Below are 115343 nucleotides of genomic sequence, written 5' to 3'. Positions count from 1 at the left end.
GATTAATTCTAAAGGGTTGTTAAATAAAAAATGTAATGATTTCAAAAAAATTACAATTTAAAAATTCTGCTTTAAATTTTTCTCATTTTTCTAATATAACGAGTTTAAAAAAAACTTATTCTACTCGTTTTATGACGTATAGAGGTCATTTTCAATAATTTTCAAAATTACTTTTGTGGGTTAAATTCGAGCACAAAACACTGAAATAAAAATCAGAAAATAAAAAATTCAAAAAATGGAAATTAAAAACTACAGAACTATTACCAAAGAAGAGAAAGAAGAAATAAATAGACTTGCTTCTAACTTATACCCTTTATTAAAAATAGATGATAACGAGTCAAATTCTACAATTTTACAAAAAATGAAAGAATTTGTCGAAAATCTAAAGATTAGCAACAATGAAGAAATAGAAAAATTTGCTTTTGAATTAGGTTCTCTTTTTGGAAATATTATTTGCAAAGAATATGGATGGGAATGGCATAGTATAACTACTCCTGATAATCAACTCTATTGTGTTTCCTCACCAAAAAATAAAGCATGCTGCATTTGCCACAATTACTTTTATTCTATCCTTAATAAATCCCATTCAAACAATTTCAATCTTTTATTCAACATGATTGAGAAAAACTATCCTAAAGACTGGCACTTTATGGTTTTATCATAATGATAGTAGTTCTGAATTTAAACTTATAATTACATTTAAAATAAAAAAATGGCAATTGACGGTGTTAAAATAATAGATAGCGATTCAGCTCATGACATTTACAACTCAATAATGGAAATGTATCATTATGGAAAAAGCATAGAAGATATACGATTTCAAATAGATCAACTTGAATCTGACTATTCTTTCAATGATTTAGAAATCGAAATATATACTACATCTTATGCTTTAGCAATGTGGGAAATCGGTGAACTTACTAAAGAACAACTCCAAAAAGTTAGAAATTTAATAAACAAAGGTGTTTCTCCATTATGGAGTAAAATTGGTTCACAAGCACAAGAAAAACGTAAAGTTGAACTTGAAAAATTTCTTGATAAAGTTACCAATCCTAATCCAAAAATAAAAAAACGTAAAAATTACAAACTAATCACTGATTTTATTTTTGAACCTAATGATGTCTTGATTTTCAAACTTGACAAAAAAAATTATGGCGCAGCCATTTTAGTAAATGTTTATAATGACCGTGGAAAAGGTTATTACGATTTTACTGAAGTCATTTTACAAACAAATGAGAAACCAACATTAGAAATGGTAAAATCTTCAAAAGTGTATGCTCGAAAGAATATCGGTTTTGATAATCCAAAAACAATTAATCATAAAGACTTTCTTTTATTTAGCGACAAATTTGAGAAGATTGGAAAAGTAAACATTCGCAAAAAAGACAGACAATTAGGGGGAATATCTCCAAAAATCGATTTTAAAGATTTTTGTGACGATTGGAATTGGGATGGAGGCAGAATGAAAAAAAAGACCTATTTTTTAAGTGAATTTTTGGAATAATTCATTGTCGAATGGAAGATATAATTCAATTGCACAAACTAGAAGAAAATATTCCCATACATATGATCAACTACAATCAACTATTAATCATCTTTTCTGAATTTATACAACAGTTGATTCGGTGCAAAATCACGAAAATTACCAAACCATGATTTCGGATTTAATGAAAAAAGAAGGCGAAACATACGGTTCTTAATTAGCATCTTTTTTGTAAAATACCTTATTCTGTTCATTTTATGCCGTAAAAAGCCTTTTTAACTTTTTATACTGAAATATATTTGTAATTTTTATGTTTTATCTTACAGCATCGTTTGGAAAGGCAGCAATTGCGTACCAAACTGCAATAAAATTATCATTCATTTTTAAATATATTTCAAATGACAAACCAAATTGAAAGTTTCCTTTTTCAGGGAAAATTTGACGAGGCTAGAGAATGCCTAAACAACGGAGAGAAATTTAACGAACAATATCTTAAAAACAATTTTTCGCAGATAGCTGCCAAAATTATTGAAGCGAAAGAAATTGACTTTATCGAAAAACTGATAAAAGCGGGTTTTATTGAAACCGATATTTACGAACTGGACAATTTTGATCAGTCCATTTTTAAACCGTTAACGTTATATCTAAAAGACGACGACGAATCGATTGCTTTTTTCAAAGAAGTTATGTCAAAAATCGACAACATTAACGATGAAATAAGCGATAAAACGTTGCTTGGCTATTTTTTTGAAAAAGGAACTTCGCCAAAAATAGTTAAAGTTTTAGTTGATAATTTTGGAGCTAACACGCAGTATAAGAACAATGCAGGTGAAAATTTCATATATACGATCTTAAACACTTATGGTTTGGATGCAGAAAAAGTAAAAGAATACATTACCATTCTAATTGATAATGGCGTTGATATCAATGAGAAAAATATTGTAGGCACAACGCCTTTAATGTGCGCAGTTAAAAGAACCCGAAAGGATCTTTTAACTTTTTTAGTTGAAAACGGTGCAGATCCTAATGAAACTGATAACCAAGAAAACAGCGCTTTTTACTATGCTACAGCCGAGCAGTTTTCGTTTCCGATGTACGAACTTTTAGCAGAATCATCATCAGCCGTTTTTAATAGAATCAATAAAAACGGAAAAACTTTACTTACAGAGTTTATCAGAATGATTTCTGATTCTGAATACGATCTAAATTCATTGCAAAGATTATTATCAGATGGAGCTGATTTAAATCACTGCGCTGAATATTATGGAAATCCGAAATCGGGTGTAGATTATATTTCAGAGAAAAAATCGGGTATTCTAAAGTCGGTTCTTGACAGCGGTTCAATTGATGTTAACGAACAAGACAATCAAGGAAACACTATTTTACACAAAGTCTGTGCGTATAATGTAAATTATGATGCTGAAGCCGCAAAAGAGACTTATCGAAAAGTTAAATTACTTCTTGAAAACGGCGCTGATAAAGAAATCACCAACGACAAAGACGAAACGGCTTTGATGCTTGCTTCTGGCGACAACCTGAAGATTAAAACGGTTGAACTTTTAATGAAACAATAAAAACGATTATTTACTTTAAAAATATCTATACATGTCAATGTCATTTATAGTTGCCTGCGAAAATGGCAACAGAAAAATAGCCGAAATACTGCTTCAAAATAAAGAAGTAGATGTAAAATATACAGACGAACAAGGAAGAACGGCTCTTCATTATGCGGCACACCGCGGTTATCTCGATATTGTAAAAATCCTAACCGAAGACGGAGCTGATATTAACTACGAAGACCACCAAGGAGAAACGCCTTTGTTCTTTGCTTGTCTGCAGAAACAGAAACAAACCGCTTTGTTTCTATTAGAAAAAGGTGCAGAAATTACCAAGAACGATAAATATGGAAACAGCCTCTTGCACTTGGTAGTTCAAACAGCTCAAGTAGAAATTGCAACAAAGTTGCTTGAAGCGGGAATCGATGTTAATTTACTGAATAACAATGGAGAAACTCCGTTACTATTGGCTTCAGCAAAATTAAATAGAGAAATTATTCAACTGCTTTTAGACAAAGGTGCCGATATCAATGTAACCGACAAACAAGGAAATACACCTTTGTTATACTCTTGTTATACCAAATTGATTCCGATGGTGACCTTGCTTTTGGATAATGGCGCCGACATAAATCATGTGAATCATGCTGGTGAAAATGCGCTTTTAATCGCCTGCTACGAAACCAACCGAATGCTTGCCAAATTATTAGTAGAAAGAGGTGCCGATGTATTTACTTCAAATAACAACGGATATTCTCCTATTTGGTATGCATGCGCAAATAATCAAAAAGAAATTGTCGCTTTGTTCCTTGAAAACGGAGTTGACGTAAATTACAGCAAACCTGTTGCGCAAGACACTTCGTCTATGAATGATTATTTGGATTGGATTGTAACTGCTACAAACATTTCAAACGAATCTAGTTTTTCATTAAACGACTCTTATAATTATGGCGGAGAAAGTCTGCTACACGTTGCAACCAAAAAAGGAAATCTTAGTATGGTAAAACTTTTGATCGAAGCTGGAGCAGACATTAACATTCAAGATGAATCTGGAAATACACCATTACATTACAGTGCTGCCAACGGGAAGAAAGATGTGGTGAAATTTTTATTAGACAATAATGCCGATGCTTCAATTGTAAACGTAAAAGAACAAAAAGCGATTGATTACTCAAACGTAAAAGGTTTCAATGAAATTACAGAGCTAATTTTAAGATATGCTCCTTCTGGAACAGTTGTAAATCCAATACACACATCCTTACAAACAGAAGCACCAAAAGCCGATAAAGGAAATTCAATGGAAGCGAAGAAAAAAGCATTACTGGATTTAAAAGAACTTTTGGATGCTGGTATTTTAACTTCGGAAGAATTTGAGGTTGAGAAAAGTAAGGTTTTGAAAGGGTAAATTTATCGCTTTTTAATACTACAAAAATGATTCAATTAACGACAAATATACAAGTAAAAAAAAGTGCTGATTTTATTTATGAATTTCTGCTTAATCTTGACAAAGAAAAATACTGTAAATGGCATTCTGCTCATAAAGATTTTACAGTAATTAAAAGAAATGAACAAGAAATCGGTAGTATTCTTTATTTCAAAGAAATTGTTGACCAGACTGTTGTAAATTTTAAGTGGCGAATAATTGAAATAACCGAAAACAAATTAGTAAAAATGCGGGCGCTTTATTTCTATCCTATATGTCTTACTATTGGTTTGGAAAGCATTTCTGAGGCAACTATAGTTCATCATCAGCTCCATGTAGGTTTTAAACTAAAATTCTTAAACCTAATTCCTGATTGGATTATTGGCAATACTTTATTTTCACAAAGAAAAAGAAAATCACAGCAGCAACATGCCATAGAAGAATATAAAAATTTGGAACATTTACTATAATGATATTTTTATCCGTTCGCGCGGATTTGTAATCCGTGCCCGTATAGATTGGTTTGTTTTCGATTCGATAATTACATTGTGTGTCTTGCAGTTGCGGGCACGGATTACAAATCCGCGCTAACAACTTATAAGGATACATTCACACGATCGGATTATTTTGTTGTGTGATAAAAGTGGTAATGCTCTAAAAACTTACATCGAATAACCAAACTTGTGAATAAAATGACAATGATAAGAGAGCAAATAAGAGAATTGGAAAAACTGGGTCAAATGCCTGATGATAGTTCAAATGAAGACCCTTCTATAGATGTTATGATAGATCAATATGAGGAACTATTGGGATCAATATCTAAACCAATAACTTTTGAAGAAGGTGAAATATTAATCAAGCTTTTCCCAGAAACTACTTTTTATGGCTTAGAATGGACATTACTACATTTGACAGAATCACTATTTAAGCAAATTGATTTTGATAAATATGAAAATCTGCTTAAAAAGTGCCCAAGCATTCAATGGAAAGAAACTTTACTTGATAGATTGAAAATATAAAATATAAAAACGATGTTTGATATTGTATCCATAATTTCGAAGCATACCGCTTTTTTAGAAGACAAGCTAAAGCAACTTGATAGTAGTCAAAGGAAAAGTATTGGTAAAGCTTTTATTCGGCTCTATTTCCTATTGCCCGAAACTACGGAATCTATCGAACATCATTTAAAAATTAAAATTCAAGAAGATACATTACTTAATGATGTAGAGAATGACAATCTTCAATATTTCAAAGATGCTTTAAAAAATTATTCTATCTCTATAGATCCGTATGCCGATGATTTTGAAGAACTTGAAATCATGGAAATCAACATAATCAGCGGCCTTGAAAATTGTATCAATTCAGCGGAAAAACCAGAATATGCAGCATACAATTTTCTATTGTTAATTGACATTCTCGATTACTATCAAAACTTTTCTGAAAATCCTCAATATTGGAACAATCTGCTGAAAAAAGAAATTGAATTTCAGCAAAAGATCGTTGAACAGATTTCAAAAGGAGAAATAATGGATGAAAATTCGTATTTTGATCGATATAAAAACACTCCGTTTAATGAAATCTAAATTTCACAATATGATAAAAAAATACTTATTCTTTATACTTGCCATTGTCTCTGTATTTCTTAACACAAGTTGTAAAGATTCTAAAAGCAAAACTGAATCTACTAAAACTGAAGTTGTCGATTTAAAAGAAATCCCTGAAGTGGAAGAATCTCCCGTTGAAACCAAAAGAGAACTTTCTGATTTCCTGCCTAAAAATTATGTCTTATTTGATACTATCTATGGCGACCTCAACAAAGACAATATCGAAGATTGTGTCCTGATTATTAAAGACACTGATAAAAGTAAAATAATTACAGATGAATACCGTGGTAAACTAGATCGCAACCGAAGAGGAATATTGGTGCTTTTAAACAAAAACAATAATTACGAACTGGCTGTAAAAAATTACGACTGTTTTTCATCTGAAAACGAAGAAGGCGGCGTTTATTATGCACCTGAATTATACGTTGAGATAAAAAACAACAAACTCTTTATCAATTACGCACACGGAAGATATGGCTATTGGCAATATACTTTCAGATTTCAAAACAATGATTTAGAGTTAATTGGTTATGATGCCAGCAGTAATCACGGTCCTGTTACTCTCACACAAACCAGCATCAATTTCTTAACCCGAAAAAAGATTGTAAACCAAAATGTCAACGAAAACACTTATGATGGTGAGGAAATTTTTGAAAAAACTGAATCAAAAATCAATCGAACAAAATTGATTAAATTATCTGAAATCAAAGATTTTGACGAATTGGAAGTTGCAGAAGATTAGTTTAAGTGATATAAAAAGAGTCGCAAGTTGCGACTCTTTTCTTTTATAATGACCTCTAAGTTTCCTTAACCGTAATAATCTTAACCGGACAAGCTTTTGCGGCCAATTCACAACTTTCTACAATCGCATGATTGGCAGATTTTAAAGTAAAAAAGCCTTTAGCATGCTGCGAATGAAGTAAAACCGATTTTCCATCTTTTTTCGACATTTGAAAATGAACTGGATCCATTTCGACACAGTAATTACAGCCAATGCATTTATCTCTTTGTAAAGTGATGATAACCATTATGCTTCGACGATTTTATAGAGTTTGTCCGACATTCTGATTCTGAATGGTAATTTGAAAGTACAATCGTCTCCTTTTGTTGCTTTTTCTGCTGAGAGATCGTTCACGAACATTTCGTCGATAATCATTTCTTGAGCGCCTGTACTTGGGCCTGTTACCAAAATTTTATCACCGACTTTAATATCGTAAGCTTCAATTTTGAATTGTCCAATTTCGGCTTTTGGGAAATAATGTGTTCCTTTACCCACATAAACCTTTTTCTGCGTCGCTGCAGATCCTGGAATATCGCTCCACTCTCCTAATTCTTGTCCCAAATAATATCCCGACCAGAAACCACGATTGTAGACTGTATTTAAAGCTTCCATCCAAACTGCGGTTTTCTCTTTAGAGAAAGTACCGTCGTAATACGCATCAATAGCTTCTCGATAAGTTTTGATGACTGTTGCTACATATTCAGGCGCACGTCCGCGTCCTTCGATTTTTAAAACCTTAATTCCAGAATCAATTACTTGATCTAAAAAGTCGATGGTACATAAATCCTTAGGTGACATCATATATTCATTATCCAATTCGATTTCAAAACCTGTTTCCTGATCGATAACGGTATATTTTTTTCGGCAGTTTTGTTTGCACGCCCCGCGATTCGCAGAGGAATTATGCGAATGCAAACTCAAATAACATTTTCCTGAAACTGCCATACATAAAGCGCCGTGACCAAAAATTTCGATTTCTACTAAATTTCCGTTTGGTCCTTTGATTTGTTCTTTTTCAATTTGTTCCGTTATTTTCTTTACTTGTCGCAAACTCAATTCACGGCTTAAAACCATTGTATCGGCAAATAAACTATAGAATTTAATGGTTTCTATATTGGTAACATTCAGTTGTGTCGAAATATGAACTTCCATTCCAATCGATCTTGCCATGGCAATTACAGCTTGATCGGATGCGATTACTGCGGTAATATTGGCCTCTTTTGCTTTATTCAATACTGTTTTTACAACTGATAAATCGTGATCGTAAATAATCGTGTTTAAAGTCAAATAACTGCGAACGTTTTGGGCTTCGCAGCGATTGGCAATTTCTTTTAAATCTCCGATTGTAAAATTCACTGTCGATCTTGCACGCATGTTGAGTTGCTCAACACCAAAATATACAGAATCACAGCCATTATCTAAAGCAGCCTGAAGCGACTCAAAGTTCCCAGCGGGAGCCATGAGTTCGATTGTATTGTTAATTGTCATTTTTGATTTTATTATTCCAATGATATTTTTAGAATTCAGTTATCTAAAAATTGACAAAAATAATGTGGGTGTAGATTAGATTCCTATGATTTTTATCATGGTCTTTATTTTAAAAATTATTTCGTAGCAGGCCACGAAAGACCATTTTCTATGCCCATAATTGTCGCTAATTTTTATCAAATATAGCCCATGGTTTCAACCGTGGGAAACGTATTGTTACGTAACGTTGAGGATTTATATTGTGTACCCACGGTTGAAACCGTGGGCTATGTACAATCATTACGCAATCTTTATCAAATATAGCCCAAGGTTCAACCTTGGGAAACGTGTTGTTACGTAATGTTGAGGATTTGCATTGTGTACCCACGGTTGAAACCGTGGGCAATATTTTTATAGATTTTGGTATTTTTATGTCTTGAGATCGATTGAATTTTCAAACCCATGAAGTTTTACAAATTCATCAAATTCCTACTGACCATCCTTTTTTAGGTGATGTTGTTTTTGATTTTTAATATAATTATAGACAACATCAAGCTGGGATTCGCTTACCGCAAAAGCAGCATAGTCCTTTTGCCAGGCGAATTTTTCAGGAATTAAATTTTCTCCATTTATACAATGGGAAGAACCGCCTTTAGCTTGACGAATTACATCCGAAATAGATTTTTGCGGATTTAGTAAAAACAAAACATGCACATGATCATGCATTCCATTTATGATTCTAACTGGACAACCGAGTTCAATTAATTCATCATGGATATAATTGTATATCTTTTTTCAATTGAATAATCAATTAATTCCGTACGATTTTTGGTTGCCCAAATGGCATGAATCCATAATTTGGAAAAAGAATGCGACATTGTAAACTAGGGTTTAAAAACCGCTAATTTACAATTTTATAAATTTTATCTGACAAACGAATGCGAAATGGAACTTCAAAAGTAACTTTATCACCAATTTTAGCAGATTGAGTTTCTGTACCATTCACGATGATTTTATCCATAATCAATTCCTGATCTCCTGTCGTTGGACCCGAAATAAGGATTTTATCACCAACATTTAATTCGTGATTTTCTACAGTAAATTGTCCAACTTGTGCTTTTACGTAATAATGTTCTGCTTTTCCAAGAAGTACTTTCTTTACTTTTACTTTCTGACGGATATCAACAGGCTTTTGTGCAGTTGCCAAAGCAGTTTCTGGCAAATCTCCTGAGTGCTTGAATTTTAGGTTTTCAGATTTTCCCTTTCTGAACACTTTATTTCCAACCTGTTTTCCCGTTCTCAAACGAACTTGATCAACTAAAGGCATGTGAATGATTTCTAAACATTCTGTAGAACAGCAGTTTTCCATTGCCGCTTTACATTCGTCACACTGAATAAACAATAAGTGGCATCCGTCATTTTCGCAGTTGGTGTGGTTATCGCAAGGTTTTCCGCATTGATGGCATTGCGAAATGATATCATCTGTGATTCTTTCGCCCAGACGATTATCGAATACGAAGTTTTTACCAATGAATTTGCTTTCTAAACCTTCTTCTTTCAATTGTTTCGCATAGTTGATGATTCCACCTTCTAATTGATATACATTTTTGAAACCTTGGTGTTTGAAATACGCACTTGCTTTTTCACAACGAATTCCTCCCGTACAATACATTACCAGATTCTTATCGTCTTTATGATCTTTAAGCTGTTCGTTAATGATTGGTAAACTCTCTCTAAAAGTCTCAACGTCTGGAGTAATAGCACCTTTAAAATGTCCAACTTCGCTTTCGTAGTGATTTCTAAAATCTACTACAATTGTGTTTGGATCTTCAAGGATTTCGTTGAATTCTTTGGCTTTCAAGTGAACGCCAATATTAGTAACATCAAAAGTGTCATCGTTTAAACCGTCAGCAACGATTTTGTGACGCACTTTGATTGTCAATTTTAAAAAGGAATGATCGTCTTGTTCTACGGCAACATTCAATCGTATGCCTTTCATGAAATCGTAAGCCTCAAGAGTTTCTCTAAAAGCTTCAAAATTTTCAGCAGGAACACTCATTTGAGCATTTATTCCTTCGCTGGCAACATAAATTCGTCCTAATGCATCAAGGGCATTCCAGGCTACGAATAAATCATTACGAAATTTTTGTGGATCTTGAATTTTGGCATACGCATAGAAAGACAACGTTAGTCGTTGTTTACCTGCATCATCGATCATGATGGCTCTTTCTTCTGCGCTCAAAGTGTTGTACAGTTGCATGCTATAAACAGTTTTAAGTGAGAAATTATTTTTTTGCAAAAGTAGGTAAAAAGGTTCAAAGTTGCAAAGTGACAAAGTGACAAAGTGACAAAGGTTTTTTAGTTTAGTCCATAAAAAAAAGCACCAAAAGGTGCTTTTTAAAATCTTTGTCACTTTGCAACTTTGATCCTTTGTCCCTAAACTTTGAACCTTAGTATCTCAGCACCTCAGTACCTAAAAAAATCAACAAAACTCGTTAAATGCGTCTTGTAAATTCTCAGCGATCATTTCAGCTGGGCGCCCTTCGATGTGGTGACGCTCTAACATGTGAACTAATTCTCCGTTTTTAAACAAAGCCATCGAAGGCGATGATGGAGGAAAAGGGAACATATGTTGTCTTGCAGCATCAACAGCTTCTTTGTCAACACCAGCGAAAACCGTGATTAAATGATCTGGTTTTTTAGCTCCTTGTAAGCTCATTTTTGCTCCAGGACGTGCATTTCTAGCCGCGCAGCCGCAAACAGAATTTACAACGACTAATGTGGTACCTTCAGCTTTAATTGCATTCTCTACAGCTTCAGCACTATGTAAATCTTGAAAACCAGCAGCTGTTAATTCAGCCTCCATTGGTTTTACCATTTCTTGTGGATACATATTCTTGATTTTTTAAATTTTACTTTTGAACTGCAAAGTTACAAAGTTTACTCGCAACTCGTTAATTTGAAGTATAAAGTTTTGTTATAGTTCGATTGGTAATTACCTTAACTTCTTTTGATAGGGATAGGTTTCATAAACCGTATTGTCTTCATTAATCGAATATCCTTTCTTGGCATTTTCTTTTCCTTCGTTAATCAAAGCCATAATTTCTTCTTTTGGCTTTCCTTTTTTATACCAGCAGATGGCTTTGTAATACTTTGCATCTGAAAATTCAGGATATATTTTTAGCGCTTTGTCAAAAATAGTGATTGCTTCATCTAGTTTTTGAAGCTCATACTTAGCAATTGCTTGATAGAAATACGCAGTCGGATGTTCCAATTGGCTTCTGTTTTTGTAAATCTCATTTACATAATCATCGAAACACTTTTCAGCTTTTTCGTATTCATTCAATTGTAAATAACACAATCCAATGTAAAAACCATAGGTGTGATCCATTACATAATTATTCCCATAGAGCTTAATGCATTCTTCAAAATCAGTTATGGCACTTTTATAAGTTTTGGCAAAGATGCATTTGATAAAACCTCTGTACGGGAGCCATTCGGCTTTGTCATAAAGAACAGCTTTATCAAGATAAGGCATTCCAACTTCATACTTTTTGCATTTAAAATACGGCATCGCTTTTTGCTGCCACAATTGAGCAACGGTGCTGTCTTTTTTCAAACCTTCATCAAGACAGGCTTGCCATTTTTGCATTTCGATATTGTAATCGTATTTTTTTTCGGCGCAATTGGTTAAAAACTCTTCTATAATGGCATCATGCGCTTTGTTTGTAGAAACTTGTCCGAATGAAAGAAAACTAAAAAAGAATAATCCTAAAGTAATGGTTTTCAAATCCTATCTATTTTTGAGTTATTTTTTTGAAAGAAAAATCAAGCTAAAATAGGTTTTTTTAGAAATGGATTAAAAAAATATTTCACAGCAAACAAAATTTCGTTTAAAACAAAACTCTCAATAATGCTTTTAGAAAAGGCAGTTTCGGACATTTCATAATTACCTGAAAATCTTCAGCCAAACTTGTTTCTTCATCCAAAAATTTAAAAATCAATTTTGGATTTCCTTTTCGGAATAAAGATGAAAAAATGGAACTTCCCAATTCGTTATGATGATACAGAATATCCAAAAGCAGTAAATCATACAACCAAAATCGGTTCTTTTTATGGAAATCTTTCATTTTAAATCCTTCATTTTGAATAAAACTAATCAGTTCAGTTGATTTTTTATCTGAATTTTTGAAAGTATAACCCGTACTTGCTTTTGTCCAGCCGCCAGCCGTACCAATATTCAAAACCCGTTTGGTATTTTTTTCCCAAAAAGGATAACTCGTCATTGGAATACTTCCCTCCTCTTTTTCGAGAATTTTATAGTCATCTGATCCCAATTGATTAAGATAATTTTCAATGGCTTTTTCGTACTCTTCTTTTGGCAGCAATTTTTCTGAAAACAAAGTATATTCGACCAAAGCCTCAGTTTTAGAAGTTGGCAGAACGTACATAAACCTTGTATTTCCTTTTTGTTCAACCGAAAAATCCATAAAAGTAACTTCTTCCGGATTGAAAATTTCTTCTTTTGTTTTTACAAACCAGCCCACAAAATGCTGCTGTAAAACGGGATATTTATTTTGGTTTTCGGCGAAAGCCTTTGTATAAATGCTGTTGAAAAGATACTTACAGGTAAATCTATTTTCTTCGGTTCCAACAAAAACGTGCGTTTCGAGTTCGTTGATATCGGTTACTTTTTCATTAAGAAAGGTAATATTCGTTTGATTTGAAATACTCTCAAAGACAAAATTATAGAAATCTAATCCGTTGATTTTATTGTACGAATAAGGTTTGAGATCCAGATCGCGTTGAAACTTTTCATTGGCAAATAAAGCCGAATCCCATTTTTTTGAAATAATCGGATTCCAGATTGAATGTTCTTTCTCCCAAAAACACCACGTTCTGTCATTGGTTTTTTTAGAATCCTGATCAAGCAGTAAAATCGATTTATCGGAGAATTTTCCAGACAAAACCATTTTATAAACCGTCATTAAAGATGCCAGTCCGGTACCGGTAAAAATGTAATCGAAATGTGGGATTTGCGAAGAATTCATTTTCAAAAATAAGAAAATTTTATTTCTCTAGATTTTCTAAAAGCAGTTTAAAATCCTTTGGAGATAAATAGTTTGAATACTGAAAGATAATCTCATTTTTCTCATTCAAAACACACAAAACTGGATATACAATTTGATTATTTTGTGTTCCTAATTGCAAAGCCAATTCATGAACGCCAACATTATTTCCTGAAGGCTGATATTTAAAAATGCGATTATTGAAGTTTATATCTCGCTTTTCTTCGGCATTGAAATCAATGAAATAGAAATCAGCGTTTAGTTTTTGAATAATTTCCTCATTTTTAAAAGTTGTCGCTTTCATTCTTTGGCAAAATTGACACCAATCTGTATGAATGAAAACAATAATTTTTCGCTTCTGAATTTGCTGCAAGCTTTCTGCATCCTCAAAAGTCTTGCTTTGTAACTGGCAGAATCCTGTTGAAGTTATTCCGAGGAAAAGAATAAATAGAAGAAGCTTTTTCATTGTTTTTTGTTTTTAGCCACGAATTCACGAATTATTGTGTGGAGATCCAACCACATAAAATTACACGGATTAATCATTAAAAGTAATTTGTGTATCTTCTTCTAGCTGTTTCGCGTTAGAGACAATTTTTAAAATAATTCGTGAATTCGTGGCGAATAAAATTACCTAAACGTATAGCGCAATCCCAAAAATCCTCGAATAGTTTGATTTTGTCCGTAAACATAAGTCGTATCAAATGTCAAACCGTATGGATTATCAGGCGTTACCAGAACTTTTCCAGCCGAATCATACTGCACATTTTTATCAAAAGGATCATTCGTTCTCGAAATCAAAAACGGATTATTCTGCTTTGGTGTAAAGTTCAGCAGATTTTTGATTCCGCCATAAACTTCAAAATCTTTCCATCCCGAATACGTAAACTGAATATTCTGAATACTGTACCAAGGCGATTTCGGACTTCTTGGATCGGTTTCGCTCAACAATGGCAATTTCATCGGACTGTAAACATTTCCGGTATAATCCAATGATAAATCCCAAGGCTGGATTTTATACGAAACACTCCAAGTTCCCGTAAAATTCTCTGTCAAAAATGGTTTTTCCGAAATTCCGTTTTCGACATTTTTGTTGTCTAAAACCGTTGCTCCCACAATAAACTTTAATCCCGACGGAAAATTAAGATCGATATTTGTGCTTATTCCTTGACTTATAGCATAACCATCAATATTGTCATAGATGATTTCGTTTGGATTGGTTTCGTAATCTGAAATGATTTTATTGCTGAATCTCGTGTAAAAAGCCGTCGTTTCAATTCCCATAAACGTTCCGTTTCCAAAATTGATTTTCTGGATGTAATTTAAATTGACATTTACCGACTTTTCAGGTTTCAAATCGTTTTTAATAATTACATCTCTCGAACCCGTTAAAGCCGCATGATCTTCGGTAAACAAATTCACAACACGAAATCCAGTTCCGGCATTTAATCTAAAAATCGTGTTTTCGTTGGCTTTAAATCGATACGCAAATCTCGGCGTCAAAATAGAACCGTGAATCGAGTTGTAATCATATCGCATTCCAAGCAAAATCTGGCTTTTTGGAGAAAACGTAATTTCGTCCTGCACAAAAATCCCTGGAAGCCAAGTGTTTTCTGGATCTTTTGTTGCGGGCGTATTATCATCATAATAGGTATATCGGCTGGCAATTCCCGCCAATAAATCGTTTCGTCCAATTTTTTTATCCCAAGTCAATTGCAAAAAACCAATTTTCTGATTCGCGATATACGATGTTGTTCCATATCGACTGTCTTGATAATGAACATTTCCAGAGAACGAAAGCATCAGTTTTTCTTCAAATGGCAATTGATAACTTCCAATTAATTCAGCCCTTTTGGTATAAATGCTTTCACCGTAAATTTCGTCACCGCCACGGTATTTCTTTTCCCAACGAATGTCTCCGCCCCAGCGATCTTCGTACATTCCGCGCGCTGCAATCGTAAAAAGGCGATTGTTATTTCGTTTGAAACTCCATTTATTAAATACTGAGATTCTTTCAGAAAGCGTGACATCCGTAAAGTTGTCTTTATCTTTATCAATAACCTGATCGTAATTAAAATAATTAATTCCGATGAGTGAAGTCGCTTTTTTCCCTGCATTAAATTTCATTCCCAAATCGAGATTACTTTCAAAATAAGAAGTCGTGAAATAATCCGCAGAAAAAGTTGGCGCTGTAGTTGGATTTTTAGTAATAATATTAATCAAACCGCCAACGGCTTCACTTCCGTAAAGAGATGAGGCAGGTCCTTTTACGATTTCAATTCTTTCGACCAAAGAATTCGGAATTCCTGATAAACCATAAACTGTTGAAAGACTGCTCACAATAGGCATTCCGTCAATCATCACCAAAGTATAAGGACCTTCTAATCCGTTTATATGAATATCGCCTGTATTACAAACGCCACAATTCAATTGAGGACGAACGCCGTTTATGTTTTGAAGTGCATCGTAAATACTTGGCGTTGGATTTTTCTTGAAGAAAACCGGCGAATAGACTTCAACGGGAACGGCACTTTCTAAGCGTTTTACCGGTTTTAAAGTTCCCGAAACCACCACTTCGTTCAATTCATTTTGATCTTCTTTCAATTCAAAATCTAAATTCAAATTTTCATTTTCTAAAACCAAAATTTTCTGGGTTATAGGTTTAAATCCAGTTGCAACTACATGGATTTTGTAAGTTCCTTTTGGAATATTTTGAAGGCGATAAATCCCCAAAGAATCGGTTTGAGTTTTAAAGTTGGTATTTAATAAACTTACATTAATTTCCTGACCAACAGGAATTAATGCTTCTACTTTTCCGGAGATATTTTGCGAGTATAGGCTTTTAGTTGAAATTATTACTATTATCAAAAATAAATATTTCATTGTTATAAAATTAAATTTAGACAAATCTAAAAATTAAATTTGATATATAATTATTCGTAAATAAATTTTTTAAAACATTTCAATTTCAATCCGTTAAAAAACATTCAAACACATAGAGGCATAGATTTTATTTCTTTCAAAAGAGCGAAAGAAAAAGCTCGCTTTCACACACAGCTAAGTCTCTAATAAAAATTGAATAGCGTCCAGCTTTAGCTGGATGGAAATATAAATAATGCGGAAAAGGGCTTTTAGCCAAAAAATGCAGGTTTGGCTAAAGCCCTTTTCAAATCAAAACCATAATCCCCTAGCTGAAGCTAGGGGCTATTGAATTAAAACCCAAAAGGTTTTAAAAACCTGTTGGGTGAAGCATCATACAAAATCTTCGTCGATAAGTTCTTTATTAATTACCGCTCCCGCGAAAGATCCAGAAGAAACAGCCAACGCCACAGAACGCATTTGAGTGGTAGCATCGCCACTTCCGAAAATTCCTGGAACGGTTGTTTTCTGCATAAAATCAACTTTCAAATAGCCCTGTTCATTGATTTCACAGCCTAACTCTTCTGGTAAAGAACAATGCTGTTCAAAAGGAACTTTAGCATAAATGGCTTTTACAGAAATTTTTTCTTCGTTTTTGAAAATTATATTCGAAACATAACCTTCATTATGTTCTAAAGAATCAATTTCATTTTCTAAAATCAAAACACCGTGATTTTTAAGAATTTGTGTTTGTTCCAAAGTCAATTCAGATTTTCCGTTGGTACACAAACGAAGGTCTTTTGTCCAGTTCGAAATCAGTTTTGCATATTCAAATCCCATTTCGCCATTGGCAATAATAGCCGTTTTTTCATTTTTAACTTCATAACCATGACAATACGGACAATGTAAAACCGAAATTCCCCAGCAATCTTCAAAACCATCAATTTTCGGAAACAAATCTTTTACTCCGGTTGCAAACAATACTTTTCTTGAAGTAAAAACATCTCCAGATTCGGTTTCAATTTCAAAACCTTTATCTATTTGAAGTGCTTTTACCGCAAGTCCATTATAAAATTGAACGGTTTTGTAAATGTCAACCTGTAATTTGGCTTTCGCCGAAATAACAGCGGGCTTTTCGCCGTCTTGTGTAATAAAATTATGGGAATGCGGTGTTTGTCTGTTACAAGGCAGGCCACTATCGATAACCAAAACCTGACGCAAAGAACGTCCCAAACTCATTGCGGCCGACAAACCGCTGTAGCTTCCGCCAACGATAATCACTTCAAAATGTTTCTTTTCCATATTTTTATTTTTAATGATTTTGTTTTCTGTGTAACTTGTAATTAATTAAATGCCCTATAATCATTCCAATTCCACCATAATAAATTAAATCGAGATGGATCTCGAAAAAAAGTTCACTCAAAATACTGATCCAAATTAAACTCATTGATACTACTAATATCGCTGAGATTAAAAGAGCCGAATTTTTTATAATTTTGAGAATCGCAAATAGACCCAGTGAAGCAAACAGCAAATCGATAATTGGATTGTGTATAAAGCCCAAAGGCAGGATGGTTAAAATTGGAAAAATCAAACAATGAACCAGACAAAGAGTGGCACTTGAAATTCCTAAAATATCGTAAAAAGATGTGGTTGTTTTCTTCATATCGTGTACATTTGTTTAATGCAATATTGTTGCAAATATACATTATTTTACAAAACGCAACATTGTTGCTATAAATTTTTAATTCTGCTAAAAATGAAAACGACACGAAATACTACAGCAAAGACAGCCGTTTTAGAGGTTTTTGAGAAATCTAAAACAGCACTGTCCCATTCCGAAATTCAGAAATTACTAAACGATATCTGCGATCGAGTGACCATCTACCGAATCTTAGATCGTCTGGTGAATGAAGATATCATTCATAAAATATCAAATCTTGACGGAACAGTAAAATATGCAAAATGCAATCATTCTCATCAGCGTGTTCATATTCATAATCATGCACATTTCAGCTGTGAGAAATGTCATGAGATTACATGTCTTGAAACCGTGAAACCAAGTTATATAATGCCTCACAATTATAAAGTCAACGAAATAAACTTTACGCTTTCGGGGTTGTGCCCAAAATGTTTGAATTCTAACATTTAAGTTTTAGACAAGCCTAAAAATATTGTTGAGCGAATATAATTTTTCTATATATTTGAGAAATCAATATTTTAACAATGACTAAATCATTAGAAGAAGTACACGAATCCGTTTCGACACAACATAAAAAAACAGGATTCCGAAAAATATTAGCCTTTTTAGGACCAGCATATTTAGTAAGCGTTGGCTATATGGACCCAGGAAACTGGGCCACTGATATTGCAGGCGGAAGCCAGTTTGGTTATACACTTGTCTGGGTTTTGTTAATGAGTAATTTAATGGCACTGCTTCTACAGAGTTTGAGCGCACGTCTTGGAATTGTTACCCAGCGCGATTTGGCTCAGGCTTCTAGAGAGACCTATTCGAAATACATCAACTATATTTTATATTTTTTAGCCGAAATTGCCATTGCAGCCTGTGATTTAGCAGAAGTTCTAGGAATGGCGATCGGGATTAATCTTTTATTTGGAATTCCTCTTCTTGAAGGCGTTTTGATTACCGTTCTGGATACTTTTATTCTTTTATTTCTTATCAATAAAGGAATCCGCAAAATGGAAGCTTTTATAATTGCTTTGGTCGCAATTATTGGTTTCTCTTTCATCTTTGAAATGATTTTTGCCGAACCTGAAATCCACAAAATCATTGGCGGACTTGTTCCTTCTATTCCAAATTCAGCCGCTTTGTATATTGCAATCGGAATTATTGGTGCTACAGTAATGCCTCATAACTTATACCTACATTCTTCTTTGGTCCAAACCCGAAAATTTGACAGAACGCCAGCAGGAATCAAACAAGCTTTAAAATACAATTTGATCGATTCTACAATTGCTTTAAATCTTGCTTTTTTTGTAAATGCTGCCATTTTAATTCTGGCCGCAGCAACTTTTCATAAAAATGGAATGTTTGAAGTTGCCGAAATTCAGGATGCACATCAATTCCTGCAACCTTTATTGGGAACCAAATGGGCGCCCATTTTATTTGCCGTTGCTTTAATTGCTGCCGGACAAAGTTCGACAGTTACGGGAACACTTGCCGGACAGATTGTAATGGAAGGTTATCTGCATTTTAGAATCCAGCCTTGGGTTCGTAGAATCATTACACGTTTAATTGCCATTGTTCCTGCCTTAATCGTGATTTACATTTATGGCGAAGATGTTACCGGAAAATTATTAATCTTAAGTCAGGTCATTCTGAGTCTGCAGTTAGGCTTTGCAATTATTCCTCTCATTCACTTTGTAAGCGATAAATCGAAAATGAATGGTTTTCATATTTCTCGAACTACTCAGATTGTTTCGTGGATTATTGCTTCAATCATTGTTTCGTTAAATGCAAAATTGGTTTATGACGAAATCACTTCCTGGCTTCAAAATTCGAACAATCCTACGTTGCTGTGGTTTACCGTAATTCCGTTGGCTTTTGGATTTGCGGGATTATTGCTGTACATCATTTTTAAACCGTTTATTGCCAAATTCAAAGAAAAAACCATCAATCATTCGCCTCATAACCTGAAGCTTCATTTCTCACAAAAGAAAACTCAGGAAGTTAAAAATATTGCAGTTTCTGTCGATTTTTCAAGTGCCGACGAAGCTGCTCTTAATCACGCCTTCGAATTGGGAGGAATAGAGGCGAAATATACGCTTATTCATATTGTTGAAACCGTTGGCGCTTTGATGTACGGAATTCACGTTCACGATCATGAAACTACTATTGATGAAAAACTATTATTAGAATACAAAGAAATGCTTTCGCAGAAGGGTTTCAACATCGAAACAGAACTTGGTTTTGGAAAACCAGCTAAGATAATCCCAGAAATCATCAACAATGGTTTTTTTGATATACTAGTAATGGGAACCCACGGCCATACTGGTTTAAAAGATATTCTTTTTGGCACAACAGTAGACAAATTGAGACATAAAATTTCGATACCTTTGTTGATTGTTAAATAAAAGAGGCAAAGTCTGAGAGGTTCAAAGGGACAAAGTTTTCCCTTTGAACCTTTGAACCTTTGAACCTTTGAACCTCAAAAAAAATGACTTTTTCAGAAGAAAACTACTTAAAATCGATATATCACTTGACGGCTGCTTCAGAAACTGAAGTCAGTACCAATGCTATTGCGGAAATCATGGAAACAAAAGCTTCCTCTGTAACGGATATGCTAAAAAAACTGGCAGAGAAAGATTTGGTGAATTATAAAAAATACCAAGGCGTTTCATTGACAGAAAACGGAAAACTGGCTGCCAAAATGATTGTGAGAAAACATCGTTTATGGGAAGTATTTTTAGTGGAGAAGCTGAATTTTAGCTGGGATGAAGTGCATGAAATTGCGGAACAGCTGGAACATATTAAATCCGAACAATTGATTAACCGTTTGGATGATTTTCTGGGTAATCCCACAGAAGATCCGCACGGTGATCCGATTCCAGATGCAAACGGCCGAATTATTAAGATTGAAAAACAACTTTTATCTGAATTGGAAGAAAACCAAATCGGCATTTGTGTGGGCGTAAAAGATACTTCTTCTGAATTCCTAAAATATCTAGACAAACAGGGAATCGCGCTGGGTTCTAAAATTGAATTTTTATCTAAAGAATCTTTCGATTTATCGGTAAAAATTAAAATAAACGAACATGAATTGTCTATTTCTAATAAAATTGCTTCTAACCTATTTGTGAAACTGGTTTAAGGAAAATCTTTTTCATTAGAAATCTAAATTGGTAAAACGCATTTCTAGATTACGCAATAAATTATCTGTTCGATCAAAAGTAAAGAGATTGATTACAAGACGGCGTTTTTCGTTAGAATTTGTAATGATGTAAAGGATAGAATGTCTAATCTTATATCCTTTTATATCACTGAATATTAGTTTTTGGGTACTAAAGATACTTTTTGAAATAATGGAATCACTTGTAAAGATTACTTTTCTTTTAAAAACATTAATTACTAAAAGAAACGCAACAATAATAGCCGCCACAATCAACATTAGCAGAATTACGTGTAAATAAGCAGAAGAACAGCAGAAATCATACAACTGATACGCGCGCGAATTAGATGGCAGATCAATAAATGGGATTAACAGTAAACTGCTCAACACCAATATCTGCAGCACTGAAAAAAGGAAAATAAAAACTTTTAACCGGCTTGATAGTCTATACACATTCATCTGAAATTATCTTTAAAATAGAAATTTTCAGCAAAAATAAGGTGTTTTTCCTACATTATTTAAAAAACGTGTAACTTTAACATTTCACACAATTCCCTTTTCAATCATCTCCAGCATTACAGGAGAGGCATTTTTAAAAGTTGGTGCTTGTTCAATAATACTTCCTGCATTTTTCTTGTTTACTTTGAAAGTAACATCATCATCAGTAGTAAACAAAAGTGCTGTTAAGAACGGTTTTTTAATGTGCGAACCTAAAATCAATAGAGCTTCGTCTAAAGTATGAATGCTTTCTATTTCTTCTGTTTTGTATCGGAAGGTTAATGAGATTGAGAAAGTGTTGTCTTCATTGAGAACCAATCGGAAATATACATTTTTGAGTTCTGTATCGCCCATTGTTTTAGCCAAAGTAAGTTTTGCGAAAGTTCCGTTTTGGATGCTTTCTTTAACACGTTCACAAAAAAGGGCAAATATTGGTTCGTACATTTTTTTTAAGAGGCTAAGGTTCTGAGAGATTAAGTTCTCTCTTTATGGTTATTATTTAACCGCAAAGGTCGCTAGGATTTACGCAAGGTTCGCAAAGTTTTTTATTTCATTGTACTTTACGTAAATCTTTGCGTTTTTGCGGTTAAAAAATTATTTTCCTGTAAATTCGGCTTTACGTTTTTCTAAAAATGCAGTTGTACCTTCTTTAAAATCGGCAGTTCCAAAACATTCTCCAAATGATTTTATTTCGGTATCAAAACCATTTTTACCGTCTTCGAAATTAGCATTGATCGATTTGATGGCTTTTCCAATCGCAAAGGGTGCATTTTTAATGATTTTTTGAGCGATTACGTTTGTAAAAGATAAAAGTTCCGTCTGCGGTACTACATGATTTACTAAACCGTATTGTTTTGCTTCTTCTGCAGAAATCATAGCTGCTGTCATAATCATTTCCATCGCACGGCCCTTTCCTACTAACTGCGGCAGACGCTGTGTTCCTCCGTAACCTGGAATCAACCCTAAGGTTACTTCTGGAAGTCCCATTTTAGCATTATCTGAAGCTATTCTGAAATGGCAAGCCATAGCGAGTTCCAGTCCGCCTCCAAGAGCAAAACCATTTACAGCTGCAATAACCGGTTTTCTCAATTTTTCAATAAAATCAAATAAGTTTTCTTGTCCTTCGGCAGCCAGCTGTGCGCCTTCGACAACCGTATAATTAGCAAATTCCGAAATATCAGCTCCGGCCACAAACGCTTTTTCGCCCGTTCCGGTTATAATAATTACACGAACATTTTCGTCGCTTCCTAAAGCAGTAACGGCTTTACTTAGATCACTAATTGTCGCTTTGTTTAAAGCGTTTAATTTAGCAGGTCTGTTAATGGTAATGGTAGCAATTCTTTCTTCAATAGAAACTAAAATATTTTCGTAGCTCATAACACTTATTTTAAGAGTTGGTGATAGGCAGGGAAACTCTAAATGTGGTTCCCTTTCCGTAAGTTGATTCAAAGGTAATTGTTCCTTTGTAATTTTCGATAATGTTTTTAATAATTCCAAGTCCAAGTCCCATACCGCTGGTTTTAGTGGTAAATTTTGGTTCGAAGATTCGGCCTATATCTTGTTTTTGGATTCCAATACCGTTGTCTTTTACGGCAATTTCGACATTGTTATTTCTTCTTTTTACCGAAACCACAATTGATTTTTGAAATTGGCTTTCAGAAATTGCCTGAGTGGCATTTTTAACCAAATTGGTAATTACACGAATTAATTGCGTACGGTCCATTTTGGAGATGATTTCCTCCTCTTCTTTTTCAAAAGAAATATAATCTTCGTTGAAAATATCCAAAGCCAGTTCTACGACTTCAACAACATTCAAGGTTTCATTTTGCTGAGCCGGCATCGAAGCAAAATTCGAAAATGCCGATGCAACCGCTGTCATGGTATCAATCTGCTGAATTAAGGTTTCGGAGTAATCATTCATCTTCTGCTTAACATCAGGATCATTTGGATCAAATTTTCTTTGAAAACTCTGAACCGTTAAACGCATTGGTGTAAGCGGATTTTTAATTTCATGTGCGACTTGTTTTGCCATTTCGCGCCACGCTTCTTCACGTTCGCTTTGTGCTAGTTTAATCGCGCTGGTTTCCAATTTGTCCACCATTCCATTATAGGCTCTTATTAAGAAATTGACTTCTTTGCTGTTTGCCTCCAAAACAATCTTCTCATTTTTTTGATCCAGATTGGTTTCCTCCAAACGATCTGAAATGGTCTTTAGTGATTTAGTAATATAGGTAGAAAGGAAATATGCTAACGCAAAAGCCACAATCAGCATGAAAGAATAGACCTGACTTAAACGAATTAGGAATGTATTCAATTCGTTGTCGTAATATCCGTCGTCTTCTAAATACGGAAGATTTAGAATTCCGAGTGGTTTGAATTTTTCGTCTTTTATCAAACTGTACGAAGATCGGTTTTTAACTCCGTCAATCGTTTTAATATCTACAAAACGTTTTTCGATAGAAGAACGAACCAGTTTTAGAATGTATTCAGGAATTGGCGGTGCAATTTTATCAACAGCAAAAGATTCTTTGGATGATTTTAAAAGTTTTCCGTCAAGGCTGTAAATATTGATTTCAATTTTGTGAATCTGAGCCAATTCATGGATTTTGTCTTTAAAAATCAAATCCAAATTTTGGGTTTTCAGCGGATAAGTTGTAGTTGCCAGAACATAATTGATGTGTTCTTTGACGGCGTTTTCTTTTCGCTCTAAACGTTCTTGATGGTATTCTTTGGCCTCAGTTTTAAACTGAATAATCGAAATCGAAGCTAATAAAAAAGATGCCACGACAATCAATACAATCATCGACAGGAAAATCCTGGTACGAAGTGAAAGCATAGACATTTTGAAGTTGTTTAGCATGTTTTTAGTGTTCAGTCTCAGTCTCAGTCTCAGCAAAACTGAAAACTGTCACTGCGACTATTTCTTCTCTCTTATTCGTTTATAAAATCTAAAACCCAGCATAATTAAAACCGAGAATACAATAATTCCGATTACGCCGAAGATCCAGTTGATCGCACTTTTTAAAACTACTAAAAAAACAACGGCAAACAAAATAATCGTAGCGCCTTCGTTCCATAAACGCATGAAGTTGTTCGAATATTTTACCTCATCGTTTTGCAGTTGCTTAAAAATCTGATGGCATTTTGCGTGGTATAAATACAAAAGGAAAACAAAACACAGTTTTACATGCATCCAAGGCATTGTGATCCAAACATGACCGGCATCTGTAAAAAACAACATCCAAAAAGCAAAAATACTCGCCAAAACTGCCGATGGCCATGTAATAATGTACCACAAACGGTAGGCCATAATTTTATACTGCGCCTGCAAAATTTCCTTTTCAGGAGAAGGTTTTTCACTGGCTTCAATTTGATACACAAACAAACGCACAATATAAAATAAACCTGCAAACCAAGTTATGACAAAAATAAGATGCAGTGATTTTAAGTAATTATAATACTCCATTATGAAAGTCTTTTTTCTTTACTCTTTCTTCTATTTTCTCTATTTCGCCCAATCGTTAATCCAATTTGCAACTGTCTGGCACCATTGATCATCGTCATTTAAACATGGAACTGCTAAGAAATCTTCTCCTCCATTTGCTTCAAAATCTTCTTTGGCACGCATTGCGATTTCCTCCAAAGTTTCAAGACAGTCTGAAACGAAAGCTGGTGTTACTACGGCTAATTTTTTAATTCCTTTTGCCGGCATATTGTCAATTTCAACATCCGTGTAAGGTTCTAACCATTTATCACCTGCTAAACGAGATTGGAAAGTTAAACTGTATTTGTCCTCTGGAAGTCCTAATAGTTTAACAACTTGTCTTGTTGTTTCATAACATTGGTGACGATAACAGAATTCGTGCGCCGGCGATGGCGTATTACAGCATGAGCCGTCAATTTTACAATGTGATTTCGTCACATCGGTTTTACGAATATGACGCTCTGGAATTCCATGATATGAAAACAATAAATGATCGTATTCAAACCCAACTAAGTGTTTCTGGATAGAATCTGCCAAGTTTTTGATGTAATCTGGCTTGTTGTAAAATGCGGGAACATCGGTAAATTTCATATGAGGAAATTTCTTTTTGCGAATTTCTTCTGCCTTAACCAAAATGGTCAAAGTCGATGCCATTGCATACTGCGGATATAATGGAAAAAGAAGAACATCTGTAACTCCTTTATCGCTTAATTCCTGAAGTCCTTTTTCAATAGTCATGCTTCCATAACGCATTGCTAAAGAAACTGGCACATTTACTAAAGGCTGTACTTTATGCTGCATTCTTTCTGAAAGAACGATTAATGGAGAACCTTCTTCCCACCAAATTTTTGCGTAAGCGTGTGCCGATTCTTCAGGTCTTTTTCTTAAAATAATACCGCGAACTAATAATGCTCTTAATAAATATGGAACGTCAATTACATATTTATCCATTAAAAATTCATCTAAATACGGTTTTACATCTTTTGGAGTTGGGCTGTCTGGAGAACCTAAGTTTACTAATAATACGCCTTTCATGTTTTTTCTGTTTTTAGGTTTTAAGCTCTAGGCTTTAAGCTTTTTATTTGTTTTTAAAAATTTCGGCAAAAGTAGAACTTGGAACTTTTTCGAAATATGATAATTATTACTTTTTAATTATTGTTGAATATTCAAAATTTATTTTATCGCATTTGTGAAATTTTCTCTCGCAGATTCGGGAGATTTAGCAGATTTTATTCTGTGCTAATTCGTGAATTTGTGGCTAACTAACATTCGCATTAATCGACATCAAATACTTTTTAGGTGTTGTTCCGAATTTCTTTTTGAAAGCAGCAATAAAATGACTTCCGGTGCTGTAACCAATTTTCAATCCCACTTCATTTACATTATAAGAACCACTGTCTAATAGTTTTCTAGCGAAATCCATTTTGTAATCGAATAGAAAACCGTAAACCGTGTCGCCGTAAATTTGTTTGAAACCCATTTTGAGTTTTTTCAAATTCAAACCAATCTCATCTGCTAGTTCTTGTAGTCCCGGCGGCTCTGACATATTAGCAATTACGATTTCTTTGGCTTTTCGGATTTTCAGTACATTATCTTCATCAATTAAAAACGGACATTGTTCTGCATTTGGATCTTCGGTTCTGTTGAAATACAAACTCAACAATTCGTATCCTTTTCCTTTATAATACAGGTTTTTGATCGAAGGGTGAAGATTGTAATGAAACAGCTGACTCAACACAATTGCCATCGACGGACTGATGTTTCCTTCGTTATAATACTTTTTATCCTTATTATCAGGACTTAAAAAAGTAATATAGTCCGCTTCGGCAGAAAATAACGCGTGAAATTTCTTGATGGAAACAATTACCGAAATCACCCACGAATTTGGGGCGAGTTCTAAATTAAGCGGTAATTCTTTCTGCGGATTGTATAAAAGCAGTGATTTTTCTTCTTTCAATTCTAAAGCATAATTACCTTGATTGAACAAGAATTTGGCATTTCCTTTTATCCCGAAGTGAAACTGTATCAAGCCAGTACCAATTTCATGTTGTGCATAAAATGGCTCCAGACTGTCATTTTGAAAACGAATCAGCGTAAAGTCGTCTTCAATTTTTATAATTTCTTGAGAACCCATAGCGATATTTTTTTGAAACGAAAATCAAGACAAACTTCAAATGTTATTTAGAATCACTCTAAACTAATCACTTCTAATGAGTTGATTTTGCTACAAAAGTAGTCCTTTTTACTCAAAAACACCTATTTAGGTTCAAAAAAACATATAGCGACATAAAAAGTACTTTTAGCGTTATTTTTATCAATGCTATAGTGATAATTTTGTTGCACTTTTATGAAAGTGAATTTATGGAAAACAATAACGTACCGAAACACCTTTATTTTTACTCAGTTGGTCTGAGTTATAAAAAAGCTGATGCTGAGGTCAGAGGTCAATTTAGTTTGGATGCTGTTGCGAAGACTCGCTTACTAGAGCAAGCTAAAAACGAAGGAATAGAAAGTTTAATAGTTACTTCAACCTGCAACAGAACCGAAATTTATGGTTTTGCAGAACACCCATTTCAATTAATCAAATTGATTTGTGACAACAGCAATGGTTCGGTCGACGCTTTTCAAAAAGTGGGTTTCGTTTATAAAAATCAAGAAGCAATCAATCATTTATTTCGCGTAGGAACTGGTTTAGATAGTCAGATCTTAGGCGATTTTGAAATTATATCTCAAATTAAAACCAGTTTCATTCACTCGAAGTCTTTAGGTTTAGCAAATGCTTTTATGGAAAGACTCATAAATGCAGTTATTCAGGCGAGCAAGAGAATTAAAACAGAAACTGAAATCAGTTCTGGAGCTACTTCGGTTTCTTTTGCATCGGTACAATATATTCTTAAAAATGTAGAAGACATCAGCAATAAAAACATTTTACTTTTCGGAACTGGAAAAATTGGAAGAAATACGTGCGAGAATTTAGTAAAACATACTAAAAACGAACACATTACTTTAATAAACCGTACTAAAGACAAAGCAGAGAAATTAGCAGGAAAACTGAATTTGATTGTTAAAGATTACTCTGAATTGCATTTAGAACTTCAAAAAGCCGATGTTGTGGTTGTAGCGACAGGCGCGCAAAACCCAACAGTAGACAAAGCGATTTTAAATCTGAAAAAACCGTTATTGATTTTAGATTTATCAATTCCGAAAAATGTAAATGAAAATGTTGAGGAATTAGAAGGCGTAACTTTGATCCACATGGATTATTTGTCTCAATTGACAGACGAAACTTTGGAAAACAGAAAACTGCACATTCCAGCAGCTGAAGCGATCATCGAGGAAATCAAAGAAGAATTTGTGACTTGGATGAAAGGCAGAAAGTTCGCTCCAACTATTAATGCTTTAAAAGAAAAACTTAATGCCATTAAAGTTTCGGAATTGGATTTTCAAAGTAAAAAAATTGCCGATTTTAATGAAGAACAGGCTGAAATCATCAGCAACCGAATCATTCAAAAAATCACTACTCATTTCGCAAATCATTTAAAAGACGACGACACCATGGTTGATGAAAGCATCGAATGGATCGAAAAAGTCTTCAAAATAAAAGCATCTTAATTTAAGATTTAAACCATATAAGTTATATAAGTTCATTTAAAAACTGTGTTTTACCCAACCCACTTTAAATTACTTATATAACTTATATGGTTCAAAAATAAAAACAAGTTATGTTAAGTTTGATTTACATTTATGTTTTACCCAAACTGCTTAAATTTACTTATATAACTTATATGGTTCAAAAAATAAAACATGGCTGAAAAAACAATCAGAATAGGAACGCGTGACAGCGAATTAGCACTTTGGCAGGCACATACTGTAGAGAAAAAACTAAATGATTTAGGTTATAAAACTTCTATTGTTGCGGTAAAATCCCAAGGTGATATTATTCTGGACAAACCTCTTTACGAACTTGGTATTACAGGAATTTTTACCAAAACGTTAGACATTGCCATGATTAATGGCGATATTGATATTGCGGTGCATTCTATGAAAGACGTTCCAACAGCTTTACCAAAAGGTATTGTTCAAGGTGCAGTTTTACCAAGAGCAAATGTTTTAGATATTTTGGTTCATAAAGGAAATCCTGATTTTTCAAATCCAAGTACCATTGCAACTGGAAGTCTGCGTCGTCAGGCACAATGGTTCAATAAATATCCTAATCATACCGTAGTTGATTTACGCGGAAATGTAAACACGCGTATGCAGAAGTTACAAGACAATGACTGGGATGGAGCCGTTTTTGCAGCTGCTGGTTTGGAGCGTATTAACCTAAAACCAGAAAATTTCATTAATTTAGACTGGATGATTCCTGCGCCGGCACAAGGAGCCATGTTGGTTGTGGGAATGGAAAATGACAATTTTACACTGGATGCACTTTCTCAGTTAAATGATATCGAAACTGAAATTTGCACACATATAGAACGTCAGTTTTTAAGAACGCTTGAAGGCGGATGTACAGCGCCAATTGGAGCTTTGGTTACGTATAATGAAGACGAAGACACTTTACATTTTCAAGGTGTTTTACTTTCTATTGACGGAAAACAAAAACTGGAAATCAACAAAACGGTTGATATTTCAGAATGGAAGAAACTAGGTTTCAAATCTGCACAAGAAATTTTGAATAACGGTGGAACAGAATTAATGCAGAAAATCAAAGAATCTCTAAAAAAATAATGGCAAACCCAGTTCAAATACTATCTACTAAAATATTATCTCCTCTTCATAAACAAGAGCTAAAGAAATATGGAATTGAATTAATCGAAGCCGATTTCATCAAAACCACAAACAAATCTTTTGAATTAAAAGACCTCAACGAAAATCTGATTTTTACAAGTCAGAATGCTGTTCATAGTGTTTTGTCTCATCCAAAATCTGAAGAACTGAAAAAGAAAAACGTATATTGCGTTGGACTTAAAACCAAAATCCTTTTAAGCGATAATGGCTTTAATGTTGTTGCTTACACAGGTTATGCCTCAGATTTAGCCGAAATTATCACTTTAATTTACGCAAAGGAAAGCTATACTTTTTTTAGTGGAAATTTAAGAAGAGATATTCTGCCAGAAGCTTTAAAAGAAAATGGCATTACATTCAATGAAATTGAGGTTTACGAAACTTCTTTACAGCCTCAAAAAATAAAAGCAAATCCAGAAGCCATTTTGTTTTTTAGTCCGTCTGGAGTGAAAAGTTATTTGAAAGATAATACAATTAAGAAAGAAATCTGTTTCTGCATTGGCGAAACCACTGCTGAAGCTTTATCAAAAATTACCAAAAACATTATCGTTGCAGATCAACCTACAATTGAGGATGTAATCGAGGATGTAATTCACGAATATAAGTAACAAAAAAGATTTCCTGCAAGGTTTCCAAAACTTTGTAGGTATCTATAATTAATCAACATAACACCTAAAAGGTTTTGGAAACCTTGCAGGATAAAGAAATAAAAAATGTTAAAAAACGACCTATTTTTAAAAGCATTAAAAGGAGAAACAGTTCAGCGTCCGCCGGTATGGATGATGCGTCAAGCCGGAAGATATTTACCGGAATTTATCGCGTTACGCGATAAATACGATTTCTTCACACGTTGTCAGACCCCAGAATTAGCTGCCGAAATTACTGTTCAGCCAATTCGTCGAATCGCTCCAGATGCTGCTATTTTATTTTCGGATATTCTGGTAGTGCCGCAGGCAATGGGAATTGAAGTTTTAATGAAAGAAAATATCGGTCCGTTTATACCGAATCCAATTCGTTCTATGGCAGATGTTCAACGTGTGTATGTTCCAGACATTCAAGAAAGTCTTGGTTATGTAATGGATGCTATTAAATTAACGAAGGAAATGCTGAACGACGAAGTGCCATTGATTGGTTTCGCTGGTTCGCCATGGACAATTTTCTGTTACGCAGTTGAAGGAAGAGGTTCTAAAAGTTTTGATATGGCAAAAGGATTCTGTTTTTCAAATCCCGTTGCTGCACACAGTCTATTGCAAAAAATTACAGATACCACCATTTTATATTTAAAAGAAAAAGTAAAAGCGGGTGTTAATGCTGTTCAGATTTTTGATTCTTGGGGAGGAATGCTTTCTCCTGTTGATTATCAAGAATTTTCATGGAAATACATCAATCAGATTGTTGAGGCTTTAGCAGATCTTACACCTGTTATTGTTTTCGGAAAAGGATGTTGGTTTGCGCTTAACGAAATGGGGAAAAGCCGTGCTTCTGCATTAGGAGTTGACTGGACTTGTTCTGCAAGAAACGCACGTTATTTATCTGGCGGAAACATTACTTTACAAGGAAATTTCGATCCATCAAGATTACTTTCTCCAATTCCAACTATTAAGAAAATGGTTCATGAAATGATCGACGAGTTTGGAAAAGACAAATATGTTGTAAATTTAGGTCACGGAATTTTACCAAACATCCCTGTAGACCATGCAAAAGCGTTTATCGACGCCGTGAAGGAATACGGGCAATACTAGTTTTCAGTTTTGAGTCGCAGCTGATTGACTTTCCTGCAAGGTTTTCAAAACCTTGTAGGTATAAATTGAGAAGTTGGATTATTTATGAAGAAGACCTACAAGGCTGTGAAAACCTTGCAGGAAATGTAAAGGACAGATGAAGTTAGAAGTTTTAGAAAAAGATTGTTATTATCATATTTATAATCGTGGCATAAATGGCACAACTATTTTTGAAAATGATGCTAACAAACTTTATTTCTTGAAACAATTAGCCAAATATTCCGCTGATAGAATTTCAATTTTTGCTTATTGCCTGATGAACAATCACTTTCATTTAGTTATTCGGCTTAACACTCAAGAAAAAGAAGTGACACAAGCTTTTTCAAATTTGTTTAATTCGTATGCAAAAGCATTCAACAAGCAAATCAATAGAACTGGAAGCTTATTTGAAAAGCATTTTAAAAGGATAAAATTAAAAGACGAAACGTATTTAAAACAATTGATTGTTTATGTTCATTTGAATCCTAAGTATCATTTTGATTTAGATTTCAAGAGTTTCAAATTTTCATCCTATCAGGCATATTTATCTGATAAAGAGACAAAAATAGAACGAAATGAGATTTTAAATTTGTTTGATGATTTAGAGAATTTCATTTTTTGTCATAATCAGAAGAATGATCTTTTAAACGAAACTTATACTTTTGAATAATCTCAGTTTCATCCTGCAAGGTTTTCAAAACCTTGTAGACCTAAAATTTTAAGGATGATTTTATATAAAATATCTCATTAATACCTATAAGGTTTTGAAAACCTTGCAGGAAATGAAAAAGACATAAATGCTAAATATAAACCTCAATAAATACTCGCCATTTTCATTTATCGAACATGGATTTCAGGCTTATTACGCTTATGTATTTTTTATGGTCTGGACACATCCGGAACTTCACCCCGTAAGTCTTATAAATGATCTAGCCGTTTTAATGACCTTTGAGTTTATAATGGTGCATTCGGGAGTTTTTATGGCGATTATGCCAAAAAAATGGTCTCTTTTTGTATTTTTTCCTTTATATGGCACATTTGCCTATTCGTTCAATGAATCGGTTATTAATACCAATATTTTAATTATTTATCTGCTAACGGTTTTAAACCGAATGCGTTTTGCCTTTTCAAATGTAACTCCAGATGTGAGAATGAAACAGATTGGAAAATCGGTTGTAAAAGTCATTTTCTATTTCTTCTTGATTATGATTCTTGCGATTGGAAATGAATACGTTCCACCGTTTGGACTCACAAATGAATTTTTAGAAAAATCTCATTATTTTCAAATGGTAAAATCAAGCGGATTATTTATAGAAAAACCTTATGTTCCTATTTGTATGGGGTTTATTTATTATTCGCTGCCTGTTTTGTATTTTGTGTATCGAAAAATAAAGAATTTTGGCAAAGAAGAAACTCCTCAAAAAGGAAAATTAGTTTTCAGCCGAACTACTGTCAAATCTAATAAATTCTAAAAATGTTAAATAAAGGTTTAAGAGATGAAGAAAAAATCAGAATCGATAACGTTCTCAAAACGTTACGAACTCTTGTTTTTGTGCCTTATCCCTTGAGTCAAGTACAAAAAACAGATATTGAAAACCAACTAAAAGAATTCGGATTAAACCTTGAAAGTTTAATTGATTATTCAAATGAAGATTTAATCACTTTATTAACTCGTCTTCATTTTGATTGGGATCAATTAGAACAATTTGCAGACATTTTAATTGAGTTTTCTAAAGATGAAAACTACAATTTTGAAGATAAAGCTTTGGCTGTTTACCAATACATTCAAACAGAAAGCAAAGTGTTTTCTTTTGGGATAAATGCTAAAATTGCTTTATTAAAAAACTAAAATGAATTCTTTTGAAAAATTTTTAGAAGATGTTTCTAACTTTGACTTTAAAAAATTGAATCCATTATATCAGGGCTTCTTTTTAATGTTGGGTTTTGCAATAACCGTAAGTACTTGCTCCTATTTTTCAAACGAATCCAGAATTAGTAAAGAAATTTATAAAAATATGTTTGAAGAAAATTTTTCTGGACTCATTGTAAAAAAATATTTAGATAAACGCAACCATATGTCTCACACATTTCAACTAAACGATTCAAGTGAAGTCTATGGATATTCTTTTATTTGGGAAAAAACCGAAGTAGGAGATTCATTAGTAAAAAAAGCAAATTCAAGATTTGTAAAAATTTTTAAAAAAGATACTACAATAGTATTTGATATGGATACAGCATTCAAATATCATGATACTCTACCAGAAAAATAAAATCATGAAAAATAAATTTTACGCATACATACAAAATTTACAAGACCAGATCTGCGCTGGATTAGAAGCGGTTGATGGAACTACAAAATTCCGCGAGGACTTATGGAAACGTCCTGAAGGCGGAGGCGGAAGAACACGCGTTATTGAAAACGGTACAGTTTTCGAAAAAGGCGGTGTCAACATTTCAGCTGTTCACGGAAAACTTCCTGAAACCATGCAGAAAATGTTTGGTGTTGGCGAAGCAGATTTCTTTGCCTGCGGATTAAGTTTGGTGATTCACCCGAAAAACCCAATGGTTCCTACAGTTCACGCCAATTGGCGCTATTTTGAAATGTATGACGAAAATGGAAATGTAATCGAACAATGGTTTGGTGGCGGACAAGATTTAACGCCTTATTATTTGATTGAGGAAGATGCCATTCACTTTCACCAAACCTGCAAAACAGCTTGCGATAAACACAATCCAGAGTTTTATCCAAAATATAAAAAACAATGCGATTCGTATTTTTGGAATGCACATCGTCATGAAGCCCGCGGACTTGGCGGTTTATTCTTTGATTATTGCAAAGCAACCGAATCTATGTCAATGGAAAACTGGTACAATTTTGTAACCGAAGTGGGCAATAGTTTCCTTGAAGCTTATGTGCCAATTGTAGAAAGAAGAAAAACGCTTCCATATACTCCAGAACAAAGAACGTGGCAGGAAATCCGTCGCGGCCGTTATGTGGAGTTCAATTTGGTTCACGACAAAGGAACTTTATTCGGATTAAAAACCAACGGAAGAATTGAAAGTATTTTAATGAGTCTCCCTCCGCATGTGCAATGGGTTTACGATCATCATCCGGAAGCAGGAAGCGAAGAAGAAAAATTAATTAATGTATTAGAAAATCCGCGTGAGTGGATTTAATATATTCATTTAACACATAGAAACATAGATGAAAGACCTATCTTAGAGGTAATTTTAGAAAATCATGATTTTTTCACATACACTATGTGAATTATTTTGAGTGAAACGTCTTTTTCAAATGATCTAAAAACTATGTTTCTATGTGTTTAAAACTGATTTATATTGCATTCTTCGCTGGTATTTTTAGCTGTTTCGCTCAAAACGACACTTTACAGAATCCGTATTTTAAATCATATAGTGATAAAGTTACCATCAGCTCTTATTATCTAGATACTTCAAATAGTTTTCAGATCGCCTCAGATACGCAGGATCCGAAAATATACGTTAGTCTTATTCCGAATAGAAGAGAACAGATTGGTTTCAACCTGAATTATAAAATTATTGACATTAGTATAGCGTTTGCACCGAAATTTCTTGGAGCAAATAAGGGCGATTCCAATTCCAAACACTTTAATTTCAACACTCGATTTTATTATAAAAAATGGATGCAGTCCTTCACCTTTATCAATCAAAAAGGATTTTATATAAGCGACAATAATTCAACGGCACAACTGCCTAAAATGCGCACCACCAAAATTGGCGGATCGACTTCATATGTTTTCAATGACAAATTCTCGTTTAAGACCTTGGTTAGTCAAAATGAGTGGCAGACAAAAAGTTCTGGAAGTTTCATTCCGTCATTTTCTTTTTATTATACCAATTTAGATTTAAATACTCCCGATTCTTCTCCTGGAGACATGTATGTCTTTACATTGGCTCCTGCCTACTTTTATAATTTCGTAATTAGTGACCGCGTTTTAATTGGAGCGGGAATTGCTTTAGGAGCAGGACTGAACGATATTGATGGCGACACCTCAGCTTTGTATCAAGCCGATTTCAATTTAAAATTGGCATACAACAAAGATCGATTCTTTGGTTTTGCAAGTCTGAATACCGTAAGTTTTGCACAAGATGATAAAGTCGATCCAAGATTAAATGACAACATTGCTACTGTAAAACTCTCTGTTGGTTACCGATTCGATCCTCCAAAAAAGGTAAAAGAAGTCTATGACAAAGTCAATGAAAAAATAGGTCTGTAAGAAATCTTAACTTAAAAATAAGCATCAAGCCCAATTAAAATGCTTAAATTACAGAGATTTATACAAACTAAAATTCATGGTTATGAAAAATATAAATGATGAGCAGTTACGTCTTATGCATTCTGGAAAAGGATTTATTGCAGCATTAGATCAAAGTGGCGGAAGCACACCAAAAGCTTTACTACAATACGGTGTACAAGAAAACGAATATACAAATGAAGAAGAAATGTACACTCTTGTACATGAAATGAGAACCCGAATTATCAAAAGTCCGGCTTTCGACAGCCAATATATTCTGGGTGCTATTTTGTTTGAAAATACAATGGACCGTAAAATCGACGGACAATGGACTGCAGAGTATTTATGGGAGAAAAAACACATCGTCCCTTTTTTAAAAGTGGACAAAGGATTAGCCGAACCTGCCGACGGTGTCCAACTGATGAAACCTATTTCTAATTTAAATGAATTGCTGGATCGAGCAGTAGAACGAAAGATTTTCGGAACCAAAATGCGTTCTGTTATCAAAGAAGCAAATCCGAAAGGAATTCATGAAGTGGTAAAACAGCAATTTGAAGTTGGATTGCAGATTTTTGAAAAAGGACTTGTACCAATAATCGAACCCGAAGTTGATATTTACAGTGCCGATAAAGAAAAGTCAGAACAAATTTTGAAAGATGAAATCCAAAAACAGCTTAACTCGTTGGATAAAGATGTAAAAGTAATGCTGAAACTTTCCATTCCAATGGTAAATAATTTTTACAGCGATTTACTATCAGATCCTCATGTGGTACGAGTTGTGGCACTTTCTGGTGGCTATTCTCGAGAAGATGCCAACCAAAAACTTAGCGAGAATCACGGATTGATTGCGAGTTTTTCAAGAGCATTATCGGAAGGACTCAGCGCTGGCCAATCAGATGACGAATTTAATACCCAGCTTGGCAATTCGATTAAAGAGATTTACCAAGCTTCCATTCAATAAAAATCATAAAATCCCTGAAATGTTTCAGGGATTTTTGTTTCCTTTTATTTAGAGCCATTTCTTCGGCTTAAACTAAAATCAACTACAAAAAATCTAAATTTTTAGATAATATTAACGGATTCTATAATAAGCTAAAGGCTTAATTCTGTTCCTTTTTCCATAACTTTGCAACGCTTGTAAAAAGCAGCACAACTTCAAAAAAATAAAAAAACAATTACCGTTTTAGAAACAAAGATGTATCAATCTTTTTCACTGAATCAGATAAAAATCTAAAATCTAAAATCTAAAATCTAAAATTATATGTTCCCATTACAAAGAGGCAGAAGATTAAGAGTAAATGAATCAATTCGTTCTTTAGTTCGCGAAACCAGTTTAAGTCCTTCGGATTTCATGTTTCCTATGTTTATTGCTGAAGGCGAAAATGTAAAAGTAGAAATTCCATCCATGCCGGGAATTTTTAGAAGATCTATAGATTTAACGGTTGAAGAAGTAAAAGAACTATTTGATTTAGGAATTCGCGCCGTAAATATTTATGTAAAGGTGAGCGAAAACCTAAAAGACAATACTGGAAAAGAAGCTTGGAATCCAAATGGATTAATGCAGCAAGCTATCCGTGCCATAAAAGCAGCTTGTCCAGAAATGATCGTGATGCCCGATGTGGCTTTAGATCCATATTCTATTTATGGACATGACGGAATTATAACAAATGGTGATGTAGAAAACGACAGTACGGTTGACGCTTTAGTAAAAATGGCGGTTTCTCACGCCGAAGCTGGTGCCGACTTTGTGGCGCCAAGCGATATGATGGACGGTCGTGTTTTACGCCTTCGCGAAGGTTTAGATGCCGCAGGATTTCAAAATGTTGGAATCATGAGTTATGCTGCCAAATATGCTTCAGCTTTTTATGGTCCGTTTAGAGATGCTTTAGATTCTGCTCCAAAAGAAGCTGATGTTGCTGTTCCAAAAGATAAAAAAACATACCAAATGGATTATGCTAACCGTATTGAAGCCATTAAAGAAGCGTTATCTGACGTTGAAGAAGGTGCCGATATGGTTATGGTAAAACCTGGAATTGCTTATTTGGATATTGTTCGCGAAATTAAAAATACCGTACATGTTCCTGTAACCGTTTATCAGGTTTCTGGAGAATATGCCATGATTAAAGCCGCTGCCGAAAGAGGCTGGCTTGATAACGATAAAATTATGATGGAGCAGTTAATGTGCATTAAACGTGCCGGTGCTAATCTTATTTCGACTTATTTTGCTAAAGAAGCAGCCATCCTTTTAAAGAAATAAAATGAAAAAGGTTTTATTTTTAGCTGCCGTTTTAGCTTTTGTCTCTTGTAAAAAAGAAGTTTCTGCTGAAAACAATACTCAAACTAACGAATCGTATACAGAAGCTGAACCATCAAAAGTGGCAACACCTGAAGCTTTAGGAAAAGAACTATTTGAAGGAAGAGGAAATTGTACTTCCTGCCATCAGCCGGATCAAAAAATTATTGGCCCGAGTATTCAGGAAATTGCAAAAACCTACAAAGACAAAAAAGGCGATATTGTTACTTTCTTAAAAGGAAAAGCAGAACCCATTGTCGATCCGAGTCAGTTTGCGGTTATGAAAACCAATTTTGCGGTTACTCAGGAAATGTCTGATGAAGAATTAAAAGCAATTGAAACATACATTTACAGTCATTTAAAATAATTTGACACATTCTTATAAAAAAACGGCGCTCAATAAGCGCCGTTTTCAATTTCAATATGTTACCAGATTTTAACTCGTTTTTCAGGTTCTAAGAACATTGGATCTCCTTTTGTAATTCCGAATGCTTCATAAAAAGCATCTAAGTTTTTAATAGGTACAACCGCTCTGTACATTCCTGGAGAGTGCGGATCTGTTTTCACCTGACTTTTAATAGCTTCGTCACGAGATTTAGTTCTCCAGACTGTCGCCCACGAAATAAAGAAACGCTGCTCTGGAGTAAATCCGTCAATTAAACCTGGATTTCCATGCTTTTTCAAATACAATTGTAAACCATCGTAAGCAGCATTAGTTCCACCTAAATCTCCGATATTTTCGCCTAATGTAAATTTACCATCTACAAAAATTCCAGGAAGCGGTTCTAATGCGCTGTATTGCGCTGCCAATTGACCGCCAAGAGCTGTAAATTGTTTTAGATCTTCTGGAGTCCACCAGTCTACAAGATTTCCGTCAGCATTGTAACGTGCTCCAGAATCGTCAAACCCATGAGAGATTTCGTGGCCAATTACAGCTCCAATTCCACCATAATTCACTGCCTCATCAGCTTGGTAATTGTAGAAAGGCGGCTGTAAGATTGCTGCTGGAAATACAATTTCGTTATACGAAGGATTAAAGTAAGCATTAACCGTTTGCGGAGACATTCCCCACTCTGTTTTATCAACTGGTTTTCCAAGTTTTGCAAGATTTTCAGCATAAGCCCATTTTGCTAAACTTTTCATATTATCAAAATAAGTCCCGCCTTCGTCTACATTTTTAAGTTCTAATTTTGAATAATCTTTCCATTTATCTGGATATCCAATCTTAACCGTCAATTTGTTCAGTTTCTCAATGGCTTTCGCTTTAGTTTCTTTAGACATCCAAGGCAAAGCATTGATTCTATTTTCATAAGCTAACATGACATTCGCAATCATGTCTTTCGCTTTTGCTTTTGCTTCAGCAGGAAATAATTTTTCTACATACAATTTTCCTAAAGCTTCTCCCGTTGCTCCGTTGATTACCTGCAAAGCAACTTCTTCGCGCGGACGCTGTTTTAAAGCTCCTGTTAATGTTTTTCCGTAGAAATCAAAATTTGCATTTTCAATCTCTGTCGTTAAAGTTGAAGCAGATTTGTTTAATAAAGACCATTTCAAATATTCTTTCCAAGCTTCTACTTTCTTTTCGGTTAACGTTTTTTCCAAAGCGATCATATAACGAGGCTGCGCAACATTTACCGTATCTAGTTTTGTCATTCCAATTCCTGTGAAATACTTTTCCCATTCAATAGAAGGTGTATTCTTTTTCAAATCAGCAACTGCTGTTGGATTGTATTGTTTTCTTCTATCTCTTCTCTCTACACGATCCAATCTTGGTGTAGACATTTCCACTTCTAAAGCCACGATTTGTTTGGCACTTTCTTTTGCTTTCGCTGGAGATTCTCCAATAAACTGCATCATTCTCGCTACGTGAACTTCGTATTTCTCACGTTTTTCTTTAGAATCTTTATCATCAGAATTGTAGTAATCTTTATCCGATAATCCTAAAGTTCCCGGACTTAGCGTAACAGCATTTTTATTACTGTTTTTAGCATCAGCTCCCACATACACGCCAAAAAAACCTGAACCTCCTGCAAGCTGCATTTCTGTTATGTAGTTTTGAAGATCGGCTACATTTTTAATGGCATCGATTTTTTTCAAATACGGTTTAAGCGGTGTAATTCCTCTTTTGTTTCTGCCAATAGTATCTAAAATCGTATTATACAAGGCAATCGCTTTTCCTTGATCTGTATTCGATTTATACTTGGGATCTTTTGAAGCTTCTTTTAAAATAGCTAAAGCATTATTGTCTGTTTTTTGACGAAGTTCATTAAAACCTCCCCAAGAATTTCTATCGCTTGGAATTTCAGTTTTATCAAGCCAGGCACCGTTTACATAACGGAAAAAATCCTGTTTGGCACTTACTTTAGGATCCATGTTAGAAACATCAATTCCAGGTTCTTTTGGCTTTGCATCTTGCGCCTGAACTGCAGTTAATGAAAACATTACAGAAACCACACAAAACATCGGTTTAGAAAGCTTTTTAATCATTTTTATTTCATTTTTTGGTACAATTACAAACATATTGTTATTATTTTGATTTCAATGTTAAAATTTTAAAATAATTGATTTGTAAGAATACTATTTAAATTACAACCTTTGACTGAACTTATTAGTTATCGATTTTACGCAGGAGCTTAAATTCAAATCTGTGCAAATCTGCTTTAATCTGCAAAATCTGCGTGAAAAAAACGATGCACAAAAGTATTTCACGCAGATTTTGCAGATTAAAGCAGATCAAATTAGATTTTATTTGTTAATTGAAACTTTTGAAGAATAAAAAACGACGCTTAATGAAAGCGCCGTTTTTAGTATTTTATATTTTGATTACCAGATTTTAACTCGTTTTTCCGGTTCAACATACATTTTATCTCCTTTTTTGATTCCGAAAGCATCATAAAAAGCATCCACGTTCTGAATTGGCACATACGCTCTGTACATTCCTGGAGAGTGCGGATCTGTTTTTACTTGATTTTTAATCGCTTCGTCTCTTGTTTTCGTTCTCCAAACCGTAGCCCAAGAAATAAAGAAACGCTGTTCGGGCGTAAATCCGTCAATCAAGCCCGGATTTCCGTTTGCTTTCAAATACAATTGTAAACCGTCGTAAGCCGCGTTGATTCCGCCTAAATCTCCAATGTTTTCACCCAATGTAAATTTACCATCTACGTGAATTCCCGGAAGCGGTTCCAAAGCACTATATTGATCTGCCAGTTTAGTTCCTAATTCTGTAAATTGTTTCAAGTCTTGTTCTGTCCACCAGTCTACTAAATTTCCCTCAGCATTGTATCGTGCACCAGAATCGTCAAATCCGTGAGAGATTTCATGGCCAATTACAGCACCAATTCCACCATAATTAACCGCTTCGTCAGCTTGGTAATTGTAGAAAGGCGGTTGTAAAATCGCAGCTGGGAATACAATTTCGTTATACGATGGATTGTAATATGCATTTACCGTTTGAGGAGACATTCCCCATTCTGTTTTATCAACTGGTTTGTTTAGTTTCTCAATTCCTTTTTGGAAATTCCATTTTGATACGTTTTTCATGTTATCAAAATACGTTCCGCCTTCAGCAACACTTTTAATCGTTAATGCCGAATAATCTTTCCACTTATCAGGATATCCAATTTTGATGGTGATTTTGTTCAGTTTTTCAATCGCTTTTACTTTTGTTTCTGGAGACATCCAAGCCAAAGCATTGATTCTGTTTTTGTAAGCCAAAATCACATTCTGGATCATTTTCTGCGCTTTCTCTTTTGCTTCAGCAGGAAATAATTTTTCTACATACAGTTTTCCAAGTGCTTCACCAACTGTTCCGTTTACTAAATTAAGTGCTCTTTCTTCGGCAGGAAGCTGTTTAATTGCGCCTCTAAGAGTTTTGCTGTAAAAATCGAAATTAGCTTTATCAATTTCAGTGGTCAATTTACTGGCATTACTATTCAGCAAATCCCATTTTAAATATTCTTTCCACTGTGCTACTTTATTTTCTTTGAAAACAGTTTGCAGAGCAGTCATGTATTTTGGCTCGCTTACAATTACAGTATCTAATTTAGTAATTCCTAAACCTGTAAAATACTCATTCCATTTAATGGCAGGTGTCACTTTTTGAACATCAGCAATCGTCATTGGATTGTATTGCAAACGGCTGTCTCTTCTTTCCACTCGGTTTAACCTTGGCTTAGACAATTCTGTTTCTAAAGCTAAAATTTCGGCAGCGCTTTGTTTTGCTTTTTCTGGAGATTCGCCAATAAACTGAAGCATTCGAGCCACATGCGATTCGTATTTTGCACGTTTTTCTTTAGAATCTTTATCTTCAGAAGTGTAATAATCCTTATCTGGAAGTCCAAGTCCGCTTGGGGCAAGAGTTACGGAGTTTTTAGAACTGTTTTTATCATCGGCACCAATGTAAATTCCAAAAAATCCCGAACCGCCTTCTTTTTCCATTTCGATTAAATATTTCTGAACATCAGCTACATTTTTAATCGCATCGATTTTTTTTAAATACGGTTTTAAAGGTTCAATTCCTTTTTTATTTCTTCCGATAGAATCTAAATAGGTATTAAATAAGTTGATTGCTTTTCCTTGATCGGTATTTGATTTGTATTGAGGATTTTTCGAAGCATCTTTTAAAACTGTCATTACATCTTTGTCAGTTCTTTTGATTAACTCGTTAAAACTTCCCCAAGTGGTACGATCACTTGGAATTTCAGTTTTGTCCAGCCACGTTCCGTTTACATATTTAAAGAAATCTTGACTTGGACTAATCGCCGTATTCATGTACGATACGTTGATGCCCGGCTCTTTTGCCGGAGTATTTTGTGCATTTGCAGCTGATAGTGACAGCATTAGCGAAAAAGCACAAAACAATGGGTTACTTAGTTGTTTTTTCATTTATTTATACGTTTCGAGTGTTTATACAAACATATTGTGAATATTTGGAAGTGCGTGTTAAAATTTTTTGAATAATTTACCTCATCACAAAATTGTATAACAACCTGCCTTAAAATACATTCTGTTAAAAAGCCGTTATAGTTACCGCTTTTAAAACGCTCTTTTTGTACTTTTGCGCCAAATTACTTTTATGAAATCGCTTCTTTACAAATACCGCAAATTCTTCATTGTATTAATTGTATTTTCTGCCATCACGATATCTTTATTTTATTCGGCTTTAAAGCCAAAGAAAGACTTACCTATTTACAATCCAGCCGATGTAAATCCAGAATTGGTCGACAGTACGGTTCAGTATAAAAGTAAATACCATACGATTGCCGATTTTTCGTTTGTAAACCAAAACGGCGATACGATTACCCAGAAAAATTACGAAGGCAAAATTTATGTTGCTGATTTCTTCTTTACGACCTGCGGATCTATCTGTCCAAAAATGTCAACCAATCTGGCAGGTGTTCAAAAAGCAGTTTTGAATAACCCAAAAGTAATGCTGCTTTCTCACACCGTTTTCCCAGAAGTGGATAGTGTTTCGGTTTTAAAAGCCTATGCGGTAAAATATGGTGTGGTAGACAGCAAGTGGAATTTGGTAACGGGCGATAAAAAAGAAATTTACAAAATGGCGCGCCAGTCCTATCTGGCCGTAAAATTAGGAAGACCAGATCAGTTGTATGATATGGTTCATACCGAGAATTTTGTACTGGTTGACCAAAAAAGACGTGTCCGCGGATTTTACGACGGAACCAATCCAGAAGAAATCAAACGTCTTTTAGATGACATAGATTTCTTATCAAAAGAGTAAAAAAGTCTTCTTTTTAGAAACATTTAGCATTTGTCCAAGTGTTAATTATCTTTTAATAGATAATAATTACCTATTTTTGCAATCTAAACTCAATCTAAATAAGCTTGCAAAATACTATACACACTCTGAAAAAAGGCGACAAAGCCATTATCAAAGATTTTGATATAGATCTTATTCCATTAAAATTATTAGAAATGGGTTGTCTGCCGGGCAGCGTAGTCGAATTGCTACAAATTGCCCCTTTTGGAGATCCTTTATATCTGGACATAAACGGATCGCATGTTGCGATTCGTATTGAAACCGCTCGCGAAATTGAAGTTGAACTTATCCAAAACAATTTATAATGAGCGTTCAGAATATCAATGTTGCCCTTATTGGAAATCCAAATACCGGAAAAACATCTGTCTTCAACCAGTTAACAGGTCTTAACCAGCAAGTGGGAAATTACCCAGGAATTACGGTAGAGAAAAAAATGGGTTTCTGCAAGTTACCTAATAATGTAAAAGCCAATATTCTAGACTTACCCGGAACCTACAGTTTGAACGCCAGCTCGATGGACGAAAGTGTAGTTATTGAACTTTTACTAAATAAAAACGACAAATTATATCCAGACGTTGCCGTAGTGGTTACTGATGTGGAGAATCTAAAAAGAAATTTACTGATTTACACCCAGATAAAAGACCTTGAAATTCCCACGATTTTAGTCATCAACATGTCGGATCGTATGGAACGTAAAGGAATTTCGCTGGACATTCCGTATTTAGAAGAAAAACTAAAAACTAAGATTGCTTTAGTGAGTTCACGAAAAGGACACGGAATTGAAAAATTAAAAGAACTCATCGTTTCTTATAAAACCATTCCGCACGAACCCTGTTTAAATGCTTCGGTAATTGATCCCGAGTATTTTCAAAAACTACAGCATGCTTTTCCAAATCAATTAATGTATAAATTGTGGCTGGTAATTACGCAGGATGTCAATTTCTCTAACTTAGACCGAAATGAAATCCGAAGCACTTTAACCAAATCACATTCTGAACTAAAACGCCTTCAGCAAAAGGAAACCATCAAACGGTACCAATTTATCAATGATGTTTTAAAAGAAGGATTAAAAGTCGATGCCTCGATGGCAAAAGATGTCCGCGCCAAATTAGACCGCATTCTTACGCACAAAATTTGGGGTTATGTTATTTTCTTTGCGATTTTATTCCTGATCTTTCAATCAATCTTCAGCTGGTCAACCATTCCAATGGATTTTATTGATGGCACTTTTGCTTCTTTAAGCAGCTGGGCAGCCGAAACATTGCCAAGTGGTATTTTAACCGATTTACTTTCGCAGGGAATTATTCCGGGAATTGGCGGTGTGGTTATTTTCATTCCGCAGATTGCCGTGCTGTTCTTGTTCATTTCAATTTTGGAAGAAAGCGGTTATATGAGCCGTGTGGTATTTTTGATGGATAAAATCATGCGCCGATTCGGGCTTTCTGGAAAAAGCGTTGTGCCTTTGATTTCGGGAACGGCCTGTGCAATTCCGGCAATTATGGCAACCCGAAATATCGAAAACTGGAAAGAACGTTTGATTACAATTTTGGTAACACCGTTTACGACCTGTTCGGCACGATTACCCGTGTATGCCATTATCATCTCGCTTGTGGTACCGAGCAAACGCGTTTTCGGATTTCTAAATGTTCAAGGATTAACCTTAATGGCGTTGTACGTTTTAGGATTCTCTGCCGCGATTTTGTCTGCTTATATTTTAAATAAGGTTTTAAAATTAGAATCGAAAACCTATTTCGTGGTTGAAATGCCAAGTTACAAAATGCCGCTTTTCAAAAACGTCGGCATCAATGTAGTAGAAAAAACAAAGGCATTTATTGCCGGAGCTGGGAAAATCATTTTGGCAATTTCGATCATTTTATGGTTCTTGGCTTCTTACGGTCCGGGGAAAGAATTTAATGATGCCGAAAACATTGTAAAAGAAAGATTTGCCAATACCACTCTAGATGAAACCCAGTTTGAAAACGAAGTCAATTCTCAAAAACTAGAGAACTCTTATATCGGATTAATGGGACGCGCCATCGAACCCGTTATTCAACCTTTGGGTTACGATTGGAAAATTGGTATTGCTTTAATCAGTTCGTTTGCAGCGCGTGAAGTTTTCGTTGGAACTTTAGCAACCATTTACAGCGTTGGTGATACCGACAACGAATCGACCATAAAAAGCAAAATGCAGGCAGAAATTCGTCCAGATACTGGAAAGAAAGTTTTTGATTTTCCAACGGGGATTTCCTTACTGCTGTTTTATGCTTTTGCCATGCAGTGCGCGAGTACATTGGCGATTACCAAAAAAGAAACGAACTCGTGGAAATGGCCTGCTATGCAGTTAGTGTTCATGAGCGGATTGGCTTATTTTGCCGCATTAATTGCATATCAGCTTTTAAAATAAAAAGTTATGTTTCAAGAAATTATTGCCTTTACGATATTAGGGCTAGCCGTTGCTTATCTAGTCAAAAAATTCTTTTTCAAATCCAAAAAGAAAAAGGATTGCGGCGGCGGCACGGATTGCGGCTGCGGGTAGGTTTTTAGTATTGAGTTTTTAGTCGCAGTTTTCAGTCGTAGTTTTTAGTCGCAGTCTCAGTATTCAGTCGCAGAATGCCCTAGAAGGGTAAAATATCTATAGAAAATACGTATATCCACACAAAAGCCCCATCGGGGCGACATTTGATCACAATGCATTATGTAATTGTTTATAAATATGTCGCCCCGCTGGGGCTTTCTGCGACTTTAAAGAGGAAAGAAGAAAGAAGAAAGACTGAATACTGTGACTGAATACTGCGACTTGAAAGAGGAAAGAAGCAAGAAGCAAGACTGAATACTGAAAACCGAGACTAAAAACTGAGACTGAATACTGAGACTGAGACTGAAAACCAAGACTAAAAAACTAAAAACCAAAAAAAACCTATTTTAATAGAAAAAAAACTTCTACGGAACCTTAAACATCTGATACTGAAATAATTTTGCAATGAAAATTAATACCACCAAAACATTTTGTATCATGAAAAAGATTATAATAGCCCTGCTTCTTAGCAGCGGATTTATGATGGCGCAAACCAAATCCGTTGTAACTAAATTTGGAGAAATCGTCAACATTCATCCTTTTGTCAATAATGGTTTAACCGCTACAAATGGATATATTCAATTAGGAGGTGCTTTAACAAAACCTTCTGTCCTCACTACAACATCCAGTTTTACTTTAGCATTCTCAGGTCTGCAGACTGGTTTGGGAACTGACAACGTTCTGGTTACCGACGCTTCTTCTGGCGTACTGAAAATGATTTCCGCTTCGGCATTTACGCCTTATTATTGGGGTGTAAAAGGAAATTCCGGAACTGATCCCGACAACAATTTTATTGGAACGACCGATTCAAGAGACTTGATTTTCAAAACCTCTGGAGCAGAACGATTACGCTTAGCCGCTAATGGCTTTTTAGGAGTTGGATTATCTCAGGTAACCACATATGGCACAACGCCAAAATACGCACTCGACGTAGCCAATGATATTCACATTTATAGTAACAGAGTCAATTATACTTCTGGCCGACTTATATTCGAAAACCAGCAAATTGACTGGGGTGGTGCGCAAGGAAGCGGAACGTATCTGCTAGACGGACAAGACAATGGTTCCAGAAGAGAATGGTTCTTTGGAAAACCATACGATAATGTTGGTACTGGCGCAAAAAGTTCTTTTGTATTGAAATCCATGCAAACAGATGCCTTAAATTATTCGCTGGCACAAAATGGTGTTGGAGCCTATCATTTGTATGTAGATGGAATTAACAATAGAATTGGTATTGGAACCGTAAACCCATCGACATCTCTGGAAGTTTCTTCTACTACAACTTCACTAAACCCGCTAAAATTAAACGGACTACAAACTGGATCTTCAACAGATCAAATGTTAACCGTCGATAACAATGGAGTTGTTCGTAAAATGCCAATTATAAAAGGTCGTGTTTCTTGTGCCAATGCCGTATCGCAGGTAATTAATGATGCCAACGTAACCTCAACTGCCACCATAAGTCTGACTTACGAAACACCATCAAATGGAAGCGTAATCAGCGTGGCGCTGGGAACACGCACTGCTGGTTCTGGTTTTACCGTTCTGTATAGCACAGCACCTCCTACTAATTCATATGTAAACTATACTATTCTGCCGTAGTTTTTTTAGTCGCAGTTTTCGGTTTTCAGTCTCAGTTTTTAGTCACAGTGGTCAGTCTCGGTTTTCAGTTTTCAATCTTGCCTCTTGCTTCTTTCCTCTTTTTAAAGCCGCAGTAGTCAGTCAGTCTTGCCTCTTTCCTCTTACAAGTCGTCATATTATTTCCAGAAAGCCCTAGAAGGGCGGTATATCTATAGAAAATAATAACGTAAATCAAAATAAGCCCCGTAGGGGCGACATGTTCTATACATGCATTCATAAATATCGAAATATATCGCCCCGATGGGGCTTTTTTGTATTTGGCGTTTTGTTTCTATAGATATACCGCCCTTCTAGGGCTTTCTGTGACTTTAAAGAGAAAAGAAGAAAGAAGAAAGAAGAAAGACTGAATACTGCGGCTTTAAAGAAAAAAGAAGAAAGAAGAAAGAAGAAAGACTGAACACTGAGACTGACCACTGCGACTGAGACTGAAAACCGAGACTGAAAACTGCGACTGAAAACTGTGACTGTGACTGAAAACCGAGACTGAAAACTGATACTAAAAAACTCAAAAAAACCCTATTCTAACAAAATAAAACCTTCTACAGGCTGTATCGTGGATAAGACAGAAATAATTTTGCATCGAAATTCAATTTTAATCTATAATAGTTTTAGATCATGAAAAAAATTATACTAATGCTGTTCTTTAGCAGTGTGGCTATGATGGCGCAGCAAGATAAATCTGTGGTAACCAAATTTGGTGAAATCGTAAATATTAAGGGCTTAATGCTGCACCAGTTTTATATTGAAAGTACAGGACAGTCAATTGCTAATTCGACTACTTTTAATGATGTTCCGGGATTAGCCAATTATTCGTATACTGCTACTGATGACGGTACATTACTACTTCAAACAGAATTATACAGCATGCTTCTTGCACCTTCCTCTTCGAGTGCTGCTGCTACCCGAAGCCTGATGGTAGTTCTTATAGACGGTACGCCTGTTTCATACGGAGCCGCTAGTATTACAACACCAAACTCTAACTTGTTTACTTCTTCGGCGTTGATGTGGACCACCCCAACCAACATTACAACCAAATTTAAAGTAACAAAAGGAACAACATACAAGATTACGGTGCAAGCCAGAAACATGGAACCAAAATCATCTGGAGTCTATGGAGGTTATACAGGAACATATGAGACAAATGGTTTTTCTGCTCCATCGTCTATAACAGGTACTTTAATTCTCGACTAAAGATAAATTTCATTTTTTGCAACATTATTGCAAAATCTACAATAAACCAAAACCTTACTGTAATTAATTAATTCTCAAAAGCTCCATAATTAGGTTTATGGGGCTTTACTTGTTGATATTGTCTTTTATTAATATTTAAAAACCGTATTGAGGACATCAACCCCAAAACGCCAAAATACATTTGCCCCGAAATGCTAATTTTTAAACTAAAATAATTTTTATATCATGAAGAAAATTACACTACTGCTCTTACTGAGCAGCGGGTTTATAATGGCGCAGACCAAACAAGTGGTAACCAAATTTGGGGAAATTGTAAATATTAATCCTTTTGTAAACAATGGTTTGGAAGCCAACAATGGTTATATACAGCTTGGAGGTCCTTTAACGCATCCTTCTGCTTTAAAAACTTCGCCCAGTAATACCTTAAAAATACTTGGACTTCAAACAGGCACTGCCTTAGATAGTATTTTGGTAAACGATACTGCGACGGGAATCTTAAAAAAAGTAGCATCAAACGATCTCATCGCCAATGCTTGGACGCTTAAGGGTAACACAGGAACCTCTGCTGCCAATTTTATTGGAACTACTGACGCACAGAATCTTATTTTTAAAACCAACTCAGTAGAAAGAATGCGTATGCTGAGTACTGGATTTATTGGTATTGGAACTACTACTCCAACTACAGCACTTGAAGTTACCGCTTCTGCAAATCCTTTAAAATTAAACGGTTTACAAACAGGCGCAACCTCAGACCAGTTGCTAACCGTTAATGCAAGCGGCGTTGTGCGCCAGCAAACTGTTAGCAGTATTGTGGCAGCGGGTACTACACATACTTTAGGTCTTTCGGGAAGTACATTAACGAGTACTGTAAATGGCATTGCGCCAACGGTTAATTTATCTACCTTACCTATTGCGGGAGATGTTACAGGAACATTAGCCGCTTCTACAGTAGCTAAAATAAACGGTTCGCCACTAGGTACTACAACAGGAGCCGTTACGGGAGCAAGATTGATGTACAATGGTACACAATGGCTGCCAACAACCAGTCCAGACTGGAGTTTAACAGGCAATGCAGGAACTAACGCTTCGACTAATTTCTTAGGTACAACGGATAATAATGACCTTGTTTTTAAAACATCAAATAACGAAAGAGTACGTGTAGGAACTAATGGATTTATGGGTATTGGGCTTGCAACAGGTAATAACACTACAGGAACTACACCCAATTATATGTTAGATGTAATAGATGATATTCATATTTCAAGCCAACGAGCAGGTGCTTCTACCAGATTGATTTTAGAAAATCAAGGTAATACTCCAAATAATGCACTTGGTATATTTATGCTAGACGGACAGTCTACTGGATCACGCAGACAGTGGTATTTGGGTAAAGCTTATCTGGCTCAAGGTACAGGTGGAAATGATAACTTTATCATAAGTTCTGGATTAACAGATGTTGTAAACTCTGGTTATGCCGGAGCGCTTAGTGCTGGTGTTAGTCCGCATTTTTATATTGATGCCAAAAACAACCGTATAGGTATTAATACCATTAACCCTGCAAACACTTTAGAGATAAATTCTACTGCAAACCCGCTTAAACTAGATGGTTTACAAACAGGTGCGAAAACCGATAAGATATTAACCGTAGACACCAATGGAGTCGTTCATAAAAGTATGGCTATGAGTAGTGGACGTGTTCAATGTGATGGTACGGGTACACTTACGGTAAATGATCCCAACATAACCGCTGCTTCTTCTGTAATGTTAACCATTCAAGACCCTACTGGAACAGCCCCTTTCGTTTTTTCTGTAATGGAAGGAGCACGAGTTCCAGGCAGCAGTTTTTCAATAAAGTTTGTAGGTATCATGCCTGGACCTTCAAACACGTATTGGGTTAACTATTTAGTTATTTATTAAACACCAATTCTTCAAAAAGAAAACAACAAACCAATACTTTACTTACTCAAACTCAGAAAGCCTCATATTTTTTATATGGGGCTTTCGCTTTATAAATCTTGTCTTTTATTATTATTTAAAAACCGTATTGAGGATATTATAGCAATGAAACAGAGGTACTTTTGCGCCAAAATGTTGATTTTAATCTTAAATAATTTCATGTTATGAAGAAAATTACACTTCTGCTACTAATAAGCAGCGGGTTTATGATGGCACAAACTAAACCTGTCGTAACTAAGTTTGGAGAAATTGTAAATATTAATCCCTACGTAAATAATGGTTTAACGGCCACAAACGGATATATCCAGCTTGGAGGTTCTTTAACACAACCTTCGGTTTTAACTACAACAAGTGCTTTTACTTTAGCGATATTAGGACTTCAGGATGGGAGTTCCTCAGACAATATCTTGGTAAACGATCCTACAACAGGGGTTTTGAAAAAAACAACAACTGCCAGTTTAATTGCCAATGCTTGGAGAATTACGGGTAATGCAGGAATTAGTGCTACGACCAATTTCTTAGGTACTACAGATGCCAACCCAATTGTGTTCAAAACCAATGGAGTTGAAAGAATGCGTATGTTAAGCACTGGTTTTATTGGTATTGGAACCGCTACGCCAACCACCGCTCTCGAAGTTACGGCAGCTGCAGACCCGCTTAAACTAAACGGGTTGCAAACCGGAAACACAGCAACCGATAAAATTATATTGGCCGATAATACAGGAGTTTTAAAAACAACCATAACTCCTGATGCTCTTATTGCCCCAACTTGGAAAATTACTGGTAACTCAGGAACTACAGCGGGAACCAATTTCTTGGGAACTCTTGATAACAAAGATTTGGTTTTTAAAACCAACTCTGCCGAAAGAATTCGCGTTACTGGCGCCAACGGATTCACAGGAATTGGTTTAGCAACCAATCCTGCATACGGCAGCACTCCAAAATACATGCTTGATGTGGTAGACGATGTACACATCACCAGCAGCAGGGTTAATTGGACATCTAGCAGATTAATCTTTGAAAACCAACAAGTAGATAGCGGAGGACAAGGTATGGGTATGTATCTTTTGGATGGACAACCAAACGGTTCACGTAGACAATGGTACTTCGGTATGGGAGGTAACGGTAGATATTTTGGTACAGCTGGTTTTGACAACTTTGTATTAAAATCCCAACTTTTCAACAATTTTGATTCTTCAGGAGCTGCCATTAACCAAGGACAAATACATTTATTTGTTGATGCCAAAAATAACCGTATTGGTATGGGAACCATTAATCCATCTGCAGCATTGGAAGTTTCGAATAATTCGGCTACCATAAATCCTTTAAAATTAAACGGTTTACAGGCAGGAGGTACATCAGACAATATTGTGGTAGCTGATAATACAGGGGTTATAAAAACAATAGCCCGAAGCGCTGCAGGTGATAATTTAGGAAATCACACCGCGACGATGAACTTAAACATGAACAATAATGATATTAATAATGCCAAAACTATTTATTTAAAAAGCGATCTTCAGTTTGCTGATAAAACGACATCAAACCTCAACACGATTACTTTAAATAAAAACAATGGTGTTTTTAATATTACCAACTCTAACGGAACCACTCCTTTATCGATAGATGAAACCACTTCTAAAACGACGATAACCGCAGCCCAAATAACAAAAGGTACAGATGGAACTGGAGTTGCTGCAGATCAAGTCGCTACCGCTCTAGATGCCAGCGGTAATGTCATTTGGAAATCTTTAAATCAAATTAAAGGCGCTATGGTACCACAATTTATACTAAGAAGTACTGGAACATCCGCTTATAATTCAGATGTTTATTCTGACGTTCCTGGATTATCTAATTATGACTATATCCCTACTGCAAGCGGAACTTTAATTCTTGATGCTTCATTATATAGTATAATTACTGGAGGAACGTATGCAGGTCCTGGTCCTATCATGGCTAAAACTTGGATGGTACTTTATATAAATGGAGTCTCTCCTGGTGGTAATAACAGTCCATTTGCTATAGCTACAAATATTGCCCCAGGAAACCCAACAGATTATGCTAATGGAGGAAAAGAGTGGGCAACATCATCTAAAATATATGTCGTAATTCCTGTAAGTAAAGGAACTAAATATACTATTTCTATAAGAGCCAGAACGGTTGAAAGACTTAAAGGTGCTACTACCTTTGGAACGTACGCTGGAACTTATAACAACAGTGGTTATGCTGTTGCCTCAAGTTTGGTTGGAACGTTGGTTATAAACTAATCGATATTGGCACTAAGCACTATATAAAGTGCTTTTGTGATTACTATTGATTTTCATCTAAAATATATTTTTTTGATCATGAAAAAAATAACAATTATACTATTGATTAGCAGTACGTTTATGATGGCACAAACCAAACCAGTCGTGACAAAGTTTGGCGAAATCGTAAATATTAACCCTTTTGTAAACAATGGTTTAACAGCTGTAAATGGCTATATTCAGTTAGGAGGAGCATTAACACAACCATCGGTATTAACGACAGATGTGTATACGTTAGCCTTATTGGGTATTCCATCTGGTACTGCTTCAGACAATATTTTGGTAAACGATCCTGCTACAGGCATACTAAAAAAAACAACAACAGCCAATTTTATCGCAAATGCTTGGAAAATTTCAGGTAATACAGGAATAGATTCTTCAATTAATTTTCTAGGAACTACGGATCTAAATGATCTTATTTTTAAAACCAACTCGATTGAAAGATTCCGTATGCTTGGCAGTGGTTTAGTAGGTATTGGAACTACAACTCCAACAACAGTACTTGAAATTACAGCAGCCACAAACCCGCTTAAATTAAACGGTTTACAAGCTGGAAACACAGCAACCGACAATATAGTGCTGACAGATAATACGGGAATTTTAAAAACAACCCTGACTCCTGATGTCCTTCTTACCCCTGTATGGAAAACTACAGGTAACACAGGAACCACCGCGGGAACTAATTTTATAGGAACTATCGATGCACAAGATCAAGTTTTTAAAACCAATTCAGCTGAAAGAATTCGTTTAGACAACGACAATGGATTTACAGGTGTTGGTTTGAAAACCCTTGCTGTGTACGGCACTACTCCAAATTATATGCTCGATGTAGTAGATGATCTTCACATTAGCAGCAGCCGAACCGATGATCTTACTGCTGCCAGACTAATTTTAGAAAATCAAAACACAGTAGCAGGAAGCGCAGATTCAGGTATAGGTACGTATTGGTTAGACGGGAAAGATGCTGGATCGCGCAGACAATGGTACGTTGGTAAGGGGTATCTTCCTGAAGGCTCAGGAGGAAATGATAACTTCATGATATCCTCTGGATTAACAGACAACCTAAACTTCGGCTATGCACAAGCTAGTAATACAAATGTTAAACCCCATTTGTATGTTGATGCTGCAAATAATCGTATTGGTATTGGAACTATTAACCCAGCTGCGGCATTAGAAGTTTCTAATAATGCAACTGCTCTAAACCCAATGAAACTAAACGGATTGCAGACTGGAGCAATAACTGACAATGTTGTGGTAGTAGACAATACAGGTGTTTTAAAAACAATAGCCCTAAGTGATGCAGGTGATAATTTAGGGAACCACACGGCAACAATGACCTTAAATATGAGTAATTATGACATTACGAATGTCAAAAATCTTTCTTTAAAAAGCGATCTTAGAATTTATGATTCAAATACATCATTTCCAAATCCTTTTGTTGTAAATAAAAACAATGGTAATTTTTCTATTGGTCAAGATTATGCAACGCCTTTATTAACAATTAATGAAACAACTTCTAAAACGAATGTACTTAGGCTACAAATAACACAAGGTACAGACGGAAATGCACCAGTCGCAGATTATATTGCGGCTGCAGCAGATACAAATGGTAATGTTATCTGGAAACCGGTAAGCGAGACTACAGGAGCAGTGAGATTGCAATTTAATTTACAAAGTACGGGACTTTCTGCTGATAATTCAGATACCTATACCGATGTACCGGGATTATCGAATTATACGTATGTAGCGCCTTCAGATGGAATTTTAATGCTTCAAAGTATATTATACAGTATGATAACGGGTCCTGTAACGATAACGACAACTCCAGTTATGGCCAAAACGCAAATGAAAATATTTGTAAACGGAATGGATCTTGACAATACAGAGCTAATCGCGACAAACACAGGCGCAAACAGCGCAGATTATCAGAATGGAGGAACGATGTTGCCAGAAACCTCTAATATTAATGTCCAAATTCCAGTAACAAAAGGACAAACGTATGTTATTTCGGTACAAGCCCGAACTGTAGAAAAGCTAAGCAATGGCGGCGTTGGAACTTCTGTTGGAACTTACAGCTTAGATGATGTTCAAATTCCGTCAACCTTAGTGGGAACTTTATATAATCAATAATAAAAATCGTTTACTTACTAATTCTTAATAGTGAAACTCCATCAGGAAATTATTTCCGGGTGGAGTTTTCGAGTTTTTAAGCGGTTTATTTCTTTTTCGCCGGCGCTGCTTTAGCGTAATAATTAGGAGAAATTTCAATGTTGTTTTTTTCCAGATATTCGGCATAATAATCCAGTTTTAGTTTGATATCGTTTTCATTTCCATCTACCGGAATATCGGCATACCATTCTAAAAGCACCACACGTTTGGGCAAGACATTTGTAATTCGGTAATAATAACGCGGATCATCGACATTATAACGTCTGTGAAACAAAGTCGTACGATTGTCGATTGTTTCGTAAAAACACTTGTCGATCGCGGGATTGCACTGGGTTTGAATGTAATACTCGCAAACATCGTTACTGTAATCGATTTTATCTACCACCGCAGTAATTTTTAAAACCACTCCGCTGGAAGAAGCAACAGGAACGCCACCTACTAAAGCAAATCTCCACTCGGGAGTACTGGTTACGGTCACAAGGTCATTCCCCAATCTGATTTTTGTAGTACGAATGGAATCGCCGTCTTTCACAGACACTTCATCCTTAATAGTGGTTTGCGCCGTACACAATACACTGAATACGAGTAGCGTAATGAGGTATATTTTTCTCATTTTAATTTTGTTTTTGGTTCGGGCACAAATATATTGCAAATCTTGTCAGGAAAAATACTACTATTTCAAAATAGTACGATTTGGCTTTAATTATTATTTTAAAAACGTATTGCGCCTATTTTTCGGTTTCACAGCTTTTAATTTTGATAGAATTTTTAAATCAAATCACCATGATAACTGAAGAAGATAAAATCGAAATCATAAAAGACCTTAGAGTGGCAAGACTGCTGTGGTTTGCTATTGGCTTTTTTCTAGCTACGCTTATTATGTATTTTGTGATTTGACATGTGGTTAAGACTTTTTAGAAGAAAGAAGCAAGAGGAAAGATTTTTTGGGGACGTTCTTAAGAAGCAAGAGGAAAGACCTACATATGTAAATGCAGATGCCCCAGCGGGGTTAAATATTTATAGAAAAAATTCATCATCATTTATAAAGCCCCAGCGGGGCGACATGTTTAATAAAACAATTGCATAACGCATTGCCATCAAAATATGTCGCCCCGCTGGGGCTTTTTCTATTTCACGCATTTTTGAATCTATAGATATGAAACCCCGATGGGGCTATATCTGTATTATGATATTTCCATTTTCTATATATACCGCTCCGATGGAGCGTTTATTTTTTCGTATGAATTAAATTCTATAAACATTTCACCCCGATAGGGCATCACCATATTTCACTATCTGAGACTCAACTCATAACCCATAACTTATAACTCATAACCCATAACTCATAACCCATAACTCATAACTCATAACTCATAACCCATAACCCATAACTCATAACTCATAACCCATAACTAAAGAAAAACCTCACTTCACCCCTTCCCACTCTGCATAAAACTGCGCTAGGAATGTTTCCATGTAGCGGTGTCTTTCTTCAGCGATTTGTTTTCCTTTTGTAGTGTTCATTTTGTCTTTTAACAGCAGAAGCTTTTCATAGAAATGGTTAATTGTTGGAGCGTTGTTCTTTTTGTACTCCTCTTTGGTCATATTGGTCACTGGGGCGATTTCAGGATTGTAAAGGGCTCTGTTCTTAAAACCCCCATAATTAAAGGCTCTTGCAATTCCGATAGCTCCAATAGCATCCAATCGATCTGCATCTTGAACAACATCCAATTCGACCGACGAGAATTTCTTTTCGAAATTTCCACCTTTATACGAGATATTTTCAATGATATTGACCACATGAAGGATTATATCCTCTGAAACATTTTGAGCTTCTAAAAACACTCGTGCTGTTTTTGGTCCAATAGTTTCATCACCGTTATGAAATTTACTATCGGCAATGTCGTGTAGTAAGGCGCCCAATTCTACTATTGTATGATCACAATCTGTGTCTTTTGCAATTAAAAGAGCATTTTTATAAACACGCTCTATGTGAAACCAATCGTGTCCGCCTTCGGCATCGTTTAGTTTCTCTTTTACAAAAGCAATGGTTTTAGGAATAAGTTCAGATGTATTCATACACGTTTTTTAAGTACAATTTATAAAAAATGTTGACTGCCAAAGATTAAAAATCTTCAGCAATCAACAGTGTTTTGGAAATTTTAAAATTCTAGTTTTAGATTCAGTTTAAATGCTCATTGTATTTCCTTCGACTTCGCTCAGGAGGACACGCTTAGTAGTCCGAAATCAACAATTTAAAATCTTCTAGTTTTTAGATTCAAGTTAAATTCTCATTGTATGTCTTCCTGAGCGTAGTCGAAGGACACATACAGTACGGATTAGCATGAGATCCTTCGACTTCGCTCAGGAGGACACGCGTAGTAGTCCTAGATCTAAAATCTAAAATCAACAATCTAAAATCTAAAATCTAAAATCAACAATCTGAAATCCTCTATAGTCTCGCAGGTTCCACCCATTTAAAGATGTGCGATTCTTGTGGTATTACGAGTCTTTCAGAGATTTTTGCCATACGAGCTGGCAGTTTCATTAAATAATCACGTGCTTTTTCGGCTTCGTCTGTCAAACTAGTTAGTTTGTCAATTTCCCATTTATTGATTAATTTCTGCATGATGTCTACGTAATCATTTGCGGTGTAAACGCCAATACGTTGTGCAGAATCAGAGAAATGTTCAAAAGCCGAGCTGATTTTTTGTCCTGATTCTCTCAAGAAATGCGCCGGCATTACGATTTTTTGTTTCATCATGTATTGAAACGCTAATATCATTTCGCTTGGGTCAACTTGGAAAATTCTAGTAACAAATTCACTGTATGCATGGTGGTGGCGCATTTCGTCGCCTGCAATCATTTTACACATTTTAGACAATTTGTTATCGCCAAATTTTTTAGCCATTTGTGCTACTCTATTGTGCGAAACATATGTTGCCAATTCCTGAAAACTGGTGTATACAAAGTTTTTGTACGGATCAGTTCCTGTTCCAATATCAAAACCGTCGTTGATTAAATGCTGTGTTGTCATTTCGATTTCACGCATGTTTACACGACCAGACAAATACAAGTATTTATTTAAAAGATCACCGTGTCGGTTTTCTTCCCCTGTCCACTGTTTTACCCATCTGGCCCAGCCGTTTCCGCCGTTTTCAACCTGATCCACTTGATCAACACCTTCAACATCCATCAGCCAGGATTCGTATGTTGGCAATGCTTCTTCGGTAATGGTGTCACCTACAAGCGTTACCCAAAAATCGTATGGCAATTCTTTGGCGATTTCGCGTAATTCTTTTACTTCTTCAAAGAAATTTTCTCCTTGAGAATCTGGTAAAAAATCAGACGGCTGCCAAATTTTTTCAACTGGGATTAAATACTGTTCAACGAAGCTGTCCACGTTTTTTTCCAAAAACTGCATCACTTCTAATCTAATGTTTTTTATAGACATTACTAATTCTAGATTGGGATTTAAGCTTTGAGGCGCTTAAATCTATTTATACTCGTTAATTCCTTCTTTCACTGTCTTTTCAGTAATCTCCATCAATTCTTCAAACTTATAGTCCTTTACAGCCATGGGCTGGTGTGCGGTTAAAGTAATATGGTTTCCTAAACCAACTGGAAACATTCCGTAACGGACCATTTTCCATGAATTATTGATACTCACTGGTACCACATACGCCGAAGGCGCATATTTACATAAGATTTTTAAACCGCTTTGGGCAAATTCTTTAGGTACTCCCGTTTTACTACGTGTGCCTTCCGGGAAAATTACTGCTGATCTAGTGTTTTTTTCTATATATTCAGACAAGCCTTTGATTACTGGAATCGCTTGTTTAGGGTCTTTACGGTCAATAAGCACAGATCCGCCATGTCTCAAATTAAAAGAAACACTTGGAATCCCGCTGCCTAACTCTTTCTTACTTACAAATTTACAATGAAAACGTCTAAAGTACCAAATCATTGCCACGATATCGTACATACTTTGATGATTGGCTACAAAAATGATCGGCGCGCCTTTCGGAATACCGTCTACGCCCTTTACCGTATAGGTTGTTCCCACAAGGTTGGTGCATTTTAAAAGACAGAAATTCAAATAGTCCACACTTTTTTTATGTGCCTGATAACCAAAAAGATTAAGGCAGATCCATTGTATCGGGTGAAAAATCGCCAGACACAATCCAAAACACAAATAATAAATTACAGAAATTGGATATGAAATGATCTTTTGCATGCTTGAAAAAATTTGAGGTCAAAAGTAGTAAATATATTTTTAGCGGTATAAAAATTGAAAACAATAACCGTTTTTATGGTTTAATTGTACCTTTGCTGCTCAAATTGCAAATGTTTTCTGAATTAAATGAACACGATAGAATGTTAAATGAATATTCTAAACCAGATAAAAAACCGTAATTTTGAAAATAACTTCTTTTTTAAAGCTATGAAAAATAAGATTGCGCGATTTGTTATAAAACAGCATAGAGAAAGGTTTAATAATGATGAAACGGATTTATTAATAAAAGCGGCTTCTAGAGGTTCTAACTATGCCATTAGAGAATCTAAGGCATTGGGGCTAAGCATAAAATCAATATCCGGAAAAAAAATTATTGAAAAAATGCCCAACGGCGATATTAAAGTCATTCGAGATCTACAACAAAAACCAAGTGTTGATACAGGATTAAGAAAAGGAATGGTTTTATGCAGGAAATAAAGAAAAGACTACGAATATTTGCTGGACTAAAACTTCATATAAATGAAGAAGATTTTCCAAATTGGTTTAAAGAATTTGTACTAAAACATTTCATATAAAATCTGCTATTGTACCTTTGCTGCTCAAATTGCAAATAGTTTTCTGAATTAAATGAACTTCACTTATCCTAAAAATGAACGCTTAAAAAGCAGAACGACGATTGGATTACTGTTTTCTGAAGGAAAATCAGTGTCGAAATATCCGCTTCGTTTGGTGTACCGTCAAGTGGATGAAAATTCAGAAGAAGCAACTAAGATTGGGGTTTCGGTTTCAAAAAAATACTTCAAGAAAGCCGTTGACCGCAATTATTTCAAAAGAGTTTTAAGAGAAACGTACCGTTTGAACAAACATCTGCTTTTGGATCAACTGAATCAGAACTACTCCATCATGCTTTTTTACCAAAGCAAGGACCGTTTGACGTATGAGGAAATCAATACCAAAACCATTCAGCTGTTTGAGAAATTTACCAATCAGATAAACAAATCTGAAGAAACGGAACCGAAAATCGAGCCTTAAATCCCAAAAGGTAAGATTATTAACCAGATTCGATAAAAAAATCGTAGTTTTAGCTTCTATAAATCGCTTACGTGTTTTTATACACTTTGTATCTGCCCATTTTATTAAAAAAGATTTAAAAGAAAAAAGAATAATCATGAATCGCTATTTCAAGAAGAAATTCATTATACCAACCGTTGCCGCAGGATTTTTATTTATTGGAACCAGTTTCAAAGAAGACTTTTTTGAGATTGCCAAGCAAATTGAAATTTTCACCACTTTATTCAAAGCCGTTAATACGAATTATGTAGACGAAACAAACCCAGGTGATTTGATGGACAAAGCCATTAAAAGCATGCTTGGAAGTCTAGATCCTTACACGGTTTATTTTAACGAACAGGATGTTGTGAATTTTAAAATCAACAATACTGGAGAATACACTGGAATTGGTGCTATGATTGCACGTAAAAAAGACCGCTTGATTGTTCGCGAACCGTACAAAAACTATCCAGCTGATAAAGCAGGTTTAAAGGCAGGCGATGAAATTATTCAGATTGGTGATGTTTTAATTGCGGATTTTAAAGATGATGCTTCGCAGTTATTGAAAGGAACTAAAAACACTAAAATCAGTATAAAATACCTTCGTCAGGGAAAAACCTATACTACAGAACTGGTTTTGGATGAAGTTGATATTAAATCGGTTCCGTTTTATGGGAAAATTGATGATAAAACGGGTTATATCGTTTTGGCACATTTTAGCAGAAAAGCTTCAGCAGAAGTAAAAGATGCTTTGGAAAAACTAAAAGCACAGGGTTCGACCCAGATAGTTTTGGATTTAAGAGGAAATCCGGGTGGTTTGCTAAATGAAGCAATTGATATTTGTAATTTGTTTGTTCCGAAGAATGAAGTAATTGTAACGACAAAATCGAGAATAGAAAAACACAACAATACGTATAAAACGACTAAAGAACCGATAGATACTGAAATTCCGCTCGCTATTTTGGTAAACGGAAGAAGTGCTTCGGCATCTGAAATTGTTTCGGGCGCTTTGCAGGATTTAGATCGTGCTGTAATTTTAGGAAGCCGTAGTTTTGGTAAAGGGTTAGTACAGCGTTCTGTTGACCTGACTTACGGAACACAGCTTAAAGTAACTATTTCTCGTTATTATACTCCATCTGGACGTTGTATTCAGGCATTGGATTATGCTCATAAAGATAAAAACGGTGTGGCCACTAAAACGGATGCGAAGAATTACAATGCTTTTAAAACCCGAAAAGGAAGAACGGTTTATGACGGCGGCGGAGTTTTACCAGACATTGAATTGGAAGAAGCCAAAATGAGCCCAATTACAACCGCTCTATTGAAAAATGACGGAATTTTTGATTATGCTACTACTTACTATTATAAAAACCCAAATTTGGGCGATAAAATCCCGGTTGTAACTGATACGGATTATACTGCCTTTAAACAATATCTAAAAGTCAATAAAATCACTTTTGACACTGAAACCGAAATTGCGTTGAAGAATACATTGAACGCAGCCAAAAATGAAAAAATTGATGAAACCATTGCGCCTGAATACCAACAGTTGTTAGCCGCATTGGAAAAAAGCGAAACTACTTTACTGGATAAAAATCAAAAAGAAATCAGAAACCTGATTCAAGAAGAATTGATCAAAAGATACCAGTATCAAGAAGGATTGTATCAGTTTTACATCAAGAACAATTCAGAAATCAAAAGAGCAGTAAGTGTATTAAATAATCCAACTGAATATAAAACGATTTTAAAAATGTAGCGAAAATGAAACTTGGTCGGGTCTTATTATTGTTTATCATTTACAATTCATCGGCGCAGCAGAAACCCTTCGAAACGATTTATTTTGATTTCGACAAATATACTCTCACGAGTGCGCAGGCTCAGGTTGTAAATACTTTTATAAAAACAATAGACACTACTCAAGTTGAATCGATACAGATTTATGGGTATTGCGACGATCGCGGTACAGATGATTATAATATCAAACTTTCTCAGGATCGGGTTAATACGATTCAGAATCTCTTGGTTCTGCACGGACTAAAGCAAAGCAAAATTGTCATTATAGAAGGCAAAGGCCGAATCATTCTCCGCTCAGATACGGTTGAAAATCTTTATGAAACCCGCATGCGCAATCGCCGGGTTGACATTATTGTTGTTACAAAGAATCGTTTCGGAAAAGAAGTTCATTCGTCTTTTAAAGACAAACTGAAGGTTGGTGATAAAATTTGTGTTGAAAGTATTTTATTTGATTTAGGAAGTGCCAAACTTACTCACTCGGCCAAAAAGGAACTTGACAAAATGGCGATTGCACTTTTAAAACACAAAAACATACGATTTGAAATTCGCGGTCATGTGTGCTGCACTCCGGAAATTTACAGCGACGGAATTGACAAAGCAACGAAAGATCGTAAGCTTTCCTGGAACCGAGCTAAAACGGTTTTTGATTATTTAAGTTCGAAAAAAGTTTCTAAAAACAGAATGACTTATCAGGGCTGCGGCAATAAATTCCCTCTCAAAAAAGGAGATCATTTCGACAGAAGGGTAGAATTTTTAATCACCAAAATTTAGCCTTCAATTCTAGAAAATTCCTAATTCAATTTTTTAAATTTACTTCTATAAAAGCTTTAAAAAATAGTTATTACTTGGTTATTTATAAGCATTTTACAAATTAAAAAATTAGCTTTTTAAAAATCCGAAAAATTACCTATTGCAACATTGTTGCTAATAAGAAAGTTTACGGAAAATTCAATAATAAACTATCGGAGTTTAAACTCCGACAGCCTATTATTATAATAATTTACGTTACTATTTTGATTTGGCATTCTGGGTTGATAGAAAGTCCTGTACCAAATTTGACATGTCGAAAGTTGTTCCTTTTTGAACTGGAGGATATTCAGCCAGTGTTTTTAAATGCTCTTGTACAAGTTCCATCATAGGCGCGACGACCCATGAAATTCGCTGTCCCAAATGACCATACGAATCAACACTGTCATAACTTTCAAAAGGGTCACTTCTAAGATTAAATGTCAGATATCCGCTAGGATGAATTTCGGCATAATAATTTTCTCTTGTACTGAAATGAATTTTCCAAGGACCTTGTCTAACCGCCATTAATCTACTTTCGTGATAATATAAAAAGTCATTTCTATTGCTTTTTCTTGATTTTCCAAGCCAATACTCTAAATTATTCTTTCCGTCTATATACTGATTCTTTTCTTTTTTTATTTCTTCATTTACATTTGTTACACCCGCAATTGCAGAAAAAGTAGTAAACATATCCATATGCGCCTGAATTCCGTTTAATATTTGATTCGGTTTAATGACGCCCGGCCATCTTAACATAGAAATAGCTCGGACTCCTCCTTCGTAGGTGGTCATTTTTTCACCTCGGAAAGGTGTAGTGGCGCCATAAGGCCAAGAAGAGTGTTCTGGACCATTATCTGTAGAATACCAAACAATTGTATTTTCTTCTAAACCATTTTCTTTTAACCAATCCAATACTAATCCTATGTCATGATCGTGCTGCATCATGCCGCCTCCGTGCATATCTTGATCGTGGGTAAGAGTATCTGCTGCGTGACGCCATTTGTCATTTAAATGAGTATATAGGTGCATTCTGCTTGTATTAAGCCATACAAAAAATGGTTTATTATCTTCTTTCGCTTTTTTCATAAAACCTTCTGCTCTTGGAATTACTTCTGCAGCATCAAAATCTTTCATACGTTCAATAGTTAATTGACCTGTATCTTCAATTTTTTGTTTTCCTACTTTTCCAAATCTGGGATCAACCGTTGGGTCATCTTTAGTAGTTGCAAAAGAATGCAACACCCCTCTTGTACCAAATTTTTTTGCAAATGCTTCTGTACCACCCGGATAATTTTTAGCATAATTCTGGTAATCGGGATATTCAGATTGTTCTTGGGTGTTTAGATGATATAAATTCCCGTAGAATTCGTCAAATCCATGAACTGTTGGCAGGTGTTCGTTACGATCGCCTAAATGATTTTTACCAAATTGGCCTGTTGCATAACCTGCCTTTTTGAGAACTTCTGCCAAACTAGGGGATGCTGCCTGTAGGCCAAGTTTATCACCCGGAATTCCAACAGTAACCATTCCGGAACGAATTGGGTATTGTCCTGTAATGAATGAGGCGCGTCCAGCAGTACACGAAGGCTGCGCATAATGATCCGTAAATCGGATTCCTTCATAACCAATACGGTCAAGATTAGGGGTAGTATATCCCATCACGCCCATACCGTAAGCACTTACATTTTCCCAGCCAATGTCATCTCCCCAGATAACAAGTATGTTTGGCTGTTTTTTGTTTTGCGCCTCAACACCATTAGTGGTAAAAAGTATCACTAACATTATACTTAATCCTTTACAAAAGTCTAAATATTTCATACATCTTGATTTTAAAATTAAACTTGTATTGTTTTAGTATTCATTAATTTTAAATAAATGTAACAAATAAAAGCATTGAATTTCAATGTTTTACAACATTTTTATAAGAAATAGTTTGCTTTTTTTATAATGGAATATTAGTTAGCCCAAAAACACAAATGGAACTGAATAAAAAAACCTTATCTACCACAGGGCAAATAAGGTTTATATAGCAGAAAGTCGGGGTATTATCTATACCATTTGACGTTCTTTTAATGAATTATCCTCGAATCATGTCAATATGTTCGATATCATCTTCTAAGTACATTTCACTTATTTGGACAAAACCGTGGCTTTCGTAAAACTTTTTCAAATACAATTGTGCTGCTATGGTAATTTTGTCTTTTCCAAAATGGGTTTTAATTCCCGCAATGGCTTCACGCATTAAATCATGCCCCCATTTTCGATCGCGATAATGGGCATCTACGGTAACTCTTCCAATTGAAGCGTTATCGAAACTTATTCCAGCATCAAACAATCTTGAATAAGCGACTATCTTCCCTTCAAATGTTCCAAACAAATGTAATGCTTTCTGATCTTTGCCGTCCATATCTAAATAAACGCAGTTTTGTTCGACTACAAAGATTTCACTTCTTAGTTTGAGTAAATCGTATAGTTCGTTTACCGTTAAAGCTTCAAACGGCTTTATTTTCCATTCTAACATTTTTAAGTTTGTTTTGGGTTTGTGGTTTTAGTTGCGGAGAACAAAATTAAACGAAAACAAAGACGCATGCAATTTACCCTACTATTTTTCCGAGTGTATGTTTACAGCTTTCTGGATAAGTACTTCCGTTATCCATCCAGAGCTTGAATTTCATATTATTGAATAAGTCACTTGGATTGATCTCGAAGTTTTTAATTTCTACTTCTCGCTTTAAAACCTTTGGTACGATTTCATTAATAAACCAAGAGTTATGTGTGAGTAAAAGTGATTTCTCGAGTCCGGTAACACTTAAAGGTGATAAGAGCAATTCCATTAACGGTTTATCATTTTCATAGCTTTTGGCAAATTCTTTAAAATCAAACTCACGCACAGATTCGTCATCAATAGCATTTACAAAGTCTGATAAAGTTGGGATAAAACGCTGCTGATAATCGGGTAAAATGTGATCTTGTTCGCAAACGTCTTTTACATTTATAGCTTTGTTATTGCTATTGATTATAGTATGTCCGAAAATGGGAACAATAACTCTTTTGATTCCCCACATGGTATGCAGAATTCTGTGTCTATTATCACTGCAGAGTTCTTTAGTACTATCTATAAAATCATGTATAGGCAGATAGTCTTCGATAACTCCGCCTCGCTTTCTTACTGATATTTGAGAATGTATAACTGAATTCATTTTAAAACTCTAAGAGGTCTTCAAACTTTTCAAAATCATTAGGATCTTCATCATCATCGTATTCCACAATATTATGAAAGGTTATATGAAGAATATCCAGAAATTGTTTTGCTTGCTGCTCTGTAATTACACTTGGAAATTCAAAATATCTATTTGGGTCAATATTCAAATTGAATTCTGATTTATAAAAAAGTTGCAGCTTTTCTAGTATTTCACTATTGTCTTCATCTATATCTAAAAAATCACTAAGACTGTTTCCCGCCAAATTTTGCATGGAATGCAAATCCATTTCTTGTTTTTCTTTTTTTGCTTCTTCTAAATCATTGAATATTTTTACCACACTTCCTTTTACTTCTTCTTCTGGAAGCTTAATGAGCGATTCATCGGTAAAGAAAAAACTAATTTTGTGTATTACATATTTTGCCACTTTGATACTTATTTAAATTATGAGAATTCAAATGTAAGTTTTGTATTACTTTAAAACTGGTTTAATTGAATTTTTAACTTTACCCCAACAAAAATCCCAATTACAACTTGCAATTGGGATTCTATACATTTTAAATAATGGAAATTACTTTTTCTTCATGACAATTTCCATGCTTTTATATTCACTTCCGTTTTTAACATCGTACATTTCCATTTTTCTGGTTTTCGGATCGACAATGGTATAAACTTCTCTATAAGGTGTTTTCTTTCCGTTCAAGGGATTTACCATGTCGCCTTTTAGTTCCATACTTTTGGTTTTTTCATCGTATGTACCCACAGCGACCATCATTCCGGTTCCCATATTGTCTATAAATGTTGTGGTGTATTCTTTGCTGGCATTGTTATAGGCGAGAGTGCTTTTTCCTTCAAATGGCTGGCCCATCATGGTTCCTTGATAATTGGCTTCTTGATAACGTCCGCCTAAAATCATTTTTATATTAGCGGTTGATGTTGCTTTTTCGGCTTTTCCGTTTGGCTCAGACCAAAAAGTCATATCGCAGTTCCAAGTTCCCACTTCATCAGCCATTAATTTATGCGGATTTCCAGGTGTTGCATAGTCTTGCCATGCTTTCATTTGTGCCGCCGAATCTAATACAGATTCAGCCGCCGTCTCTTCCACTTTTACAGTATCAGGAGTTTTTGCTGTTTCTGGATCTGCTGTTTTGGTTTCTTTTTTACAGGAAATAAAAAACATTCCTACTAGAACTAATGTGGTCATTAACTTTTTCATAAGTATTTGTTTTTATGTTTGTTACAAATAAAAGTACGAAAAAGAAGTTAAAAAGTTTGAAGGTTAGACGTTAAGAGTTAGAAAGTTCGATGTTAGGAGTTAAATGTTAGATGTAAACACTTGAATGGAATCAATTAAACAAATCAATAACTCATAACTTATAACTCATAACTTATAACTCATAACTTATAACCCATAACTAAAAAACTACCTCTTATCGATTTTCACAGATTTGATAATAGCTTCAAGATCGAGCATTAAATCACGCTCTTGGTTGGAAGGGGAATAACAGAATCCTTCAATCACTAAAATTCGGTTATAGACTGGATCGACAATTGCGTAATTGATAAAAGGTCCGGCCATAAAATCATTTTTAAGTTCCCATGTTCCTTTGGTTTCGTAGGCGTCTTTTCCGTCTACAATGGCACTTGAGAAATATGGTGCATAGGCTTCTCCAGTAATCATTCGGGTGTTGGGTTCACGGCCTTTGATGTAATAGCCAATGGAATCTCTCATTTTAATGATATTGCCTACTACATTGTCTTTTCTTTTTAAGTTATGAAGTGGTATCTGGTAAATGAGCAGACTTGTATTTCCACTGATAATGTCTTTTTTAAGCCACATAAAATTCTTTTTATGAAGCATGTATTCATAACCTGTTGGAATTTGAAGGTCGATATGGAATTTGTTTTTGATTACAGTAGGATTTAAAAGTGATTTCCTATTGTCTTCCTGAATCTTTTTAATCTCTTCGTCCCGAATCATTTTAATGATTTGAGCGGAATTGAGTTCGATGCTGCAAATAATATCATCAACAGATTTTCCGTAAATACGGAATGTATTGTGCGGTAAAGTAGTACTGTGGGTAATTTCGAATTTCTCAACAGCCGATTTTTTAACGACTATAATACTGCGGCTGTCGGTTACAAAACCTTCGAGTAATTTGGCTGGGTATTGATTAATGGTAAAGAGAGGCTCCTCCTGTGTAAGTCCTAAAACAGGCGAGGCAAATTTATTTCGAATGCTGTCTCCTACTTCTCCATACCACAATTGATCGTCAATAATGATCGAAATGGTATTTGTTTTTCCGGAAACGGGAGCCTGTTTATCTGCCTTTAAGCATGATATCAGTAGAAACGGAAGTAGTAGAAATAAAAAATGGGTTTTATTCATTTTTTTAGTTTAATGAAATAAAACCCAAATTTAAATAAGATTTTTGAACTATCCGTTGATTTTAAGTTTCATTCCCGGTTTAATATCTTCATCTTTAATGTCATTCCATTTTTTGATATCTGAAATGGTTACTCCAGGATATTTTTTTGAAATGCTGTATAAAGAATCTCCTTTTTTCACATAATAATCTTGACTGATACTTTTAGCTGAAGCTGGTTTTTTCTTGAATGAATCAATGTTGTTAGCAGCTACGGCACGTGTTTCTGGTTCTGCAATTTCGGTTACTATTTTAGAAACTACTAATGTTTTTCCTAAACCGATATTGTTAGAAGTAAGATTATTTAATTCTTTTAAGTCCGCAATAGTCGTACCGAATTTTTTAGCGATACTTCCTAAATTGTCTCCAGAGGCTACAGTGTACTCAACAGTTTGTATCGAAACTTTGTCTTTTTCTTCTGCAGAAGCGATTGCTTCTTCTGTATTTTTCTCAACAGCTGGCGTTACTTTTGCTTCTTTAACTGCTTTAGGAGCAGCATCAATTTCTGATTTAATTTTTAACGTTTTACCAAATGCAACAGCATTCGATTTCAGGTTGTTCCATTTCTTTAAATCTGAAATGTTTACATTGTATTTATCGGCAATGGCTCCTAAGTTGTCTCCTTTTCTAACTTTATAGAACTGAATATCTTTTGCTGTCTCAACCTCTTTAACTGCTTTTACTTTTGGAGTAATTTTTTGAGCCAGTCTTGTTGGAATTGTTCTGATTTGAGAATCATGGTTTACGTATGCGTAAATCTTGTCTTCATTTGAAACAAAAGTAGCAATCTTATCTTTTGGCAGACGAAGAAAATGCTGTTCACCTTGATAGTAAGGTACTACATTTAGTTTGTATGAAGGATTTAAAAGCTGGATTTGTGATTGCGGCATGTCTAACAAATCGGCAATCTGCTTGAAGGTCATTTGATTTTTGATACAAACCGTATCTGTTTCAAATTGTTTTACTACCGCTCTTTCCGGATTGATTCCGTGTTCTTTATGGTATTCAAAAAGATACATTGTCGCGTAGAATGCAGGAACATATCCTTGTGTTTCTTTTGGAAGGTAGTTACGAATATCCCAATATCCTGTTTTTCCTCCAGAACGACGGATTGCTTTTGTAACGTTTCCTGGACCTGAGTTATACGATGCTAAAACTAATTCCCAATCGTTAAAAATATTGAACATTCGGGTCATGTAATCTGAGCATGCTGCAGTAGCTCTAAGAGGATCGCTTCTTTCATCAATGTAAGAGTCGATTTTTAAAGCGTATTGTTTTCCGGTTCCGTACATAAACTGCCAAAGTCCGGTAGCGCCCATTTTAGAAACTGCTTTAGGGTTTAAAGCAGATTCTACAACGGCTAAATATTTTATTTCCAACGGAATTTTTTCTTTTGCAAATGATTCCTCGAATATTGGAAAGTAGTATTCTGATAAAGCCATTAATCGAGAAAACGATTTTTTACGGTTCTTAAGGAATGACTTTATTACATTTTCTAATCCTTGATTGTATTCAATCTCAAATGGTGATTTCTCATTCATTACTGCCAAACGTTGTTTGAGCAATTCTGTTGGCAGTTCTTCATCAACAGTTACATCTTTGTTGATAGTTTGAATGTCTTTGGTTAGATCGTCATAAATATCCAGGCTCACTAACTCATTCATCCAAAGGCTATCGACACGTGTGGCCAGATTATCTTTTTTGAATGTGCTTTTAATTGAATCTAAATACGATAACCTAACTTCTGGTTTTATTTCTTTTGTGACTTCTGCAGTTTCCTGCGCGAACATCGACATTGAAAATAAAGCCGTAACCACTAAGGAGATTTTCTTTACAATCATATAACATTTTTTTAAAATTCTATAAATCAATTAATTATAGAAGTCCTATTTTTGCAAACTTAAACAGTTTATCGATAAAAAACACGCAAAAAAATGTTAATTGTGATATTTTAGTCTAAAATCGCAGCGATTCCAGGTAAAATTCTTCCTTCTAACATTTCAAGCATAGCCCCGCCACCAGTGGAAACGTAGCTCATTTTATCTTCAAAACCAAACTGTTTTACTGCTGCAACAGAATCACCTCCTCCTACTAGAGAAAATGCACCGTTTTTAGTTGATTCTGCTATAAAATCACCTAAAGCGATAGTTCCTTTGGAGAAAGTTTCCATCTCGAAAACGCCCAAAGGTCCATTCCATAAAATAGTTTTTGACTCTAAAATTACTTTTTTGAAGTTCTCTAAAGATTTAGGCCCTGCATCAAGACCCTGCCATCCATCAGGAATTGCAGTAACATCTACAACTTGAGTATTGGCTGTATTTGAGAAATCATCAGCAGCTACTACATCAACAGGAATGTGAACCTGTACTCCTTTTTCTTTTGCTAATCTCAAAATTTCAAGTGCTAAATCAAGTTTGTCATCTTCGCAGATTGATTCACCGATTTTTCCTCCTTGAGCTTTAATAAACGTAAATGTCATTCCTCCTCCGATGATCATGTGATCTACTTTGTCAAGAATGTTTTCAATAACGGTAATTTTTGATGAAACTTTCGATCCTCCTAAAACTGCTGTTACTGGTTTTTCGCTATTTTTAAGTACTTTGTTTAAACTGTCAATTTCTTTTGCCAATAAGGTTCCGAAACATTTATCGTTTGGAAAGAATTGTGCAATAATAGTTGTCGAAGCGTGAGCTCTGTGTGCTGTTCCAAATGCATCGTTTACGTAGATATCTCCAAGTGATGCTAATTCTTTTGCAAAAGCTACATCTCCTGCTTCTTCTTCAGCATGAAAACGTAAATTTTCAAGTAATAAAACTTCTCCCGGTTTTAAATCTTTTGCTGCAGTTTGAGCTGGTTCGCCTACACAGTTTTCAGCAAATTTAACCTGTACTCCTAAAATTTCAGAAGCTGTTTTAAGGATGTGTTTTAAAGAGTATTTTTCTTCTGCTCCTTTTGGTCTTCCTAAGTGTGACATTAAAATTACACTTCCACCTTGTGCTAAAATAGCATCGATAGTTGGTTTTGCAGCTTCAATACGTGTTGTATCCGTTACATTAAAGTTTTCGTCTAACGGCACATTAAAATCAACACGGATAATTGCCTTTTTATTTTTAAAATCGAAATCGCTTAAAGTTTTCATTTGATAATTTTTTAGTTTTTTTGAAAGAAAAACAAATATAGGATATTTAAGCTTGTATTAAATTCGAAAAAAACGAAAAATAATGCGCTATTACAACGAAAACGATGTAAACAGTGAAAAAAAAACAAAAATCGTAGAAATAAGAAGAAAATTTATTTCTATAAAACACTAAAACTTACTGTTTTCAATATAAACAGTAAGTTTTAATGTTAAGAGTTTAATCGTGAACCGGGCTCTGCGTACAAGGACAGTTACTAACTGATTGTAAGAAATCGAATCCGATTGTTATAGAGTGCGTACCGCTGTTATAACTGCTTAGTCCGTTAAACATAAACTGATATGAATACGCAAAATAGAATTTCGATTTCATAAAACCGGCCATTGGCGCTACAGATAGTGGTTTTGGGAATTGATCGTTTAAGAAACGATATGACACTCCAATCCAATAGTAATCTTCGTAACGATTGTATTTTCTGTATTTGAAGTTCAAGTCGGTTGTAGAACGACCGTCACTAGCAAAGTACTGGTAGAATACAGATGGTTCATATTCGATACGGTTGTTTTCTCCATCTTTGAAAGTGAAACCACTGTATACTTGAAAGTTCGAAAGTAAATCTGGTTCGTTGGCTCTTTCAACATTAATGTTTTTCTTCAACACGTTATTGGCATTGAAACTAAAATAAAATCCTTTGTTACGATACAAAGCACTAATATCAAAGTTATTGTTACCGCTATAACGATTGTCTGTAACTCCTGGATCAGTACTGGTAAAATTACCTGTATCAATACGGAAGCTGTTGAAGTTATACGAGATACCAAAAGATAAATACTGCTGAGAGTAATAATCTAAAATCAAGTGGTGTGCAAAAGAGACTTTTGCTCCTGTTTGTCTGGTATTTCCGTTTTTATCATTGTAAAGAGAAATTCCAACTCCTGAACGATCTAAAACCCTAAAGTCAGCATAAAGAGATTGATTATCTGGCGCATCCTTAATACCTACCCATTGAGTAAGACCGTTTGCTCTAATTCTAAGGTTATCTCCGATACCTGCGTATGCTGGAGAAAGAATAAAAGGGTTATCGGCCAAATACTGAGTAAATACCGGTAGGTTTAACTCTTGGCTGTAACTTGTTGTTACAGCCATGAGTACTAAGGATAAAATAAACTTTTTCATTGTAATAATTTTTTTAGATAACATCATAGGGGCTTTATTTTGTTATCTGTATAAAGTGAAATGTCCAACAAACTCACGTGAGTCTTTCTCGTCATTCAGTTTAAGAACGTACCAGTAGTCTCCTGTTGGTAATTCTGAACCTTGATATTTACCATCCCATTTCTCACCATAGTGGTATTTCGCAATTACACGTCCGTATCTGTCAAAGATTTCGAACACAAGGTTGTTGTAAATATTTGTACAACCAGGACCCCAAGTGTCAGAGATTCCGTCACCATTAGGCGTAAAGTAATTGTCAATACAAACATCTACGTAAGTCATTGGAACAATCATTGTCGCGGTACATCCATTTTGATCTCTTACAATTACTTCATAATCTCCAGATTTGTAGATTTTGTATTTGTTAGATGTTGTGAATGGTTCTCCGTTGAAGCTGTATTCGTAGCTTGGAGCTCCTCCTACACCTGTTACAGAAATCACGTTCATTTCTGGCTGACCATCAGATAATTTGATAGTTAATTTATCGAATGCTACAATGTTGAAGCTTGCTGTTGGCTGGATACATCCGTTAGTATGTCTAGCATAAATTACGTGAGTTCCAGGAGCTACATCTTTAAATACATTATCCAATTGATATGGACCTGCTTGGTTATCAAGAGCATAATCAACTTCAGAAGGATCAACTGTTCCATTAATGGTTACTGTAACTGTATTTGTCTCACATCCGTAAACTACTTCTCTTAATGGATCAAGATCTACAGCCGTTGGTACAAGAACTTCGATTTCATAATCACAACCGTTAGCATCTTTAACGAATGCTGTGTGGTTTCCACCAGCAAGACCATCAAATGTATGCTGTGTTCCTGTTACCGCAACAAATGGACCATTGATGTTATCAAGACTTACTGTGTAAGGAGCTGTTCCTCCAGCAATGTCAATTGTAAATTCACCATTTAGATCTCCAACGCACTGCTCACCAAGGATTGAATTAGGTGTTACAGCTGCTGAAAGTGGTAACGCTGGCTGCGTGATCACTACATCTGTCATTACATAACATCCGTTTTCATCCTGAGCGATTACAGTATATGTACCGAATGTAAGTTTATCAAAAATGTTAATCGAATCAAACTGGTTTAAGTCTGGTGATATCGCATATTTAATTTGTCCTGTACCTCCTGTTGCAGTTACAACAATTTTACCATTGTTTTCACCGAAACAAGAAACATTTGTTGCGTCAAATGTAGCTTGTAAAGCAACTGGCGGCTCGTTGATTGTAATAAGAGCAGATGCATCTTCACAATCGCCGCTTACTACTTTTACAATGTAATCTCCAATTACTAAGTCTTCGAAGATTCCAGTAGATTGTGGTCCTTGAACTACTGTACCTCCAGCATTTTCTAAAGTATACACATAGTTTCCTAATCCGCCTTTAGCTTCTGCTACGATAACTCCTGTAGCTTCACCTGTACATTTTACAACTGCATTAGTAACGTCAACATCAATATCAAGCGGTTCTAATGGATCGATTGCAATTTCGTTAGAAACAAATCCTACACATCCAATTGCATCTTTCACATAGTAGCTGTGTTTACCAACTGGAACTGCGAAAGTTACTGATGATGTAAATGTGCCTAATGTTGTTGTGAAACTAGCATCATCACTATACGTATATGGAGCTGTTCCTCCTACTGCGCTTAATGTTAATGTTGCCTGAGTTAAACAGGTTTGTGAAGTTTCTTCAACTAATGTTGGAACTACTTCTGTAGGCTCATTAATTACAATATTTGTTGATGTTGCAGAACAGTTGAATCCGTCTGTAACCGTTATTGTATAGGTTCCTGCACCTAATCCGCTGAATACTGGGCTTGATTGAGGTCCAGATGATACAACAGGATTTGCTGATACAATGTTCAATGTGTACATGTAGTTGCTTCCTTGTCCTCCTGTTGGCGGATCTACTGTAATTACTCCAGATTTATCTCCGAAACAAGTTAACATAGTTGCATTTGCTGTTGCATTGATAACGATTGGCGCTGGTACTACTAATACTTCAGTTGCTGTATCGATACAACCTGCGTTGTCTCTTACGTTAATTGTGTAGTTACCTGCTGATAATCCTGGGAATACAGCTTGAGCAGAGTAATCAACTAAAACGGTTCCGTTTAATAGTAACTGATACTCATATCCGTTATCCCATCCGCCAATTGCTGTAGCAGTAATTTGTCCATCATTGTTACCAGCAGCACATGTAATATCTGCTTTTGTAGTAGTCAATGTTAATTCTGCTGCAGGCTGTTCGATTGTGAACAATGTGCTTACTGTACAGAATGGGTTGTTTACTAATGTTGCTACAACAGTATATTGACCAGCGGTTAAGTTAGAAATTCTAACTGGACCTGCATTTGTAGAAGTTCCGTTGCTTGGAACCGGACCAGTGATTACGTAGTTGAATATTCCGGCATCGTCTGTTGGGTTCAATTGGTTATCTACAAAAGTTAAGTCAACGCTTCCGTTAGCAGCACCGAAACAGATTTTTCCGTTAACTGTTACTGCTTGGATTTCGAAAGTATTAGGATCGTTTACATAATGAACTTCTTCAATAATACATCCTGTCGCAGGGTTTTGAACTGTGATTAGATAATCACCAATTGTTAATCCTGTGAATACTCCGTTTGTATTTGTCTGGCTGAATGTATTACCATTCGTACCTGTAACTGTATAGTTTAATAATACTGGTGTACCTCCTGTTGTTGATACTGTAACTGTAATGTCTTCGTTTGAAGTACATGTTACAGCTGTATTTACAGTAACGTTGATATCGTCTAAGCTAATAAACGGATTAACAACAGCTGTTCCAGTAGTAGATCCCATACATCCATTATCGTCATAAACATTTACAGTATAGCTTCCTCCTAAGAAATCAGCTTCGCTGTATACGTTATCAGCACCTTTTTGAACTACTACTCCGTTTTTCAAGAACTCGTAGATTACGTAGTTTCCTGATCCACCTGTTACTGAATTAACAGTGATTGTAGCATATCCTGAAGCATTTGTTCCAGCAGCACAACCGTACTGTGCAATTACTGGCGCACCTACAGTTATTACGTTTGGTTCGCTGATTCTGATATCTTCAGAATCTTGACAACCTCTTCCTGAAGTAACCGTTACGGTATAATCTCCAGCTTCAAGGTTTTCAAATACATTGTCAGTTTGTGCTGGTCTGTTAACAGCAACTCCTAAAGCAGTTGTTCCTGTTAAGGTGTACGTATAAACTGGGTTATCATTTACGCCTGCACCACTTGGAGTTAAGCTAGTAGTGATTGATCCATCAGATCCACCTTTACAAGAAACGTTTCTTCCTTGTAATGCAAGTCCTGTGATAACAGTTGCAGGAGCGATTTCAATTGTTACTTGGAATGCACATCCTGTAACGACGTCTCTTACTCGTACAATATGTGTACCTGGAGCAACATTGTTGAATACTGCCGGAGTCGTGTTTACAATCACACCTCCGTCTAATGTATATCTATAATTTGCTGTTCCAGAACCACCTGTTGCAGTTGCTGTAATAACACCATTATTTAATGTACAGCTTGGAAGCGCATTAACTGTAGTGTCAAGCTGTAATGCTGGTGAAATAGTCACCGCTGCTGTGGCAGTTGCAGTACATGCATTAGCGTCTCTTACTGTAATATCATAAGTTCCTGCTGCATTTACAGTAAATGTTGGGCTAGATTGGAATCCGTTTCCAATGCTATACTCGTATGGTGCAACACCTGAACCAACATTAACGGTAAATGTATATTCACCAGCTGCTGTTGGACATTGGCTTGTAACATTTGCAGTAATTGCGCTTGGCAATGGATCAACTGCAATTGTAATTGGGATAAACGTTTCACAATTATTAGAATCGATCACGTATGCTGTCCAATTTAAGCTTACTGCTGGATCAAGAACCGCATTATTACTGTTTGAATAATCAGCAGCTGTTGGAGTCCCTGTTCCTGCGATGAATGCGTATTGATAATTTGGAGTTCCACCTGCAGCAGTTACGCTAACTTGTGCACCAGAATTACAGTTTGCATTTATGTTTGTTGTTTCAGTTAATGTCAATACCGATGGTTCACCAACAGTTACTGAAGCACTAGCTGTACAGTTTGTTGTTTGATCTGTTACTTCAACTGTGTATGTACCAATTGGTAAGTTAGTTAAAGTTACCACTTTACCTGTTTGTGTAATAGTTCCTGTAGTTGGACCTCCGATTAATGCAACAGTGTATGTTCCAGTAAAGTTATCGACGTCAAATTTCACAGAACCATTCGCACCTCCATTACAGCTCACATCATTTACTAATTGACCAGCAATAGTAATGTTCACTAAAGGATCAACAGTGTAGTATTCTTCATCTTTACAACCGTTAGCGTCTGTAACTTGGAACAAGTAAGTACCTGCATCAAGTAATGTAAAGACACCACTAGTAGCCCCTGAAGTATTTGTTACTGCACTTGCAGGAGAAAGAATTTCATAATGTAATGCACCAACTCCATTTGTAACAGTTACTGTTACTGTACTAGTTGTGCTAGCTGTTGGAGCACAGTAAATAGGTGTTCCAGTAATTGTGTTAATCGTTGGAGGATTCAAGGCTGGAATAGTTACACTAACCGGTACAGCAATGATACAGTTGTTAGCATCTTTTACGTATGCCGTAACTGTTCCTGAACTGTAAGTAGTGAACGTATTTGTTGCACTGTAGTTGGTTCCTCCATTGAAACTGTATTGGTAAGGAGCTGTTCCTGTTCCTGCTGTTACATTTACTGTAACTACTGCAGGCTGGGTAGCATTTCCTGTTCCGCATGTTAAACTCTGTGTCAGTACAGCTGTAGCTGCAAGAGCCGTAGGTTCAGTAATAGTAGCTGTTACGATTACTGAGGTACATTGTTTAGCATCCTGTACTTCAATGTTGTAGGTTCCTGCTGTTAATCCTGTAAAGATGTTTGAACTCTGGTAAGCTCCGCCGTTGATTCTGTACTGGTATGGAAGGATACCATTAGCAGCTGTAACAATGATGCTTCCGTCGTTTCCTCCTATACAGCTTACATTAGTCTGTGTGAATGTTGCTGTAGGAGTCGTTGTTGGCGTAACTATTACCGGAATCGATAATGCCTGGCATCCCTGGCTGTCTGTTACTCTGAAAGTGTACGTTCCAGGTGCAGCAGCTGTATATGGTGATGTTGCAGCCACATATCCGCCTCCGTTAAAGTCAACTTCAAATCCTGTGTATGTTAATGTTCCCTGAGTCGCTAATAATGTAATGCTTGCTGATCCTGCACAAGTTAAATCCTGTGTAAGTGTAGCCTGCAGTAACAATTCCTGGCGTAAGGTATACGGACTTGAAACAATACAGCCGTTTCCGTCTTTAATATAGAATACGTAGTTGCCCGGAGCATTCAATACAAAGTTAGGACTTGACTGGTAGCCGTTACCGATACTGTATGTCGGTGTGCCGACATAAGTTCCTGTAATTGTGATAGGCACCGGAGTTCCTGTGTAGCAGTATAATCCTGCTGATGAATTGATTGTTGGAAGTGCATCGGTAGCGATTGTGATATCAACCATAGTTACACATCCGTTGGCATCAATTGCGTAAGCATCCCATTGTGTATTTACTGCCGGATCTAATACTGCATTTGCTGCTGTATCGTAATCCAGAGGATTTGGTGCTGCTCCGTCCTGAACAAACTGGTATCTGTAGTTTGGTGTACCGCCTGCGGCAGCAACTTCAACTTTTGCTCCAAAATTACAGTTTGCGTTTACGTTGCTCACAATAGTTAAGCCAAGTGCTGCTGGCTGGGTAACCACCACTGAAGCTGTAGCTGTACAGCTTGTTGTGTTATCTGTTACCTGTACTGTGTAAGTTCCAGGAACTAAACCTGTAACATTCACTGTGTTTCCTGTCTGTGCCAGTGTGCCTGTACCTGCTGTAAGAACTGCTGTATATGCTGTTCCGTAATCAGCAACTGTAAATCTTACAGCTCCGTTTGCCTGTCCGTTACAAACCACATTGCTCACTAACTGGCCTGCAATGCTGATGTTGGTTACAGGAACAACTGTGTATGATTTCTGGAACGTACATCCGTTAGCATCTGTTACCTGGAATAAGTAAGTATCAGGCGCTAATCCTGCAAATACAGCTGAAGTCTGTTTTGGAACTGCAACAGGAGATAAAATCTCATATTGAAGTGTTCCAACTCCGTTGATCACATTGCTGATCGTAACTGTACTTGTCGTGTTTGCAGCAGGCGCACAATAAATCGGCGTACCTGTGATATCCATATTCGTTGGAGGGTTCAAGGCTGGTACATCTACTCCATTTGGTAAAATGAAGATACATTCTTTAGCATCCTTAACGAAAACGTCAAATGTAATACCAGCAAACGTTTCATACGTATTTGTGCTGGTATATGTTGCTCCTCCATCAAAACTGTATAAGTATGGAGCTGTTCCATCAGCAGCAGTTACAGTAACAACTGCTTTAGTTGGAAGGTTTCCAGCCGCACAAACTAAATTAGCAGTAATAGCTGAAGTAGCTGTTAAAGCGGTTGGTTGTAATATTGTGATTGCTGAACTTGGGAAAATACAAGATTTAGCATCTCTTACGGTAATAATATATGAGTTACCAGCAGATAATCCTGTGAATACATTTGATGTTTGGAATGTTCCTCCGTCTAATTGGTATTCGTAAGGACCAACTCCTGAAGTAACATTTACCGTAATTGTTCCATCTGAACCACCATTACAGCTTACGTCAGTTTGCGTAGTTGTGAAAACAGTGTTTGGAAGAGGATCTAATGTAAATGTTTCAGTAGCTTGACAAGCTGTTGGCAGCTTAGCATCGCTTACTCTGAAAATGTAATTTCCTAGAACGCTTGTTGAAAGTACGTTTGTAGCCATAGTAGTATAGCTTCCTCCACCATTTGTAGAGTACTCATACGTATATGCAGTATTGTAACCACCAGTAGCCGTTAAAGTAATTTGGGCATTTGGAGTTGCTGTACAATCAAGTTCTTTCGTTAATGCCACGTTTAATAATAATTGTGGTTTAACTTCATAAGTAGTAGTAGCTGTACAGCCATTACCATCTTTTATAACTAAAGTATATATTCCAGAAGCATTAAATGTAAAGTTAGGGCTTGTTTGGAATGTACTACCGTTAACACTGTAAGTAGGTGCTCCCGCAACTGCAGGATCTACTGTTCCTGTAATTGTAATTGTAAATGGAGTACCATCGTAACAAATTGCTGCTGGTGCTGTAATTGTAGGATCTGCATCTCTGTCTAATGTAACTGGAGCCGCTTTAATACAACCGTAAGCATCTTTTACATAAGCCACGTAGTTTCCTGCATTTCTGTTAAATGTATTAGCAGAAGCCCATCCAGCAGTTGTTGCTGTAGGTACAGGATCTGTATCAGGTAATAATAAATATGTATATGGAGCTGTTCCATCTTTTCCAATAGCTGTAATAATACCAGAGTTTGGATTACAGTTTGCATTTTTAGAAACCGAAGCTGTAACTGATAAATCAATAGCAGATTCTGTAATATTAAATGAATTAGTAGCAACACTACATCCTGCATTTGTTGCTCCTGCAGTTTCTCTAATTACTACTACGTAATTTCCGAAACTTAATGCACCAAGGTTGTTGATTGCAAGATTACCATTAGCCGGAACAGTACCTGTTCCTGTAATACCAGTGCTAACTAAAGTGAAAGCATCATAGATTTCATAACTAATTGGTGTTGCAGTTGGGTATGTACTATTTACTGTGAATGAAACATTTCCATTATTACTTCCTCTACAAGTAATATTATTAGCTGTTAATCCTGTTACTGTTAATGTAGAGTTAGTTGGGATAGGGAATTCAGCTGTTTCATAGTAGTAACATCCTGTTCCACCATCATGTACAATGAAAGTGTATTTAACTCCTGGTAATAAGTTAGGAATAGATGTTTTCTTACTTCCCACCGCATCTTCGTCATACCATGGAAGTGTTGTTGGTGCAGAATAAACCATTCCTGGACCTGTGTAAACTGCAAAGTGGAATGGACCAGGACCTGTAATGTTTGTTGAAGCAGCACCAATAGCCACAACTGCTGAACCTAATGAAGAACAATCAGCTGGCGGCGGTGTTACTGTTATATCTAAATCATCTGGCGGAGAAGCAACAAATACATTTTGTTCAATATTTGTACATCCGTTCGCGTCTGTAATGATGATTTGGTATAAACCAAAGTCAACTACTTCAAAAACAGCAGTAGAACCTGTTTGGTTTGTGATTTGTTTGTTATAACCATTAACACCTGTTACGTGGTACGTGTAATTTGGCGTACCTCCAGTAACAGAGTTAATTGTGATAGATCCTAAAGATACACCACCTGCACCACAAGTAATTGGAGTAACTGTTCTGCTTACTACAATTGGTGTAGGCTGTAAAATAGTAATATTGAATGTATCTGTACATCCTTTCGCATCTGTAACTGTAACTACATAATCACCAGCTGCCAAACCAGATGTTTGAGAACCGTAATTAACTCCTGTAGTGGTGTTTAATACCGTGTATACGAATGGTGCCTGACCTTTTGTATTGTCAATAGTAATAGCGATTGCTGCAGTAGCATCACCATTACAGTTTATGTTTTGAGTTTGTGTAACTCCAGTAATTTCAGGTAATACTGGTGTAGTAACGATAACTGCAGATGATGTAGCTGTACATCCTCTTGAATCTGTTACTGTGAAAGTATATGAACCAGCTGTGCCAGTTGTGAATACATTTCCAGCAAATGTTCCTGTATTTGGAGAACTTGTATACGTAAATGGTCCGATTCCTCCTGCTGGTGTTAACGTAATTTGTGCATTAACTGGAGCAGAACATGTAATATCTTTATCTAAAACGGCATTTAATGTTAATGCATTGTTTACAATAACAACGTTACTGTTTGCTGTACATCCGTTACCATCTTTAATTCTAACTGTATAACTTCCAGGAGTCGTAATTACAAATGTATTACCTGCCTGGTAAGAAGCTCCTCCGTTAATACTATAGCTTAATGGCGCTACTAAACCAGCACCTGGTGTTGCTGTAATAGTGTAAGAACCTACACCAAAACATTGACCAGTAGCTGAAGCTGTAACTGTTGGAACTGGATCTCTTGTAATGGTTACATCAAGTTTGAATGTACAACCATTTGCATCGATTACGTAAACATCCCAGTTTAAGTTAACTGCTGGATCTAAGTTTGCTTTGTTGTTATTTGTATACGTTCCCGCTGGTGCACCATCTTGTACAAATGAATATCTGTAAACTGGTGTTCCTCCTGCTGCTGTAACCGTTACTTCAGAAGTGCTTACGAAACAGTTAGCATTAACTGCTGTGTAAGTTGCCGATAGGGCAGCTGCTGGCTGGCCAATTGTAATAGAAGCATTCGCTGTACATCCTGTTACTTCATCAGTAATAACAATTGCATAAGTATTAGCTGTTAAATTAGATAATGTAACTGTAGCAGTATTTACTCCTGTAACAGCTGTTCCTCCGTTAACTGTATACGAATAAGTAGATCCAAAACCAGAAACATTTAATCTGATAGAACCTGTATTTCCTCCATTACATAATACATCACTTAATTTGCTAGCTGTAACTGTAATTGGTGTAACCGGATTAACCGTATAAGCTTCTGTATAATAACATCCATTAGCATCTGTAACTCTAAACATATAAGTTCCCGGCGCTAAACCTGCGAAAGCATTAGAGGTTTGTTTAGGTACAATTACTGGTGATGGTGCAATTGTTTCATATTGTAATGCTCCAACTCCATTTGTTGCTGTTAAAGTAACAGTAGTTGTTGTAGCGGTACAAGTAACCGCAGGAGAAGCAAAAGTTAAGTCTGTTGGAGGGTTCAATCTTAATAAAGTTCCTGAACCTGTTACAGGACATCCTTTAGCATCTCTAACTGAGTATGTAAATGGCTGGTCAGCTCCGTTATCGTTTAATGTTAATACATTATTTGAGCTGAATGCGCTTCCGTTGAAGCTGTATTGATAAGGTGCAGTACCTGTTCCAGCAGTCACGTTGATTGTAACTGTTCCTGCTACTTTACCGTTTGCTGCATTACAAGAGAATGGAACTGTTGTAATGGTAGCTGCTAAAGTAACTGGCTGTGTAATGGTAACTGCTACTGATCCCTGGCATCCTTTACTGTCTCTTACATAGAAAGTATAAGAACCTGCTGCTAATCCTGTAAATGCTGGATTAGTTGTGAATCCTGTTGATGCATTATTGCTGTATGTAAATCCGCCTGATCCACCTGCACCTGTTAAAGTAACAGATCCGTCAGAAGCACCATTACAGCTTGCGTTTGTTTGAACTGCTGTAACAGTAGGATTTGTAATTGGATCAACTGTAACAACAGCTGTTTTTTGACATCCGTTAGCATCTGTAACTACAAACGTATAAGTATCTGCATTTGCAGGAGTAACTGAGTATGTAAATGTTGGACCTGAAATTGGAGCACTTGCTGTACTTGGTGTTCCTGATCCTTTTTGTACTGTATATGTGAATTGAGATCTTCCTCCGCCAATTGTAACTGTAATAGTTGCGTTTGGTGTAGCGGTACAATCTAACTCTTTAGTAACTGTACCAGTTGCTGTTAATTGAGGGTAAACAGTTGTTGCTGCTGGAGCAGATGCAATACAACCATTTGCGTCTTTAACGTATACTGTATATGATCCTGCTGGAACTGTAAATGTATTGCTTGTCTGGAATGCTCCAGTTGGACCAGCGATTCCGTACGTTAATGGAGCTAGACCTGTTGCTGTTGCCGTGATTGTAAATCCGCTTCCAGAAGCTGTACATTGATTGTTTACGGTTACGTTTGTAACTGCTGGCATAGCATCCATAATTACTGTAACTGTAGATTTTACTGTACATCCGTTAGCATCTTTAACATATACATCCCAAACCATGTTAGCTCCAGAATTAGTATCTACTGTTAAAATAGCACTATTTGTGTAAGGAGATGATGGAACTGTTGACGGGCTTATAGCATAAGCATAAGTATAGTTAGGTGTACCGCCTGTTGCAGTAACCGTAATTTGTGAATTGTCGTTGTTACAGTTAGCATTAGTTGCGACAGCAGATGTAATGGCTAAGTTAGCCGCTGGCTGACCAATAACGATACTTGCAGAATTAGTACAACCTGTTGCTGTATCTGTTACCTGAACCGTGTATGTTCCTGCTGCAACATTAGATAATGTTAATGTATTTCCTGATTTAGTAAGTGTACCTGAACCTAATGTTCCTGCTGTTAATGTAAATGTATAAGCACCTACAGTAGCATTTCCAGAAACTGTATACGTTCCAGATCCTGTAGAACCTCCTCTACAAAGAACGTCACTTGTTTTATTACCTGTAACAGAAATAGGAGTTACTGGGCTTACAACATAAGCTTCTGTATAATAACATCCGTTTGCATCTGTTACTCTGAAAGTATACGATCCAGGAGCAAGACCTGCAAATGAATTAGAAGTTTGTTTTGCAATAATAACTGGAGATGGAGCAATTGTTTCATATCTCAATGTTCCCACTCCATTTGTTGCTGTTAAAGTAACAGTAGTTGTTGTAGCGGTACAAGTAACCGCAGGAGAAGCAAAAGTTAAGTCTGTTGGAGGGTTCAATCTTAATAAAGTTCCTGAACCTGTTACAGGACATCCTTTAGCATCTCTAACTGAGTATGTAAATGGCTGGTCAGCTCCGTTATCGTTTAATGTTAATACATTGTTTGAGCTGAATGCGCTTCCGTTGAAGCTGTATTCGTATGGTGCTGTACCAGTTCCAGCAGTCACGTTGATTGTAACTGTTCCTGCTACTTTACCGTTTGCAGCATTACAAGAGAATGGAACTGTTGCAATTGTTGCTGCTAAAGTACTTGGCTGTGTAATGGTAACTGCTACAGATCCCTGGCATCCTTTACTGTCTCTTACATAGAAAGTATAAGAACCTGCTGCTAATCCTGTAAATGTTGGATTAGTTGTGAATCCTGTTGAGGCATTATTGCTATATGTAAATCCGCCTGATCCGCCTGCACCTGTTAAAGTAACAGATCCGTCAGAAGCACCATTACAGCTTGCGTTTGTTTGAACTGCTGTAACAGTAGGATTTGAAATAGGATCAACTTTCGTTACTACTGTACTTTGACATCCGTTAGCATCTCTAACTACGAAAGTATAAGTATCTGCATTTGCAGGAGTAACTGAATATGTAAATGTTGGACCTGAAATTGGGGCGCTTGATGCACTTGGAGTTCCTGATCCTTTTTGTACTGTGTATGTAAATTGAGATCTTCCTCCGCCAATAGTAACTGTAATAGTTGCATTTGGTGTAGCGGTACAATCTAATTCTTTCGTAACTACACCTACAGTAGTTAATTGTGGATAAATAGTAAGTGCTGTTGCTGTAGTAGCTGTACAACCATTTCTGTCTTTTACTGTTACTGTATAAGTACCAGCCGCAACGTTAAATGTATTTCCGGTTTGGAAAGAAGTACCATCAATACTGTATGTTAATGGCGCTAATCCAGTACCTGTTGCAGTAATTGTAAATGAGTTTCCAGAAGCTGTACACTGATTTCCGTTTGTTGCTGTTACCGTTGGAAGGTTATCTGCTGCAACAGTAACAGCATTTCTTGTAATACATCCGTTAGTGTCTTTTACATATACGTCCCAAACTAAATCTGCACCAGAATTAGTATCAACTGTAACTACATTACTTGCTGCATAAACTGTTGGAGCTGCAGCACCTGATCTTACTGCTGCGTAAGTATAATTTGGTGTTCCGCCTGCAGCCGTAACGGTAATTTGTGAATTGTCATTGTTACAATTTACATTGCTTGCAGCAGCTGTGAATGTTAAAGCATTTGCAGGTTCTGCGATTACAATGCTTGCATTAGCAGTACAACCTGTTGCATTATCGGTTACACGAACTGTATAAGTACCAGCAACCACATTTGATAATGTTAATGTGTTTCCTGATTTAGTAAGTGTACCTGAACCCAATGTTCCTGCTGTTAATGTAAATGTATAAGCACCTACAGTAGCATTTCCAGAAACTGTGTAAGTACCAGATCCTGTAGCTCCTCCTTTACATAGAGCATCGCTTGTTTTGTTTCCAACAACAGCGATTGGAGTTACTGGAGTAATAGTGTAAGGTTTGTCAAAATAACATCCGTTTGCATCAGTAACTCTAAAGTTATAAGTTCCTGCAGCTAATCCTGGGAATACTCCTGTTGTATTAGAAGCAGCAGATGCAGCTGGTGATGTAATTGAATATGTTAATGTTCCTACTCCATTTGTTGCAGTTGCTGTAACTGTCGTAGTTGTTGCTGTACAAGTTACTGCATTTGAACTGAATGAAATATCAGTAGGAGGATTTAATCTGTTTATTGTAATAGTTTGAACAGGAGTTTTACAACCTTGAGCATCACTTACTACATAAGAAATAGTTTGATTTGTGCCGTTATCTGTAACAGATAATGTACGTGTGCTTGAGAAAGTTGTACCACCATCAAAACTATATTGATATGGAGCTGTTCCTGTTGTTGGAACGGCAATTGTTACAGTCGCTGCTTGTTTTACATTTGATGCATTACAAGAAAATGCTGTTGCAGATGCAGTGCCTGTTAAAGTTGTTGGTTCAGCAATAGTAATGCTTCCAACAGCAGAGGTACAACCATTACTATCCATAACTCGGAAGTTATACGTTCCTGCTGCTAAACCTGTATAATTTGATTGTGTTGTATAAGTCGTTGGAACAGGAGTTGTTGTACTTCTGTAGAACAAGTAAGTATAAGAACCTGATCCACCAGCTCCTACTAATTGTACAGACCCTGTTGAAGCACCATTACAAGTTGCATCAACCTTAGTTGCTGTTACAGTAGGGTTTGTAAGAGGGCTGATTATAGCACTTGTTGTGGTAATACATCCTTTAGAATCTGTAATTTCAAAAGTATAAGTTGCTGCTGTTGTTGCAGTGTACACAAATGAATTACCCGTTACATTGATTGAAGAACCATAAGCTGCACTATTTCTTCTCACTTTATAAGTAAAAGCACTTGTGCCTCCTGTAATAGAAACTGTAATAGTAGCATTTGGAGATGTTGTACAATCTAATGTTTTAGAGATAGTGGCACTTCCTTGCAACTGTGGTGCAATAACAATATTACTGATAGCAGCCGTACAGTTATTACTATCTGTTACTAAGATGTTATGCGTACCAGGACCAACATTTGTAAATGTGTTAGAAGTCTGAGCTGCAGCACCATCTAAACTATACGTTAAAGTTCCAGTTCCAGTAGCCGTTACTACAAGTGTTGCTTGATTTACGGTATCGTAACATAAATCAGAACTTGCAGCTAACGAAGCTGTTGGAGCATTTGGAGAGGTAATATTAACCGTTGCTGAAGCTGGAGATGAACAAGAGTTAGCATCTCTAACTACTATTCTATACGTTCCAGAAGGAATATTGGTAAATACATTCGACGTTTGGAATGGTACTACAACTGTAGTTCCATTATTTTGTCTTAACTCATATTGATAACTAGGCGTTCCTCCTGTTACTGTCGCCGTAATAGAAGCTCCATTTGTACAAGTTGGCTGAGATGTAACCTGAGCTGTAACCGCTAAAGCAGCTGGTGCTGTAATAGGTTGAGAGAATGGGAAGCTACAAGTCGATGCGCTATTGTTATAACGTATTTGAATTGCGTATGTTTGGCTTGTTAAACCTGTTATTGTTACAGGAGATACTTTAGAGTTTATCCAAGTAGTTCCATTGTTGATAGAATAATCAAATCCGTATGGAAGATTAAAGTTTTGTGCCGCAATAGTAATTTCTCCATTATTTCCACCATTACAAGTAACATTTTTAACTCCTGTTATAGAAGCTGAAAATGCTTTATTGCTGTCAATAACAATTGGGAAATCTTTTTGGCTGATACATGATTTTGGAATCTGACGTACCCAGATATCATCAATTACGATATCATTTCCACCATATTCAACACTTCCAGAACGAATTCTAAAAGTTAAATTCGTATTGTTTCCTGGGTTTAATGAAATATTAATAGGAACCCATTTTGTTCTGTTTGGATCATTTGCTGCTTCAGCAATTTTACCAGTATCTTCTGTAGCCACTACAGTACCAGCACTATTCACTAACTCAAATCGTACGATAGGAGCTGCTCCATTTACACCAGTATTTAATAAGTTACCTACGTATAAAGAAACCATTACCGGTTGATTTGGAATAACATCGATAATTGGTTTACTGTATAAAACTCCGTAAGGTCCTGCTGCAGCTCCAATATTTACTAATAAATATCTTCCGTTTGCGTCAGAGCCATTTGAAGTATGATCTTTAAAGTGGTACCAAGCAGTATCATTTCTCCAGAAGAAACTTGTTACTGAATATTGGTTATCCTCTACAGAACGAGTTGGTGTTCCATTTAAAGAACAAGTATAAGGAGGGTTAACTCTTTGATCGTTGAAACAGTATGCAGACGCGATACCAGGAGTTGTTGTAGTTCCTCCTGACCCGAAATCTTCAATTAATAAATTACTGTATGTTGGAACAGAAACTAAATTATATTTTACGCTTACTGTATGAGATCCCGAAGGAACATTTAGAAAAACGTTAGGAGGTGTATTTGTATTTAATACATTATCAAGGTAATACTCATAAGTATAATTTGCTCCTCCGTTATTGGTTACTGTTACAGTACTTGTTGCAGTACCGTTACAGTTGTAAACTGGTGCACCCACTGCAATTGTAGGATCTGCTGGTTTTGGATCTAAAACCACACCTGGCATTGCAAACGTACAACCTTTAGAGTCTCTTACATAAAGCGTGTAAGTTCCTGGAGCAACATAAGCTTCATTTGAAGTTCCATAAGATGTACCTCCATTGAAGCTATAGGTATAAGGAGGTGTTCCTCCTTGAGGATTTGTAATACGAACTTTACCATATCCGTTTCCTGAAGGGTCGCAACCTGCTAATTCAGAAACACCCGCTGATGCTGATAAAGCATTTGCAGGAGCATCGATTACAAGTGCAACAGCAGGATCAGTACAAGTTGTTCCTGAAAGTGTATAGCGCACTACAACATTATAAGTACCTCCTGTAAGGTTAGGGAAAACAGGATTACTGCTGAATGTTGCGCCATTATCTATACTGTATTGTAAAGTGTATCCGTTAGCATTAGTAACGTTAACACTAATTTGAGCCGTTTCACCATTACAGTTGATTTCTGTTTTTGAAATCGTGTAAACTGGTTTTGGATTAGCTGTAACTGTAATAGATGTAGTTGTGCTACAGTTGTTCGCATCTACAACTAAAATATTAAATGTACCTGGAGCCGTTACCTCAATTTCATTTGATAATTGGAATGTTGTTGATCCGTTTATGAAATGATAATATGGTGCAGTTCCTCCAGTTGTAGTAACAACAATTTTTCCATTGCTGCATGATGTCAACGGTACTGTTAAAGCAGCCGTAGCATTCAATGCTGCTGGAACTGGATTAATAGTAACATTTACAGATTTGTCACAAGTAGGTGCAGGTGCTCCACCTACAGCGCCATTCGTAACTCTTACTCGGTAAGTTCCCGGATCTAAATTTGCAAATGTATAATCTGCATTAGCAGTTGGTCCAAAGCTGTTCACTAAAGTACCACCGCTGTTGTAGATATAATAGTAGTATTGTGGATCAATATTTTCTGCTCCAACTTTAATCGTTCCTTTTTGTCCATTACATAAAGGCTGAGTTACTACAGTACTGATATTTAAACTTCTATCTCTAATTAAAATACTAGGAACAGTAAAAATACAAGGATTAGTAGTTACACCCACTTGTCTGATATGAACTGTATAAGAATTTGGAGTATTGATCGTAAAGGTATTACTAGACTGGTAAGCACCAATCGTTCCGTTTGGATCTGTACTGATCGCATATTCGTATCCAGCAGGAACACCTCCAATGGTAATACTTCCCGGAGTACCGCAAGTAATATCTTTATGTGTTTCGCTTGGAGTTAATGCGTTTGTATACACATTAAAGTAAAAACGGTTGAAACATCCTCCCGTATAATTTAATGTCAAACGGAACTGCCCTGCAATATTGGCATTGTAACTAGGTCCGCTTGCTACCTGAGTCCAAGTACAAGATGTATTTTCATTGGCACAATTTTGATTTGTAACCGCAGCACAACTACCCTCGTTTAATTTTTCCCAGATAATACTTGAAGCGTCAGAAATACTAGTTGTAATTTGTCTTGATGCATTACCGCCGCATAAGAAAATATTCGGCAGTTTTTTACCATCGTTAGGACAAGTTACTACTTGATCTGCAAAAGGTATTACAGGATTTTGTGTTGTTGCTCCAAATCGAGATACAACGAACTCCTGAGAAATTGATCGACAAGGTGCTGCTGCAAGGTTATATACATAATAAGTACCAGGATCTTTAACTGTAATGGTTTGTCCGCTTCCTATTTGCTGTGTACGTGCCTCATCGCTATACCAAGTATAATTAGTATATCCGTTAGCTGCCGTTAAATTGATAGTTTCACCACATAACGTAACGTTTTCAGAAAATTTACAGCCGTCAATTCCAACCAAAAAGTTTGTTGCCTTAGGAACTAAGATACATCCTGTATTCGTGTTAACACTCGGGTCATCAGAAATTGTAAAAGTAGTATTCTGTGTTCCTTTATAAGTAGCATAAGCCGAGTTGTCAATACTGTTAGAACAAGCTTCGCTTAACATATGACAATCCGGAACTACCTGAACTTTGAAACTGATTACTTTTTCAGGGTCACCCACTTTAACAACATTGTTATTAACTGCAAAAACAATATTTCTTGTAGTAGCATTATAACTCTGAACCGTTACACCTGATGGAAGTGAAACAATATCGGCAGGATAATTAAAAATAATATTAATAGGCAGCTGATCTCTAATTGTAAATGAAGTAGCGTTATCATTACCTGTGTTTCTGAAACCAATTTCATAATTAAGCGTCTGCCCCATTGTTACGTTCTGTCCGCCAATGTTTGCTCCAGCCGCATTTTTTACAATTTTCGTTAAAACAATTTTAGGCTCAATAATCTCAACGTTGAATGCATTGAAAAATAATCCGTAACCGTCACCACTTGTGGTAAGTTTTAATTGTGCCGAAGTATCGTTATTCTTTATAACACTACCACCGGGGTATGCTGCAGTCGCTGGATTGGGTACATTTAGAATACCAGCTTCAAAGCCAAGCGTGTTACCACTGGCAGGATTTCGGGCAGTGTATGGACCGTTTGTATCGTTAATAGTACTATTGAAAAAGTTGTTAACCGGACGTTCTGCTGTAGAAATATCAGTATTATTAATAGAATATTTATCACCCGTTAAGTTAACGTCACCCTCTAGAGCCGCAAAAGCTAACTTTGCTTTTACAGAACCGGTTGGAATCGTTTTAAATCCTGAAATATCATACGTTACTGGTCCGCTTGAAGCCTGAATCCATCTGAAACCATCAAAAGAAGTAATATATTTAGCAGAAGATTTTGGATCTTCATAAACCACAAATAAATTCCATCCTGCTGAGAAACCACCATTTATCTGTCCTCTACCTGAAATAATATTCGCAACGGTATAAGTACCTTCTGGATTTGCCAATGCTTGAACTAATGCTGTAGCATCATAATAATAAGCATACGGCATTTGATCCCCATTTGAAGTAGACGGGTAATAATCATAAATTAATTGTCCAGTAATATCAGTATAAGCAGTCTGATTAGGTAATTTAATTTTAATAGAACCTAAATTGTTTCGATTTACTGTTCCGTTATTTACGGCTCCCTGGCTGTAAATACCCGCCCAATAAAGTCCCGCATAAACAATTTTATAACACTCCCTGCTTGTTTGAGGAACAGCTAAATTAGCCGAGCTTGAGCTGAATGTAGTATTATCATTATCGATATCAATATATTGCATATTAAGATCGTTGTTATTCTGGCTCGTAGAATTAAAAGCGTTATTTGGGCGCTCATTATTCCTAACATCTCTATTCAAAATATTATTACCAATCAAAAGCATATCACCTTTTAAACTCGTATCGAAACGAGGGGTAAAATTTTTCTGAGAGAACATAACAAAACTTTGAATACAAAGTAATACAGCTAAAACTAATTTTAAAGTAGTAGGTTTCTTCATGTTTCTATGGTTTCGGTTTAACGGCTGTTTCTTAAAGGGGCATTTAAGAAACAGCATATAATCTTTATTTAAAATTTACTTTATTGTTCCTATTCTTTTTTCAAAGAAGTCTAGATCTATATAATTCTTTACTAATTTTCAACTTTTACGATAGCCATTTTCCCGTTATATGGCTTAGTCCCTTTCGATTCTAATGCTTTCGTTGCTTCTTGTAAACCATCAAATTTTTCATAATAGATGTAATATTTACTTGTCGTCACATTATAGAAGAAATTAATATCTGTCAATCCGGCTTGCACCGCTTTGGTTAGGAATTGATCTCTCTTCTCAACACTATTGTGTACTGCAAGAATCATATAATAACCATTTTCAGAATTTTTAATATTCTTAATGATCTGCATATTTGACTGATCTTCTCCAAAATCAAAGTCGCTTGCTGTTAATGGCGTACTGCTGACTTTTGTTGTTTCCTTAATACGCTTAAGAGCTGCTAGATCCTGTGCATATCTTCCTTGATCATTTTCATAAGCCGCACGTTTAATTCTACGTTTTTTCTCGATTTCAGTTTCAGCTTTGATACGTTCTAAATCTGCTAATAAAGCTGCACCATCCTGCTCCATTTTCAATTGAGCTAATTTTAACTGATTGATCTTTTCAAGATACGTTTTGTTTAAAGCGTCGTTTTTATTTGGAACCTTTTTAAGCCTTTCATTATATAAATTTGTCAGCTTCGCAATCTCTTCTTTTTGTGCTCTGCTGGCATCTGCCAATTGTAATTTTAAAGCTTCGATCTGGCTATTTTCAGCCGCTACACTCTTGAACGGTTTTGGCTCTCTGTAAATACCTTTTTCACTTAAATCGTTCTCTTCTTTTAAGTCGTTCAAGTCTTTTTGTTTATTTGCTACAGTTGCATTGAATTGTGCTAATAAATCACTTTGCGTTTTACTTGAACTTTCTATAGACTGAGTTAAACTTTCGATTGCTTTAGCAGTTTCGTCTTTCGCTGCCGCCGCTGCTCTTGCTGCTGCCGCTTCTGCATCGGCCTTAGCTTTTGCATCAGCTGCTAATTTTGCCTGACGTGCTTCTTCTGCTTCTCTTAGTTTTCTAGACTCTTCTTCTGCTCTTAATTTTTCTGTTGCTTCTGCATCTGCTTTCGCCTTTGCGTCGGCTAATAATTTAGCTTGAGCGGCTTCCATATCTGCTTTTGCTTTCGCATCAGCTGCTAATTTCGCCTGACGTGCTTCTTCTGCTTTTGCCTCTGCATCTGCCTTAGCTTTTGCATCAGCTGCTAACTTAGCTAAACGAGCTTCTTCGGCTGCTTTGGCTTTTGCTTCAGCATCTGCCTTCGCTTTTGCATCTGCGGCTAATTTCGCTTGACGAGCCTCTTCATCGGCTTTTGCTTTTGCTTCAGCAGCTTGTTTCGCTTGAAGCGCTTCTGCATCTGCTTTTGCCTTTGCATCAGCTGCTAATTTAGCCAAACGAGCTTCTTCGGCTGCTTTGGCTTTAGCTTCTGCATCTGCCTTAGCTTTTGCATCAGCGGCTAATTTCGCTTGACGAGCTTCTTCGTCGGCTTTTGCTTTAGCTTCTGCCGCTTGTTTCGCTTGAAGTGCTTCTGCATCTGCCTTAGCTTTTGCATCTGCTGCCAACTTAGCTTGACGAGCTTCTTCATCTGATTTTGCTTTAGCTTCGGCTGCTTGTTTTGCCTGAAGAGCTTCTGCGTCGGCCTTAGCTTTTGCATCTGCCGCCAACTTAGCTTGTAATGCTTCTGCATCCGCTTTTGCTTTTGCATCTGCTGCTAATTTCGCTTGACGAGCTTCTTCATCGGCTTTTGCTTTAGCTTCCGCTGCTTGTTTTGCCTGAAGTGCTTCTGCATCGGCCTTAGCTTTTGCATCTGCTGCCAACTTAGCTTGAAGTGCTTCTGCATCTGCTTTTGCTTTTGCATCAGCCGCTAATTTCGCTTGACGTGCTTCTTCTGCTTCTCTTAACTTTTGAGCTTCAGCCTCTGCTTGCGCTTTTGCAGTAGCTTCTGCATCGGCCTTAACTTTAGCATCAGCAAGTAATTTTGCTTGTAATGCTTCCATATCGGCTTTTGCTTTTGCATCGGCTGCTAATTTCGCCTGACGTGCTTCTTCATCTGCCTTCACTTTAGCTTCCGCTGCTTGTTTTGCCTGAAGTGCTTCTGCGTCTGCTTTAGCTTTTGCGTCCGCTGCCAACTTAGCTTGTAATGCTTCTGCATCGGCTTTTGCTTTTGCTTCCGCTGCTTGTTTTGCTTGAAGAGCTTCTGCGTCTGCCTTAGCTTTTGCGTCCGCTGCCAACTTAGCTTGTAATGCTTCTGCATCGGCTTTTGCTTTTGCATCGGCTTTTGCTTTTGCATCGGCTGCTAATTTCGCCTGACGTGCTTCTTCATCTGCTTTCAATTTAGCTTCCGCTGCTTGTTTTGCTTGAAGAGCTTCTGCGTCTGCCTTAGCTTTTGCATCGGCTGCCAACTTAGCTTGTAATGCTTCTGCATCTGCTTTTGCTTTTGCATCAGCTGCTAATTTCGCCTGACGAGCTTCTTCATCTGCTTTAGTTTTAGCTTCTGCTGCTTGTTTTGCCTGAAGTGCTTCTGCGTCTGCTTTCGCTTTTGCATCCGCTGCTAATTTTTCTTTTAGTGCTTCTGCATCAGCCTTAGCTTTAGCTTCTGCGTCAAGTTTAGCCTGAGCTTCCGCTGCGGCTTTGGCTTTCGCTTCCTCAGCTTGTTTTATTTTCTGTGCTTCTGCATCTGCTTTTGCTTTTGCTTCAGCTGCTATTATTGCTTGTCTTGCTTCTGCATCTGCTTTCGCTTTTGCATCAGCTGCTAATTTTTCTTTTAGTGCTGCTTCTTCAGCCGCTTTTGCTTTTAGATCTGCTGCTGCTTTGGCTTTATTTGCCGCATCAATAGCCGTTTTGGTTTTAGCTTCAGATGCTGCTTTCGCTTTCGCTTCTGCTGCTAGCCTTGCCTGAAGTGCGTCTGAATCTGCTTTTGCTTTTGCATCAGCTGCAAGTATTGATTCTAAATCAGCTGCTTCAGCTTTTGCTTTTGCATCGGCTTTACGTTTAGCTTCTGCTGCTTCGGCTTTTGCTTGTGTATCAGCTATTAATTTTGCTCGTGCTGCTTCTGCGTTTGCTTTTACTTTTTCGGCTGCTGCTACTCTTGCTTGTCTTGCTGCTTCAGCATCGGCTTTTGCTTTTTCTGCTGCTGCCAATCTCACTTTAGCTGCTGCTTCAGCATTTGCTCTTGCTTTTTCTATTGCAAGCTGTGCGGCTGTCTTTTGTTGTGTTGGCGCTGCTGCATTAGTTGCTGCTGCTTTTGCTTTTGCTGCTTCTGCATCTGTTTTTGCTTTTTCAGCTGCAGCTAATTTTGCTTGTAACGTTTCAGCATCGGCCTTAGCTTTTGCATCAGCTGCTAATTTTAATTTTAATGCTTCTGCATCAGCTTCAGATTTGTCTGCTGCTAATTGTTCTTTTGTTTTTTGTGCTGCTGCCTGTGCTCTTGCTGCTGCGGCTGCATCAACTTTGGCTCTGTTATCAGCGGCTAATTTCAATCTTCTTTCTTCTGCATCAGCTCTTGCTTTATCAGCAGCTAACTGCGCTTGTGTTTTTTGTGCCGCTGCTTGTGCTTTGTTTGCTTCTGCTAACTGAGCTCTTGCTGCTGCGGCTGCATCTGCTTTTGTTTTCGCTTCTGCTGCTAATCGTATTTTGTTTGCTTCAGCATCAGCTTTGGTTTTATTGTCTGCTTCTAATTTAGCTAGTGCTTTAGCTTCGGCATCTGCTTTAGCTTTATTATCTGCATCAAGTTTTGCTTTTGCTTTAGCTTCCGCATCTGCTTTGGCTTTATTGTCTGCTAGTAATTTTGCTTCAGCTTTTGCTTTTGCTGCGGCTTCTGCATCTGCCTTAGCTTTTTCTGCTGCTGCAAGTCGTATTTGTTTTGCTTCGGCATCGGCTTTTGCTTTTGCTTCTGCAGCTAATTTTTGTTTCTCAGCAACTTCTGCTCTGTTTACTGGCTCGGCAGATGCTACATCTTTAGCTAATACTGTTTTTGATTTAGGCTTTGACGGATCGATTAAAGCACCTTCTTCGTCATCACCATAATAGTAATTTCTATTTTTGAATTTATATGCTATGGCAAACTCGTGAGAAGGTCCCATATTGGTAAAATTTCCCATTCCTCTTTCATAGTTGTATTCAATGGCAATACTTGGTGAAATATTCACACCCAAACCTGCCGAAACTCCATACAGCGTGTTATATCCTGCTTGTGCCCAAACTCCTTGTTTAAGAGAAAGCATACCAAGACCAGAAATAACGGTTTTGTCTTTTTTAAGTTCTGTTTTTACAATTCCTGAAAATTTACTTTGCTCAAAAAATCCATAGCTGTCTATATAACCTGTATACATCGCATGAAGTTCTATTGCTCTTTCAGGATCTTCTTTAACCACTCCTGAACCGAAATTATAAAGAACTAAATTGTTAATCGATAATCCGAAATCCATGAAAGCGGTTCCATAATTGATCCCAGGATTTACGGTAAGCAGCATATTTGAAGGATATTCTCCATTCAAAATATCTACGTCATCCGATATAATTTTTCCTTTGTCTAAACCACTTTTATAAGCTCCAACATTTAATCCGAAGGTTAAATTGCTGTCTTGTTGTAAAACGACGTTATGTGCAAAATTGACTACTCCGCCAAAAACAGTCATTAGACCATAATTTTGCTGGAATAAGCCAAACGCAAAAGCTTCATTTTCTCTAAAACGACCTGAATAACCTGCTAAATAAGTCTGTGGCGCATTCTCAAACTGTACCCATTGTCTCTTGTTATAGAAACTTGCGTAAGGGTTTGATTCGCGAACAAAACTGAACGTTGGGTTAATTATATATCTATTGAACTTTAACGAATTTCTTATAGGTAACGAAAACGAAACAACTCCATTCTCATTTTTATCCTGAGAATAGAGTGTATTTGAAATACTGTAAAATAAAGTGATGAATAGTAAAATTTTCTTCATATTATTTAATTACAGTAATTGATCCTTTTTTTTCACCTGTGTCGGATTGAATGACATAGTAATAAACTGGATTGACATTTTTAAAATCTTTAATAAAAGAATTAAGTTCCGGATCGTAATTGCTCCCTACATCATCGAACATTACTTCACCATTTGAACTTAAAATTATAAGTTTAGTCGAGGCTGTTTTATAAACATCTGGAATATTCCAATATGGATAATTACCGCTTAGCTTTACGATATTTGGTATTACTGTGGTTGTAGCATCTGCTTCAGAGGTTACTCTGAAAGTAAATTCTTTCGTGGCAATACAGCCTGATTCTTGTGAAATAACTACTTTATAAAGTCCTCTTACGCTTACTGCATAATTTGCGGTTGTGGCACCCTGAATAAGGATATTATTTAAATACCATTCAAATTTTGGAGTTGTTGCATCAGTGGTTACGGATACGTTTAACGTTTCACCTTCTTTTAACTCATATTGGTCAGCCACATCAATACTGGCATTAAAACCATTACTCTGAAGATTGATACTTCCAGAAGAAACGCATCCTCCAAAATCTACCTCAACTGTATAAACACCTGAGTCATTTGTTGAATAAGTACGGTTAACGGCACCTGTAATCAGCGTGCCGTCTTTGTACCATTTATAACTGTTTCCTGAAGTTGCTGTTAATACAGTTCCTGTACCATTTGAGCAAAAAGGATTTCCTAAACTTGAATTGATAGTTACCGCAGAACCGCCGTTTGAAGAAACAACCGTAACACGATTTGAACTTAAGTTCTCATCGTCGCAGCCTCCGTAATTAATTTGTGCATAGTAAACTCCTGGTGCATTTGCCAATAACGTTGTACCACTTTGTCCTGCAATTAGCACATCATCTTTATACCATTTATAGGTTAAATTTGGATAGTTTGCAGGCGATGAAGGAATATCTCCAGGCGTTGGGTTGTACACAGAAAGGCTGACATTTCCACCAGTACACATAGTAGCTGTTGACTCTTTATCATTTATAAAAAAGTTTTCGGCATATGTTCTGTAAAAAGCAGGAAACGTAGTTTGGTTTTGCAAATTTCTAAACCTTTGGCTATATACCGGAGTTGCTGTGTTGCTTTTTACACGAATACTGTATGTATCAGATCCTTTTAAATCTGTTGGAATAGCAAATTTTATGGTTTGCTGCTGAGTAGCAGGATCGTCAACAAAAGAAAGTTTAGTGGTTGCAGTAGGAGTTGTAAAACTCCCATTTTCGTCTGAAAGTTCTATTTCAAAAGTAGTTCCTGCAGGAAAATTTAAATAACTAAACGTAGCATTATATTCGTTAAAAGGCTGTCCATTAACAATTAATCCGGCACAGATCCTGTCAAAAGGAAGCTGCTGGCCAACTAGTGTTGCTGTTTGAGCATAAGAATTCGATTTAGTACATAACAGTATACTAAACAGAAATAAAACTTTAAAAAAAGATAAAGTAGTTTTTCGAATCATATAGTACGAGTTCTTGCTAAGTCTATACGCTCAAAAAACAAGATATCAATGAATGTTTCAGAAAAGTCATATTTATAGTTCTCAATAATATCTTTTGCAAGAATTGAGGTAGAACTAATAAACGTTTTTTCTTCGCATTCTTCAGATGTAGATGAACTCTTTTCAGCTGCCACAGTAAGGCTGTCCTTGGGGATGGACAGCCCTACCATAAACTGATTAGAATTATCTAATTTGACGCTGTTTTTAACAGCTAATTCGTTGTTTTGATTCACTACAGCAGTCGAAGTCATTTCGCAGCCAGAAACAGTAGGTTTTTCTGTGTTTTGTGCGTACAGACTAATCGAAAGAGGAGCAACCAAAAATATTATAGGTAACAAATATTTTTTTGTAGATAGAGCCATTATGTTTTGATCTTTATTTGGTCCTAGTAAGACGATACATAAATTGTGTCTGGGGACTTAATTAATAAAATTTACGCTTGGAAATAAAAATCGAAATCTTTTTATCTATTATTTTCCGCTTGATGCTGTAATTTTTCCTAATTGAAGTCTGAAATCAGGTCTTTTTGGATTGAAAATATCAATAAATGTCTCTTTGTTATCACTTTGTGAGTAAACGTTGAAGAATACACTATTACCATACCAGCTTTCTAAATCTTCGTTGTTAGAATTGTATTCAGTAAAGATGTTTCCTTTACATAAGTTGAAATACATTTCCTCAAATTTGATTTTTTTAAGGTTGGCATCGTTAATTTCAGTTTTGCTGTCTAATAATACTGCAGGGTTAAATCCAGAGATTACACTTCTTTTCATTTCAAGAGAAGCATTTTCAGCTACATAAACAGCCTCTTTTACTAATCCTGCTTGAATATCAGCGTTGATGTTTTCACTGTCATTAACCATAGTAATGTTTGAAGCCACAACTAAAGTTTGTTTTTTTGTAAAATCTGTTTCGCTCTTTTTCTCGTATGATTTAACTTCCATACAACGAGATCCGTCTTTTGTACTAGAGAAGTAAGAAGATCTAACTGCTAAAGAGTTGAAAAAACGACATTGAACTCCTTGAGAGAATTTGTAGTCATCGTTGATTGATTTGTATGATACAAATTTTGTAGCGTTAACATCTCCACCTAAGAAACCAAATGAATCACCACCAGCGTAGCTTACCATAATATTTTCTAAGATTGTTTTGTTACCAACACCAGCAAGAGTTAAACCGTTGAAAGTATCAACTCCTTTTACTTTTTTACCTGCAAACTCGATTCTAACAAATCTTAAGATACCAGAGTTAGAAGCAGCGTTGTCTCCACCGTAAGTAGTAAGAGATGGATCAAGATCCATATTGTAAGATCCTACGTTACCGAATTTGTTAAGTGGTGCATCACCAAGAATTACAAGTCCACCCCAGTCACCCGCTTTTTTCTGGCTTCTGTTAGATGTAAATACGATTGGGTCTGTTTCTAAACCGTCAGCGATGATTTGAGCACCTTTAGTAACTACCAATGTTCCTTTTGTTTCGAAATCACCAATAATTAAAGTTCCTGGCTCAATTGTTAAAACTGCATTGTTTGTTACATAAACATTCCCTTGAAGAACATAAATATTTCTCTTAAGCAATTTTGTGTTTACAGAAATGTTTCCAGCCAAAATTTGGTTTGGCTCTCCATACTCTACTTTGTTTGGCTTAAATTCTGTCCAGTTATTTAACCAGTTAGTATAGCCCATAATTCCTTTCTCTTGTTGAGCACTCATACTCGTAACTGTCAAAAGAACGCAGATCAATTGAGTAATTTTTTTCATGATAAAGGTGTGTATTAGGTTAATAATAAATTTGGGTATGCGTAAATGCAAAAACTCATCTCGAATTTTCTAATAAAATTTCAGAATAATCGAGAACGAGCTGATGTTTTATCTTTTCCAAAATGTTACATAAATTCAAATCCGATTTACGTAACTGGTTTAAAAAAGGTTTTATTTTTTTGAAAAAAATTACATTTCGTTCAATTCGTTGAACTCGTGTAAAGATTTTAATGTGTTTTCGTAAAATAAAATAGCTGCGATAAGGTTACCTTTATCTGAGTAAGGCATCATTTTTCTTTGGAACTCTACTGTAGTATCTAAGAAAGTTGATGTACCAACTGCTTGGTTATCTAAAATTTTCTTGTGATCACCATCGTCCGGAATACCTAAGTCTGCCATAGTAACACCTGGTTTAGTAACCAAAGCAATGTAAGGGAGAGTTTTCACTAATACTTTAATTCGCTCAATGTACAATTCCAAAAGTTCCCCTTTTTGCATACCACTCAATTCTTTTTGATCATGGTATTTACGAATAAGAGCCGTTGTACTAATAATACTTCTTGGAGCGTTTTTTGCCTGAGCCGAAACAGCTGCAGTTGTCATGATAAAAAATGCACTAAATAAAATAATTTTCCCTTTCATAAATTCTTATTATATAATTGGTTGTTGATGCAAACAAAAATATAGAAATTAACTTAAATTGCAACTTTCTTCATTTTTTTTTTCAAAAAAAAAACTTAAAAAAACCTTAAAAATCAGTGTTATGTCGAGAAAATGTGCGTTTTAACGGGGTTTTTGTTAAATTTGTTAACAGCTAATACGTAAGATATTCTTTATGAAAAATAACAATCAGGTATAAATAAATAGTCAAAAAAAACTTACGTTTGTCGATTTAGGCAAAAAAATATTAACAAAAAAGTCTTGATATCTGCTAGCACGAAGTACTTTATTAACAAAAATTGGTTCAGGACACACAATTTTTTTAATGAAAAATCGTTGCCTTTTTTCCTCTCAAAATATCCCCAATAATCTTTCCCACTAAAATTTTTGACTACATCATTTTCTGTTATCTTTGCTTCATGCAATTTTCTCAAATTTTAGGTCAGGATTACATCAAAAGTCACTTAATAAAAAGTGCTTCTTCCGGACGAATTCCTCATGCACAATTATTCATTGGACCTGAAGGAAGCGGAACTTTATCGACAGCAATCGCTTATGCGCAGTATATTTTGTGCGGCAATACAGGAAATGAAAACGAAAATGGTAATGAATCCTGTAATTTGAAATTTCAAAACATCTCGCATCCGGATCTTCATTTTATATACCCAACCGTTACTACCGAAGATGTAAAAACCAAACCCAAAAGTTTAGACTTTATTCAGGATTGGCGCACTTTTATTCAAGAAATGCCTTATGGAGGTTTATTTGACTGGTATAAAATTTTAGGCGTTCAAAACAAACAGGGAGAAATCAGGGTTGAAGATGCTCAGGAAGTTTTAAAATCTCTTTCGTTAAAATCCTATGAAGGCGGTTATAAAATCATGATTATCTGGATGGCCGATAAAATGAATATCGCTGCCTCAAATAAACTACTGAAACTTCTTGAAGAACCTTCAGACAAAACGATGTTTATCTTGATTTCTGAAAATGAAGAAGATATTATTCAAACCATACGCTCTCGTTGTCAAGTAATTCAGTTTAGCGCACTTCCCGAAAAAGTAATTGCCGAGGCTTTAGTGGCAAGAGAAAACATTGATTTGAATTATGCTAAAAAAATAGCACATCAGGCTCAGGGAAATTTCAATAAAGCGCTGCATCTCCTAAAGGAAGATGACTCTGAATTTCCATTTGAACAATGGTTTGTAAATTGGGTGCGTGCGGCATTTAGAGCAAAGGGAAATGCAGCCGCTATTCAAGATTTAATTTCGTGGAGTGAAGAAATCGCCTCATTAGGACGCGAAAGCCAGAAAAAATTCATTCAGTTTTGTATCGAAATGTTCAGGCAGGCACTTTTACTAAATTATGAAGCGCCAAGTTTGGTTTACATAGAGCCAAAAGTGGACAAATTTAAACTGGAAAATTTTGCGCCTTTCGTAAACGGAAATAATATTCATGAGATTTTTAAAGAACTTTCAGATGCTTTATACCACATTGAAAGAAACGGAAATGCCAAAATAATCCTCACGGATTTATCTATAAAACTGACTCGTTTAATTCATAAAAAATAATGCTAAAATGAATAATGCTGCCTCAATTTTAATGTTAGCTTTTCTAACCTTAACTTTTTTACAATCAGGGTATGAGAAGATTTTTTACTGGAAAGATAATGTTGCCTGGCTCAAAGAGCATTTTGCCCAAACCAAATTAAAAAACCAAGTTCCGCTTGCCTTATTTCACTTATTGGTAGTAGAATTAATTGCTGGAATTTTAAGTGCCGTTGGCATTATTCAGCTGTTGACAAACAGCGGACGCGAATATGGCTTTTACGGTGCAATATTTTCTTGTATTAGTTTGTTAATGATGCTTTTCGGACAACGATTAGCCAAAGATTACGATGGAGCGAGAACCATTGTTATATATTTTATTCCTGCCGTTATAGCAGTATACTGGCTGAATTAATTTATCAGCCGCAATTATTTTAAATTTCAAAAAAATGAATCCAAAAAATCCTTCAGAGTCCCTAACTATTTTAACAGATTTAGTTTTACCGAGCGAAACTAATCCATTAAACAATCTTTTCGGAGGCGAATTATTAGCCCGAATGGATCGCGCCGCGAGTATTGCAGCCCGCAGACATTCACGCCGAATTGTAGTTACGGCTTCTGTAAATCACGTTGCTTTTAACAGAGCAATTTCTCTTGGAAGTGTTGTGACTGTCGAAGCTAAAGTTTCAAGATCATTTAAAAGTTCTATGGAAGTTTTTATAGACGTTTGGGTAGAAGACCGCGAATCTGGAAACAGAACAAAAGCCAACGAAGCTATTTATACATTTGTTGCCGTAGACGATACCGGAAGACCAGTTGAAGTACCGCCAATAGTACCGGAAACCGAACTTGAAATACAACGTTTTGATGCCGCTTTACGTCGTAAACAGCTGAGTTTACTGCTTGCAGGCAAAATAAAACCTACCGATGCGACAGAATTAAAGGCTCTATTTTTGTAATGAAAATTGTGACAATTTGGAACAATCAAACTTCAAAAAAAGGACTAATTTTACAACTTCCAAGCCGAACCAAAATCAAGAAGTTATTTCCTTCTTTTGATTTTCATTTTGAGGGCTTAAAATAACAATTTAGATAATTTAAGAAAAGATGAGTGCAGACAAAGAAGCCAAATTAAAAGCGTTACAACTAACACTTGATAAACTTGACAAAACCTACGGAAAAGGAACCGTAATGAAAATGGGCGATAGAGCTATTGTAGAGGTAGAAACGATTTCTTCTGGCTCTCTTGGAGTAGATTTAGCTCTTGGTGTGAATGGTTACCCAAAAGGAAGAATTATTGAAATATACGGACCAGAATCTTCTGGTAAAACTACTTTAACTTTACACGCAATTGCAGAAGCTCAAAAAGCGGGTGGAATTGCTGCATTTATTGATGCTGAGCATGCTTTTGACAGAAATTATGCTGAAAAATTAAATGTTGATATCGAGAACTTAATTATTTCACAGCCAGACAACGGAGAGCAGGCACTTGAAATTGCTGAAAACTTAATCCGTTCTGGAGCAATTGATATTGTGGTAATTGACTCGGTTGCGGCATTGACTCCAAAAAGTGAAATCGAAGGTGAAATGGGAGATTCTAAAATGGGTCTTCACGCACGTTTAATGTCACAGGCATTACGAAAACTTACTGGAACTATCAGCAAAACAAACTGTACGGTTTTCTTTATCAACCAGCTTCGTGAAAAAATTGGTGTAATGTTCGGAAATCCTGAAACTACAACTGGAGGTAACGCATTGAAATTCTACGCTTCCGTACGTTTAGATATTCGTCGTTCTGCTCAAATTAAAGACGGTGAAAACGTAATTGGAAACAGAACTAAAGTGAAAATCGTAAAAAACAAAGTAGCACCACCATTTAAAACTGCCGAATTTGATATCATGTACGGAGAGGGAGTTTCTAAAACAGGTGAAATCCTTGACTTAGCAGTTGAATTTGATATCGTTAAAAAAGCAGGATCATGGTTCAGTTATGGAGATACAAAATTAGGACAAGGTCGTGATGCCGTTAAAGCCTTAATTAAAGATAATCCAGAATTAGCAGAAGAGCTTGAAGAAAAAATTAAAGCTCATATGAAAGAATTAGCAGATGCTTAATATTTCTAAAAGTATTTAAAATCAATACTTTATCACATAAACCCGACACTGTAAAGCTGTCGGGTTTTTTATTTTTAAAAAAAAGTAAAAAAATGACGCAACCTTTTTTAAAAAACCTCATCTAATAAAAAGACGTGCGATTTGCGGTATTGCCATATACCCATTCTCAAGGTTTTTTTAGAATAAATTTGGTTGGTTATCAATAAAAATCCGTTGGTGTTTAATATACTAACGGGTTTTTAAAAAATAGTTCCAAAATTTTATTCTCAGAATCCAACCTTTTTGATTTTTTGTTATCTAAATATATTATCCATTAACTGAGTTTTTAACGAAACTCTTTAATAACCAAACCTATAATATTTTAGCCATGAAAGAAATACTAGAAACGTTGCTGAATAAAAACCGCAGAAAAACCAAATTGAAGTTTAAAAAAATATTACGATTTATATCTGAAAAAATAATTCATAGATAAAGAGCTTTTTGAATATAAAAAGGGGTTTTTAGTTCAAAAGAAAACCCGGCAGACTTTATTGTTTACCGGGTTTGTTTTTTAAACTAATACTTTGGATGTTTTCTTTTCAAATTCAATTAATCCATTGTAAATGATTTGTCTAACTTTATCTTTCAGTTCCTTTCTGTTCTCTGAAGTAAGACCTTCAGTTTCTACAAATGGTAAAATTTTACCTCTCATTTTTCCAGGACTTCCGCTCAAAAAAGTATAGGAGAATCGTTTTTTATTGTCCGCAAAAACGATTGGTACAATTGGAATTTGATGATCGATTGCAAGCCTGAAGGCGCCGTCTTTAAACTCATCCAATAAAATAGATTCATCGTCAGGAACTCCTCCTTCTGGGAAAATACAAATACTTAAACCTTGATTAAGACGACTCTGCGCTCTTTTGAAAACTTCATTTTTACTTTTAGAAGAATTTCGATCCACCAAAATACAGGTTCTTTTATAGAAAAATCCAAACAACGGGATCTTAACTAATTCTTTTTTTCCCACAAAAACAAACGGGTTTTTGATAATGGCAAGCATCAGCATAATATCTGTCATCGACGTATGATTGGCCACAATCATGTAGCTTTTATTCTTGATAAGTTTCTGCTCTTTTTTGATTTTGTAATAAAATCCCATTCCGAAAAGAATGAATTTAGCCCAAATGCGGGCCATTTTAAAGAAATACGGATATCCTTTCTCAGAGATAATAGAAATAAGCAATAACGGCAGCATAATGAGTATTGGAACCGCCATTAAAACGTAAAACCATATGCGCCAGATAATCCAAAAAGCAATTTTTAATATTTTCATAACTTCAAAAGTAAGAAACAGAAATGAATTCTATTAAAAAATAATTGGGATTGGTTTTTTACCGCAGAGTTTACAGAGTTTTCGCAGAGAAAAAGAGTTTTTGTAAAAATTGCTAAAGCAATTAGCGTACAAAGATCAATCTATTAGAACTTTCTAAAAAAATCACGAACTTTGTGGTTTATAGAAATAAACTTTGCGAACTTCGCGGTTCAGAAATAAAAATAATGGCAAAAATACTTACTGGTGTTCAAAGTACAGGAACGCCTCACTTAGGAAACTTATTAGGAGCAATTATTCCAGCGATCGAATTATCTAACAATCCAGCAAACGAATCATTTTTGTTTATAGCTGATTTACATTCGATTACACAAATTAAAGATGGAAAAACATTACGAGAAAACACTTTTAGTGTAGCTGCTGCATGGCTGGCTTTCGGATTGGATATTGACCGTGTTACATTTTACAGACAGTCTGATGTAGTACAAACAACTGAGTTGACTTGGTATTTAAGCTGTTTTTTTCCGTTTCAGCGCTTGACACTTGCACATTCCTTCAAAGATAAAGCAGATCGTTTAGATGATGTTAATGCTGGACTTTTTACGTATCCGATGTTAATGGCAGCCGATATTTTATTATATGATGCCGAGTTTGTTCCAGTAGGTAAAGACCAATTACAGCATTTAGAAATTACACGTGATGTAGCGGCAAGATTCAACCACCAAATGGGAGAAACTTTTGTGCTTCCAGAAGCTAAAATTCAGGAAGACAGCATGCTTATTCCGGGAACAAACGGAGGAAAAATGAGTAAATCAGCCAACAATTATATCAATATTTTCTTGGATGATAAAGCGCTGCGCAAACAGATTATGAGCATTGAAACGGATAGTACTCCGCTTGAAGCTCCAAAAAATCCTGATACCTGCAATGCCTTTGCTATTTATTCTTTAATGGCAGATGATGCTCAAATTGCCGAAATGAGAGCCAATTATTTAGGTGGAAATTATGGTTACGGACACGCCAAACAAGCTATTTTTGAATTGATTACTGAGAAATATAAAACCGAAAGAGAAAAATACAACTACTACATAAACAATCTAGAGGAAGTAGATGCGCTTTTGAAAAAAGGTGCTGCCAAAGCATCAGTTATTGCTGACGGCGTTTTAAAAAGAGTTCGTGAGAAACTTGGTTTTGAAAAGTAAATTAATTTGCCAGCTCAGAAGAAGCTTCATGGTACTAAATAATTTAAAACCCGATTGATCATCTTTCGGGTTTTTTATTTGCTATTCTTTTGAAATCTTGCTTCAGCTGATCGTAATTTTCTTTATAGATGCGGCCAGCCGGAATTGAGTAATTATCAATAATCAATTCGTTGTTTCCTATTGCTTTTACTTCTTTTTGATTGATTAAGAAAGAACGGTGAATCCGTAAAAAACCTTTAGAAAACAGATTCATTTCCAGATCACTAATTTTATATTTTGCCGCAATTTCTTTTTTGCCTTTTAAAACCGCTTTAATGTCATTTCCCTGACTTTCAAAAAATAAGATATCGGTTAATGCAATTTTATGCTGCAGTCCGTTGGATTTCAACATAATGAATTCTTCCACATTACTATCAGGATTTTGTCTTAAAACACGTTCAACCGCTTTGAAGAAACGTTCGAACGTTATGGGTTTCAAAATATAATCGACAGCTTCGAGTTCAAAACCTTCAATCGCAAATTCGCGGTAAGCGGTTGTAAAAATCGTTTTGGGTTTATGATGCAGAGATTTTAAAAAATCAATTCCGTTTAAATCCGGCATATTGATATCTAGAAAAATCAAATCGACAGAGTTCTGTTTTAGCAGTTTATAAGCTTCCAATGCATTCTGCGCAGTTCCAATGATATGTAAATCTTCAATTTTAGAAATATGATTTTCTAATAATTGTACTGCCAGCGGCTCATCATCAATTACAACACAATTAATTTTCATTGGCAGGAATTTGTATTTGAACTTTAAAAAACCCGTTTTTATTTTCAATTTCAAACTGACTTTGATCACCATAGATAATCTTCAGCTGATCTTGAATGATTTTCAATCCAAGACCTTTAGAATTCATATTTTCTTTCGGGATGAATGAGTTTTCAACTTTTAAAACTGTTTTGACCACATTAGTTTCTACGGAAATAAAAATAGAAATTTTCCCAGTATTACAGGCAGCTCCGTGTTTAAAAGCATTTTCAACCAAAGATAAAAACAGCAAAGGCGGAATCTGATTTTCGGATTGAATGTTTTCCGTAACAATCAATTGTAATCTTTCATTGTACCTCAGCTTTTCCAATTCGATATAATCTTTGATTACTTTCATTTCTTCCGAAATCAAAACCATTTTTTTTTCTGCTTTGTATAAAATATAATCCAGCATATTCGAGAGCCGGCTTATGGATTCTGAAGTTTTGTTTAAGTTGATGATCGACAATGAATAAATGTTGTTTAGTGTATTGAATAAGAAATGCGGATTTAAACGCGTTTTTAAGGCCTTTAATTCTAATTCTGCTTTCTCTTTGAGTAATTGTACCGAATTCTCTTTTTCGTTTCTTAAATCAAGCATAAATGATATCGAAACAAAAATAAAAGATGCAGTCACAATTGGGATAACATAAAAGCAGAATAAATAATTCAAATCTGTTACAATACTCCAAATATCATCTTTTGGTGTTTCGATAAAAAAAGGTTCTGCGATATAGATCGTAAATAATCTATTTAAAACCGAAATTCCATAAATACCCAAGATTGAAGAAACAATAAATACGAAATATCGCTTTCTGTAAAACAGCTTTTTGATTAAAATACTGTATGCAAAATTGGCCGCCAGAATCTGAAACAACAAATGCGTGAGATCATATGGGATTATTTGAGAAAACATTGGGTGTTTATATTCTGCATAAATTTTGACTTCACCTATTAAAAAAAAGGCGCACCAAAATATCACTTGGAATATAATCTTCTGTTTTTGAGTACTATTTGAATTTTTAATCATAATTCAAAAATAAACAATCACAAAGCATATTATGCCAAATCGTGATGAACAACAATGAATTGAATGTGGATAACCAAAAATGCACTTGAAATTCAATTCATTGCTTTTTACATGAGAATTATTTCCGTTTGAATAAATCAGAAAATAAGATCAAAAAATCAAGTTCTCTTTGCATAAAAAAACAAATGCATACAGCTGCAGAAAAATTTCACGGACTAGATCACTTACGCGCTTTGGCCATTACGATGGTTTTAATATACCACTACCGAATGTTTGCTCATCCGGAATGGGTCGATACTTACGGACGTTTTGGCTGGATGGGTGTAGATTTGTTCTTTGTTCTAAGCGGATTTTTAATTTCAAGACAGCTTTTTCATGAAGTCAATTCGAATGGAAAAATTGGCTTAAAAGCATTTTTCACAAAACGGTTTTTTAGAATAGTACCGCCTTATGTTGTAACGCTTTCTCTCTATTTTCTATTTCCTTTTTTTAGGGAAAGAGAATCGCTGCCTACTATTTGGAAATTCATCACTTTTACACAGAATATCGAATTAGATCTTTTCAATTTCGGAACATTCTCCCACGCTTGGTCGCTATGTATTGAAGAGCAATTTTATCTCTTGTTTCCGTTGACATTAGCGCTTTTTTTGTATTATAAAAAGTTTAGAATTTTCAACTATTTTTTGGTTCTTTTATTTCTCTTTTCAATAATTCTCAGAGAAATTTCATGGCAGATTTTCGTGGTTCCCAATATAAACAGCGACGATTTTTGGCGTATTTGGTACATGAAAATTTATTATCCCACATACACCCGATTAGACGGATTGCTCTCAGGAATTGCCATTGCTTATTTTTATGAAAATGCACTTTGGTTTAAGAAATTTATAAACTCAAACGGCAATTATTTATGTCTTGTTGGTATTGCTTTATTAGGTTTTTCAATGTGGATTTGTAACGATCAAACATCGCATTTAGCTTCGGTATTTGGATTTACAGCAGTTTCAATTAGTTTTGGTTTGATAGTGATGTCGGCCGTTTCAGAATCTTCGTTTTTGTATCGTTTCAAATCAAACTGGACAGCGCAACTTGCGACACTTTCATACGCTGTTTATCTTTCTCACAAAGGTATTATACACATCATGCAATCTTTTATAGAAGAAACTTCTTTGGAAAAAGAAAGTAATTTAACGTTCCTAATCAGTATGATTACTTGTTTAATTACAGGATTGATTTTTAGATATATAATTGAAAATCCATCTGCTAAAATCAAAAATTATATTTTAAATCGTAATCATTAACTCATGAAAATCATTATTACTGTTTTTGCAATCTTGTCCTTAAACCTAGTTTCGGCACAAGAATTATCTAAAGATCAAGAAGAAATCCACCAGATTTTAAATTCCTTTATGCACAGCATTATAGCAAAAGATTCTGCTACTTTTAAAAGTTTGTTTTTTGAAGAAAATGTAAACTGGATTGGCGTGATGAAAGAAAAAACGCAAACAAAAAGATTGGCGAAACCTGTCGTAACAAAAAACTATTTTACGAGCAGTTATAAAGCTTTCTTTCAATCGATTATGAAGGATAAAAAGAGCGAGGAGAAATTCGAAAACATTCAAATTCAAAATGATGATGCCATTGCCAGCGTTACTTTCGATTACAGTTTTTGGTCTGAAGATTCAATGACCAACTGGGGAAAAGAATACTGGCAGCTTGTAAAAGCAAACGGACGCTGGAAAATTTCAAGTGTTATTTTTTCTATCGAAATGTCGAAATAACATTCTCAGCGGGATATTTATTAATTTATAACTTAACTTGCAATCAATTTTACGTAACTTTATAATTATTAATATATTAGAAGTAAAATATGAATAAGTATATTGAAGATTACGATATCCCGCCATATCTGTTTCAGATTTTAAATATAGCTTTTGCAATACTGGTTATTTTTGTTTTTTACCGATTATTCAAGCATTTCAGAAACAAAAATAAATAACAAAGTCACTCGTTAAATAGCTTCAAAAGTTTTACCTGGAAGAGGGCGAATTACGCCTTTTAATTCCATGTTTAACAGAATACCTGAGATTTTAAATATCGGAAGATTGCATTCTAGAGCAATACTATCAAGCAATTCCTTTCCGTTTTTAATAAGAAAATCATAAACCATTTGTTCATCAGGTTCTAGTTCCACGAACAACTGTTTCTGAACTGGTTTGGATTTCTTTTCGATATCCCAATTTAAAACATATACGAGATCTGCCGCAGATGTTAATACATTTGCTTTCTGAGTTTTAATAAGATCGTTGCAGCCTTGACTGTATTTGTCTGTAACTCTTCCGGGAACCGCAAAAACATCTCGGTTATAATCGTTTGCTAGATTTGCTGTAATGAGCGAACCGCCTTTATCAGCCGATTCAATTACAATTGTGGCTTCACTAATACCTGCAACGATACGATTTCTGCGCACGAAATTCTCTCTATCGGGCTGAGATGTACTCCAGAATTCGGTTATAAAACCACCATTCTCTTCCATTTTTGCCATATACTTTTTATGGTTCTTAGGATATATCTGATTGAGTCCATGTGCGAGAACACCAACCGTTTGCAGATTGTATTCCATAGCCATTTGATGCGCCATTATATCTACTCCGTAAGCAAAACCACTGATTATAACTGGATCAAGCGGTACTAAATCTTCAATAAACTTTCGGCAAAACTCAATTCCGTAAGAAGTAATTTGGCGTGTACCAACAATGCTGATGGTTTTTCGGTTTTTGAGATCGATATTTCCTGTAGCAAAAATTAAGACTGGCGAATCTATACAATGCTTCAATCTTTCGGGATATATTTCATCTTGAAAATAAGATACTTGAATATTATTCGATTGAATGAATTTCAGTTCTTTATCGGCTTTTTCAAAAATACTTTTGTCTTTCAGATTGTTTACAAGTGCTGATCCAATACCATCAATAGCAGCAATTTTATTCAAACCGGTTTTAAAAATAGATTCGGCACTGCCGCAGTTTGTGATCAGCTTTTTAGCTATAATATCTCCCACTCCTTCTACCTTCATTAAGGCTAATAAATAAAATAAATCCTGATCTGACATTTTTCTAAAATATTATGTAAAATAGAAACGAAAACTATTTTCTTTTTGAGGTGCAAATATCATTAAAACAAAGTAATTTCCTAATAAATATTACATTTTTAAAAAATTGAACAGTGCAATTTTGAATAACTCTTATTTTAAATTATTGAAAATTAATTATCTATAAAAAATCGTGAATTGTTAATAAAAATTGTGAATAAATTTTTGATAACTATATTCATTCTCTAACTTTGCTGATATGAAAATCGAGACTTACATAGCACAGTTATTATATCGTTACCAGTGTGTAACGGTTCCAGGGTTTGGAGCATTTTTAACCGAAATTCAATCAGCTCAGCTGAATGAAAGTACTAATTCGTTTTTTCCACCCAAAAAATTAATTTCATTTAACAGCCGTTTAAAAAACAATGACGGACTGCTGGCAAATCATGTCGCGCAGGCAGAAGGTATATCGTACGGTACTGCTGTAAATGCCATTGCAAATGAAGTGACAAACTGGAAAAAAACGCTGGAAGAAAATGGCGTAATAAGTCTTAAAAACATTGGTGATATTCGTTTGAATTATGAGAACAATTTCATCTTTACACCAAACGATCAAACCAACTATTTGACAAGTTCATTCGGGTTAAGTCCGTTTGTTTCTCCGCTCGTTAAGAAAGAAATTTTCGAGAAAAAGATCGAACAGATTGCCGAGAAAAAACCAGTTCCATTATACGAAAATGAGGAAACAAAATCATCTGGTTCATTCTTGAAATATGCAGCGATTTTAGTTTTAGGTCTTGGAATTACGGGAAGCATTGGATATCCATTATATCAAAATCAAATTGCTACGCAAACACTTGTGGTAGAAGGAGCGGTTCAAAAGAAAGTTCAGAACAAGATTCAGGAAGCTACTTTTTTTATTCAAAATCCTCTTCCAGCAGTAAATATGGCTGTGGATTCTGCTAAAACAGAAACCGTTGAAGAGAAAAAAATGCCGTATCACATTATGGCTGGCGCCTTTAGAAGTGAAGCCAATGCCAGAAAAGCATATAACCAATTGATAAAAGATGGTTATCAGGCAAGAATGCTGGGCGAAAATAAACACGGATTATTCCCGGTTTTATACGGAAGTTACGCCACAATGTCTGAAGCTGAAAAAGCACAAAAAGAAATACAAAAAGGCGAAAATCCAGACGCATGGATTTTGGTTGAAAATCTATAAAATCAAAAAAATTATAAAAAAAAGCGATTCAAAATGAATCGCTTTTTTTATGTTTAACGTGGAACAATTTTCGCATTTTGAGCAAGAATCTCCTTTTTGTTCTGATAGATAGTTAATGTTGCAGGAGGGGCATCAGATGTGCCTAAAACGATAATATAGCATTCGTAAACATAAGCTCCTTTTTTAAATTCGAACTTACCGTTTCCTCCGCTGCCGTCAGCAGTCCATTTTCCGTTGGTAATAATCAAATCAGGCTTTTCACTCATTGCTTTTTTAATTGACCATGACGCATAACGGTAATTTTGGTTTCCTAAATCATCAATTCTGATTCTAAATTTAGACGTTTCCAGAATATAAACTGGCTCTTTAAACTTAGCAATACTAGAATGTAATTTGTTTTTTTGCGAAGAAATCAGTTTTGCTTTTAAATCTTTCTCATATTTTGATTCATAATTGATGGTTTTCAGTTTTCCATCGGTGTCAAACCAAATGGTTCCATTATTGAGCATAATACCGCGCCAGCCCACTTCTGACCAATCTTTATCAACATTTGAAGATGTGATTTCTTTCTTCAAATTGGCATCAAAAATTTGAGAATAACGTTTTATAAATTCTGCTTTATTTTTGACAGATGGTATTGGGTTTTCACGATGCAAAGGATAAGAAATGTTATTGGCAATAGCCTCTTTCCTATCGTTTTTAACATCGTCGATAAATGTTTTCAAGAACTTTTTATATTCTGGTTTCAGATCCTGGCTGAAAGTATTTTGAATACAAAGAATTAAGAATAAAATATATACTAGCTTTTTCATAATTTTCTATTTTACATAATGTTTTTATAAACGGATTCAAAATTTTGAATCCCATTCTAAAGTACAAAATTCAAAAATGAAAATGAAACAAAATTAATTTATACTGGCTTTGAACATCTTAAGTTCATCCCATGTAAATTCGTCGCCATATTTTTCTTTTAAAGGTGCCAGAGATTCTTCCTGATAAAACTGAAATGCTTCACGAAGAGCAAGGATTTTATCATACGAAAGCACATCTGAAATATCTACTTTCTTAGCCTGAATGAGTTTTATAAAATGGGTTTCCACCGTCTGCACGGTTAATTTTCTAATTCGTGCAATGTCATCAATTGAATTTTTCTGTAACCA

The 115343-nt window shown here is 35.7% G+C and carries 93 protein-coding genes (1 of these 93 cut by a window edge); 46 read left to right on the top strand and 47 right to left on the bottom strand.

The window, feature by feature from the left end; all coding sequences use genetic code 11:
* The first annotated feature begins 235 nt into the window (after positions 1 to 235).
* The 8 genes from P2W75_RS05815 (at position 236) to P2W75_RS05780 (ending at position 6805) form a co-directional block, all read left to right on the top strand.
* Positions 236 to 664, top strand: coding sequence for a hypothetical protein (locus tag P2W75_RS05815; protein WP_276379438.1), 429 nt, complete (start codon positions 236 to 238; stop codon positions 662 to 664).
* A gap of 48 nt (positions 665 to 712) precedes the next feature.
* Positions 713 to 1504, top strand: a complete 792-nt coding sequence (locus tag P2W75_RS05810; RefSeq protein ID WP_276379436.1) for a hypothetical protein — start codon at positions 713 to 715, stop codon at positions 1502 to 1504.
* 377 nt (positions 1505 to 1881) lie between these two features.
* Positions 1882 to 3057, top strand: a complete 1176-nt coding sequence (locus P2W75_RS05805; protein WP_276379435.1) for an ankyrin repeat domain-containing protein — start codon at positions 1882 to 1884, stop codon at positions 3055 to 3057.
* Positions 3058 to 3088: 31 nt separating this feature from the next.
* Complete coding sequence (locus tag P2W75_RS05800; protein ID WP_276379433.1) at positions 3089 to 4441, top strand: ankyrin repeat domain-containing protein; 1353 nt, start codon at positions 3089 to 3091, stop codon at positions 4439 to 4441.
* A gap of 26 nt (positions 4442 to 4467) precedes the next feature.
* A complete protein-coding gene (locus P2W75_RS05795; RefSeq protein WP_276379431.1) occupies positions 4468 to 4929 on the top strand; it encodes a hypothetical protein in 462 nt (153 codons plus the stop codon).
* 222 nt (positions 4930 to 5151) lie between these two features.
* Positions 5152 to 5478, top strand: a complete 327-nt coding sequence (locus P2W75_RS05790; RefSeq protein ID WP_276379429.1) for a hypothetical protein — start codon at positions 5152 to 5154, stop codon at positions 5476 to 5478.
* A 12-nt stretch (positions 5479 to 5490) separates the two neighbouring features.
* Positions 5491 to 6042, top strand: coding sequence for a hypothetical protein (locus P2W75_RS05785; protein WP_276379427.1), 552 nt, complete (start codon positions 5491 to 5493; stop codon positions 6040 to 6042).
* Between the two features lie 10 nt (positions 6043 to 6052).
* On the top strand, positions 6053 to 6805 hold the full coding sequence (locus P2W75_RS05780; protein WP_276379426.1) for a hypothetical protein: 753 nt from the start codon (positions 6053 to 6055) through the stop codon (positions 6803 to 6805).
* 55 nt (positions 6806 to 6860) lie between these two features.
* Here P2W75_RS05780 and P2W75_RS05775 read toward each other — a convergent pair whose 3' ends face one another.
* The 11 genes from P2W75_RS05775 to P2W75_RS05725 all read right to left on the bottom strand — a co-directional run bounded on the left by P2W75_RS05775 (position 6861) and on the right by P2W75_RS05725 (position 17902).
* Positions 6861 to 7091 (bottom strand): ferredoxin, encoded by a 231-nt coding sequence (locus tag P2W75_RS05775; RefSeq protein WP_276379424.1) that lies wholly within the window; start codon positions 7089 to 7091, stop codon positions 6861 to 6863.
* Positions 7091 to 8332, bottom strand: a complete 1242-nt coding sequence (locus tag P2W75_RS05770; RefSeq protein ID WP_276379423.1) for a peptidase U32 family protein — start codon at positions 8330 to 8332, stop codon at positions 7091 to 7093. Before P2W75_RS05770 ends, P2W75_RS05775 begins: the two co-directional genes overlap by 1 nt.
* A 468-nt stretch (positions 8333 to 8800) precedes the next feature.
* Positions 8801 to 9046 (bottom strand): transposase, encoded by a 246-nt coding sequence (locus P2W75_RS05765; protein ID WP_276379911.1) that lies wholly within the window; start codon positions 9044 to 9046, stop codon positions 8801 to 8803.
* Between the two features lie 166 nt (positions 9047 to 9212).
* Positions 9213 to 10571 carry a rhodanese-related sulfurtransferase gene (locus P2W75_RS05760; RefSeq protein WP_276379422.1) on the bottom strand — a complete coding sequence of 453 codons (1359 nt, stop codon included), beginning with the start codon at positions 10569 to 10571 and terminating at the stop codon, positions 9213 to 9215.
* A 222-nt stretch (positions 10572 to 10793) separates the two neighbouring features.
* On the bottom strand, positions 10794 to 11204 hold the full coding sequence (locus P2W75_RS05755) for a BrxA/BrxB family bacilliredoxin (protein WP_163396277.1): 411 nt from the start codon (positions 11202 to 11204) through the stop codon (positions 10794 to 10796).
* 102 nt (positions 11205 to 11306) lie between these two features.
* A complete protein-coding gene (locus P2W75_RS05750; protein WP_207298541.1) occupies positions 11307 to 12101 on the bottom strand; it encodes a tetratricopeptide repeat protein in 795 nt (264 codons plus the stop codon).
* 103 nt (positions 12102 to 12204) lie between these two features.
* Positions 12205 to 13362, bottom strand: coding sequence for a lycopene cyclase family protein (locus tag P2W75_RS05745; protein WP_276379419.1), 1158 nt, complete (start codon positions 13360 to 13362; stop codon positions 12205 to 12207).
* A 19-nt stretch (positions 13363 to 13381) separates the two neighbouring features.
* A complete protein-coding gene (locus P2W75_RS05740) occupies positions 13382 to 13846 on the bottom strand; it encodes a thioredoxin family protein (RefSeq protein ID WP_276379417.1) in 465 nt (154 codons plus the stop codon).
* A 161-nt stretch (positions 13847 to 14007) separates the two neighbouring features.
* Complete coding sequence (locus tag P2W75_RS05735) at positions 14008 to 16260, bottom strand: TonB-dependent receptor (RefSeq protein ID WP_276379415.1); 2253 nt, start codon at positions 16258 to 16260, stop codon at positions 14008 to 14010.
* A 369-nt stretch (positions 16261 to 16629) separates the two neighbouring features.
* The gene (locus P2W75_RS05730) at positions 16630 to 17538 is read right to left on the bottom strand and encodes an NAD(P)/FAD-dependent oxidoreductase (protein WP_276379414.1); all 909 of its coding nucleotides are present in this window, start codon (positions 17536 to 17538) and stop codon (positions 16630 to 16632) included.
* Positions 17539 to 17548: 10 nt separating this feature from the next.
* Entirely contained in the window at positions 17549 to 17902 is a 354-nt protein-coding gene (locus P2W75_RS05725) for a MerC domain-containing protein (RefSeq protein ID WP_276379412.1), read from the bottom strand.
* 93 nt (positions 17903 to 17995) lie between these two features.
* On the opposite strand from P2W75_RS05725, the gene P2W75_RS05720 reads away from it, so the two are divergent.
* From P2W75_RS05720 to P2W75_RS05710, 3 genes are all read left to right on the top strand, one after another.
* Positions 17996 to 18388 carry a Fur family transcriptional regulator gene (locus P2W75_RS05720; RefSeq protein ID WP_276379410.1) on the top strand — a complete coding sequence of 131 codons (393 nt, stop codon included), beginning with the start codon at positions 17996 to 17998 and terminating at the stop codon, positions 18386 to 18388.
* 74 nt (positions 18389 to 18462) lie between these two features.
* Positions 18463 to 20331, top strand: a complete 1869-nt coding sequence (locus P2W75_RS05715; RefSeq protein ID WP_276379408.1) for an Nramp family divalent metal transporter — start codon at positions 18463 to 18465, stop codon at positions 20329 to 20331.
* An 83-nt stretch (positions 20332 to 20414) separates the two neighbouring features.
* Positions 20415 to 21068, top strand: coding sequence for a metal-dependent transcriptional regulator (locus tag P2W75_RS05710; protein WP_276379406.1), 654 nt, complete (start codon positions 20415 to 20417; stop codon positions 21066 to 21068).
* Positions 21069 to 21083: 15 nt separating this feature from the next.
* Here P2W75_RS05710 and P2W75_RS05705 read toward each other — a convergent pair whose 3' ends face one another.
* From P2W75_RS05705 to P2W75_RS05675, 8 genes are all read right to left on the bottom strand, one after another.
* Positions 21084 to 21545: a hypothetical protein gene (locus P2W75_RS05705; protein WP_276379404.1), complete on the bottom strand. Its 462-nt coding sequence runs from the start codon at positions 21543 to 21545 to the stop codon at positions 21084 to 21086.
* A gap of 84 nt (positions 21546 to 21629) precedes the next feature.
* Entirely contained in the window at positions 21630 to 22028 is a 399-nt protein-coding gene (locus P2W75_RS05700; protein WP_276379402.1) for a hypothetical protein, read from the bottom strand.
* Between the two features lie 150 nt (positions 22029 to 22178).
* Positions 22179 to 22961: an enoyl-CoA hydratase/isomerase family protein gene (locus P2W75_RS05695; RefSeq protein WP_207298530.1), complete on the bottom strand. Its 783-nt coding sequence runs from the start codon at positions 22959 to 22961 to the stop codon at positions 22179 to 22181.
* A 10-nt stretch (positions 22962 to 22971) separates the two neighbouring features.
* Positions 22972 to 24336 (bottom strand): PAS domain-containing sensor histidine kinase, encoded by a 1365-nt coding sequence (locus P2W75_RS05690; RefSeq protein ID WP_373921626.1) that lies wholly within the window; start codon positions 24334 to 24336, stop codon positions 22972 to 22974.
* Entirely contained in the window at positions 24326 to 24379 is a 54-nt protein-coding gene (locus P2W75_RS22585) for a hypothetical protein (RefSeq protein ID WP_373921625.1), read from the bottom strand. The genes P2W75_RS05690 and P2W75_RS22585 overlap by 11 nt, the downstream gene beginning before the upstream one ends.
* Before the next feature lie 122 nt (positions 24380 to 24501).
* A complete protein-coding gene (locus tag P2W75_RS05685; RefSeq protein WP_207298529.1) occupies positions 24502 to 25050 on the bottom strand; it encodes a CopD family protein in 549 nt (182 codons plus the stop codon).
* 39 nt (positions 25051 to 25089) lie between these two features.
* Positions 25090 to 26103, bottom strand: coding sequence for a ferrochelatase (gene hemH / locus P2W75_RS05680; RefSeq protein ID WP_276379400.1), 1014 nt, complete (start codon positions 26101 to 26103; stop codon positions 25090 to 25092).
* Positions 26104 to 26326: 223 nt separating this feature from the next.
* Positions 26327 to 27202, bottom strand: coding sequence for an AraC family transcriptional regulator (locus P2W75_RS05675; protein ID WP_276379398.1), 876 nt, complete (start codon positions 27200 to 27202; stop codon positions 26327 to 26329).
* A 227-nt stretch (positions 27203 to 27429) separates the two neighbouring features.
* Between P2W75_RS05675 and hemA the strand changes: the two genes are divergently transcribed.
* The 13 genes from hemA to P2W75_RS05610 all read left to right on the top strand — a co-directional run bounded on the left by hemA (position 27430) and on the right by P2W75_RS05610 (position 38547).
* On the top strand, positions 27430 to 28680 hold the full coding sequence (hemA, locus tag P2W75_RS05670) for a glutamyl-tRNA reductase (protein WP_207298526.1): 1251 nt from the start codon (positions 27430 to 27432) through the stop codon (positions 28678 to 28680).
* Positions 28681 to 28872: 192 nt separating this feature from the next.
* The gene (gene hemC, locus P2W75_RS05665) at positions 28873 to 29796 is read left to right on the top strand and encodes a hydroxymethylbilane synthase (RefSeq protein WP_276379396.1); all 924 of its coding nucleotides are present in this window, start codon (positions 28873 to 28875) and stop codon (positions 29794 to 29796) included.
* Positions 29796 to 30461 (top strand): uroporphyrinogen-III synthase, encoded by a 666-nt coding sequence (locus P2W75_RS05660; RefSeq protein WP_276379395.1) that lies wholly within the window; start codon positions 29796 to 29798, stop codon positions 30459 to 30461. The genes hemC and P2W75_RS05660 overlap by 1 nt, the downstream gene beginning before the upstream one ends.
* Before the next feature lie 105 nt (positions 30462 to 30566).
* Entirely contained in the window at positions 30567 to 31595 is a 1029-nt protein-coding gene (gene hemE, locus P2W75_RS05655; RefSeq protein WP_276379394.1) for a uroporphyrinogen decarboxylase, read from the top strand.
* A gap of 136 nt (positions 31596 to 31731) precedes the next feature.
* Positions 31732 to 32283, top strand: a complete 552-nt coding sequence (locus tag P2W75_RS05650; protein ID WP_276379392.1) for a transposase — start codon at positions 31732 to 31734, stop codon at positions 32281 to 32283.
* Between the two features lie 127 nt (positions 32284 to 32410).
* Positions 32411 to 33085: a hypothetical protein gene (locus P2W75_RS05645; RefSeq protein ID WP_276379390.1), complete on the top strand. Its 675-nt coding sequence runs from the start codon at positions 32411 to 32413 to the stop codon at positions 33083 to 33085.
* Positions 33086 to 33087: 2 nt separating this feature from the next.
* Positions 33088 to 33462 carry a hypothetical protein gene (locus P2W75_RS05640; protein WP_276379388.1) on the top strand — a complete coding sequence of 125 codons (375 nt, stop codon included), beginning with the start codon at positions 33088 to 33090 and terminating at the stop codon, positions 33460 to 33462.
* Between the two features lies 1 nt (position 33463).
* Complete coding sequence (locus P2W75_RS05635; RefSeq protein ID WP_276379387.1) at positions 33464 to 33883, top strand: hypothetical protein; 420 nt, start codon at positions 33464 to 33466, stop codon at positions 33881 to 33883.
* Between the two features lie 4 nt (positions 33884 to 33887).
* The gene (hemF, locus tag P2W75_RS05630; RefSeq protein WP_276379386.1) at positions 33888 to 34790 is read left to right on the top strand and encodes an oxygen-dependent coproporphyrinogen oxidase; all 903 of its coding nucleotides are present in this window, start codon (positions 33888 to 33890) and stop codon (positions 34788 to 34790) included.
* A gap of 140 nt (positions 34791 to 34930) precedes the next feature.
* Positions 34931 to 35869, top strand: coding sequence for a DUF4421 family protein (locus P2W75_RS05625; protein WP_276379384.1), 939 nt, complete (start codon positions 34931 to 34933; stop codon positions 35867 to 35869).
* Between the two features lie 91 nt (positions 35870 to 35960).
* Positions 35961 to 36848 (top strand): fructose bisphosphate aldolase, encoded by an 888-nt coding sequence (locus P2W75_RS05620; RefSeq protein WP_276379910.1) that lies wholly within the window; start codon positions 35961 to 35963, stop codon positions 36846 to 36848.
* 300 nt (positions 36849 to 37148) lie between these two features.
* The gene (gene hemB / locus P2W75_RS05615) at positions 37149 to 38144 is read left to right on the top strand and encodes a porphobilinogen synthase (RefSeq protein ID WP_207298516.1); all 996 of its coding nucleotides are present in this window, start codon (positions 37149 to 37151) and stop codon (positions 38142 to 38144) included.
* 1 nt (position 38145) lies between these two features.
* The gene (locus P2W75_RS05610) at positions 38146 to 38547 is read left to right on the top strand and encodes a c-type cytochrome (RefSeq protein ID WP_207298515.1); all 402 of its coding nucleotides are present in this window, start codon (positions 38146 to 38148) and stop codon (positions 38545 to 38547) included.
* A 59-nt stretch (positions 38548 to 38606) separates the two neighbouring features.
* Here P2W75_RS05610 and P2W75_RS05605 read toward each other — a convergent pair whose 3' ends face one another.
* Together P2W75_RS05605 and P2W75_RS05600 are read right to left on the bottom strand one after the other, a co-directional pair.
* Positions 38607 to 40667 carry a M13 family metallopeptidase gene (locus tag P2W75_RS05605; protein ID WP_276379909.1) on the bottom strand — a complete coding sequence of 687 codons (2061 nt, stop codon included), beginning with the start codon at positions 40665 to 40667 and terminating at the stop codon, positions 38607 to 38609.
* Positions 40668 to 41003: 336 nt separating this feature from the next.
* Positions 41004 to 43064 carry a M13 family metallopeptidase gene (locus tag P2W75_RS05600; RefSeq protein WP_276379381.1) on the bottom strand — a complete coding sequence of 687 codons (2061 nt, stop codon included), beginning with the start codon at positions 43062 to 43064 and terminating at the stop codon, positions 41004 to 41006.
* 190 nt (positions 43065 to 43254) lie between these two features.
* Between P2W75_RS05600 and P2W75_RS05595 the strand changes: the two genes are divergently transcribed.
* The 9 genes from P2W75_RS05595 (at position 43255) to P2W75_RS05555 (ending at position 55755) form a co-directional block, all read left to right on the top strand.
* Entirely contained in the window at positions 43255 to 43920 is a 666-nt protein-coding gene (locus P2W75_RS05595) for an SCO family protein (RefSeq protein WP_207298513.1), read from the top strand.
* 104 nt (positions 43921 to 44024) lie between these two features.
* Positions 44025 to 44264: a FeoA family protein gene (locus P2W75_RS05590; RefSeq protein WP_276379379.1), complete on the top strand. Its 240-nt coding sequence runs from the start codon at positions 44025 to 44027 to the stop codon at positions 44262 to 44264.
* On the top strand, positions 44264 to 46363 hold the full coding sequence (gene feoB, locus P2W75_RS05585) for a ferrous iron transport protein B (RefSeq protein WP_276379377.1): 2100 nt from the start codon (positions 44264 to 44266) through the stop codon (positions 46361 to 46363). Before P2W75_RS05590 ends, feoB begins: the two co-directional genes overlap by 1 nt.
* A gap of 6 nt (positions 46364 to 46369) precedes the next feature.
* Positions 46370 to 46495 carry a FeoB-associated Cys-rich membrane protein gene (locus P2W75_RS05580; protein WP_276379375.1) on the top strand — a complete coding sequence of 42 codons (126 nt, stop codon included), beginning with the start codon at positions 46370 to 46372 and terminating at the stop codon, positions 46493 to 46495.
* Positions 46496 to 46972: 477 nt separating this feature from the next.
* Positions 46973 to 48136 (top strand): hypothetical protein, encoded by a 1164-nt coding sequence (locus P2W75_RS05575; RefSeq protein ID WP_276379373.1) that lies wholly within the window; start codon positions 46973 to 46975, stop codon positions 48134 to 48136.
* Between the two features lie 654 nt (positions 48137 to 48790).
* Positions 48791 to 49366, top strand: coding sequence for a hypothetical protein (locus P2W75_RS05570; RefSeq protein ID WP_276379371.1), 576 nt, complete (start codon positions 48791 to 48793; stop codon positions 49364 to 49366).
* Positions 49367 to 49591: 225 nt separating this feature from the next.
* Entirely contained in the window at positions 49592 to 51283 is a 1692-nt protein-coding gene (locus P2W75_RS05565) for a hypothetical protein (RefSeq protein WP_276379370.1), read from the top strand.
* A gap of 203 nt (positions 51284 to 51486) precedes the next feature.
* Positions 51487 to 53586, top strand: coding sequence for a hypothetical protein (locus tag P2W75_RS05560; protein ID WP_276379369.1), 2100 nt, complete (start codon positions 51487 to 51489; stop codon positions 53584 to 53586).
* 78 nt (positions 53587 to 53664) lie between these two features.
* Positions 53665 to 55755, top strand: coding sequence for a hypothetical protein (locus P2W75_RS05555; protein WP_276379368.1), 2091 nt, complete (start codon positions 53665 to 53667; stop codon positions 55753 to 55755).
* A gap of 85 nt (positions 55756 to 55840) precedes the next feature.
* Here P2W75_RS05555 and P2W75_RS05550 read toward each other — a convergent pair whose 3' ends face one another.
* Positions 55841 to 56407, bottom strand: a complete 567-nt coding sequence (locus P2W75_RS05550; RefSeq protein ID WP_276379367.1) for a hypothetical protein — start codon at positions 56405 to 56407, stop codon at positions 55841 to 55843.
* Positions 56408 to 56487: 80 nt separating this feature from the next.
* On the opposite strand from P2W75_RS05550, the gene P2W75_RS05545 reads away from it, so the two are divergent.
* The gene (locus P2W75_RS05545) at positions 56488 to 56691 is read left to right on the top strand and encodes a hypothetical protein (RefSeq protein WP_207298504.1); all 204 of its coding nucleotides are present in this window, start codon (positions 56488 to 56490) and stop codon (positions 56689 to 56691) included.
* 120 nt (positions 56692 to 56811) lie between these two features.
* Here the strand turns inward: P2W75_RS05545 and P2W75_RS05540 are convergent, their stop codons facing one another.
* The 4 genes from P2W75_RS05540 to P2W75_RS05525 all read right to left on the bottom strand — a co-directional run bounded on the left by P2W75_RS05540 (position 56812) and on the right by P2W75_RS05525 (position 60031).
* On the bottom strand, positions 56812 to 56934 hold the full coding sequence (locus tag P2W75_RS05540) for a hypothetical protein (protein ID WP_276379366.1): 123 nt from the start codon (positions 56932 to 56934) through the stop codon (positions 56812 to 56814).
* 285 nt (positions 56935 to 57219) lie between these two features.
* Positions 57220 to 57873, bottom strand: coding sequence for an HD domain-containing protein (locus tag P2W75_RS05535; RefSeq protein WP_276379365.1), 654 nt, complete (start codon positions 57871 to 57873; stop codon positions 57220 to 57222).
* Between the two features lie 373 nt (positions 57874 to 58246).
* Positions 58247 to 59248, bottom strand: a complete 1002-nt coding sequence (locus tag P2W75_RS05530) for an acyl-ACP desaturase (RefSeq protein WP_207298502.1) — start codon at positions 59246 to 59248, stop codon at positions 58247 to 58249.
* A 42-nt stretch (positions 59249 to 59290) separates the two neighbouring features.
* Positions 59291 to 60031 (bottom strand): 1-acyl-sn-glycerol-3-phosphate acyltransferase, encoded by a 741-nt coding sequence (locus P2W75_RS05525; RefSeq protein ID WP_207298501.1) that lies wholly within the window; start codon positions 60029 to 60031, stop codon positions 59291 to 59293.
* Between the two features lie 147 nt (positions 60032 to 60178).
* Here P2W75_RS05525 and P2W75_RS05520 point away from each other — a divergent pair, with 147 nt between their 5' ends.
* From P2W75_RS05520 to P2W75_RS05505, 4 genes are all read left to right on the top strand, one after another.
* The gene (locus P2W75_RS05520) at positions 60179 to 60508 is read left to right on the top strand and encodes a hypothetical protein (RefSeq protein ID WP_276379362.1); all 330 of its coding nucleotides are present in this window, start codon (positions 60179 to 60181) and stop codon (positions 60506 to 60508) included.
* Positions 60509 to 60658: 150 nt separating this feature from the next.
* A complete protein-coding gene (gene rnpA, locus P2W75_RS05515) occupies positions 60659 to 61063 on the top strand; it encodes a ribonuclease P protein component (protein ID WP_207298500.1) in 405 nt (134 codons plus the stop codon).
* Positions 61064 to 61199: 136 nt separating this feature from the next.
* Entirely contained in the window at positions 61200 to 62837 is a 1638-nt protein-coding gene (locus P2W75_RS05510; protein ID WP_276379361.1) for a S41 family peptidase, read from the top strand.
* Positions 62838 to 62842: 5 nt separating this feature from the next.
* Positions 62843 to 63646 (top strand): OmpA family protein, encoded by an 804-nt coding sequence (locus tag P2W75_RS05505; RefSeq protein WP_276379360.1) that lies wholly within the window; start codon positions 62843 to 62845, stop codon positions 63644 to 63646.
* Positions 63647 to 63883: 237 nt separating this feature from the next.
* Here the strand turns inward: P2W75_RS05505 and P2W75_RS05500 are convergent, their stop codons facing one another.
* From P2W75_RS05500 to P2W75_RS05430, 15 genes are all read right to left on the bottom strand, one after another.
* The gene (locus P2W75_RS05500) at positions 63884 to 65482 is read right to left on the bottom strand and encodes an arylsulfatase (protein ID WP_207298497.1); all 1599 of its coding nucleotides are present in this window, start codon (positions 65480 to 65482) and stop codon (positions 63884 to 63886) included.
* A gap of 259 nt (positions 65483 to 65741) precedes the next feature.
* Positions 65742 to 66185 (bottom strand): GNAT family N-acetyltransferase, encoded by a 444-nt coding sequence (locus P2W75_RS05495; RefSeq protein ID WP_276379358.1) that lies wholly within the window; start codon positions 66183 to 66185, stop codon positions 65742 to 65744.
* A gap of 73 nt (positions 66186 to 66258) precedes the next feature.
* On the bottom strand, positions 66259 to 66864 hold the full coding sequence (locus P2W75_RS05490; protein WP_276379356.1) for a hypothetical protein: 606 nt from the start codon (positions 66862 to 66864) through the stop codon (positions 66259 to 66261).
* 1 nt (position 66865) lies between these two features.
* Positions 66866 to 67291: a hypothetical protein gene (locus P2W75_RS05485; RefSeq protein ID WP_276379354.1), complete on the bottom strand. Its 426-nt coding sequence runs from the start codon at positions 67289 to 67291 to the stop codon at positions 66866 to 66868.
* Positions 67292 to 67435: 144 nt separating this feature from the next.
* Positions 67436 to 68080 (bottom strand): DUF1579 domain-containing protein, encoded by a 645-nt coding sequence (locus P2W75_RS05480; protein WP_276379353.1) that lies wholly within the window; start codon positions 68078 to 68080, stop codon positions 67436 to 67438.
* A 207-nt stretch (positions 68081 to 68287) separates the two neighbouring features.
* Positions 68288 to 69253: a DUF4837 family protein gene (locus P2W75_RS05475; protein ID WP_276379351.1), complete on the bottom strand. Its 966-nt coding sequence runs from the start codon at positions 69251 to 69253 to the stop codon at positions 68288 to 68290.
* 48 nt (positions 69254 to 69301) lie between these two features.
* Positions 69302 to 71131 (bottom strand): LysM peptidoglycan-binding domain-containing protein, encoded by a 1830-nt coding sequence (locus P2W75_RS05470; RefSeq protein WP_276379350.1) that lies wholly within the window; start codon positions 71129 to 71131, stop codon positions 69302 to 69304.
* Positions 71132 to 71241: 110 nt separating this feature from the next.
* Positions 71242 to 72429 (bottom strand): phosphoglycerate kinase, encoded by a 1188-nt coding sequence (pgk, locus tag P2W75_RS05465; RefSeq protein ID WP_207298490.1) that lies wholly within the window; start codon positions 72427 to 72429, stop codon positions 71242 to 71244.
* A gap of 217 nt (positions 72430 to 72646) precedes the next feature.
* Positions 72647 to 73603 (bottom strand): type IX secretion system membrane protein PorP/SprF, encoded by a 957-nt coding sequence (locus P2W75_RS05460; protein ID WP_276379348.1) that lies wholly within the window; start codon positions 73601 to 73603, stop codon positions 72647 to 72649.
* A 42-nt stretch (positions 73604 to 73645) separates the two neighbouring features.
* The gene (locus P2W75_RS05455) at positions 73646 to 92905 is read right to left on the bottom strand and encodes a T9SS type B sorting domain-containing protein (RefSeq protein WP_276379347.1); all 19260 of its coding nucleotides are present in this window, start codon (positions 92903 to 92905) and stop codon (positions 73646 to 73648) included.
* Positions 92906 to 93036: 131 nt separating this feature from the next.
* On the bottom strand, positions 93037 to 97935 hold the full coding sequence (locus P2W75_RS05450; protein WP_276379346.1) for a type IX secretion system membrane protein PorP/SprF: 4899 nt from the start codon (positions 97933 to 97935) through the stop codon (positions 93037 to 93039).
* A 1-nt stretch (position 97936) separates the two neighbouring features.
* On the bottom strand, positions 97937 to 99421 hold the full coding sequence (sprC, locus tag P2W75_RS05445; RefSeq protein WP_207298486.1) for a gliding motility protein SprC: 1485 nt from the start codon (positions 99419 to 99421) through the stop codon (positions 97937 to 97939).
* Positions 99418 to 99822, bottom strand: coding sequence for a hypothetical protein (locus P2W75_RS05440; protein WP_276379345.1), 405 nt, complete (start codon positions 99820 to 99822; stop codon positions 99418 to 99420). The genes sprC and P2W75_RS05440 overlap by 4 nt, the downstream gene beginning before the upstream one ends.
* A 108-nt stretch (positions 99823 to 99930) precedes the next feature.
* The gene (locus P2W75_RS05435; protein WP_207298484.1) at positions 99931 to 101220 is read right to left on the bottom strand and encodes a hypothetical protein; all 1290 of its coding nucleotides are present in this window, start codon (positions 101218 to 101220) and stop codon (positions 99931 to 99933) included.
* A gap of 189 nt (positions 101221 to 101409) precedes the next feature.
* On the bottom strand, positions 101410 to 101862 hold the full coding sequence (locus P2W75_RS05430) for a hypothetical protein (protein WP_207298483.1): 453 nt from the start codon (positions 101860 to 101862) through the stop codon (positions 101410 to 101412).
* A 437-nt stretch (positions 101863 to 102299) separates the two neighbouring features.
* Here P2W75_RS05430 and P2W75_RS05425 point away from each other — a divergent pair, with 437 nt between their 5' ends.
* From P2W75_RS05425 to recA, 4 genes are all read left to right on the top strand, one after another.
* The gene (locus P2W75_RS05425; RefSeq protein WP_207298482.1) at positions 102300 to 103448 is read left to right on the top strand and encodes a DNA polymerase III subunit delta'; all 1149 of its coding nucleotides are present in this window, start codon (positions 102300 to 102302) and stop codon (positions 103446 to 103448) included.
* A gap of 7 nt (positions 103449 to 103455) precedes the next feature.
* Positions 103456 to 103839, top strand: a complete 384-nt coding sequence (locus P2W75_RS05420; protein WP_207298481.1) for a DoxX family protein — start codon at positions 103456 to 103458, stop codon at positions 103837 to 103839.
* A gap of 34 nt (positions 103840 to 103873) precedes the next feature.
* Positions 103874 to 104383: an acyl-CoA thioesterase gene (locus P2W75_RS05415; protein ID WP_207298480.1), complete on the top strand. Its 510-nt coding sequence runs from the start codon at positions 103874 to 103876 to the stop codon at positions 104381 to 104383.
* 148 nt (positions 104384 to 104531) lie between these two features.
* Positions 104532 to 105539 carry a recombinase RecA gene (recA, locus tag P2W75_RS05410; protein WP_207298479.1) on the top strand — a complete coding sequence of 336 codons (1008 nt, stop codon included), beginning with the start codon at positions 104532 to 104534 and terminating at the stop codon, positions 105537 to 105539.
* 550 nt (positions 105540 to 106089) lie between these two features.
* On the opposite strand, the gene P2W75_RS05405 is transcribed toward recA, so the two are convergent.
* The gene (locus P2W75_RS05405) at positions 106090 to 106851 is read right to left on the bottom strand and encodes a 1-acyl-sn-glycerol-3-phosphate acyltransferase (protein WP_276379343.1); all 762 of its coding nucleotides are present in this window, start codon (positions 106849 to 106851) and stop codon (positions 106090 to 106092) included.
* A 224-nt stretch (positions 106852 to 107075) separates the two neighbouring features.
* Here P2W75_RS05405 and trpS point away from each other — a divergent pair, with 224 nt between their 5' ends.
* Positions 107076 to 108050 carry a tryptophan--tRNA ligase gene (gene trpS / locus P2W75_RS05400; protein ID WP_276379342.1) on the top strand — a complete coding sequence of 325 codons (975 nt, stop codon included), beginning with the start codon at positions 107076 to 107078 and terminating at the stop codon, positions 108048 to 108050.
* Between the two features lie 58 nt (positions 108051 to 108108).
* Here the strand turns inward: trpS and P2W75_RS05395 are convergent, their stop codons facing one another.
* Both P2W75_RS05395 and P2W75_RS05390 read right to left on the bottom strand, forming a co-directional pair.
* Positions 108109 to 108822, bottom strand: coding sequence for a LytTR family DNA-binding domain-containing protein (locus P2W75_RS05395; protein ID WP_276379341.1), 714 nt, complete (start codon positions 108820 to 108822; stop codon positions 108109 to 108111).
* Complete coding sequence (locus tag P2W75_RS05390; protein WP_276379339.1) at positions 108812 to 109756, bottom strand: sensor histidine kinase; 945 nt, start codon at positions 109754 to 109756, stop codon at positions 108812 to 108814. Before P2W75_RS05390 ends, P2W75_RS05395 begins: the two co-directional genes overlap by 11 nt.
* Positions 109757 to 110055: 299 nt before the next feature.
* Here P2W75_RS05390 and P2W75_RS05385 point away from each other — a divergent pair, with 299 nt between their 5' ends.
* Both P2W75_RS05385 and P2W75_RS05380 read left to right on the top strand, forming a co-directional pair.
* On the top strand, positions 110056 to 111168 hold the full coding sequence (locus tag P2W75_RS05385; RefSeq protein WP_276379337.1) for an acyltransferase: 1113 nt from the start codon (positions 110056 to 110058) through the stop codon (positions 111166 to 111168).
* A 3-nt stretch (positions 111169 to 111171) separates the two neighbouring features.
* Positions 111172 to 111648 (top strand): nuclear transport factor 2 family protein, encoded by a 477-nt coding sequence (locus P2W75_RS05380; RefSeq protein WP_276379335.1) that lies wholly within the window; start codon positions 111172 to 111174, stop codon positions 111646 to 111648.
* A gap of 230 nt (positions 111649 to 111878) precedes the next feature.
* On the opposite strand, the gene dprA is transcribed toward P2W75_RS05380, so the two are convergent.
* Positions 111879 to 112979, bottom strand: coding sequence for a DNA-processing protein DprA (dprA, locus tag P2W75_RS05375; RefSeq protein ID WP_276379334.1), 1101 nt, complete (start codon positions 112977 to 112979; stop codon positions 111879 to 111881).
* A gap of 238 nt (positions 112980 to 113217) precedes the next feature.
* On the opposite strand from dprA, the gene P2W75_RS05370 reads away from it, so the two are divergent.
* Positions 113218 to 114183 carry an SPOR domain-containing protein gene (locus tag P2W75_RS05370; RefSeq protein WP_207298468.1) on the top strand — a complete coding sequence of 322 codons (966 nt, stop codon included), beginning with the start codon at positions 113218 to 113220 and terminating at the stop codon, positions 114181 to 114183.
* A 53-nt stretch (positions 114184 to 114236) separates the two neighbouring features.
* Here P2W75_RS05370 and P2W75_RS05365 read toward each other — a convergent pair whose 3' ends face one another.
* Entirely contained in the window at positions 114237 to 114995 is a 759-nt protein-coding gene (locus tag P2W75_RS05365; protein WP_276379332.1) for a hypothetical protein, read from the bottom strand.
* 93 nt (positions 114996 to 115088) lie between these two features.
* Positions 115089 to 115343, bottom strand: the end of a protein-coding gene (locus P2W75_RS05360) for a helix-turn-helix domain-containing protein (protein ID WP_276379330.1). It continues 2025 nt past the right edge of the window; 255 of the gene's 2280 nt are visible here — the last part of the coding sequence; the start codon falls outside the window, past its right edge; its stop codon occupies positions 115089 to 115091.

Source organism: Flavobacterium sp. H4147 (genome assembly GCF_029360735.1).
GTDB lineage: Bacteria > Bacteroidota > Bacteroidia > Flavobacteriales > Flavobacteriaceae > Flavobacterium > Flavobacterium endoglycinae.
The sequence above is the reverse complement of the archived record's forward strand: the minus strand, read 5'-3'. Positions and strand labels throughout refer to the sequence as shown.

Bases quoted from the DNA above. Each gene is read 5' to 3' on its own strand.
- P2W75_RS05815 (WP_276379438.1), top strand. From the start codon at position 236: ATGGAAATTAAAAACTACAGAACTATTACCAAAGAAGAGAAAGAAGAA.
- P2W75_RS05810 (WP_276379436.1), top strand. From the start codon at position 713: ATGGCAATTGACGGTGTTAAAATAATAGATAGCGATTCAGCTCATGAC.
- P2W75_RS05805 (WP_276379435.1), top strand. From the start codon at position 1,882: ATGACAAACCAAATTGAAAGTTTCCTTTTTCAGGGAAAATTTGACGAG.
- P2W75_RS05800 (WP_276379433.1), top strand. From the start codon at position 3,089: ATGTCAATGTCATTTATAGTTGCCTGCGAAAATGGCAACAGAAAAATA.
- P2W75_RS05795 (WP_276379431.1), top strand. From the start codon at position 4,468: ATGATTCAATTAACGACAAATATACAAGTAAAAAAAAGTGCTGATTTT.
- P2W75_RS05790 (WP_276379429.1), top strand. From the start codon at position 5,152: ATGACAATGATAAGAGAGCAAATAAGAGAATTGGAAAAACTGGGTCAA.
- P2W75_RS05785 (WP_276379427.1), top strand. From the start codon at position 5,491: ATGTTTGATATTGTATCCATAATTTCGAAGCATACCGCTTTTTTAGAA.
- P2W75_RS05780 (WP_276379426.1), top strand. From the start codon at position 6,053: ATGATAAAAAAATACTTATTCTTTATACTTGCCATTGTCTCTGTATTT.
- P2W75_RS05775 (WP_276379424.1), bottom strand. From the start codon at position 7,091: ATGGTTATCATCACTTTACAAAGAGATAAATGCATTGGCTGTAATTAC.
- P2W75_RS05770 (WP_276379423.1), bottom strand. From the start codon at position 8,332: ATGACAATTAACAATACAATCGAACTCATGGCTCCCGCTGGGAACTTT.
- P2W75_RS05760 (WP_276379422.1), bottom strand. From the start codon at position 10,571: ATGCAACTGTACAACACTTTGAGCGCAGAAGAAAGAGCCATCATGATC.
- P2W75_RS05755 (WP_163396277.1), bottom strand. From the start codon at position 11,204: ATGTATCCACAAGAAATGGTAAAACCAATGGAGGCTGAATTAACAGCT.
- P2W75_RS05745 (WP_276379419.1), bottom strand. From the start codon at position 13,362: ATGAATTCTTCGCAAATCCCACATTTCGATTACATTTTTACCGGTACC.
- P2W75_RS05740 (WP_276379417.1), bottom strand. From the start codon at position 13,846: ATGAAAAAGCTTCTTCTATTTATTCTTTTCCTCGGAATAACTTCAACA.
- P2W75_RS05735 (WP_276379415.1), bottom strand. From the start codon at position 16,260: ATGAAATATTTATTTTTGATAATAGTAATAATTTCAACTAAAAGCCTA.
- P2W75_RS05730 (WP_276379414.1), bottom strand. From the start codon at position 17,538: ATGGAAAAGAAACATTTTGAAGTGATTATCGTTGGCGGAAGCTACAGC.
- P2W75_RS05725 (WP_276379412.1), bottom strand. From the start codon at position 17,902: ATGAAGAAAACAACCACATCTTTTTACGATATTTTAGGAATTTCAAGT.
- P2W75_RS05720 (WP_276379410.1), top strand. From the start codon at position 17,996: ATGAAAACGACACGAAATACTACAGCAAAGACAGCCGTTTTAGAGGTT.
- P2W75_RS05715 (WP_276379408.1), top strand. From the start codon at position 18,463: ATGACTAAATCATTAGAAGAAGTACACGAATCCGTTTCGACACAACAT.
- P2W75_RS05710 (WP_276379406.1), top strand. From the start codon at position 20,415: ATGACTTTTTCAGAAGAAAACTACTTAAAATCGATATATCACTTGACG.
- P2W75_RS05705 (WP_276379404.1), bottom strand. From the start codon at position 21,545: ATGAATGTGTATAGACTATCAAGCCGGTTAAAAGTTTTTATTTTCCTT.
- P2W75_RS05700 (WP_276379402.1), bottom strand. From the start codon at position 22,028: ATGTACGAACCAATATTTGCCCTTTTTTGTGAACGTGTTAAAGAAAGC.
- P2W75_RS05695 (WP_207298530.1), bottom strand. From the start codon at position 22,961: ATGAGCTACGAAAATATTTTAGTTTCTATTGAAGAAAGAATTGCTACC.
- P2W75_RS05685 (WP_207298529.1), bottom strand. From the start codon at position 25,050: ATGGAGTATTATAATTACTTAAAATCACTGCATCTTATTTTTGTCATA.
- hemH (WP_276379400.1), bottom strand. From the start codon at position 26,103: ATGAAAGGCGTATTATTAGTAAACTTAGGTTCTCCAGACAGCCCAACT.
- P2W75_RS05675 (WP_276379398.1), bottom strand. From the start codon at position 27,202: ATGGGTTCTCAAGAAATTATAAAAATTGAAGACGACTTTACGCTGATT.
- hemA (WP_207298526.1), top strand. From the start codon at position 27,430: ATGGAAAACAATAACGTACCGAAACACCTTTATTTTTACTCAGTTGGT.
- hemC (WP_276379396.1), top strand. From the start codon at position 28,873: ATGGCTGAAAAAACAATCAGAATAGGAACGCGTGACAGCGAATTAGCA.
- P2W75_RS05660 (WP_276379395.1), top strand. From the start codon at position 29,796: ATGGCAAACCCAGTTCAAATACTATCTACTAAAATATTATCTCCTCTT.
- hemE (WP_276379394.1), top strand. From the start codon at position 30,567: ATGTTAAAAAACGACCTATTTTTAAAAGCATTAAAAGGAGAAACAGTT.
- P2W75_RS05650 (WP_276379392.1), top strand. From the start codon at position 31,732: ATGAAGTTAGAAGTTTTAGAAAAAGATTGTTATTATCATATTTATAAT.
- P2W75_RS05645 (WP_276379390.1), top strand. From the start codon at position 32,411: ATGCTAAATATAAACCTCAATAAATACTCGCCATTTTCATTTATCGAA.
- P2W75_RS05640 (WP_276379388.1), top strand. From the start codon at position 33,088: ATGTTAAATAAAGGTTTAAGAGATGAAGAAAAAATCAGAATCGATAAC.
- P2W75_RS05635 (WP_276379387.1), top strand. From the start codon at position 33,464: ATGAATTCTTTTGAAAAATTTTTAGAAGATGTTTCTAACTTTGACTTT.
- hemF (WP_276379386.1), top strand. From the start codon at position 33,888: ATGAAAAATAAATTTTACGCATACATACAAAATTTACAAGACCAGATC.
- P2W75_RS05625 (WP_276379384.1), top strand. From the start codon at position 34,931: ATGTGTTTAAAACTGATTTATATTGCATTCTTCGCTGGTATTTTTAGC.
- hemB (WP_207298516.1), top strand. From the start codon at position 37,149: ATGTTCCCATTACAAAGAGGCAGAAGATTAAGAGTAAATGAATCAATT.
- P2W75_RS05610 (WP_207298515.1), top strand. From the start codon at position 38,146: ATGAAAAAGGTTTTATTTTTAGCTGCCGTTTTAGCTTTTGTCTCTTGT.
- P2W75_RS05605 (WP_276379909.1), bottom strand. From the start codon at position 40,667: ATGATTAAAAAGCTTTCTAAACCGATGTTTTGTGTGGTTTCTGTAATG.
- P2W75_RS05600 (WP_276379381.1), bottom strand. From the start codon at position 43,064: ATGAAAAAACAACTAAGTAACCCATTGTTTTGTGCTTTTTCGCTAATG.
- P2W75_RS05595 (WP_207298513.1), top strand. From the start codon at position 43,255: ATGAAATCGCTTCTTTACAAATACCGCAAATTCTTCATTGTATTAATT.
- feoB (WP_276379377.1), top strand. From the start codon at position 44,264: ATGAGCGTTCAGAATATCAATGTTGCCCTTATTGGAAATCCAAATACC.
- P2W75_RS05580 (WP_276379375.1), top strand. From the start codon at position 46,370: ATGTTTCAAGAAATTATTGCCTTTACGATATTAGGGCTAGCCGTTGCT.
- P2W75_RS05575 (WP_276379373.1), top strand. From the start codon at position 46,973: ATGAAAAAGATTATAATAGCCCTGCTTCTTAGCAGCGGATTTATGATG.
- P2W75_RS05570 (WP_276379371.1), top strand. From the start codon at position 48,791: ATGAAAAAAATTATACTAATGCTGTTCTTTAGCAGTGTGGCTATGATG.
- P2W75_RS05565 (WP_276379370.1), top strand. From the start codon at position 49,592: ATGAAGAAAATTACACTACTGCTCTTACTGAGCAGCGGGTTTATAATG.
- P2W75_RS05560 (WP_276379369.1), top strand. From the start codon at position 51,487: ATGAAGAAAATTACACTTCTGCTACTAATAAGCAGCGGGTTTATGATG.
- P2W75_RS05555 (WP_276379368.1), top strand. From the start codon at position 53,665: ATGAAAAAAATAACAATTATACTATTGATTAGCAGTACGTTTATGATG.
- P2W75_RS05550 (WP_276379367.1), bottom strand. From the start codon at position 56,407: ATGAGAAAAATATACCTCATTACGCTACTCGTATTCAGTGTATTGTGT.
- P2W75_RS05540 (WP_276379366.1), bottom strand. From the start codon at position 56,934: ATGCGTGAAATAGAAAAAGCCCCAGCGGGGCGACATATTTTGATGGCA.
- P2W75_RS05535 (WP_276379365.1), bottom strand. From the start codon at position 57,873: ATGAATACATCTGAACTTATTCCTAAAACCATTGCTTTTGTAAAAGAG.
- P2W75_RS05530 (WP_207298502.1), bottom strand. From the start codon at position 59,248: ATGTCTATAAAAAACATTAGATTAGAAGTGATGCAGTTTTTGGAAAAA.
- P2W75_RS05525 (WP_207298501.1), bottom strand. From the start codon at position 60,031: ATGCAAAAGATCATTTCATATCCAATTTCTGTAATTTATTATTTGTGT.
- P2W75_RS05520 (WP_276379362.1), top strand. From the start codon at position 60,179: ATGAATATTCTAAACCAGATAAAAAACCGTAATTTTGAAAATAACTTC.
- rnpA (WP_207298500.1), top strand. From the start codon at position 60,659: ATGAACTTCACTTATCCTAAAAATGAACGCTTAAAAAGCAGAACGACG.
- P2W75_RS05510 (WP_276379361.1), top strand. From the start codon at position 61,200: ATGAATCGCTATTTCAAGAAGAAATTCATTATACCAACCGTTGCCGCA.
- P2W75_RS05505 (WP_276379360.1), top strand. From the start codon at position 62,843: ATGAAACTTGGTCGGGTCTTATTATTGTTTATCATTTACAATTCATCG.
- P2W75_RS05500 (WP_207298497.1), bottom strand. From the start codon at position 65,482: ATGAAATATTTAGACTTTTGTAAAGGATTAAGTATAATGTTAGTGATA.
- P2W75_RS05495 (WP_276379358.1), bottom strand. From the start codon at position 66,185: ATGTTAGAATGGAAAATAAAGCCGTTTGAAGCTTTAACGGTAAACGAA.
- P2W75_RS05490 (WP_276379356.1), bottom strand. From the start codon at position 66,864: ATGAATTCAGTTATACATTCTCAAATATCAGTAAGAAAGCGAGGCGGA.
- P2W75_RS05480 (WP_276379353.1), bottom strand. From the start codon at position 68,080: ATGAAAAAGTTAATGACCACATTAGTTCTAGTAGGAATGTTTTTTATT.
- P2W75_RS05475 (WP_276379351.1), bottom strand. From the start codon at position 69,253: ATGAATAAAACCCATTTTTTATTTCTACTACTTCCGTTTCTACTGATA.
- P2W75_RS05470 (WP_276379350.1), bottom strand. From the start codon at position 71,131: ATGATTGTAAAGAAAATCTCCTTAGTGGTTACGGCTTTATTTTCAATG.
- pgk (WP_207298490.1), bottom strand. From the start codon at position 72,429: ATGAAAACTTTAAGCGATTTCGATTTTAAAAATAAAAAGGCAATTATC.
- P2W75_RS05460 (WP_276379348.1), bottom strand. From the start codon at position 73,603: ATGAAAAAGTTTATTTTATCCTTAGTACTCATGGCTGTAACAACAAGT.
- P2W75_RS05455 (WP_276379347.1), bottom strand. From the start codon at position 92,905: ATGAAGAAACCTACTACTTTAAAATTAGTTTTAGCTGTATTACTTTGT.
- P2W75_RS05450 (WP_276379346.1), bottom strand. From the start codon at position 97,935: ATGAAGAAAATTTTACTATTCATCACTTTATTTTACAGTATTTCAAAT.
- sprC (WP_207298486.1), bottom strand. From the start codon at position 99,421: ATGATTCGAAAAACTACTTTATCTTTTTTTAAAGTTTTATTTCTGTTT.
- P2W75_RS05440 (WP_276379345.1), bottom strand. From the start codon at position 99,822: ATGGCTCTATCTACAAAAAAATATTTGTTACCTATAATATTTTTGGTT.
- P2W75_RS05435 (WP_207298484.1), bottom strand. From the start codon at position 101,220: ATGAAAAAAATTACTCAATTGATCTGCGTTCTTTTGACAGTTACGAGT.
- P2W75_RS05430 (WP_207298483.1), bottom strand. From the start codon at position 101,862: ATGAAAGGGAAAATTATTTTATTTAGTGCATTTTTTATCATGACAACT.
- P2W75_RS05425 (WP_207298482.1), top strand. From the start codon at position 102,300: ATGCAATTTTCTCAAATTTTAGGTCAGGATTACATCAAAAGTCACTTA.
- P2W75_RS05420 (WP_207298481.1), top strand. From the start codon at position 103,456: ATGAATAATGCTGCCTCAATTTTAATGTTAGCTTTTCTAACCTTAACT.
- P2W75_RS05415 (WP_207298480.1), top strand. From the start codon at position 103,874: ATGAATCCAAAAAATCCTTCAGAGTCCCTAACTATTTTAACAGATTTA.
- recA (WP_207298479.1), top strand. From the start codon at position 104,532: ATGAGTGCAGACAAAGAAGCCAAATTAAAAGCGTTACAACTAACACTT.
- P2W75_RS05405 (WP_276379343.1), bottom strand. From the start codon at position 106,851: ATGAAAATATTAAAAATTGCTTTTTGGATTATCTGGCGCATATGGTTT.
- trpS (WP_276379342.1), top strand. From the start codon at position 107,076: ATGGCAAAAATACTTACTGGTGTTCAAAGTACAGGAACGCCTCACTTA.
- P2W75_RS05395 (WP_276379341.1), bottom strand. From the start codon at position 108,822: ATGAAAATTAATTGTGTTGTAATTGATGATGAGCCGCTGGCAGTACAA.
- P2W75_RS05390 (WP_276379339.1), bottom strand. From the start codon at position 109,756: ATGTTTTCTCAAATAATCCCATATGATCTCACGCATTTGTTGTTTCAG.
- P2W75_RS05385 (WP_276379337.1), top strand. From the start codon at position 110,056: ATGCATACAGCTGCAGAAAAATTTCACGGACTAGATCACTTACGCGCT.
- P2W75_RS05380 (WP_276379335.1), top strand. From the start codon at position 111,172: ATGAAAATCATTATTACTGTTTTTGCAATCTTGTCCTTAAACCTAGTT.
- dprA (WP_276379334.1), bottom strand. From the start codon at position 112,979: ATGTCAGATCAGGATTTATTTTATTTATTAGCCTTAATGAAGGTAGAA.
- P2W75_RS05370 (WP_207298468.1), top strand. From the start codon at position 113,218: ATGAAAATCGAGACTTACATAGCACAGTTATTATATCGTTACCAGTGT.
- P2W75_RS05365 (WP_276379332.1), bottom strand. From the start codon at position 114,995: ATGAAAAAGCTAGTATATATTTTATTCTTAATTCTTTGTATTCAAAAT.